Source organism: Pseudomonas sp. LH1G9 (assembly GCF_002949975.1).
Lineage (GTDB): Bacteria > Pseudomonadota > Gammaproteobacteria > Pseudomonadales > Pseudomonadaceae > Aquipseudomonas > Aquipseudomonas veronii.
The window spans coordinates 5266320-5379761 of record NZ_CP026880.1 but is presented as its reverse complement, the minus strand read 5'-3'; the positions used below and the strand labels follow the sequence as shown (position 1 = coordinate 5379761).

Annotated in this window: 106 protein-coding genes and 5 pseudogenes (1 of these 111 cut by a window edge); 54 read left to right on the top strand and 57 right to left on the bottom strand. The window is 60.5% G+C overall.

The features are described 5' to 3' along the window. From C5F70_RS24785 to hflK (C5F70_RS24760), 6 genes are all read right to left on the bottom strand, one after another. Window positions 1–171 carry the 5' end (the start) of a DUF692 domain-containing protein gene (locus C5F70_RS24785; RefSeq protein WP_017850056.1) on the bottom strand. 675 nt of this gene lie to the left of the window's left edge, so 171 of the gene's 846 nt are visible here — the first part of the coding sequence; it begins with the start codon at window positions 169–171; its stop codon lies beyond the left edge, outside the window. A 65-nt stretch (window positions 172–236) separates the two neighbouring features. After that, on the bottom strand, window positions 237–488 hold the full coding sequence (locus C5F70_RS24780) for a membrane protein (protein WP_017850057.1): 252 nt from the start codon (window positions 486–488) through the stop codon (window positions 237–239). Window positions 489–603: 115 nt separating this feature from the next. After that, the gene (locus C5F70_RS24775; RefSeq protein WP_026140408.1) at window positions 604–2490 is read right to left on the bottom strand and encodes a cation-translocating P-type ATPase; all 1887 of its coding nucleotides are present in this window, start codon (window positions 2488–2490) and stop codon (window positions 604–606) included. Then, a complete protein-coding gene (hflK, locus tag C5F70_RS24770) occupies window positions 2487–3521 on the bottom strand; it encodes a protease modulator HflK (RefSeq protein WP_017850059.1) in 1035 nt (344 codons plus the stop codon). Before hflK (C5F70_RS24770) ends, C5F70_RS24775 begins: the two co-directional genes overlap by 4 nt. After that, window positions 3518–4507, bottom strand: coding sequence for a protease modulator HflC (gene hflC / locus C5F70_RS24765; protein WP_104904217.1), 990 nt, complete (start codon window positions 4505–4507; stop codon window positions 3518–3520). Before hflC ends, hflK (C5F70_RS24770) begins: the two co-directional genes overlap by 4 nt. A 12-nt stretch (window positions 4508–4519) precedes the next feature. Then, window positions 4520–6445 (bottom strand): protease modulator HflK, encoded by a 1926-nt coding sequence (gene hflK, locus C5F70_RS24760; RefSeq protein ID WP_104904216.1) that lies wholly within the window; start codon window positions 6443–6445, stop codon window positions 4520–4522. A 318-nt stretch (window positions 6446–6763) separates the two neighbouring features. Between hflK (C5F70_RS24760) and C5F70_RS24755 the strand changes: the two genes are divergently transcribed. From C5F70_RS24755 to C5F70_RS24730, 6 genes are read left to right on the top strand one after another with little or no spacing between them, the layout of a single operon-like run. Further along, entirely contained in the window at window positions 6764–7387 is a 624-nt protein-coding gene (locus C5F70_RS24755) for a CDP-alcohol phosphatidyltransferase family protein (protein WP_104904215.1), read from the top strand. A 10-nt stretch (window positions 7388–7397) separates the two neighbouring features. Further along, window positions 7398–9152 carry a bifunctional alpha/beta hydrolase/class I SAM-dependent methyltransferase gene (locus tag C5F70_RS24750; RefSeq protein WP_104904214.1) on the top strand — a complete coding sequence of 585 codons (1755 nt, stop codon included), beginning with the start codon at window positions 7398–7400 and terminating at the stop codon, window positions 9150–9152. Window positions 9153–9154: 2 nt separating this feature from the next. After that, on the top strand, window positions 9155–10453 hold the full coding sequence (locus C5F70_RS24745) for a phosphatase PAP2/dual specificity phosphatase family protein (RefSeq protein ID WP_104904213.1): 1299 nt from the start codon (window positions 9155–9157) through the stop codon (window positions 10451–10453). Further along, window positions 10443–10886 carry a hypothetical protein gene (locus C5F70_RS24740; protein WP_104904212.1) on the top strand — a complete coding sequence of 148 codons (444 nt, stop codon included), beginning with the start codon at window positions 10443–10445 and terminating at the stop codon, window positions 10884–10886. Before C5F70_RS24745 ends, C5F70_RS24740 begins: the two co-directional genes overlap by 11 nt. A gap of 9 nt (window positions 10887–10895) precedes the next feature. Further along, window positions 10896–11516: a 1-acyl-sn-glycerol-3-phosphate acyltransferase gene (locus C5F70_RS24735; RefSeq protein WP_046484323.1), complete on the top strand. Its 621-nt coding sequence runs from the start codon at window positions 10896–10898 to the stop codon at window positions 11514–11516. A gap of 1 nt (window position 11517) precedes the next feature. Beyond that, window positions 11518–12450, top strand: coding sequence for a phosphatidate cytidylyltransferase (locus C5F70_RS24730; RefSeq protein ID WP_017850067.1), 933 nt, complete (start codon window positions 11518–11520; stop codon window positions 12448–12450). A gap of 500 nt (window positions 12451–12950) precedes the next feature. On the opposite strand, the gene C5F70_RS24725 is transcribed toward C5F70_RS24730, so the two are convergent. Further along, the gene (locus C5F70_RS24725) at window positions 12951–14813 is read right to left on the bottom strand and encodes a DUF3857 and transglutaminase domain-containing protein (protein ID WP_104904211.1); all 1863 of its coding nucleotides are present in this window, start codon (window positions 14811–14813) and stop codon (window positions 12951–12953) included. A 181-nt stretch (window positions 14814–14994) separates the two neighbouring features. Here C5F70_RS24725 and C5F70_RS24720 point away from each other — a divergent pair. The 7 genes and pseudogenes from C5F70_RS24720 to C5F70_RS24690 form a co-directional block, all read left to right on the top strand. Further along, window positions 14995–15114, top strand: a pseudogene (locus tag C5F70_RS24720) (transposase); the annotation flags it as partial. Window positions 15115–15347: 233 nt separating this feature from the next. Continuing rightward, entirely contained in the window at window positions 15348–15866 is a 519-nt protein-coding gene (locus tag C5F70_RS24715) for a DUF5625 family protein (protein WP_104904210.1), read from the top strand. A gap of 63 nt (window positions 15867–15929) precedes the next feature. After that, a pseudogene (locus tag C5F70_RS24710) lies at window positions 15930–16205 on the top strand (hemolysin secretion protein D); the annotation flags it as partial. 18 nt (window positions 16206–16223) lie between these two features. Continuing rightward, entirely contained in the window at window positions 16224–16610 is a 387-nt protein-coding gene (locus C5F70_RS24705) for a hypothetical protein (RefSeq protein ID WP_104904209.1), read from the top strand. Window positions 16611–16687: 77 nt separating this feature from the next. After that, on the top strand, window positions 16688–17338 hold the full coding sequence (locus tag C5F70_RS24700) for a hypothetical protein (RefSeq protein WP_158683888.1): 651 nt from the start codon (window positions 16688–16690) through the stop codon (window positions 17336–17338). A gap of 168 nt (window positions 17339–17506) precedes the next feature. Beyond that, window positions 17507–18574 (top strand): FAD-binding oxidoreductase, encoded by a 1068-nt coding sequence (locus tag C5F70_RS24695; RefSeq protein WP_104904207.1) that lies wholly within the window; start codon window positions 17507–17509, stop codon window positions 18572–18574. 104 nt (window positions 18575–18678) lie between these two features. Continuing rightward, complete coding sequence (locus C5F70_RS24690) at window positions 18679–18852, top strand: hypothetical protein (RefSeq protein WP_017850069.1); 174 nt, start codon at window positions 18679–18681, stop codon at window positions 18850–18852. 860 nt (window positions 18853–19712) lie between these two features. On the opposite strand, the gene glmS is transcribed toward C5F70_RS24690, so the two are convergent. The 21 genes from glmS to rpmH all read right to left on the bottom strand — a co-directional run bounded on the left by glmS (window position 19713) and on the right by rpmH (window position 40012). After that, entirely contained in the window at window positions 19713–21545 is a 1833-nt protein-coding gene (gene glmS / locus C5F70_RS24685) for a glutamine--fructose-6-phosphate transaminase (isomerizing) (protein ID WP_017848927.1), read from the bottom strand. Window positions 21546–21555: 10 nt separating this feature from the next. Then, on the bottom strand, window positions 21556–22326 hold the full coding sequence (locus tag C5F70_RS24680; RefSeq protein WP_169885952.1) for a DeoR/GlpR family DNA-binding transcription regulator: 771 nt from the start codon (window positions 22324–22326) through the stop codon (window positions 21556–21558). 227 nt (window positions 22327–22553) lie between these two features. Beyond that, window positions 22554–23921, bottom strand: coding sequence for a bifunctional UDP-N-acetylglucosamine diphosphorylase/glucosamine-1-phosphate N-acetyltransferase GlmU (gene glmU, locus C5F70_RS24675; protein ID WP_104904206.1), 1368 nt, complete (start codon window positions 23919–23921; stop codon window positions 22554–22556). A 115-nt stretch (window positions 23922–24036) separates the two neighbouring features. Continuing rightward, a complete protein-coding gene (locus C5F70_RS24670; protein WP_017848931.1) occupies window positions 24037–24462 on the bottom strand; it encodes a F0F1 ATP synthase subunit epsilon in 426 nt (141 codons plus the stop codon). 44 nt (window positions 24463–24506) lie between these two features. Next, on the bottom strand, window positions 24507–25886 hold the full coding sequence (gene atpD / locus C5F70_RS24665) for a F0F1 ATP synthase subunit beta (protein WP_010565871.1): 1380 nt from the start codon (window positions 25884–25886) through the stop codon (window positions 24507–24509). A gap of 27 nt (window positions 25887–25913) precedes the next feature. Further along, window positions 25914–26774 carry a F0F1 ATP synthase subunit gamma gene (gene atpG / locus C5F70_RS24660; protein WP_017848932.1) on the bottom strand — a complete coding sequence of 287 codons (861 nt, stop codon included), beginning with the start codon at window positions 26772–26774 and terminating at the stop codon, window positions 25914–25916. A gap of 50 nt (window positions 26775–26824) precedes the next feature. Beyond that, the gene (gene atpA / locus C5F70_RS24655; RefSeq protein ID WP_017848933.1) at window positions 26825–28369 is read right to left on the bottom strand and encodes a F0F1 ATP synthase subunit alpha; all 1545 of its coding nucleotides are present in this window, start codon (window positions 28367–28369) and stop codon (window positions 26825–26827) included. A 21-nt stretch (window positions 28370–28390) separates the two neighbouring features. Further along, on the bottom strand, window positions 28391–28927 hold the full coding sequence (locus C5F70_RS24650) for a F0F1 ATP synthase subunit delta (protein ID WP_017848934.1): 537 nt from the start codon (window positions 28925–28927) through the stop codon (window positions 28391–28393). Between the two features lie 12 nt (window positions 28928–28939). Further along, window positions 28940–29410 (bottom strand): F0F1 ATP synthase subunit B, encoded by a 471-nt coding sequence (locus C5F70_RS24645; protein WP_015886647.1) that lies wholly within the window; start codon window positions 29408–29410, stop codon window positions 28940–28942. Window positions 29411–29467: 57 nt separating this feature from the next. Further along, window positions 29468–29725, bottom strand: a complete 258-nt coding sequence (gene atpE / locus C5F70_RS24640) for a F0F1 ATP synthase subunit C (protein ID WP_002555987.1) — start codon at window positions 29723–29725, stop codon at window positions 29468–29470. A 133-nt stretch (window positions 29726–29858) separates the two neighbouring features. Next, complete coding sequence (gene atpB / locus C5F70_RS24635; protein ID WP_017848936.1) at window positions 29859–30728, bottom strand: F0F1 ATP synthase subunit A; 870 nt, start codon at window positions 30726–30728, stop codon at window positions 29859–29861. 16 nt (window positions 30729–30744) lie between these two features. After that, window positions 30745–31152 carry a F0F1 ATP synthase subunit I gene (locus tag C5F70_RS24630; protein WP_026140275.1) on the bottom strand — a complete coding sequence of 136 codons (408 nt, stop codon included), beginning with the start codon at window positions 31150–31152 and terminating at the stop codon, window positions 30745–30747. A gap of 148 nt (window positions 31153–31300) precedes the next feature. Continuing rightward, window positions 31301–32173 carry a ParB/RepB/Spo0J family partition protein gene (locus C5F70_RS24625; protein WP_017848938.1) on the bottom strand — a complete coding sequence of 291 codons (873 nt, stop codon included), beginning with the start codon at window positions 32171–32173 and terminating at the stop codon, window positions 31301–31303. A gap of 9 nt (window positions 32174–32182) precedes the next feature. Next, on the bottom strand, window positions 32183–32980 hold the full coding sequence (locus C5F70_RS24620) for a ParA family protein (RefSeq protein ID WP_016978715.1): 798 nt from the start codon (window positions 32978–32980) through the stop codon (window positions 32183–32185). 18 nt (window positions 32981–32998) lie between these two features. Beyond that, window positions 32999–33643 carry a 16S rRNA (guanine(527)-N(7))-methyltransferase RsmG gene (gene rsmG / locus C5F70_RS24615; protein WP_104904205.1) on the bottom strand — a complete coding sequence of 215 codons (645 nt, stop codon included), beginning with the start codon at window positions 33641–33643 and terminating at the stop codon, window positions 32999–33001. Next, window positions 33640–35532 carry a tRNA uridine-5-carboxymethylaminomethyl(34) synthesis enzyme MnmG gene (gene mnmG, locus C5F70_RS24610; RefSeq protein ID WP_057004955.1) on the bottom strand — a complete coding sequence of 631 codons (1893 nt, stop codon included), beginning with the start codon at window positions 35530–35532 and terminating at the stop codon, window positions 33640–33642. Before mnmG ends, rsmG begins: the two co-directional genes overlap by 4 nt. A gap of 551 nt (window positions 35533–36083) precedes the next feature. Then, window positions 36084–37454 carry a tRNA uridine-5-carboxymethylaminomethyl(34) synthesis GTPase MnmE gene (gene mnmE, locus C5F70_RS24600; protein ID WP_104904204.1) on the bottom strand — a complete coding sequence of 457 codons (1371 nt, stop codon included), beginning with the start codon at window positions 37452–37454 and terminating at the stop codon, window positions 36084–36086. Between the two features lie 79 nt (window positions 37455–37533). Beyond that, window positions 37534–39216, bottom strand: coding sequence for a membrane protein insertase YidC (gene yidC / locus C5F70_RS24595; RefSeq protein ID WP_017848942.1), 1683 nt, complete (start codon window positions 39214–39216; stop codon window positions 37534–37536). Between the two features lie 2 nt (window positions 39217–39218). After that, on the bottom strand, window positions 39219–39464 hold the full coding sequence (yidD, locus tag C5F70_RS24590; protein WP_003213574.1) for a membrane protein insertion efficiency factor YidD: 246 nt from the start codon (window positions 39462–39464) through the stop codon (window positions 39219–39221). After that, the gene (rnpA, locus tag C5F70_RS24585) at window positions 39457–39861 is read right to left on the bottom strand and encodes a ribonuclease P protein component (RefSeq protein ID WP_010565857.1); all 405 of its coding nucleotides are present in this window, start codon (window positions 39859–39861) and stop codon (window positions 39457–39459) included. Before rnpA ends, yidD begins: the two co-directional genes overlap by 8 nt. A 16-nt stretch (window positions 39862–39877) precedes the next feature. Further along, window positions 39878–40012 (bottom strand): 50S ribosomal protein L34, encoded by a 135-nt coding sequence (gene rpmH, locus C5F70_RS24580; RefSeq protein ID WP_003213577.1) that lies wholly within the window; start codon window positions 40010–40012, stop codon window positions 39878–39880. A 585-nt stretch (window positions 40013–40597) separates the two neighbouring features. On the opposite strand from rpmH, the gene dnaA reads away from it, so the two are divergent. Genes dnaA through gyrB form a run of 4 tightly spaced genes read left to right on the top strand, consistent with a single transcriptional unit; the run spans window position 40598 to window position 46803 of the window. Then, window positions 40598–42115, top strand: a complete 1518-nt coding sequence (gene dnaA, locus C5F70_RS24575) for a chromosomal replication initiator protein DnaA (protein WP_026140277.1) — start codon at window positions 40598–40600, stop codon at window positions 42113–42115. Window positions 42116–42153: 38 nt separating this feature from the next. Then, window positions 42154–43257: a DNA polymerase III subunit beta gene (gene dnaN / locus C5F70_RS24570; RefSeq protein WP_017848945.1), complete on the top strand. Its 1104-nt coding sequence runs from the start codon at window positions 42154–42156 to the stop codon at window positions 43255–43257. Window positions 43258–43277: 20 nt separating this feature from the next. Further along, a complete protein-coding gene (recF, locus tag C5F70_RS24565; protein ID WP_010565854.1) occupies window positions 43278–44381 on the top strand; it encodes a DNA replication/repair protein RecF in 1104 nt (367 codons plus the stop codon). A gap of 4 nt (window positions 44382–44385) precedes the next feature. After that, complete coding sequence (gyrB, locus tag C5F70_RS24560) at window positions 44386–46803, top strand: DNA topoisomerase (ATP-hydrolyzing) subunit B (RefSeq protein ID WP_017848946.1); 2418 nt, start codon at window positions 44386–44388, stop codon at window positions 46801–46803. A gap of 128 nt (window positions 46804–46931) precedes the next feature. On the opposite strand, the gene norW is transcribed toward gyrB, so the two are convergent. After that, window positions 46932–48065 carry an NADH:flavorubredoxin reductase NorW gene (norW, locus tag C5F70_RS24555; protein WP_017848947.1) on the bottom strand — a complete coding sequence of 378 codons (1134 nt, stop codon included), beginning with the start codon at window positions 48063–48065 and terminating at the stop codon, window positions 46932–46934. Further along, window positions 48062–49504: an anaerobic nitric oxide reductase flavorubredoxin gene (norV, locus tag C5F70_RS24550; protein WP_104904203.1), complete on the bottom strand. Its 1443-nt coding sequence runs from the start codon at window positions 49502–49504 to the stop codon at window positions 48062–48064. Before norV ends, norW begins: the two co-directional genes overlap by 4 nt. A 160-nt stretch (window positions 49505–49664) precedes the next feature. Here norV and norR point away from each other — a divergent pair, with 160 nt between their 5' ends. After that, on the top strand, window positions 49665–51188 hold the full coding sequence (gene norR, locus C5F70_RS24545) for a nitric oxide reductase transcriptional regulator NorR (RefSeq protein WP_046381570.1): 1524 nt from the start codon (window positions 49665–49667) through the stop codon (window positions 51186–51188). Between the two features lie 85 nt (window positions 51189–51273). Here the strand turns inward: norR and C5F70_RS24540 are convergent, their stop codons facing one another. After that, the gene (locus tag C5F70_RS24540) at window positions 51274–52476 is read right to left on the bottom strand and encodes a cytochrome P450 (RefSeq protein WP_057004921.1); all 1203 of its coding nucleotides are present in this window, start codon (window positions 52474–52476) and stop codon (window positions 51274–51276) included. A 201-nt stretch (window positions 52477–52677) separates the two neighbouring features. Between C5F70_RS24540 and C5F70_RS24535 the strand changes: the two genes are divergently transcribed. The 4 genes from C5F70_RS24535 (at window position 52678) to C5F70_RS24520 (ending at window position 55891) form a co-directional block, all read left to right on the top strand. Then, the gene (locus C5F70_RS24535; protein WP_017848951.1) at window positions 52678–53025 is read left to right on the top strand and encodes a hypothetical protein; all 348 of its coding nucleotides are present in this window, start codon (window positions 52678–52680) and stop codon (window positions 53023–53025) included. Between the two features lie 414 nt (window positions 53026–53439). Continuing rightward, window positions 53440–53790, top strand: a complete 351-nt coding sequence (locus C5F70_RS24530; protein WP_046381569.1) for a hypothetical protein — start codon at window positions 53440–53442, stop codon at window positions 53788–53790. A 283-nt stretch (window positions 53791–54073) separates the two neighbouring features. Next, complete coding sequence (locus tag C5F70_RS24525; protein ID WP_104904202.1) at window positions 54074–54847, top strand: SDR family oxidoreductase; 774 nt, start codon at window positions 54074–54076, stop codon at window positions 54845–54847. Window positions 54848–54961: 114 nt separating this feature from the next. Further along, complete coding sequence (locus C5F70_RS24520) at window positions 54962–55891, top strand: LysR family transcriptional regulator (RefSeq protein WP_017848954.1); 930 nt, start codon at window positions 54962–54964, stop codon at window positions 55889–55891. A gap of 32 nt (window positions 55892–55923) precedes the next feature. On the opposite strand, the gene C5F70_RS24515 is transcribed toward C5F70_RS24520, so the two are convergent. After that, a complete protein-coding gene (locus C5F70_RS24515; protein WP_017848955.1) occupies window positions 55924–56646 on the bottom strand; it encodes a response regulator transcription factor in 723 nt (240 codons plus the stop codon). Between the two features lie 437 nt (window positions 56647–57083). Here C5F70_RS24515 and C5F70_RS24510 point away from each other — a divergent pair, with 437 nt between their 5' ends. Further along, window positions 57084–59357 carry a CHASE2 domain-containing protein gene (locus tag C5F70_RS24510; protein WP_104904201.1) on the top strand — a complete coding sequence of 758 codons (2274 nt, stop codon included), beginning with the start codon at window positions 57084–57086 and terminating at the stop codon, window positions 59355–59357. A 181-nt stretch (window positions 59358–59538) separates the two neighbouring features. On the opposite strand, the gene C5F70_RS24505 is transcribed toward C5F70_RS24510, so the two are convergent. The 4 genes from C5F70_RS24505 to glyQ all read right to left on the bottom strand — a co-directional run bounded on the left by C5F70_RS24505 (window position 59539) and on the right by glyQ (window position 63935). Further along, entirely contained in the window at window positions 59539–60309 is a 771-nt protein-coding gene (locus C5F70_RS24505; RefSeq protein WP_017848958.1) for a 1-acyl-sn-glycerol-3-phosphate acyltransferase, read from the bottom strand. An 82-nt stretch (window positions 60310–60391) separates the two neighbouring features. Beyond that, window positions 60392–60931 (bottom strand): D-glycero-beta-D-manno-heptose 1,7-bisphosphate 7-phosphatase, encoded by a 540-nt coding sequence (gene gmhB, locus C5F70_RS24500; protein ID WP_169850580.1) that lies wholly within the window; start codon window positions 60929–60931, stop codon window positions 60392–60394. Next, window positions 60931–62985 (bottom strand): glycine--tRNA ligase subunit beta, encoded by a 2055-nt coding sequence (gene glyS / locus C5F70_RS24495; protein WP_017848960.1) that lies wholly within the window; start codon window positions 62983–62985, stop codon window positions 60931–60933. The genes gmhB and glyS overlap by 1 nt, the downstream gene beginning before the upstream one ends. Further along, window positions 62982–63935: a glycine--tRNA ligase subunit alpha gene (gene glyQ, locus C5F70_RS24490; RefSeq protein ID WP_003213601.1), complete on the bottom strand. Its 954-nt coding sequence runs from the start codon at window positions 63933–63935 to the stop codon at window positions 62982–62984. The genes glyS and glyQ overlap by 4 nt, the downstream gene beginning before the upstream one ends. An 81-nt stretch (window positions 63936–64016) precedes the next feature. Here glyQ and C5F70_RS24485 point away from each other — a divergent pair, with 81 nt between their 5' ends. Next, window positions 64017–64574: a DNA-3-methyladenine glycosylase I gene (locus C5F70_RS24485; RefSeq protein ID WP_017848961.1), complete on the top strand. Its 558-nt coding sequence runs from the start codon at window positions 64017–64019 to the stop codon at window positions 64572–64574. A gap of 40 nt (window positions 64575–64614) precedes the next feature. Further along, the gene (locus C5F70_RS24480) at window positions 64615–65502 is read left to right on the top strand and encodes a lysophospholipid acyltransferase (protein ID WP_017848962.1); all 888 of its coding nucleotides are present in this window, start codon (window positions 64615–64617) and stop codon (window positions 65500–65502) included. 122 nt (window positions 65503–65624) lie between these two features. On the opposite strand, the gene C5F70_RS24475 is transcribed toward C5F70_RS24480, so the two are convergent. From C5F70_RS24475 to def, 5 genes and pseudogenes are all read right to left on the bottom strand, one after another. Then, window positions 65625–65936 carry a hypothetical protein gene (locus tag C5F70_RS24475; RefSeq protein WP_057004925.1) on the bottom strand — a complete coding sequence of 104 codons (312 nt, stop codon included), beginning with the start codon at window positions 65934–65936 and terminating at the stop codon, window positions 65625–65627. A 19-nt stretch (window positions 65937–65955) separates the two neighbouring features. Further along, window positions 65956–67329: a Trk system potassium transporter TrkA gene (gene trkA / locus C5F70_RS24470; protein WP_017848964.1), complete on the bottom strand. Its 1374-nt coding sequence runs from the start codon at window positions 67327–67329 to the stop codon at window positions 65956–65958. Between the two features lie 22 nt (window positions 67330–67351). Continuing rightward, window positions 67352–68662: a 16S rRNA (cytosine(967)-C(5))-methyltransferase RsmB gene (rsmB, locus tag C5F70_RS24465; RefSeq protein WP_017848965.1), complete on the bottom strand. Its 1311-nt coding sequence runs from the start codon at window positions 68660–68662 to the stop codon at window positions 67352–67354. After that, window positions 68659–69611 (bottom strand): annotated as a pseudogene (fmt, locus tag C5F70_RS24460) (methionyl-tRNA formyltransferase). The gene rsmB and the pseudogene fmt overlap by 4 nt, the downstream one beginning before the upstream one ends. 69 nt (window positions 69612–69680) lie before the next feature. Beyond that, entirely contained in the window at window positions 69681–70187 is a 507-nt protein-coding gene (gene def / locus C5F70_RS24455) for a peptide deformylase (protein WP_017848967.1), read from the bottom strand. 135 nt (window positions 70188–70322) lie between these two features. Between def and C5F70_RS24450 the strand changes: the two genes are divergently transcribed. The 3 genes from C5F70_RS24450 to C5F70_RS24440 all read left to right on the top strand — a co-directional run bounded on the left by C5F70_RS24450 (window position 70323) and on the right by C5F70_RS24440 (window position 72875). Next, entirely contained in the window at window positions 70323–71099 is a 777-nt protein-coding gene (locus C5F70_RS24450) for a peptidoglycan-binding protein (RefSeq protein WP_104904200.1), read from the top strand. A gap of 63 nt (window positions 71100–71162) precedes the next feature. After that, window positions 71163–72263, top strand: a complete 1101-nt coding sequence (dprA, locus tag C5F70_RS24445; protein ID WP_104904199.1) for a DNA-processing protein DprA — start codon at window positions 71163–71165, stop codon at window positions 72261–72263. A 54-nt stretch (window positions 72264–72317) separates the two neighbouring features. Continuing rightward, window positions 72318–72875, top strand: coding sequence for an L-threonylcarbamoyladenylate synthase (locus C5F70_RS24440; RefSeq protein WP_017848970.1), 558 nt, complete (start codon window positions 72318–72320; stop codon window positions 72873–72875). A 131-nt stretch (window positions 72876–73006) separates the two neighbouring features. Here the strand turns inward: C5F70_RS24440 and C5F70_RS24435 are convergent, their stop codons facing one another. Continuing rightward, window positions 73007–73984 (bottom strand): NADPH:quinone reductase, encoded by a 978-nt coding sequence (locus C5F70_RS24435; RefSeq protein ID WP_017848971.1) that lies wholly within the window; start codon window positions 73982–73984, stop codon window positions 73007–73009. 160 nt (window positions 73985–74144) lie between these two features. Between C5F70_RS24435 and hemF the strand changes: the two genes are divergently transcribed. Continuing rightward, window positions 74145–75077, top strand: a complete 933-nt coding sequence (gene hemF / locus C5F70_RS24430) for an oxygen-dependent coproporphyrinogen oxidase (RefSeq protein WP_017848972.1) — start codon at window positions 74145–74147, stop codon at window positions 75075–75077. Beyond that, a complete protein-coding gene (aroE, locus tag C5F70_RS24425; RefSeq protein ID WP_017848973.1) occupies window positions 75077–75895 on the top strand; it encodes a shikimate dehydrogenase in 819 nt (272 codons plus the stop codon). The genes hemF and aroE overlap by 1 nt, the downstream gene beginning before the upstream one ends. 52 nt (window positions 75896–75947) lie before the next feature. On the opposite strand, the gene C5F70_RS24420 is transcribed toward aroE, so the two are convergent. From C5F70_RS24420 to betC, 3 genes are all read right to left on the bottom strand, one after another. Next, complete coding sequence (locus tag C5F70_RS24420; protein ID WP_104904198.1) at window positions 75948–77516, bottom strand: SulP family inorganic anion transporter; 1569 nt, start codon at window positions 77514–77516, stop codon at window positions 75948–75950. A 160-nt stretch (window positions 77517–77676) separates the two neighbouring features. Next, window positions 77677–78600: a choline ABC transporter substrate-binding protein gene (gene choX / locus C5F70_RS24415; RefSeq protein ID WP_017848975.1), complete on the bottom strand. Its 924-nt coding sequence runs from the start codon at window positions 78598–78600 to the stop codon at window positions 77677–77679. A 15-nt stretch (window positions 78601–78615) separates the two neighbouring features. Further along, on the bottom strand, window positions 78616–80130 hold the full coding sequence (gene betC, locus C5F70_RS24410; RefSeq protein WP_104904197.1) for a choline-sulfatase: 1515 nt from the start codon (window positions 80128–80130) through the stop codon (window positions 78616–78618). A gap of 103 nt (window positions 80131–80233) precedes the next feature. On the opposite strand from betC, the gene C5F70_RS24405 reads away from it, so the two are divergent. From C5F70_RS24405 to C5F70_RS24380, 6 genes and pseudogenes are all read left to right on the top strand, one after another. Beyond that, a complete protein-coding gene (locus C5F70_RS24405; RefSeq protein WP_017848977.1) occupies window positions 80234–81184 on the top strand; it encodes a LysR family transcriptional regulator in 951 nt (316 codons plus the stop codon). Window positions 81185–81186: 2 nt separating this feature from the next. After that, window positions 81187–81264: pseudogene (locus tag C5F70_RS31255) on the top strand (4,5-dioxygenase); the annotation flags it as partial. 176 nt (window positions 81265–81440) lie between these two features. Further along, the gene (locus tag C5F70_RS24395) at window positions 81441–82400 is read left to right on the top strand and encodes a 2-dehydro-3-deoxygalactonokinase (protein ID WP_104904196.1); all 960 of its coding nucleotides are present in this window, start codon (window positions 81441–81443) and stop codon (window positions 82398–82400) included. A 1-nt stretch (window position 82401) separates the two neighbouring features. Then, the gene (locus C5F70_RS24390) at window positions 82402–83022 is read left to right on the top strand and encodes a 2-dehydro-3-deoxy-6-phosphogalactonate aldolase (RefSeq protein ID WP_017848979.1); all 621 of its coding nucleotides are present in this window, start codon (window positions 82402–82404) and stop codon (window positions 83020–83022) included. Window positions 83023–83070: 48 nt separating this feature from the next. After that, on the top strand, window positions 83071–84219 hold the full coding sequence (dgoD, locus tag C5F70_RS24385; protein ID WP_003170741.1) for a galactonate dehydratase: 1149 nt from the start codon (window positions 83071–83073) through the stop codon (window positions 84217–84219). A gap of 175 nt (window positions 84220–84394) precedes the next feature. Then, window positions 84395–85699 (top strand): MFS transporter, encoded by a 1305-nt coding sequence (locus C5F70_RS24380; RefSeq protein ID WP_046381554.1) that lies wholly within the window; start codon window positions 84395–84397, stop codon window positions 85697–85699. Window positions 85700–85739: 40 nt separating this feature from the next. Here C5F70_RS24380 and C5F70_RS24375 read toward each other — a convergent pair whose 3' ends face one another. From C5F70_RS24375 to trpB, 4 genes and pseudogenes are all read right to left on the bottom strand, one after another. Next, on the bottom strand, window positions 85740–87398 hold the full coding sequence (locus C5F70_RS24375; protein WP_104904195.1) for a BBE domain-containing protein: 1659 nt from the start codon (window positions 87396–87398) through the stop codon (window positions 85740–85742). Window positions 87399–87572: 174 nt separating this feature from the next. After that, window positions 87573–87692: pseudogene (locus C5F70_RS24370) on the bottom strand (RcnB family protein); the annotation flags it as partial. A 120-nt stretch (window positions 87693–87812) separates the two neighbouring features. Further along, window positions 87813–88622: a tryptophan synthase subunit alpha gene (gene trpA / locus C5F70_RS24365; RefSeq protein WP_104904194.1), complete on the bottom strand. Its 810-nt coding sequence runs from the start codon at window positions 88620–88622 to the stop codon at window positions 87813–87815. Further along, on the bottom strand, window positions 88623–89849 hold the full coding sequence (gene trpB / locus C5F70_RS24360; RefSeq protein WP_017848984.1) for a tryptophan synthase subunit beta: 1227 nt from the start codon (window positions 89847–89849) through the stop codon (window positions 88623–88625). Between the two features lie 111 nt (window positions 89850–89960). Here trpB and C5F70_RS24355 point away from each other — a divergent pair, with 111 nt between their 5' ends. After that, window positions 89961–90857 (top strand): LysR family transcriptional regulator, encoded by an 897-nt coding sequence (locus tag C5F70_RS24355; protein WP_017848985.1) that lies wholly within the window; start codon window positions 89961–89963, stop codon window positions 90855–90857. Between the two features lie 8 nt (window positions 90858–90865). Here C5F70_RS24355 and C5F70_RS24350 read toward each other — a convergent pair whose 3' ends face one another. Beyond that, window positions 90866–91192: a YqjD family protein gene (locus C5F70_RS24350; RefSeq protein ID WP_010565821.1), complete on the bottom strand. Its 327-nt coding sequence runs from the start codon at window positions 91190–91192 to the stop codon at window positions 90866–90868. 156 nt (window positions 91193–91348) lie between these two features. On the opposite strand from C5F70_RS24350, the gene C5F70_RS24345 reads away from it, so the two are divergent. Together C5F70_RS24345 and C5F70_RS24340 are read left to right on the top strand one after the other, a co-directional pair. Beyond that, complete coding sequence (locus tag C5F70_RS24345) at window positions 91349–91564, top strand: dodecin (protein ID WP_017848986.1); 216 nt, start codon at window positions 91349–91351, stop codon at window positions 91562–91564. A 116-nt stretch (window positions 91565–91680) separates the two neighbouring features. Next, on the top strand, window positions 91681–91905 hold the full coding sequence (locus C5F70_RS24340) for a DUF1161 domain-containing protein (protein WP_104904193.1): 225 nt from the start codon (window positions 91681–91683) through the stop codon (window positions 91903–91905). Window positions 91906–91966: 61 nt separating this feature from the next. Here C5F70_RS24340 and C5F70_RS24335 read toward each other — a convergent pair whose 3' ends face one another. Further along, complete coding sequence (locus tag C5F70_RS24335) at window positions 91967–92968, bottom strand: LLM class flavin-dependent oxidoreductase (protein WP_017848988.1); 1002 nt, start codon at window positions 92966–92968, stop codon at window positions 91967–91969. Window positions 92969–93184: 216 nt separating this feature from the next. Between C5F70_RS24335 and C5F70_RS24330 the strand changes: the two genes are divergently transcribed. Together C5F70_RS24330 and C5F70_RS24325 are read left to right on the top strand one after the other, a co-directional pair. Beyond that, window positions 93185–93616, top strand: a complete 432-nt coding sequence (locus C5F70_RS24330) for an OsmC family protein (protein ID WP_104904192.1) — start codon at window positions 93185–93187, stop codon at window positions 93614–93616. 142 nt (window positions 93617–93758) lie between these two features. Next, a complete protein-coding gene (locus C5F70_RS24325) occupies window positions 93759–93998 on the top strand; it encodes a DUF1161 domain-containing protein (RefSeq protein WP_017848990.1) in 240 nt (79 codons plus the stop codon). Here C5F70_RS24325 and C5F70_RS24320 read toward each other — a convergent pair whose 3' ends face one another. Beyond that, entirely contained in the window at window positions 93999–94421 is a 423-nt protein-coding gene (locus C5F70_RS24320; protein WP_017848991.1) for a hypothetical protein, read from the bottom strand. It lies immediately after the preceding gene. A 110-nt stretch (window positions 94422–94531) separates the two neighbouring features. On the opposite strand from C5F70_RS24320, the gene C5F70_RS24315 reads away from it, so the two are divergent. Then, entirely contained in the window at window positions 94532–95575 is a 1044-nt protein-coding gene (locus tag C5F70_RS24315; RefSeq protein ID WP_102618189.1) for an aminopeptidase, read from the top strand. A gap of 85 nt (window positions 95576–95660) precedes the next feature. On the opposite strand, the gene C5F70_RS24310 is transcribed toward C5F70_RS24315, so the two are convergent. Both C5F70_RS24310 and C5F70_RS24305 read right to left on the bottom strand, forming a co-directional pair. Beyond that, a complete protein-coding gene (locus C5F70_RS24310) occupies window positions 95661–96320 on the bottom strand; it encodes an HAD family hydrolase (protein WP_079442550.1) in 660 nt (219 codons plus the stop codon). Continuing rightward, on the bottom strand, window positions 96317–96859 hold the full coding sequence (locus C5F70_RS24305) for a gamma carbonic anhydrase family protein (RefSeq protein ID WP_017848994.1): 543 nt from the start codon (window positions 96857–96859) through the stop codon (window positions 96317–96319). Before C5F70_RS24305 ends, C5F70_RS24310 begins: the two co-directional genes overlap by 4 nt. Window positions 96860–96961: 102 nt before the next feature. Here C5F70_RS24305 and prlC point away from each other — a divergent pair, with 102 nt between their 5' ends. Then, complete coding sequence (gene prlC, locus C5F70_RS24300) at window positions 96962–99013, top strand: oligopeptidase A (protein ID WP_104904191.1); 2052 nt, start codon at window positions 96962–96964, stop codon at window positions 99011–99013. Beyond that, entirely contained in the window at window positions 99010–99282 is a 273-nt protein-coding gene (locus C5F70_RS24295) for a YheV family putative zinc ribbon protein (protein ID WP_017848996.1), read from the top strand. The genes prlC and C5F70_RS24295 overlap by 4 nt, the downstream gene beginning before the upstream one ends. Window positions 99283–99289: 7 nt before the next feature. Here the strand turns inward: C5F70_RS24295 and C5F70_RS24290 are convergent, their stop codons facing one another. Next, the gene (locus C5F70_RS24290) at window positions 99290–99976 is read right to left on the bottom strand and encodes a tyrosine-protein phosphatase (RefSeq protein WP_017848997.1); all 687 of its coding nucleotides are present in this window, start codon (window positions 99974–99976) and stop codon (window positions 99290–99292) included. Between the two features lie 281 nt (window positions 99977–100257). Here C5F70_RS24290 and C5F70_RS24285 point away from each other — a divergent pair, with 281 nt between their 5' ends. The 6 genes from C5F70_RS24285 (at window position 100258) to C5F70_RS24260 (ending at window position 107841) form a co-directional block, all read left to right on the top strand. Beyond that, window positions 100258–101010, top strand: coding sequence for a gluconate 2-dehydrogenase subunit 3 family protein (locus C5F70_RS24285; RefSeq protein WP_046381546.1), 753 nt, complete (start codon window positions 100258–100260; stop codon window positions 101008–101010). Between the two features lie 2 nt (window positions 101011–101012). Continuing rightward, window positions 101013–102797 (top strand): GMC family oxidoreductase, encoded by a 1785-nt coding sequence (locus C5F70_RS24280; protein ID WP_104904190.1) that lies wholly within the window; start codon window positions 101013–101015, stop codon window positions 102795–102797. Between the two features lie 12 nt (window positions 102798–102809). Beyond that, window positions 102810–104120 carry a cytochrome c gene (locus C5F70_RS24275; RefSeq protein ID WP_104904189.1) on the top strand — a complete coding sequence of 437 codons (1311 nt, stop codon included), beginning with the start codon at window positions 102810–102812 and terminating at the stop codon, window positions 104118–104120. Between the two features lie 70 nt (window positions 104121–104190). After that, window positions 104191–105249, top strand: a complete 1059-nt coding sequence (locus C5F70_RS24270; protein ID WP_017849001.1) for a PA0069 family radical SAM protein — start codon at window positions 104191–104193, stop codon at window positions 105247–105249. 227 nt (window positions 105250–105476) lie between these two features. Continuing rightward, on the top strand, window positions 105477–106208 hold the full coding sequence (locus C5F70_RS24265) for a carbonic anhydrase (protein ID WP_017849002.1): 732 nt from the start codon (window positions 105477–105479) through the stop codon (window positions 106206–106208). Between the two features lie 85 nt (window positions 106209–106293). After that, on the top strand, window positions 106294–107841 hold the full coding sequence (locus C5F70_RS24260) for a SulP family inorganic anion transporter (protein ID WP_017849003.1): 1548 nt from the start codon (window positions 106294–106296) through the stop codon (window positions 107839–107841). 69 nt (window positions 107842–107910) lie between these two features. On the opposite strand, the gene C5F70_RS24255 is transcribed toward C5F70_RS24260, so the two are convergent. Further along, window positions 107911–108558, bottom strand: coding sequence for a hypothetical protein (locus C5F70_RS24255; protein WP_017849004.1), 648 nt, complete (start codon window positions 108556–108558; stop codon window positions 107911–107913). Window positions 108559–108926: 368 nt separating this feature from the next. On the opposite strand from C5F70_RS24255, the gene coxB reads away from it, so the two are divergent. From coxB to C5F70_RS24235, 4 genes are read left to right on the top strand one after another with little or no spacing between them, the layout of a single operon-like run. Next, a complete protein-coding gene (coxB, locus tag C5F70_RS24250; protein WP_026140284.1) occupies window positions 108927–110054 on the top strand; it encodes a cytochrome c oxidase subunit II in 1128 nt (375 codons plus the stop codon). A 58-nt stretch (window positions 110055–110112) separates the two neighbouring features. Next, window positions 110113–111702, top strand: a complete 1590-nt coding sequence (gene ctaD / locus C5F70_RS24245; RefSeq protein ID WP_017849006.1) for a cytochrome c oxidase subunit I — start codon at window positions 110113–110115, stop codon at window positions 111700–111702. 43 nt (window positions 111703–111745) lie between these two features. After that, window positions 111746–112297, top strand: a complete 552-nt coding sequence (locus tag C5F70_RS24240; protein WP_026140285.1) for a cytochrome c oxidase assembly protein — start codon at window positions 111746–111748, stop codon at window positions 112295–112297. A 35-nt stretch (window positions 112298–112332) separates the two neighbouring features. Beyond that, a complete protein-coding gene (locus tag C5F70_RS24235; RefSeq protein WP_104904188.1) occupies window positions 112333–113220 on the top strand; it encodes a cytochrome c oxidase subunit 3 in 888 nt (295 codons plus the stop codon). Window positions 113221–113226: 6 nt separating this feature from the next. Here C5F70_RS24235 and C5F70_RS24230 read toward each other — a convergent pair whose 3' ends face one another. Further along, window positions 113227–113430: a twin transmembrane helix small protein gene (locus tag C5F70_RS24230; RefSeq protein WP_017849009.1), complete on the bottom strand. Its 204-nt coding sequence runs from the start codon at window positions 113428–113430 to the stop codon at window positions 113227–113229. Window positions 113431–113442 lie beyond the last annotated feature (12 nt).

The window sequence follows — 113442 nt, the reverse complement described above, 5'->3', positions numbered from 1 at the left end:
GTAGCGCTCGGCGATTGCGTCCAGGTAGTACAAGGCTTTACCGCCCTGCACCAGGTAATTCTCGGAGATCACTTCGAACCAATCCACGGCCGGCGATTGTTCAAGGATCTGCTGGTAGTACTCACTGCGTAGACCCAGGCCGTAACCCAGGCTCGGAAGGGATGTAGACATCAGGCACTCCTGGGCAAAAGTGTCCGCAGCGGTGACGGCGACCGCTGCGGGGTACGCGGGGCCGATTACGCGCCGACTTTGCCACCGGCCGCGTCGCACGCAGCCTTGGTCATGGCCTTGAAGCCATGGCCCTTGCAGACCGCCTGGCCCTTGCAGGCGTTTTCAGCGGTCTTGCAGTCATTCATGCCTTTGCAGGAGGTTACGCCGTAGCAATGAACCGGAGCGTCGGCGGCCTGGACCTGGGTGGTGACACCGGCAAACAAGGCGGCGGCAGCGAAAGCCAGGGCAGCACCGGAAACGGCGTTTTTGATGGTCATGGGGTCATCCTCATAAATCGTGGTTAGGTCGGCCGAGCGGAATGCTCAGTCGCGACATAGCACTAGAGTGAGGTGCCCCCTTGCCGTTACAGCACCTTCGAAAAAAACCTGGGATTTATTCCTCCAGCTTCGACAGCGGCTCCTGAAACCGCAGCAACCGCCCGGCATTGCCCAGCACCAGCAAGGTGCTGAGGTTGTGCAACACCGCCGCGATCATTGCGCCCGCGGCGCCCAACCAGCCAAACGCAGCGAACACCACGATCGCCAGCGTCCAGCCCAGGCCGATGATCACGTTGACCTGCAACGTCTGCCGGCACCGTCGGCTCAAGCGCACACAGGTGCCCAGGCGGCGCAAGTCGCTGCCAATCAACACCACATCCGCCGAGGCCAGCGCAATGTCCGCACCGCCCGCGCCCATGGCCACGCCGACCACGCCGGCCTTGAGCGCCAGGGAGTCGTTGATGCCGTCGCCCACCACCATCGGCCGGAAACCGCTGCTGATTTCGCCCAACACGCGGTTGAGCTTGTCTTCCGGCAACGCCTGGGCTTCGACATCGCTGATGCCCACGTCGAGGGCCAGGCTGTCGGCCACGCTTTGGCGGTCGCCGGTCAGCAGCAGTTGCCGCCCCAGGCCCAGGTCGCGCAGCTCTTGCAGGGCCTGGCGAGCTTCCGGTTTGACGCTGTCGGCCAGCAACAGCCAGGCGAGGAACGCACCGTTCAACGCCAGCCCGGCAATCGGGCCATCATGGTCGGGGACGCGGGTAGTGACGATGCCCAACTGCTCGAACAACTCCGGCCGGCCCAAGGCCGCTTCGCCCTGCGCGGTCTGGGCCACCACGCCGAGGCCTTGGCGTTCGCGGATGTCGGTGAGCACCAACAGCTGTTCCTGGCTCGCCAACCCGGCCAACGCGCGGCTGACCGGGTGGCTGCTGGCCGAACCGAGGCTGGCCGCCAGGTTCAACAACCCTTGGCGGTCCGGCGCGGTGGTTTGGATGGACTGCAGGCGCAGAGTGCCAAAGGTCAGGGTGCCGGTCTTGTCGACCACCAGCGAGGTCAGGTCCGCCAACTCTTCGAGGAACGCCGAGCTGCGGATCAGAATCCCATGCCGCGCCGCCACGGCAATCCCGGCAATCGCCGTGGCCGGGGCCGACAGCACCAGGGCGCACGGGCACGCCGCGACCAGCACCGCGAGCATCGCCTGGGCGTCATTGGTGACAAACCAGGTCACCGCCGCCAGCAACAGCACCAACACCATATAGCTGCCGGCGTAACGCTCCAGCAGCCGCGTGATCGGCGGCTTGGAGCGCTCGGCGTTCTGCATCAGGGCGATGACCTTGCCCAGGGTCGACTCGTTGCCGGTACGCGTCACTTCCAGGCGCAACAACCCGTCGAGGTTGATCGCACCGCCGAACACTTGCACGCCGACACTGGCTTCCAGCGGCACCGACTCGCCGGTGATCGGCGCCGTGTCGAGGCTGGCCTGGCCGGACAGCACCACGCCATCGGCGGGCACGCGGTCGCCGGCGCGCACTTCGACGATGTCGCCGCTGTTCAGCGTGCCGTTGTCGACTTCGCGGATGCTGCCGTCCGCCTGCACCAGGCGTGCGTGGCTGCGGGTCAGTTTGCCGAGGGCGTGGATCGCTTCCTGGGAGCCGATCACGCTGCGCTCCTCCAGCACATGCCCGAAGATCATGATGATCGGCAGCAACGCGGCGGTCAGCAGATCGCCCGTGGCCCACGCGCCGAGCATCGCCAGGGCGATGAGTTGGTCGGTGATGCCATGCAGGCTGGGAAAACGCAGGCTGTACCAGGCCGAGCGCATCACCGGCACGGCCACCAGCAGCGAGGCCACGCCGAGCAGCAACTGGCTGACGCCGCTCTGGTCCGGCGCCAGCCAGCGCCACACCAGGCCCAGCACGAGCAAGCCCAGAGCGAGCATGGCCAGGGTCAATTGCCGGGCGGCGCTGCGCTGCTCGGCGGATGTCAGCATGGGTGCGCTCATTGTTCGGCTCCCTGAATGATCAAGCGGGAGTCGTCTTTGGGATCGACCGTGGTCACGGAACCGGCCTGGCCGAGAATCTTCGGCAAGCGCTCACGGTACAGGCGCAACAGCAAGCCGGGGTCTTTGACCTGGGCCAGGCTGGCGACGGTGGCGGTTTGCGCCTGCGCGTTGGCCAGGCGTTCGCTGGCCTGGGCGTGGGCGACTTGCACCAGGCGGTCAGCCTGTTGGTTGGCGGTCTGGGTGAGCTTTTCCGCGTCGGTGCGCGCATTCGCCACCGCTTTGTCGGCTTGCTGGCTGGCAGTGAGCACCGCATTGAAGGCATTCACCGCCGGGCTCGGCAGGCTCGATTGCACATCGACGCGGGTGACTTCGATGCCCACTCCCAAGCCGCTGGCGGTCAACTCCGCCAGGCGCTTGTTGATGCCTTGCACCAGGTCGCCGCGCAGCCGTTCACGGCGCTCGGCGGCGCCGTTGTCGCTGCTGATCAATTCGGGGCGCGCCACCAGGATGGTGTCCAGATCCCGCGCCGCCGTCAGGGCCACGGCGCTGCGCGTCACCAGGCGATCCAGCGCCGGCAGCACGTGCTCGCCCTGCAGCACAAACGCATAAGGTTCGGTGACTTTGTAGAACACCCGCACATCCAGCTGCACCACGCCGGCATCGCCGGTCAGCAGGTAGCCGGACCCGGCCAGGGCATCGCTCAACGGCGTGGCGAAGCTGGCCACGCGATCGGCCTGCACCGCGGCATCGGAACGCAGCAGGTTGCCGACCCGCCGCTCGATCACCCGGTCTGCCGCCGGCAACAGCACGACTTGCTCGAACGGCTGCGGCCACGCCAGCAACAGCCCAGCATTCTGAACCCGATCGAGTGCGCCGAAGTGCAGCACCACGGCGCGATTCTGCGGGTCGATCTGCCGCACATTGGAAAACGCCCAGGCCAGGGCGGCCAACACCGTCACCGCGTACAGCGCCATGAACGTCAGGCGCCCGGCCTGAATCCACGGGCTGTCCGGGCTGTCACGCTCGATCATGGCTGGACGTCCTTCGGCCCGTCCACCAGCGCGCGGAACGGCGCGGCATCGGTGCGCAGGATGATCTTGGTGCCCGGGGTGACCACGGTGCCCAGGGTATCCAGGGAACGCAGCAGGTTGTACAACTGGGGATTGCCGGCGTAGGCGCGACCATAGATCTGCGCCGCTTCGACCCGCGATTGCGCTTCGATGTCGGCGGCTTTCACCGTGGCATCGGCCTGCACGATGCGCGCATCGCGCTCGGCGGCGGAACGGATCTGCGCCGCCTCACGCTTGCCCACGGAGGTGCGTTCGGTGGCGATGGTTTCGCGCTCGGCGCGCATGCGGTCGACGGTGGCGGTGAGCGTCACCGACGGCAAGGTCAGCCGCTCGATGCCCACCTGCGCCACACGCACGCCATAGGTGGTGAGCAATTGTTGATCGATCTGCTGGCGCAACTGCGCTTCGAAATCGCTGATGCGTACCTGGCTGGCGTCGGTATTGATCAGGCTGGACAGGTCGAAGCTGGCCGCCGTGGTTTCCAGCGCCGAACCGACAAACGTCCGAATCTGCCGCGCCGCTTCATCCGGCTGGTTCTGCACCGCGCGCATGAAGCGCTGCACATTGTCGGCATCGCCCTGCACCTGCCACGCCACATAAGCCTGCACGATGATGCGCAGGCCATCGCGGGTACCGACATCCTGCAAACCGCTGGAGGTGGTGCGCAGGCGCAGGTCCACCGGAATCGCCGCTTCGAACGGCGCCGGCCAACGCCAGCCCAGGCCCGGTTCCAGCAGCACCCGCGACGGGTTGCCGAAACGGGTAATCACCGTGGCTTCACCGGAGCGCACCTGCACCAGGCTGGCGGCCGCTACTGCGAACAACACCAGCAACACAGCCCAGGCCATGCGCCGCCAAGGGAATGGGCCGGCGGGCTGTTCGTCACCATGGTGGTGGTGATGGTGGCCGTGGTGGTGGTGACCATGATCGTGAGAATGAGCGCTCAACAGACAGACTCCTTATTGAACGGCTTTACGCGGCACCGAAGGATCGGCCGGCAAGGTAAAAGAACGCAGATCGATCGTCGGCGCACTGTCGGCGCCCAGGCGATGATCCAGAATCAACAGCTTGGCGTGAGCCAGGCCCTGGGTCAGCTGGCCGAGGTACTGCTCCAGCACGAAGGCTTTGCCCGCGCTGGCGTAGGCTTTTTGTTCGGCGGCAAAACGCAGGTCCGCCGCCCGGGCCCCGGCATTGACCTCGTGCGCGGTGGCCTGGGCCTGGTCGCGGACGGTGCTGGCTTGCAGCAGGGCCTGGTTGGTTTGTTCGCTGGCGGCGCCGCGTTCGCGGGAGATCAGCGCCTGGGCGCCGATCTGCGCCGCTTGCACGCCGTGGTAGGCGTTGGCGGCACCGGACGGCGGGTGGATGGCTTCGACCACCGTGGCGAGAATCTCCACGCCGCTGTCGAGTGTATGCAGGTCCGCTTGCACGGCGCGGCCGATCTCGTCGGCCAGGCCGGTGCGTTGTTCGCCGAGCAATTCGTCGAGGGTCCGCGAGGCAAAGTCATGCACGAGGATGCGGCTGGCAGTGCTGCGGATCAGGGTCGGCACATCCGCGCTGTTATAGGTGGCGGCCAGTGCAGCCTGGTCGGTCAGGCCGATACGGTAGACGAAGCGCACATCCATATTGACGATCTGGAAGCTCTGCTTGTCGCCACGGCTGCTGGCGATCACCTGGGACTTGTCGTTCACATGGCTGGCGTCCCACAACCGGTTGGCGATCAGCGGCGCCGGGCCTTCGGCCGCCGCGAGTTCCGGGCTGGCGGCTTCGCTGACGCTGGTCGCCAGCTCATGCACCACGCCGTTTTCCACGTTCAGCACGCGGCCCAGCGGCCACGGCAACCCGGCATGCAAGCCAGGGCCGAAGACTTGCACCGGTTTGCCAAAGCGCTCATAAATCCCACGGCCTTGCAGGGGCACTTCATGCACCCCCGTCAGCGCCCAGCCGACGGCCAGCACCACCAGCAGCACCGGCAGGAATGCCCGACGCATGTAGGTAAACGCCCAGATCTGGCGCAGGTCGATGCCGAAGCGATTGTGCAATTCGTGCTGCAAGGCCTGCAGCGGTTGCGGCGGCCAGCGCAGCAGCCCGGCGATAAAACTCTGCGCCATCAGGCGTGGTTCGAGACGCGGTTGGCGCGGGCTGAACAGTGACAGCGCGGCCCGTAACAGAAACTCCAGCGCGACCAGCGCCGGCAACAGCCCGACCAGCGTCGCCAGGCGCAACGGCCACACCGACCCGGCACTGGCAAACAGCAGGCAAATCGCGCTGATCACCAGGCACGCAATCGCCACCCGGCTCAGTTGCGCCAACTGCGCGGCTTCCGGCCATTGCGCGGCGGTTTCCTGGGCCAGGCGCCGCTCGAACACCAGCAGGCCAAAGGCCAATGCCAAGGCCAGCGCAGCGCCGATACTTGCGCCTTGGCCGACCGCTGCCGCGGGCAAGCCCAGGTTCCAGAACTCGACAATGCTGACCAGCGCGAACAACGACCAACCGCCGAGCCACAACACCGGCGCGCCGATCTGGGCCAGCAACCCTCTGCCGAAACGCCCTACCAGGCGCGCCTGCCAGCCAGCGGGTTCACTCTCTGCTTCGAGTAACTCAGGTGCCGACGCTTCCAGCGCCTGGGCACGCCAATCGGCCACCCACCACGCCGACTGCAACCCGGCCACCAGCACCAGCAACGCAGACGCGCAATTGATCAACACCACCGGCCAGATCGACAACGGGGCGAACAGCGCGACGAACAACGCCAGCACCCAGCCGCTGATAGCCACCGCAGTCAGGCTGATACCGGCCTGCCTCAATCGACGGGCATGGAACAGCCCTTGCTGAAAACGCGGCAGTCCTTCAACCGAAGCGCCGTCAGCTTCTAGATCCACTTGCATCCACTCATGCCCGTTCACACATAATTCGTTACGATATAACACATGGCGTGAAATTTTTGTTCGTTAAACACCGTATTCACCTGCAACACAGACCCACTGTGGGAGCGGGCTTGCTCCCGATGGCGGAGGGTCAGGTAATACATGGGTTGGCGGGGCCGCCGCCATCGCGGGCAAGCCCCCTCCCACATTTGGTCTGCATCGCGCTCCGGAACGTGACTACCCCCCATAAACACGTGCCATCACTGGTGCAGGCCACGATTAGTCGGCACACTTCAGGCCAGTTTTTCGCGGGCTTACGGACAAGGAAACGTCACTCCCATGATTTCGATCTATCAGCTCAAACCGCGTTTTCAAAACCTGCTGCGCCCCCTCGTGCAGCGCCTCTACGACAACGGCACCACCGCCAACCAGATCACTGTGCTGGCCGGGGTCATCTCCCTGCTGGTCGGCCTGCTGATCGCCGGCTTCGCCCAACACCTCTGGCTGTTCGCGCTGATCCCGCTGTGGATGATCCTGCGCATGGCCCTCAATGCCATCGACGGCATGCTCGCCCGCGAATTCGGCCAGCAGTCGCGCCTGGGCGCCTACCTCAATGAACTGTGCGACGTGATCGCCGACAGCGCGCTGATCCTGCCCTTTGCGTTGATCCCCGGCGTCAGCCTGACGCCGGTGCTGCTGGTGACCTTGCTGGCAGTGTTCAGCGAATACGCCGGGGTGCTCGGGCCGATGGTGGGCGCGTCGCGGCGCTACGACGGGCCGATGGGCAAGAGTGATCGGGCCTTCGTCCTCGGCGTGCTGGCCAGCGGCGTGGCGCTGGGCTGGCTCGGTGCCGGCTGGGTCGACACGGTGATGTGGCTGGTCGCCGCCCTGCTCGCCTACACCGTGGTCAACCGAGTGCGCCAGGGCCTCAAAGAAGAACAACACATTTCCCCTTCTGCATAAGGATTTTGCGATGCGCGAACAGCGAGAACACACCTTCAGTACCCATGATGGCGTCGAGCTTTTCTACCGGCACTGGCCCGCCACCGCCCCGGCAGGCGGCGAGCCGCGCAAGGCGATCCTGCTGTTCCATCGCGGCCATGAGCATTCGGGGCGCATTGCCCATCTGGTCGATGAACTGAACCTGCCCCATTTCGACTTCTTCGCCTGGGACGCCCGTGGCCACGGCCAATCCCCCGGCGAGCGCGGCGACAGCCCCAGCTTCGCCACCAGCGCCCGCGACGTGCAGACGTTCTGCGAACATATCGGCGCCACTTACGGCGTCGAGGCGGAAAATCTTGCAGTCATCGCCCAAAGCGTCGGCGCGGTGATCGCAGCCACCTGGGTCCACGACTACGCACCGAAAATCCGCGCCCTGGTGCTCGCCTCCCCGGCGTTCAAAGTCAAACTGTATGTGCCCTTCGCCCGGCCGGGCCTGGCGCTGATGCGCAGGTTTCGCGGCAACTTTTTCGTCAACAGTTACGTCAAGGCCAAGTTCCTCAGCCACGACCCGGAGCGCGTCGCGTCCTACGACAGCGACCCGCTGATCACCAAGGCGATTTCGGTGAATGTACTGCTCGGGCTGTACGAAGCGGCCGACCGGGTTGTCGCCGATGCCCAGGCGATCCAGGTGCCGACCCAACTGCTGATCTCCGGCTCTGACTTCGTGGTCCACCGCAAACCCCAACAACAGTTCTTCGACCGCCTTGGCAGCCTGAAAAAAGAGCTGCATATCCTCCCCGGCTTCTTCCACGACACCCTCGGCGAGCGCGACCGTGCGGTGGCCGTGAGCAGCGCCCGGCGTTTTATTCTGCAGAACTTCACGCACTCGCTGGACCGCGCCTCGCTGCTCGATGCCGACAAACTGGGCGCCACCTGTGCCGAATCCGAAGCCCTCGCCGCGCCGCTGCCGCGCAATTCCCTGCGCGACCTGTACTGGCGCCTGACCCGCGCCAGCATGGGCCTGGGCAAGAACCTGTCGGACGGCGTCAAGCTGGGCTTCGACACCGGTTTCGACTCCGGTAGCACCTTGGACTACGTGTACCGCAACACGCCCACCGGCAAAGGCGCGCTGGGGCGGATGATCGACACCCATTACCTCAACTCCATCGGCTGGCGCGGCATTCGCCAGCGCAAGCTGAACGTCGAAGAGCTGCTGCGCCTGGCCATGGCCACGCTGCGCACCGATGATCGCGAAGTGCGTATCGTCGATATCGCCGCCGGCCACGGTCGCTACATTCTCGAAGCCTTGCAGGGCGTTTCGCCGCTGCCGGAATCGATCCTGCTGCGTGACTACAGCGACATCAACGTGCGCGACGGTGGTGCGTTGATCCGCGAGAAAGGCCTGGGCGAGATTGCGCAGTTCATCAAAGCCGATGCGTTCGACCGTGCGGAGCTGGCAGCGCTGGCGCCCAAGCCGACGCTGGCGGTGGTCTCCGGGTTATATGAACTGTTTGCCGACAACGCCATGGTCGGCGGTTCGCTGGCGGGCCTGGCCGAAGCCGTGGAGCCCGGCGGTTATCTGGTCTACACCGGCCAGCCATGGCACCCGCAGTTGGAACTGATCGCCCGCGCATTGACCAGCCATCGCCAGGGCCAGGCCTGGGTGATGCGCCGGCGCAGTCAGGCGGAAATGGATCAACTGGTGCAAGCCGCCGGTTTCCGCAAGATCACCCAGCGGGTGGATGAGTGGGGCATCTTTACCGTATCCCTGGCACAGAAGATCTGAACATGCGCGAACCCGGCCTGTTAAAGCCCGCGTTCCTGTGGCTGTTGCTGTTGGCCCCGCTGTTTTTCAGCACCTACGGCTTTGCCACATGGATCACCAGCCAGCGCAGCGACGTCGGCACACTGGTGTTCGATTGGGAAACCCACATGCCGTTCTGGGCCTGGACCATCGTGCCCTACTGGACCATCGACCTGCTCTACGGTTTCTCCCTGCTGCTGCCCAACAGCCGCCATGAACTGAAGCAACATGCGCTGCGCCTGCTGAGTGCGCAGCTCATCGCCGTGAGTTGCTTCCTGATCTGGCCACTGCGCTTCACCTTCGAACGGCCGGAGCTGGATGGCGTGTTCGGCTGGCTGTTTGCCGTGCTGGCCGGTTTCGACAAACCGTTCAACCAGGCGCCGTCGCTGCATATCGCGCTGCTGGTGATCCTGTGGATCATGTACCAACGCCACACCCAGGGCGCCTGGCGCTGGCTGGTGCATGGCTGGTTCGGGTTGATCGGGGTTTCAGTGCTGACCACTTATCAACACCACTTTATCGACTTACCCACAGGTGCCCTGGCGGGTTGGCTGTGCGTGTGGCTGTGGCCGCTGGAACATCCGAGCCCGCTGCTGAATGCGCGGCTGACCCGTGATTCCACGCACTGGCGCCTGGGGTTGCGCTACGGCCTGGGCGCGCTGGGGCTGTTCATCCTCGCGCTGACTTACGGCGGGTGGTGGCTATGGCTGCTGTGGCCGGCGCTGTCCCTGGGGCTGATCATGGCGAATTACGTCGTCCTCGGCGCGCCAGGTTTCCAGAAGCGTGCCGACGGTCGACTGACCCCTGCGGCGCGCTGGCTGTATGCGCCATATCTGGCAGCGGCGTGGCTCAATTCACGGCTGTGGACGCGCACGCATCCACAGCCCGACCTGATTATGGATAACGTCTCGCTCGGTCGGCTTCCTACCGTGCGCGAGCAAGGTTCATTCAAGGCCATCGTCGATCTGTGCGCGGAATTGCCGATTAATCCACAGGGCCGTGCCTATCAATGCGTCCCCGTCCTCGACCTGATCGCGCCGACCCCCGCCGAATGCCTGCAAGCCGCGCAAGCCATCGAACGCCTGCGCGCCAGCGGCCCGGTGTTGGTGTGCTGCGCCCTTGGCTATTCGCGCAGCGCCACCGCTGTGGCGGCCTGGCTGCTGCACAGCGGGCGCGCCGCCACGGTGGATCAGGCACTGGCTATTATTCGTACAGCGCGGACCCAGGTGGTCCTGCATCCCGCTCATCGCCATGCTTTGGAGGCCTTGCCCCATGCCTGCTGATATGGAACTCCAGGTCGTCGCCAGCCTGCTGCGCCGCGGCCGCTCACTGGATCAGTTATCCACAGGCCTGACGCTGCTGGGCGTATTGTTCGGCCTGGCGCAACTGCTGATGGCCAGCATCGCGCCGATCTGCCTGCTGCTCAGCCTGTGGATGATTATCCTCGGCCTGCTGCAGAAGTATTGGGCGCTGCGCGTGGCCTTCGATGCCGACCTGTTCGCCCTGCTCGCCCGTAACACCGAACGCACCCCGGACCTCGACCAGGCCCTGCAAACCCTCGGCCTGCAGTCGCCCAAACGCGCCGGCCGACCCTGGACCGAACGCCGTCGCGGCGCCCTCAAACTGCTGCGCAAGCAAGCCTGGCTGCTGGGCGCGCAAGTGCTGTTGACCCTGGGCATGATTCTCGCCAGCCCTTGGCTACCTTTCGCCGGATAAGGAATTCCCATGTTCGAACCCGTGGTCGCCACCCTGATTACCTCGATGGCCCGCACCGTCACCGGCGCCCGCAGCCTGTGGCTGGGCTGCGCGCCGGTGCCGGTGCAACGCATCTACTTCGCCAACCACAGCAGCCACGGCGACTTCGTGTTGCTGTGGGCATCGCTGCCGCAGAACCTGCGCAAATTCACGCGCCCGGTGGCCGGCAGCGACTACTGGAACAAAAGTGCGCTGCGCCGCTACATCATCCACCGCGTGTTCAACGGCGTGTTGATCGACCGCGAGCGCAAAGACCCTGTGGATAACCCCTTGCAGCCCATGCTCGCCGCATTGGAAGGCGGCGACTCGCTGATCATCTTTCCCGAAGGCACGCGCAATCTGGAAGACGGCTTGCTGCCGTTTAAAAGCGGCCTGTATCACCTGGCAAAAAGTTACCCACAGGCCGAATTGATCCCCGTGTGGATTGCCAACCTCAACCGCGTCATGCCCAAGGGCCGCGTCCTGCCGCTGCCTCTGCTGTGTACCACCAGCTTCGGCGCGCCACTGCAATTGGAAGAAGGCGAAGACAAAGCCGCCTTCCTTGCCCGCACCCGCGATGCCCTGCTCGCCCTCGCCCCGGAGCATTCCTGAGATGGATAGCCAAACCCTGATGCTGTTCGGCGGAATCGGCGCGATCCTGGTACTCGCCTCGCTGATCGGCCTGATCCTCAAGCTGCGCACCCGTGGCACGCCGAATGCGGTGATCGACAACCTCAACGCCCGCATCAACGCCTGGTGGGTGATGGTGGTGATGATCGGCATCGCCTTCTGGCTCGGCACCGGCGCGGTGATCGTGCTGTTCTATGCCGTGTCGTTCTATGCCCTGCGTGAATTCCTCACCCTCACCCCGACCCGGCGCAGCGACTACCCGGCGCTGGTGGCCGCGTTCTACCTGGCGCTGCCGCTGCAATACCTGCTGATCTATGCCGACTGGTACGGGCTGTTCTCGATCTTCATCCCGGTGTACGTGTTCCTGCTGCTGCCGATCCTCGCCTCCCTCGGCGGCGACAGCACACACTTCCTGGAGCGCGCCTCGAAGGTGCAATGGGGCTTGATGATCGCAGTGTTCTGCGTGTCCTTCGTGCCCGCCCTGCTCACCCTCGACATCCCCGGCTATGAAGGCCGCAACCTGCTGCTGATCGCCTACCTGGTGATCGTGGTGCAACTGTCGGACGTGTTGCAGTACGTGTGCGGCAAGCTGTTCGGCAAACACAAGATCGCGCCCAACCTGTCGCCGTCGAAAACCGTCGAAGGCTTTGTCGGCGGCATCCTGCTCTCCTCGCTGATCGGCGCGGCGCTGTGGTGGACCACGCCGTTCAACCCGTGGCAGTCGTTCCTGATTGCGCTGCTGATCAACTTGCTGGGGTTTGCCGGCGGCATTGTGATGTCGGCGATCAAACGCGACCGTGGCGTGAAGGACTGGGGGCATATGATCGAGGGGCACGGCGGAATGCTCGATCGGCTGGATTCGGTGTGCTTTGCGGCGCCGATTTTCTTCCACCTCGTGCGCTACTGGTGGACCTGACCGACACCGCCCTCAAGCCCGACGAAGATCAACATGTGAGGGCGGGTTTGCTCCCGCACGCTCGGCATTGAGGTGACGTATCGACCTCATTTTTTGTCGCAAAGACGCGTGTAAGATACGCCGTATGTTGGCGCTGATGCCGAGTTGACCCAGTTGCCGAGATTTCACTGACCTAGTCTGACTCCTCGTGAATCATTGTCTGTGCTGGATTGTTGCAGCTTTAGAGATGGGACAGTCTTGCGTCGGCAATTGGGTCAATCCGGGGTCAGCATCAACATATTCAGTACACAAAGTTTTTGAACACACCTTCGGCACGAATAATAGTAAAGCGTATGTCGATGAACTCGGCTCAATTTACCCTGATTGATCTGTGTCTCGGCTACACATTACTGGAAGACCTCAACCTCAATGTTTCACTACAGAACATGACGGACCGTTAGAACCCGGTTCGTCATGCCCTTCGCGTGATGGCACACCTGCCGATCACGCGAGCATCGGGGTTACATCGTCTGCACAATGATCTGGCTTTTCAGGTCATTGACCATGCCTTCAATCGTCGGCTTCATCGCCGCGAACTCCTCGGGCGTGCACAACACGTTCGGCTTGGAGAATGCATAGTGTCGCGTGATCAGGACCGTATTGGCTTTCTTCACATAGGTTGAGCGGTAGTCGAAGCCGTTTTGTTTCATCGTGACCGCCTTGGGGAGTGCCAGAATTTTCACGTTGCCGGGAAACTCCAGTCGCGCCTCCTCAGAGATTTCACCCGACATACAGGTAGAGGTTTGCGTGCGCTCGTTTTCGGCAATGAACGAAAACACGTTCTGGGCGATGCCGCCGGCCAGGCTGGAGAGGGTACGAACTCCGGTAGGGCCGGGTAGACTCACCAGATTTTTGGTATGGCCGTTCATCGTCGACGTGAAGGTATTGGCGTTGCCTTCCAGTGAATCGTTTTCGATTACACCACTGCCGGATTGCCCGTACATACTCAAAATCTGTTGCACCAACTGATCACGGTCGGCTGGCTGCATGGCCTTGAATATGAAGCGACTGAATTCCGCCCCCCAACCTTGCGCAGCGGATGCATGGGTAAAATCGGCAGCGCCTTTGCCGTCGATCTTGAAAGACAGCGTTGTGTTCACGTTGCTTTGCTGATGGTATGGGGTATGGCCGCGTTCACCGCTCTGGGTCTGCAGCACCGGCTTGCCCAATTCCTGAATGGGCAAATAACCCGCCGCGATAGGCGTGGCAGTCGAGTCCAGATATAGGTCGAGGCTGGGCACGTAGGTAATCACGTGGTTGAGCAGGCCCAGAGTCGGCACCTTCGGCAGTACGTAGGCATTACCGAGGTTGATCAGCGCGGGCGAGCTTTCGATGGCGGCCGCGTTGAGCAAGGCTTCTAGCAAGACGACATGGTCTTTGCAGTCGCCGTAGCGATTATCCAGCACCGCCTGTGCGGCATGCGGCACTACGCCGCCCGCTCCAACGTAAACGGCCACGTAACGGATATTTTTGCGCACCCAATCGCTCAACGCCAGGGCTTTGGCGCGCGGGGTATCGAGGTTGGCAGTGAGCTCACTTGCCAGTTGCGTGATGGCTGGAGTCACGTCTACCTTTGCCCTAGCGGCGTAGGCTTGAGCAAATTGTTTGTAGTCGGTGAAGGTGGAAACGGCTAGCAATTGTCCGTAATCGGTGTAAGCCACGGAGCCTTCTTCCACGCGTTTTTTTTCACTAGCTTGCAAGTCCCAACGGTAGACGGTCCGTCCGTTAGCGGTGGTGGGGACGGATGCTTTGAACCCCCGGAAGTCGGCGTACAACTTCATCTCGGCGGGCATGTCGTAGGTGAAACTCACCTGCTCGTTGCGATAGAAGTCCGGTGAAAACAGGTCTTCGAACTGCCCAGGGAACAACGGCGTGTTGCGATAACGCTGATAGTGCATAACTATGCGATCACCCACCTGCAGCTCGGGGAATATCACCACCTTGACCCGTGAGTCTTGGAACATTGGCGCTTCAGTGGAGGCCTGCTCCTGCTGCTCCTTGATCCGGTCTGCGGCTACGACGACTTTGCGTCCATCCGGTTTCAAGGTGTAGGCGTCAACGATATCCAAGGTTTCCAGCGTGCGGTTGTAGCTTACTGAGTGCTGGGCGTTGGTTTTGATCGCGCGCTCTTCTTTGATCAACGAAACCAGCTCGACATCCAGTACGAAACTGCCGTCGGCATTCACTGCGTACGACCGGATGTTTTTTTCGTGAATCAGAGAAAGGTCGGTGTAATCGGCGCGGGCCTGCGTCATGAACAGCAGGCCGATGATCACAACCAGTGCACCGTACAGGCGCGTCGAGGGGTGCATAAAGCTTTGCATAGAGATCCTTCTGAGCGATGAGGCGCGCCGTCTTCAAGGCGGTACGCGCTTCTGGTTAAACCGCTAAATGCGAAGCGTTATTATATAGAACCGATAATGAGCTAGCTGATTTTTTGTTGTGAATTGCCCCGGGTTTCGTAGACACCTCTTTGCCTTAAACTGAGGCCAATTAGGAGGTGCCATGAGCAACCCACGTTATCCCGAAGAATTCAAAATCCAAGCGGTCAATCAAGTGACCGAAAAGAAGCTGCCTGTCGCTGATGTGGCGGCGCGTCTTGGCGTGTCGACGCATAGCTGTTGGCGCCAGCGCCGAATTGACCCAGTTGCCGAGATATCACTGACCCGGGCAGACTCCTTGCGAACCACTACTTTTACTGGATTTGTGTTGACTTGAGGGTGGGTTAATCCCACGTCAGCACGTGGGTCAATTCAGCGTTGGAGTTAACACTCAGCCCGCTGCAACAGTACACGGATGAAAGTTTGCGTGAGCGCTAACCGCCACGCCCAGGACTTATAAAGAAAAGGAATACGACCGTGAATGAAGGCGTAATCGTTCAAGGCTGGACTGTTTTCAAGGCATTTATCGCGCTCGCCTATTGTACGTTCGCGTGTGCCGGCTCGATGTCGACGGTCATGCCAATCAAGGTGGCATTGGCGGATCAGTCGGCAACCTCAACGTTCTTCGTCGAGCGCCGTTCTGGCTATACCTTCGCCCTGCTGTTTGTTTGGAAATCGGACTATCCGGGCATTAAACAGCAACGTGATCTCTGGCAAGGACGGTATCAGCGCAAAGGGATTTCCCTGCCGATTCATTTACGTATCCTCAAGGACGGTCAAGTTTTCTCCGATGAGACCATCACCACCGCAGGCGTTGATGCCGGCGAAACGATTGAATTGAGCGGGCAGCCGCGATCAGTCGGTGTTAGGACGATCAAAAACTACGAGTTGGCACCGGGACGTTACACCGTCGAAATAAGCACGGTTGCGTCAGTCGATGCCTTTAGTGAAGAGGAATGTTACGTACAGTTTGCAACCTACAACCCGAAGATTTGATCACGCCTCTATAAACTAATGAAGGGATTCAAAGTGGCTAAAGAATATACCGTCACCTACAAGGTCGCGGTGGAAACCTTTACCTTCACCAAATACGGAACCGTGGAAGGCGAAGTTATCAGTGTCTCCAACGACGCGATCGAAGACGAAAAGCGTGGGCCGATTTATAGCACCCGGGTTCGCCTGCTCAAGAACTTCATCAGCGTGCACAATAAAAAAGTAGCGCTATCCCCGGGAATGTCCGTCACGGTCGAGGTAAAGACCGATCGCCGTAAAGTTATCGATTACTTCCTCAGTCCGCTGCAGCAATACACAGATGAAAGTTTACGTGAGCGATAAAGTCGGCGGAGGAACGCTATGACCGGTGTTAAAGCCTTCTTGTACGGTATGTACGACGTGGTGGTTTTTCCATGTTGGATCGTGCTTTTTATGTGTTTGATCAGGATGAAAAAGCGGTATGCAGCACCTCTGTTCGTCTGGGGGTGCAGCCTTCCGGTCACGCTGTATTGCTACGTTGTTTACATCCTGGATGGAGGGCGGCCCTGGGTTCATTGGGCGGTAGTGGCTATCGATGTTCTTGCGTTTTCTCAATTGGGTTGGATAGGAGCGCTATTGATGACAGGCGGCTACTTGGCCAATAACGAGCGCTTTAAAAAGGCGGCGCTTTGGACTTGCGTTGTTTCCGTCGTCTCCCATGGCCTATTTCTAGTCGTCGGGCTGGTATGGCATGTGCTGTCGGAATAGACGGTAGGCGCTCAGGTGGTTGATCTTTCTATTCGTTGAGGTGTGATGTGCAAAGGACGAAAAAACTGTACCTGTTCATGATGCTCGTCCTGCTGGCGGCCGTGCTTTCGGGTTATGGCCTCTGGCTATTTTCTGAGTCGCAGAAAGTGCGTTGGGTTGTGGAACTCGTCGGCGGTGCAGAAAACCTGAGCGCTGCTGAAACCACTTTATCTGAAGGTGACGCGCTTTACATAAAGTCGCTGCATCTGTCGCCCGACGAGCAGATGTACGACCGCGTCCGCGCGTTAACTCTGTGTCAGGACATGAACGACGCGTGCCTGACCACCAGTTTGACCGTCGCCAATTTCCTGCTGATCAATACCACGGATGTACGGGCCGCGAGGAACATCGTCGAGGGATATGCGCGTTACAACATTCTGCAAGCGCAGCCGTGCCCTGCGAAGTATGAGACGTCCCAGGTCATCAAGCAGACCCAGTACCTAGCGACGTTACCCACGGTAGAGGCAAGGCGTTTGGCCGAGCAAGAATTGGAAAAGATTGAAGCTTTAGGCGGGCTGACCTTCTCGTTAAGAACTTCTGAATGTCGCCGCTATTTTGCAGCCCATCCGTCTATGGCCAGAGGTTATCTGGCGCATGTGGCGCTGCTGGTCAAAGCCGCTCAGGGCACTACTTCAGCGGCCTGGTTATATCTTTTATCCCGTCCGGGCGTTTACGCGATCATTAAGTAACCAATGCTTTGTTCGTAAGGGTACGACAAAGTCACCTACCCGATCCCAGCGATACCTGCCAGAGCTATGCAAGCTGACTCCAGCAGACGCTTACTCATGAGCTGTCAGGTTCACATATCGGTAGACCGGCTGTGTAACATCGCAAGTTCGGCAGAACAGGGAGTTGATATGGAAAACCCAGACAAACGAATCGTTATTGTCGGTGCAGGAATCGTAGGCGCGTCTCTGGCTTACCACTTGGCAGGTAAAAACGCCAAAGTCACCTTGATCGAGGCTGAATATATAGCCTCCGGCGTGACTGGGAGCTCGTTTGCATGGATCAATTCTTCACACCCCGAACCAGACCCCATTGCGCAACTGCGCGGTGCTGCAATCGGAGAATACCGCCGGCTCGAGGCGCAACTGCCTGATCTTAAGATTCGCTGGACGGGTGCCTTATCCTATAGCGCCAGGTCAAATGAAATGCCGGCTTCAGGTCACCTGAAGTCGGCACATCTCGTGTCCAGATCGCAGATTCTAGACCTTGAGCCAAATCTCAAAAGTCCCCCTCAGTATGCGTTGTATGCGACAGCAGAAGGCGCGCTGGACGCAGTGGCAGCAACCTTTGCGTTGGTCGCAGGAGCCCAGGAAAATGGGGCGGAAATTCTCACCCACACGCGCGTTCTCGGCTTTACAACCCAGGGCAAAAAAGTCACGGGGATTGAAACCGCGATGGGCATCATCAATGCCGATATTGTCGTACTGGCGGCGGGTACAGGCATCACGAAGCTGACAGATATGCTTGGAGTGTCCCTTCCTATAGAGGCCTCACCCGCCATTTTCATCCGTTACAAGTCACAACCCAACCTCGTACACACCTTGATTTCAAGCCCTGAAATGGAAGTCAGGCAAAGTTCGGACGGTGCGTTGCTGGCGGCCGAGGATTACGTGGATGACTCATTGCAAAACCAGCCAGCAGCGGTAGCACTACGAACGGCTAGAGCGATCCAGAACGAACTGCACGGGGCTGTTTCCATTGATCCGGAAATGGCCTGCGTCGGCCTCAGACCAATGCCTGAGGATGGCGTCCCCATCATCGGTTATCTGTCAAAAATCGGCGGCGTATACGTTTGCGCCATGCACCCTGGAGTTACTCTGGCGGCAGTAGTAGGTCGTCTTGTCAGCGAGGAAATTATCGAGCACAAGGCCTCCTCTGCCCTTGCCCCCTGTCGGCCCGATCGATTCTTCCAAGAGTAGGTGGCCTGATCGCGGATCGGCGCTCTTATTCTTCAAGTATCAGCCTAGTGCGGCAGCAACATGAGTCGAACAATATTGAATCTGCTCCAACTCAAGAGACCGATATGATCCGACCAGCCAAGGCAAACGATGACCCCGAGATCAGAGAGTGTGCCGAACAGGCCTATGCTCGTTATGTTCCAGTGATCGGGCGAAAACCCGCTCCGATGGTCGCAGATTTCAACCCCATGGCGTTCAAAGCCCAGGTCGCCCAGAAAGCGCAATGCGGCAAGGTGTGATTGCCGGACGCTTACCGCCGATAAGCGGAAAGCCCAAAAATAGTGGTTGCGCGGCCATTTTCGGTTAATATTTTCTGAGTGTTTGGCTCACATTTTAAGAAAATCTTGGCACGGTTAAGAAAATCTAGCCAACGACAGGGGAAAGAATGGGAAATCTAGTGGGTTACGCCCATTTGATCAATCCGTGTTCATCGTAGCCTGTGCATCGCCTAGACAGCGCCCCCCACAGCCGCTCCATAGCACGCTGAGAGCATGGCCACCCCGAGAAAATGGCTTCCCACAGAATAGGCAGTACAAGAGAAGATTGACGTTATGCCGAGCACATACCGTTACCTTAGGATGAAGACGCCGCCAGTATGAATAACCTATATCGTGGATGTCTTGCTTCACACATATTGGGCAATAGGATCGGCTAACTTTAAGACTATCGAAACAATAGTTTGCAGTGACGAACTCTGATTCTGAATATGCAAAGCTACTATCAGATTTTAATACGCTGCGAAAAGGATAATCGGTGTGCAGATGCACTAACTTATTGAACCCATAGCAGCCATACCAGCCAAAAATTTCAGCGATGGAAATTACTTGTGAATTATCCCATGAGTAATAGCGGAAGTTCGGTGATCTAAAAATGTCTAAATCAGGATTGCGTAATTGCAGGAATAGGTTTCGCTCCACGTACGAACGAAGCGACTCATCAGGTTGGATTCGCAACAGCATGAAACGTCCGGCTCAAGGTCTTAGAAGACTGGGAAGCAGCCAAAGGCTTGGGACATCGCAGGAGGCGGTAGATGGGTCCTACCGCCTTCTGCGACAGTTTTAATTCTCTAAAACCACCAGGCCTCCAGGCGCCAGCCGTATTACTCCACCGTCACCGACTTCGCCAGGTTGCGCGGCTGGTCAACGTCGGTGCCCTTGAGCACGGCGACGTAGTACGACAGCAATTGCAGCGGGATGGTGTAGAGGATCGGCGACAGGGTGTCGTGGATGTGCGGCATGTTGATGACGTGGGTGCCTTCGCCATTGACCATGCCGGCTTTCTCGTCGGCGAAGACGATCAGTTGGCCGCCGCGGGCGCGCACTTCCTGCAGGTTGGACTTGAGCTTCTCCAGCAGTTCGTTGTTCGGCGCAACGGTGACCACCGGCATGTCGTCATCCACCAGGGCCAATGGGCCGTGTTTCAGTTCGCCGGCCGGGTAGGCTTCGGCGTGGATGTACGAAATTTCCTTGAGCTTCAGGGAGCCTTCCATCGCCACCGGGTATTGCGCGCCACGGCCGAGGAACAGGGTGTGGTTCTTGTCGGCGAACAGCTCGGCGACTTTTTCTACGGTGCTGTCCATCGCCAGCGCTTCGCCGAGGCGGGTCGGCAGGCGGCGCAGTTCTTCCACCAGGGTGGCTTCGACGCCGGGGGCCAGGGTGCCGCGTACTTGGCCCAGGGACAGGGTCAGCAGCAGCAGGCCGACCAGTTGGGTGGTGAAGGCTTTGGTGGAGGCCACGCCGATTTCGCGACCGGCCTGGGTCAGCAGGGTCAGGTCGGACTCACGCACCAGGGAGCTGATGCTGACGTTGCAGATCGCCAGGCTGGCGAGGAAGCCCAGCTCTTTGGCGTTACGCAGGGCGGCCAGGGTGTCGGCGGTTTCGCCGGACTGCGAGATGGTCACGAACAGGCTGTCGGGCTGCACCACCACCTTGCGGTAGCGGAATTCGCTGGCGACTTCGACCTGGCACGGGATGCCGGCCAGTTCTTCCAGCCAGTAACGCGCAACCATCCCGGCGTGGTAGCTGGTGCCGCAGGCCACGATCTGGACATTGCGCACCTTGGCGAACAGCGCGGCGGCTTGCGGGCCGAAGGCGTTGACCAGCACTTGCTTGTCGCCAAGTCGACCTTCCAGGGTGCGTTGCACCACGGCCGGTTGCTCGTGGATTTCCTTGAGCATGAAGTGGCGGAACGCGCCCTTGTCGGCCGCTTCGGCGCCGTCGCGGTATTGCACGGCTTCGCGCTCGACGGAATTGCCGTTTACGTCCCAGATCGCCACGCTGTCACGGCGGATGTCGGCAATATCGCCTTCTTCCAGGTACATGAAGCGGTCGGTGACCTGGCGCAGGGCCAGTTGGTCGGAGGCGAGGAAGTTTTCCCCCAGGCCCAGGCCGATCACCAGCGGGCTGCCACTGCGCGCGGCAACCACGCGGTCGGGTTGGCTCGCGCAGATCACGGCCAGGCCGTAGGCGCCGTGCAGTTCCTTGACCGTGGCCTTGAGGGCGGCGGTCAGGTCGCTGTGGTCCTTGAGCTTGTGGTCGAGCAGGTGGGCGATGACTTCGGTGTCGGTGTCCGAGGTGAACACGTAACCCAGGCTCTTCAACTGTTCACGCAGCACTTCGTGGTTTTCGATGATGCCGTTGTGTACCACGGCCACGTCGCCGGAGAAGTGCGGGTGGGCGTTACGTTCGCACGGCGCACCGTGGGTGGCCCAACGGGTGTGGGCGATGCCCAGGCGACCGACCAGCGGTTCGCCGGCCAGGGCCTGGTCCAACTCGCTGACCTTGCCCGGACGACGCAGGCGCTCCAGCTTGCCGGCGTTGGTGAAGACCGCCACACCGGCGCTGTCATAGCCGCGGTATTCCAGGCGTTTGAGGCCTTCGATCAGGATGGGGGTGATGTTACGTTCAGCGACTGCGCCAACAATGCCACACATGGTGTTTCTCCTAGATGATTGCCGCGCATATCAGCGTAATGCCGCGGGCTTGGATCTGGTCGCGGGCCTCATGCGGCAGGCGATCATCGGTGATCAGGGTATGGACGCTGCTCCAGGGCAGTTCCAGGTTGGGAATCTTGCGGCCGATCTTGTCGGATTCGACCATCACCACCACTTCACGGGCGACCTCGGCCATCACGCGGCTCAGGCCCAGCAGTTCGTTGAACGTGGTGGTGCCGCGCTGCAGATCGATGCCGTCGGCGCCGATGAACAGTTGATCAAAGTCGTAGGAACGCAGCACCTGCTCGGCAACCTGGCCCTGGAACGAATCCGAATGCGGGTCCCAGGTGCCGCCGGTCATCAGCAGCACCGGCTCGTGTTCCAGTTCGCTCAAGGCGCGGGCCACATGCAGGGAGTTGGTCATCACCACCAGGCCGGGCTGGTGGCCCAGTTCGGGGATCATGGCGGCGGTGGTGCTGCCGCTGTCGATGATGATGCGTGCGTGTTCGCGCAGGCGCATCACGGCGGCACGCGCGATGGCGCGCTTGTAGACCGAGATCGGCTGGGCAGGGTCGCCGACGAGTTCCTGGGGCATGGTGATCGCGCCACCGTAACGGCGTAGCAGCAGGCCGTTGCTTTCGAGGGCGGCCAGGTCCTTGCGGATGGTGACTTCCGAGGTTTCGAAACGCTTGGCCAATTCATCCACGCTGACTTCGCCCAGTTGATTGAGCAAGGTCAGGATGTTGTGGCGTCGTTGGGGTGTATTTCGTTTCGACATGATGAATTTATGTTTCGTTTCGAAAGATAACGAAGGCAATAAAAACCTATTGGCGAAAGATCGTCAAGCAGCATGCCGCAAATTTTTGAAACTGGCGAAGGGCTAATGTGGGAGGGGGCTTGCCCCCGATAGCAGTGCGTCAGTCATTAAGTGCTTTGACTGGACCGTCGCCATCGGGGGCAAGCCCCCTCCCACATTGGCTATTTGTTGCTGATAAGACTGTGGATAACTCAGCTCTTTTTGATTTTGACCGGGCGTTTCCAACCGTCGATGTTGCGCTGACGGGCGCGGGCTACGGCAAGCTGGGACTTATCCACATCCTGATTGATGGTTGAACCCGCTGCGGTGTTTGAGCCATCACCGATGGTTACAGGTGCAACCAGCGAGTTATTGGAGCCGATGAATACGTCTTCACCAATCGTCGTCTGATACTTGTTGGCACCATCGTAATTGCAGGTGATGGTGCCGGCGCCGACGTTGGTCCGCGCGCCGATCACCGCATCGCCCAGGTACGTCAGGTGGCCGGCCTTGGCGCCTTCGCCCAGATGGGCGTTTTTCAGTTCGACAAAGTTACCCACATGGGCCTTGGCTTCCAACACGCTGCCGGGACGCAGGCGCGCAAACGGGCCGGCATCGCTGCCCTCGCCCATCACCGCACCGTCGAGATGGCTGTTGGCCTTGATCACCACGCCCTTGCGCAAGGTGCTGTCCTTGATCACGCAGTTCGGCCCGATCACCACGTCGTCTTCGATGATCACACGACCTTCAAGAATCACGTTGATGTCGATCAGCACATCCCGGCCCACGGTGACTTCACCGCGCACATCGAAGCGCGCCGGGTCGCGCAGGGTCACGCCCTGGGCCATCAGGCGGCGGCCTTCGCGCAGTTGGTAGTGACGCTCCAGTTCGGCGAGTTGCTTGCGGTCGTTGGCGCCCTGCACTTCCATCGGGTCGTGGGGCTGTTCGGTGGCGACCAGCAAGCCATCGTTGACGGCCATTTCGATCACGTCGGTCAGGTAGTACTCGCCCTGGGCGTTGTTGTTGGACAAACGGCTCATCCAGTCCGCCAGGCGATTGGCCGGCACTGCGAGAATCCCGGTGTTGCCTTCGGTGATGGCGCGTTGGGCGTCGCTGGCGTCCTTGTGCTCGACGATGGCAGCGACCTTGCCGTCGGCGTTGCGCACGATGCGGCCGTAGCCGGTAGGGTCATCCAGTTCGACGGTGAGCAGGCCCATCTGGCCGGGCACGACGTGCTTGAGCAGGCGCTGCAGGGTTTCCACTTCGATCAGGGGCACGTCGCCGTAGAGGATCAGCACCGTGTCGGCTTTGATGAACGGCACGGCTTGGGCGGTAGCGTGGCCAGTGCCCAGTTGCTTGTCTTGCAATACGAAATTCAGGTCATCCGCGGCCAGGCGTTCACGCACCACATCGGCACCGTGGCCGATGACGACGTGGATGCGTTGCGGGGCCAGTTGCCGGACGCTGTGGATAACATGGCCAAGCATGGAGTTACCGGCCACCGGGTGCAGCACTTTGGGCAAGGCCGACCGCATGCGGGTGCCCTGGCCAGCGGCGAGAATGACGATTTCTAGAGACATGAATGGCTACCAATCCTGGGCGGTCCGGCTTCAGACCAGAGAAGTGTTTTGCAAAAAAAGAAAAAGGGTAGCCGAGGCTACCCTTTTTAATCAATCACGCATGAGGCGTAACGGCTTAGCCGCCAAACTTCTTGCGGATCTGCTGGACGGTACGCAGCTGAGCTGCGGCCTCGGCCAGACGAGCGGCAGCAGAACCGTAGTCGAAATCTGCGCCTTTTTCGTTCAGGGCCTTCTCGGCGGCCTTGACGGCTGCCTGAGCGGAGGCTTCATCCAGGTCAGCAGCACGTTGCACGGTGTCGGCAAGTACCTTGACCATGTTCGGCTGAACCTCGAGGTAACCACCAGAGATGTAAAACACCTCCCGGTCCCCGCCTTGCTTGGTCAGAGTGATCGGACCTGGCTTCAAACTGGTGATCAATGGCGCGTGGCCCATGGCAATACCCAGGTCACCGAGTTCGCCGTGTGCAATCACCATTTCTACCAGACCGGAGAAGATTTGCCCTTCCGCGCTGACGATATCGCAATGGACTGTCATAGCCATCTGATTGCCTCAACCTGATGAGCGCCCGTTGCCGGGCGCCGGGATTACAGTTTCTTGGCTTTCTCGATCGCTTCTTCGATGCCGCCGACCATGTAGAACGCTTGTTCTGGCAGGTGGTCGTAGTCACCGTTGAGGATGCCTTTGAAGCCAGCAATGGTGTCTTTCAGGGAAACGTATTTACCCGAGGCACCGGTGAAGACTTCAGCCACGAAGAACGGCTGCGACAAGAAACGCTGGATCTTACGAGCGCGGGATACCAACTGCTTGTCGGTTTCCGACAGCTCGTCCATACCCAGGATCGCAATGATGTCCTTCAGTTCTTTGTAACGCTGCAGCACGTACTGAACGCCGCGAGCGGTGTCGTAGTGCTCCTGGCCGATCACGTTCGGGTCCAGCTGGCGCGAAGTCGAGTCGAGTGGATCGACCGCTGGGTAGATACCCAGGGAAGCGATGTCACGGGACAGAACGACGGTGGCGTCCAAGTGGGCGAAGGTGGTCGCTGGCGACGGGTCGGTCAAGTCATCCGCAGGTACGTATACCGCTTGGATCGAAGTGATCGAACCTTCCTTGGTCGAAGTGATACGTTCTTGCAGAACGCCCATCTCTTCAGCCAGGGTCGGCTGGTAACCTACTGCCGAAGGCATACGGCCCAGCAGTGCGGATACTTCAGTACCGGCCAGGGTGTAACGATAGATGTTGTCGACGAACAGCAGAACGTCGTTACCTTCGTCACGGAACTTCTCGGCCATGGTCAGGCCGGTCAGTGCTACGCGCAGACGGTTTCCCGGCGGCTCGTTCATCTGACCGTAAACCAGTGCCACTTTGTCCAGAACGTTGGAGTCCTTCATCTCGTGGTAGAAGTCGTTACCCTCACGAGTACGCTCACCCACACCGGCGAACACGGAATAACCGCTGTGCTCGATGGCGATGTTACGGATCAGTTCCATCATGTTTACGGTCTTGCCTACACCGGCACCACCGAACAGACCGACTTTACCGCCCTTGGCGAACGGGCAAACCAGGTCGATAACCTTGATGCCGGTTTCCAGCAGGTCGTTGCCGCCAGCTTGTTCCGCGAACGAAGGTGCTGGACGGTGAATGCCCCAGCGCTCTTCGGTGTCGATCGGGCCAGCTTCGTCAATCGGGTTACCCAGAACGTCCATGATCCGGCCCAGGGTCGCTTTACCGACCGGTACGGAGATGGCAGCGCCAGTGTCCAGAACACCCAGACCGCGCTTCAAGCCCTCGGTGGAACCCATTGCAATGGTACGAACCACGCCGTCGCCCAGCTGCTGCTGAACTTCCAGAGTGGTGCCTGCATCGCTTTGTACTTTCAAAGCGTTGTAGATGCTCGGTACGCTGTCGCGTGGAAATTCCACGTCGATAACGGCGCCGATGATTTGAACGATACGTCCGCTACTCATAGCTGGATCCTCTGAATATTTGAACCGTTAAACCGCGGCAGCGCCGCCGACGATTTCCGAGATCTCTTGGGTGATCGCAGCCTGACGCGCCTTGTTGTAGATCAGCTGCAAATCGCTGATCAGATCACCGGCGTTATCGGTAGCGTTTTTCATCGCGATCATCCGCGCCGCTTGTTCAGCTGCGTTGTTCTCGACCACCGCCTGGTACACCTGCGACTCCACGTAGCGCACCATCAAGCCGTCAAGCAGCTCTTTGGCGTCTGGTTCGTAGAGGTAGTCCCAGTGGTGCTTGAGTTCCTGATCCGGAGTCGCCACCAGTGGAATCAATTGCTCCACGGTAGGCTGCTGGGTCATGGTGTTGATGAACTTGTTGGATACCACGGACAGGCGGTCAATCCGGCCTTCCAGGTACGCATCCAGCATCACCTTCACACTGCCGATCAAATCATTGATCGACGGCTCTTCACCCAGGTGGCTGATAGCTGCAACGACGTTACCGCCGAAGTTGCGGAAAAAGGCCGCACCCTTGCTACCAACTACACACAGATCAATCTCGACGCCGTTTTCGCGGTTTACCGCCATGTCCTTGACCAGGGCCTTGAACAGGTTGGTATTCAAACCACCGCACAAACCACGGTCACTGCTCACTACCACATAACCCACACGCTTAACTTCGCGGTCGATCATGAACGGGTGGCGGTATTCCGGGTTGGCGTTGGCCAGATGCCCAATTACCTGGCGGATACGCTCCGCATAAGGACGGCTAGCCGACATACGCATTTGTGCCTTGCGCATTTTGCTGACCGCCACTTTTTCCATGGCGCTGGTAATTTTTTGCGTGCTTTTGATGCTCGCAATCTTACTGCGAATCTCTTTTGCGCCTGCCATGTAACACCTATCAGGTTAGCAAGCGGGAGCCTTGCGGCTCCCGCTGCGGCTTACCAGGTTTGGGTGGCCTTGAACTTCTCGATACCGGCTTTCATGCCAGCGTCGATATCGTCATTGAAGTCACCCTTCACGTTGATCTTCGCCATCAATTCGGCGTGATCGCGGTTGAAGTAAGCAATCAGCGCTTGTTCAAAGCTGCCGACCTTGGCGATTTCAACGTCGGTCAGGAACCCACGCTCAGCGGCATACAGCGACAACGCCATGTCAGCGATCGACATCGGGGCGTATTGCTTCTGCTTCATCAGCTCGGTAACGCGCTGACCATGCTCAAGTTGCTTACGGGTCGCTTCGTCCAGGTCAGAAGCGAACTGGGCGAATGCCGCCAGTTCACGGTACTGAGCCAAAGCGGTACGGATACCACCGGAGAGCTTCTTGATGATCTTGGTCTGAGCGGCACCACCCACACGGGATACCGAAACACCGGCGTTCACTGCAGGGCGGATGCCCGAGTTGAACATGGCCGATTCCAGGAAGATCTGACCGTCGGTGATGGAAATCACGTTGGTCGGAACGAACGCGGAAACGTCGCCAGCCTGGGTTTCGATGATCGGCAGTGCGGTCAGGGAACCGGTTTTGCCGGTCACTGCGCCGTTGGTGAACTTCTCTACGTATTCTTCCGAAACGCGGGATGCGCGCTCCAGCAGACGGGAGTGGAGATAGAACACGTCGCCTGGGTAGGCTTCACGGCCTGGTGGACGGCGCAGCAGCAGGGAAATCTGGCGGTAAGCCACTGCTTGCTTGGACAGATCGTCATAAACGATCAGCGCGTCTTCACCGCGGTCACGGAAGAATTCACCCATGGTGCAACCGGAGTACGGTGCCAGGAATTGCAGCGCAGGAGATTCCGAAGCACTGGCAGCCACGATGATCGTGTTGGCCAGGGCGCCGTTTTCTTCCAGCTTGCGAACCACGTTGGCGATGGTCGATTGTTTCTGACCGATGGCTACGTAGACGCAGAAAATGCCGCTGTTCTTCTGGTTGATGATCGCGTCGATCGCCAGAGCGGTTTTACCGATCTGACGGTCACCGATGATCAGCTCACGCTGGCCACGGCCGACTGGGATCATGGCATCGACAGCCTTGTAGCCAGTCTGTACAGGCTGGTCTACCGACTTACGCCAGATCACGCCTGGAGCAACTTTCTCGACCGCATCGGTCTCGGTGTTGTTCAGCGGACCTTTGCCGTCAACTGGGTTACCCAGTGCGTCGACTACGCGACCCAGCAGTTCCTTACCAACCGGAACCTCCAGGATGCGGCCGGTGCACTTGGCGCTCATGCCTTCAGCCAGACTGGTGTACGCGCCCAATACAACGGCACCTACGGAGTCTTGCTCCAAGTTGAGGGCCATACCGTAGACGCCGCCCGGAAACTCGATCATCTCGCCGTACATGACGTCGGCCAGACCGTGAATCCGCACGATGCCGTCAGATACGCTGACGACAGTGCCTTCGTTACGGGCTTGGGAGGTCACATCGAGCTTGTCGATGCGGCCCTTGATAATTTCACTTATTTCGGAAGGATTGAGTTGCTGCATTGCTCTGCTGCCCCTTCAAACTCAAGATTTCAATGCTTCGGCAAGGCTCGCGAGTTTGCCGCGAACCGAGCCATCGATAACCAGGTCGCCGGCGCGAATGACAATGCCCCCAATGAGGGATTTGTCTTCCGCAACTTGCAGGCGCACTTCCCGGTCGAGTCGTGCACTGAGAACCTTGGCGAGTTTGTCTTGCTGTTCTTGGTTCAATGCAAAAGCACTGGTCACTTCAACGTCTACCGACTTCTCTTGCTCGGCCTTGAACAGGTCGAACAGAGCGGCAATCTCCGGCAGAAGCGGGAGACGGTCGTTTTCGGCAACGACGTGAATGAAGTTCTGCACTTTCACATCGAACTTGTCGCCGCACACGTCAATAAACGTGGCGGCCTTGTCTGCGCTCGTCAGGCGCGGGGCCTTGAGCACGCGCTGCATGGTGTCGTCTTGCGACACTGCTGCAGCCAGGCCGAGCATGGCTGACCAAGAGGCCAGCTGCTGGTGGGCCTGGGCGTGCTCGAAGGCTGCCTTAGCGTAAGGTCGGGCCAACGTGGTCAGTTCTGCCATGATCGCCCTCGCTTAAATTTCAGCAGCCAGTTTATTAACCAGCTCCGCGTGCGCGTTTTGATCGATTGTGGCACCGAGGATCTTCTCGGCACCGCCGACCGCCAGCGCACCCAGTTGGGCACGCAGCGCGTCTTTGACGCCGTTCAGTTCCTGTTCGATCTCGGCATGAGCCGAAGCCTTCACACGATCAGCTTCGACGCGGGCTTTTTCAACAGCCTCTTCGACGATCTGGTTGCCGCGCTTCTTGGCTTGCTCAATGATTTCAGCTGCCTGTGCTTTAGCATCGCGCAGTTGATGACCCACTTTCTCTTGGGCCAACTCCAGGTCGCGAGCTGCACGGCTGGCAGCGTCCAAACCATCCGCGATCTTCTTCTGACGTTCGTGCAAAGCCGCGATGACCGGAGGCCACACGAACTTCATGCAAAACACTACAAAAATGAAGAACGCAACGGATTGGCCAATCAGGGTTGCATTAATGTTCACGCCAACACCTCGCTCATTCGTTGTCCATCACCCCAATCAACTCGAAAATTCGAGTGATTAGCCAGCGAGTTGACCAACGAAGGGGTTCGCGAAGGTGAAGAACAGAGCGATACCAACGCCGATCATGGTCACGGCGTCGAGCAGGCCGGCGACGATGAACATTTTAACTTGCAGCATTGGAACCATTTCTGGCTGACGCGCTGCGCCTTCCAGGAATTTGCCGCCAAGCAGGCCGAAACCAATGGCAGTACCCAGGGCGCCCAGGCCGATCAACAGTGCAACAGCGATAGCGGTTAGACCAACTACAGTTTCCATCTTTCCTCCCGACTTTTACGTCGTATGGTTTAGGTTTTTTAGATTTTAAAGCGGTAAAACAAATCGTTTCATAGCCCTTTCAGGCCACCTTCCCGTTTTACCGGGAAGGACATCAGACTAGTCGAGACTGGCCTTAATGGTTCTCTTCGTGCGCCATCGACAGGTAGACGATGGTCAGCATCATGAAGATAAACGCCTGCAGGGTGATGATCAGGATGTGGAACACAGCCCACGCCCACTGCAGAACAACGCCCAGGCCGCTAAGCCAGAGCAGACCGCTGCCGAACATCACAGCGATCAGAATGAACACCAGCTCGCCGGCATACATGTTGCCGAACAGTCGCAAGGCCAGGGAGATCGGCTTGGCGACCAGGGTCACGAATTCCAGCAGGAAGTTCACCGGGATCAGCAGGGCTTGAACGAAGATGTTCTTGCTGCCGAACGGGTGCAGGGTCAGTTCGCCGATGAAGCCGCCGATGCCCTTGACCTTGATGCTGTAGAAAATGATCAACGCGAACACCGACAGGGCCATGCCCAGGGTGGCGTTAGGGTCAGTGGTGGACACCGCACGGAATGGAATGTGGTGATCGCCAGTGATCAGGATGGCCAGCTGAGGAATCCAGTCGACCGGAATCAGGTCGACGGCGTTCATCAGGAACACCCAGACGAAGATGGTCAGTGCCAGCGGTGCAATCACCGGGCTACGGCCATGGAAGCTGTCTTTCACGCTGCCATCGACGAATTCGACCAATACTTCAACGAAGTTCTGCAGGGCACCCGGTTGACCGGAAGTCGCCTTCTTTGCCGCCATGCGGAAAATCAGGACGAAAATCAGACCCAATGCGACCGACCAGCCCAGAGTATCCAGGTGGAAAGCCCAGAAGCCCATTTCTTTGGCTTCTGCTGCGGTGTGGGCGAAGCCCCAGCCGCCGTTGGGAAGCTGACCGAAGGTCAGGTTCTGCAAGTGGTGCTGGATATAGCCCGAAGCGGTTGTTTCTGCCATGGTTGCCTCAAACGCCCTAAGGTTTCGAAAGTCTTGTTTTCATTAGCAGGGGAGCGAACCAGCTGACCAGTTGGGTCAACACGAAGACGCTGAATACAGCCAGCGGCGCCAATGGCTTCACACCTGCAAAGGTCAGTGCAAACAGCACTGCCGTCAAAATCAATTTCCCCGCCTCGCCGGCATAAAAAGACCGGACGATGGCCTGGGCTGCTCGGGCGCCGGAAAACCGAAAGGCCCTGTGAGCAAAATACATATTGGGCAGCAAGGCTATCAGGCCTCCGCAGAGTCCCGAGTATCCCGCTACGACTCCATGCCAATACCAAAGCGCCAGTGCGGCGATCAGCAAAATGACAAATTGCGCCAATAGAACCGGGAAAACGGCCAAGCGATGGAACGACGACGTGTTTGGCGTGCGGGTTTCCACCACTCTTGCTCCTCAATGGTCGGCTGCCGGAAATCAATAACTTGGCATAATTTGTGCCGACAAAATGCGCGCAGAGTATAGGGGCGGTTCTGCCCCTATTCAACTGTCAGGTAGTGATTTCCGATCACACGCTACATAAGCAATTGTTTCAGCGGATGTGGGCAAGAACACCCTGAAGCTCATCTAGCGAGTTATAGCCGATGACCAGTTGGCCTTTACCCTTCTTGCCATGCCGAATTTGCACCGCAGAGCCCAGGCGCTCGGCCAGGCGCTGTTCGAGACGCGCGATATCCGGATCAGTTTTGACCGCTTCGACCGGTGCAGGTTTACCACTGAGCCACTGTCGAACCAGGGCCTCGGTCTGACGAACGGTTAGGCCTCGTGCGACAACGTGTCGCGCCCCTTCAACCTGTTGATTTTCCGGTAAACCGAGCAAAGCACGCGCATGCCCCATTTCGAGGTCGCCATGGGAAAGCATCGTCTTGATGACTTCCGGCAGTGCGATCAGGCGCAGCAGGTTGGACACGGTCACGCGGGATTTACCCACGGCATCGGCCACTTGTTGCTGGGTCAACTGGAATTCCTGCTGCAAACGCTGCAAAGCGATCGCTTCTTCGATCGGATTGAGGTCTTCGCGCTGGATGTTCTCGATCAACGCCATGGCGATGGCGGTTTCATCCGGCACATCGCGCACCATCGCCGGGATGGTTTCCTTGCCGGCCTGTTGGCTCGCGCGCCAGCGGCGTTCGCCGGCGATGATTTCAAAGCGGCCGGCGCCAATCGGGCGGACCACGATCGGCTGCATCACGCCCTGGGCCTTGATCGAGTTGGCCAGTTCTTCCAGCGCCTGCGGGTCCATGTCCCGGCGCGGCTGGTATTTGCCGCGCTGGATCAGGTCCAGCGGCAAGTGCTGCAGCTCGCGCTCGTCGGCCTGTACCGCTTGTTCTTCAAGGGTCGTGACAGTCGGACCACTCAGCAGTGCATCCAGTCCACGTCCGAGACCTCGTTTCTTGACGGCCATGGGGTTTCCTTAAGTTGGCTGGGCTGCAGCGGTACGGGAGTTGCGGCGTTGACGACGAACCATCTCGCCGGCCAATGCCAGGTAGGCAATGGCGCCACGCGAGGACTTGTCATACGCCAGCGCGGGCATGCCATAGCTTGGCGCTTCGGCCAGGCGGATGTTGCGTGGGATCACGGTGTCGTACAGCTGATCGCCGAAGTGTTCCTTGAGCTGCGCCGACACATCGTTCATCAGGCTCAGGCGCGGATCGAACATGGTCCGCAGCAGGCCTTCGATCTGCAGGTTCGGGTTGAGCAGTTCGGCGATGCGCTTGATGTTATCCACAAGGTCGCTCAAGCCTTCCAGTGCGTAGTACTCGCACTGCATGGGGATAATCACGCCATCGGCGGCCACCAGCGCATTGAGCGTCAGCATCGACAGCGACGGCGGGCAGTCGATCAAGATGTAATCGTAATTCTCGCGGATCGGCGCCAAGGCGCTGCGCAGACGGCTTTCTTTCATCTGCATTTCCAGCAGCACCACTTCCGCCGCCGTCAGGTCGCGGTTGGCCGGCAGCAGTTGATAACCGCCGTGTTCGGAATAGTGCATGGCCTGGGCCAGGTCGCACTCGCCGATCAGCAAGTCGTAGACCGAGTTTTCCAGGCCGTGTTTATCCACACCGCTACCCATGGTGGCGTTGCCCTGTGGATCGAGATCGATCAACAGCACCCGGCGCTTGGTCGCGACCAGGGATGCTGCGAGGTTGATGCAGGTGGTGGTTTTACCCACGCCACCTTTCTGGTTCGCTATCGCGAATACCTTAGCCATTCTTGCTTGTGTTCCCAATCATGCCGTGCGGCGCAGTATCAGCAGATGGCGTTGGCCTTGGCAACCGGGTACGGCCAAGGCGTGTTCGCTATCGAGGTGGAAGTCTGCCGGCAATGCTAACAGCTCGTCGCTTGGATGAACGCCCTTCATTGCCAGCCAACGTGTGTCGCGGTCGCCTAAGTGGCGGGTCCAGTTGCTGAAATTCTCCATGCTGCTGAAAGCCCGGGAAACAATTCCGTTGAAAGGCTGCGGCGGCGTGAAGGCTTCGACGCGACTGTGGATAACTTGCAGGTTGTCCAGCTTCAGTTCGAGTTTGACCTGGGACAGGAAGCGGGTCTTCTTGCCGTTACTGTCCAGGCAGGTCACTTGCGACTCGGGAAACAGGATAGCGAGCGGAATGCCGGGCATCCCGCCGCCGCTGCCGACGTCGAGCCAGCGGCCGTTTTCGATGAACGGCATCACGCTCAGGCTGTCGAGCAAGTGGCGCGAGACCATTTCGTCGGGGTCGCGCACCGCCGTCAGGTTGTAAGCCTTGTTCCATTTGATCAACAGGGCCAGGTAGCCGAGCAACAACTCGTGCTGGGCGGGGCTCAGGTCGACACCCAACTGGCGTGCTCCTGTGGATAACTCTTCGGCGTGTTGCGAGGTGACCAACGAACTCAAGCGCTTTGCTCCAACTGACGGCCCGCGCCGCGTTTTTTCAAATGAATCATCAACAGCGAAATGGCTGCCGGGGTGACACCGGGGATCCGTGAAGCCTGGCCCAGGGTTTCCGGGCGAGTTATCCCCAGCTTGCTTTGGATTTCTTTCGACAGCCCGGAAATCCCGGTGTAATCGATATCCACAGGCAGCTTGGTGTCTTCACTGGCGCGCAGGCGAGCGATCTCGTCCTGCTGGCGATCGATATAACCGGCGTACTTGGTTTTGATCTCGACCTGTTCGGCGACCTGCGGATCGTCTGCGCCGCCGCCGGTCACTTCAATCAGACCAGCGTAGTCGATTTCCGGACGGGACAGCAGGTTCAGCAGGTTGTACTCGTGGGTCAGCGGCGTGCCGAATTTTTCGGCGATCGCGTCGCCCTGCTCGGTACCCGGGCGAACCCAGGTGCTTTTCAGGCGCTGCTCTTCCAGGTCGATACTTTCGCGTTTCTTGCAGAAAGCCGCCCAACGCGCGTCATCCACCAGGCCCAACTCGCGGCCTTTTTCGGTCAGGCGCAGGTCGGCGTTGTCTTCGCGCAGGATCAGACGGTACTCCGCCCGCGAAGTGAACATCCGGTACGGTTCCTGGGTACCCAGGGTGATCAGGTCGTCGACCAACACGCCGATATACGCTTCATCGCGACGCGGGCACCAGCTGTCTTTGCCCTGCGCGCGCAACGCGGCGTTGGCCCCGGCCAGCAAACCTTGGGCGCCGGCTTCTTCGTAACCGGTGGTGCCATTGATTTGCCCGGCGAAGAACAGACCGCCGATCACTTTGGTTTCCAGGCTGTATTTCAGGTCACGCGGGTCGAAGTAGTCGTACTCGATGGCGTAGCCGGGACGCACGATGTGCGCGTTTTCCATGCCGCGAATCGATTGCACGATCTGGATTTGCACGTCGAACGGCAGGGAAGTGGAAATCCCGTTCGGGTACAGCTCGTGAGTGGTCAAGCCTTCGGGCTCGATGAAGACCTGGTGGCTTTCCTTGTCGGCAAAGCGGTGGATCTTGTCTTCGATCGACGGGCAGTAACGCGGGCCGATGCCTTCGATCACCCCGGAATACATCGGCGAACGGTCGAGGTTCGCGGCAATGATTTCGTGGGTACGCGCATTGGTGTGGGTAATCCAGCAGCTCACCTGTTTCGGGTGCTGCTCTTTCGAACCCATGAACGACATCACCGGAATCGGCGTATCGCCGGCCTGCTCGGTCATCACCGAGAAATCCACCGAACGCCCATCGATCCGCGGCGGCGTACCGGTTTTCAGGCGACCGACCCGCAGGGGCAGTTCGCGCAGGCGTTGTGCCAGAGCAATCGACGGCGGATCGCCGGCGCGGCCACCGGAATAGTTCTGCATGCCGATGTGGATAAGTCCACCGAGGAACGTGCCGGTGGTCAACACCACGGATTCAGCGAAGAAACGCAGGCCCATCTGGGTGACAACACCGCGGACCTGGTCTTGTTCGACGATCAGGTCATCGGCTGCCTGTTGAAATATCCACAGGTTCGCCTGGTTTTCCAGGGTTTCGCGTACCGCCGCCTTGTACAGAATGCGGTCGGCTTGTGCCCGGGTCGCACGCACGGCTGGGCCTTTGCGGCTGTTCAGCACACGAAATTGAATACCCCCTTTGTCGGTGGCCATGGCCATCGCGCCGCCAAGGGCGTCGATTTCCTTGACCAGATGGCTTTTGCCGATGCCGCCAATGGCAGGGTTGCAACTCATGGCACCAAGGGTTTCCACGTTGTGCGTCAGCAACAGGGTTTTTGCACCCATGCGTGCTGAGGCCAGTGCTGCCTCGGTACCGGCATGACCGCCGCCGATGACGATCACTTCAAAACGGGAAGGGAAATCCACCACGCACCTCGTGCCTGCTTATGTAGGTAATTAGGAATTGATTGATTGAGCTGGTTTTAGAGCTTTGGCGGCCAGTATAGGGACTTAGCCCTTCCTAAAGAACCCTTTGCACAAAATTTAACCAGCTGTGGATGAATCACAGACAATAGAAATTAAAAGAGAGAAAGATATTAAATCTTTGTTTTTATGTTTATTTATACTGAGCCTACTTTCTGTGGATAGATTGCTACAGCCCTTTATTTACGTAATGTACAGAGATTCAAAAGTCTGTGGTCATGTGTCCATGAGCGGCGTGGATAAGTGCTTTAAGCCTGTGGATTAAACAGACTGTTATCCACAGAGGGGTTTTCGCTCAGGTTTCAAGCCCTGTTATCAACCGGGCACAGCCGCGGTTATTCACAGGGCTTAATCCACAGAAATTGCTGCGCCAACGCAAATCGCGCCCACGGCGAGGCCACCAATGGCTGGGTCAGGAGTGCAAAAAGAGAGGAAATCGGCTGAAACAAGAGAAACAGACAGGCACGAATGGCCTGTCTGTGGACAACGAAGGTCTATTTACCGATACAGAAGCTGGAAAAGATCCGCCCCAGCAGGTCATCCGAGCTGAATGCCCCGGTGATCTCGCCCAATAGCTGCTGCGCCTGGCGTAAATCCTCAGCCAGCAGCTCACCGGCGCCTGCCAAGGTCAGCTGCGCCCGACCATGCTCCAAGGCCGCGCTGGCATGGCGCAGCGCCTCCAGGTGCCTGCGACGGGCGCTGAAGCTGCTTTCCGACGTCTGCTCATAGCCCATGCAGGCTTTGAGGTGTTCGCGCAGCAACTCCAGGCCATCCCCGGCCGGCTTGGCACTCAGGCTGATCGTGACGTGGCCATCCTCGCTGGTTTCCATGGCAATGGCTTCGCCGGTCAGGTCAGCCTTGTTGCGGATCAAGGTGACTTTGGCCGGGTCGGGCCGTTGCTCGAGGAATTCCGGCCATAGGGCGAAAGGGTCCACCGCCTCGGGCGCGGTGGCGTCTACCACCAGCAGCACGCGGTCGGCTTCGCCGATGGCCTTGAGGGCGCGTTCCACGCCGATCTTTTCCACCTGGTCGTCGGTGTCACGCAGCCCGGCCGTATCGACGACGTGCAGCGGCATGCCGTCGATGTGGATATGTTCGCGCAGGATATCCCGGGTGGTGCCGGCAATCTCGGTGACGATCGCTGCTTCACGGCCCGCCAGGGCATTGAGCAGGCTGGATTTGCCCGCATTGGGGCGCCCGGCAATCACCACGGTCATGCCGTCGCGCAACAACGCGCCCTGCCCGGCTTCGCGCAGTACTGTGGATAACTCGTCGCGGGCTTTATCCAGCATCGCCAACACATGGCCATCGGCGAGGAAGTCGATTTCTTCTTCCGGAAAATCAATCGCCGCCTCCACATAGATGCGCAGGCTGATCAGTTGCTCGGTCAAGTTATGCACGCGCAGGGAAAACGCGCCCTGCAGTGAGCGCAAGGCGTTGCGCGCCGCCTGTGCAGAACTGGCCTCGATCAAATCGGCAATGGCTTCGGCCTGGGCCAGGTCGAGTTTGTCGTTGAGGAATGCACGCTCGCTGAATTCTCCCGGCCGGGCCAGGCGACAGCCCAGTTGCAGGCAGCGCTGCAGCAGCATATCCAGCACGACGGGGCCGCCGTGGCCCTGCAATTCAAGGACATCTTCACCGGTAAAGGAATTCGGCCCCGGGAAATAGAGGGCCAGACCTTCGTCCAGCACCTGGTTATCCGCATCCAGAAACGCGCCGTAATGGGCGTAGCGCGGTTTCAACTCACGACCGCTGATGGCCTTGGCGGCCATGCCGGCGAGCGGCCCGGAAATTCGAACGATACCGACACCGCCGCGACCTTGGGCGGTAGCGACAGCAGCGATGGTTTCACGAGGAGCGCTCATCAGCAGGTTCCAGAACAAAAGTGACGGAAAGCAAAACGCCCCACTAGGGGGCGTCTTGAGTGGTTATCCACAGAGTAAGTTACGCCGCGGCTTTTTTGGTAGCCGCTTCGATCTTACGTGTGATGTACCACTGTTGAGAGATCGACAACACGTTGTTGACCACCCAGTACAGCACCAGACCAGCCGGGAACCACAGGAAGAAGAAGGTGAAGATGATTGGCATCATTTTCATTACCTTGGCCTGCATCGGATCCGGCGGAGTCGGGTTCAGGCGCTGCTGGATGAACATGGTCGCGCCCATGATGATCGGCAGGATAAAGAACGGGTCTTTGATCGACAGGTCAGTTATCCACAGCATGAACGGTGCCTGGCGCATTTCCACGCTTTCCAGGAGTACCCAGTACAGCGACAGGAATACCGGCATCTGCACCAGAATCGGCAAGCATCCACCCAGCGGGTTGATCTTCTCTTTCTTGTACAGCTCCATCATGGCCTGCGACATTTTCTGCCGATCGTCGCCATGTTGTTCTTTCAGCGCGGCCAGTTTCGGGGCCACGGCACGCATGCGCGCCATCGACTTGTAGCTGGCGGCCGACAGTGGGAAGAAGATCCCCTTGATCAGCATCGTCAGGAAGATGATCGAGAAGCCCCAGTTGCCGACGATGCTGTGGATATGTTGCAGCAGCCAGAAGATCGGCTGGGCAATGAACCACAGGATGCCGTAATCCACAGTCAGTTCCAGACCTGGGGATAACTCTTTGAGCACTGCCTGGCTTTTCGGGCCGGCGTACAGGGTCGCGCTGGTTTCAGCCTTGGCGCCTGGGGCAACGGTCAACGCCGGGCCAGTAAAGCCGATGATGTAGTTGCCCTGGCTGTCCTTGCGGGTCTGAACCAGGTTGGCTTCACCCTTGTTCGGGATCCACGCGGTCACGAAGTAGTGTTGCAACCAGGCAACCCAACCACCCTGCACGGTTTCTTTCAGCGCGCCCTTGTCGATATCTTTCATCGACACTTTTTTGTACGGCTCGTTACTTGTCCACAGGGCGGCGCCCAGGTAAGTCGCGGTGCCGGTGGCAGTGCTGGAAGAAGGATCGGAGCTGCCATCACGCTTGAGCTGGGCAAACAGGTTGCCGCTCCACGGTTTGTCGCTTTCGTTGTCGATCAGGTAAGTGACCTTCAAGTCGTACAAACCGCGGGTGAAGCTGAAGCGTTTGATGTAATTGACGCCGTCGAGGCTGAATTTCAGGTCGACGTTCAACTGGTTCTGGCCGTCAGCCAGTTGATAAGTCTTCTGTTCGGTCGAATAAACCGGACGACCGGTAGCACGCGCATCCGGACCGTTGGTGCCGGTCAGGCCGCTTTGTGCCAGATAAACGCGTTCGCCGCCGTTATCGAACAGCTGGAACGGAACATCCGGATGGTCTTGGCGACGTGGATACAGCGGCAGTTTCAGCTGCGCGATATCACCACCTTGTGGATCGATAGCCAGGTCGAGCACATCCGTTTTCACATGGATGAGGTCTTTATTGGTGACAACTGGCGTTTCTACAGGGGCGCTTGTCTCGCCATTCGCGCTGGGAACATCGGCACTCGCGGACGCATTGTTACCCAGCGGGGTGTCCGGAATAGCCGGCGCAGCCTGATTGGCAGCAACATTCTGAGTCGGCAGGGCAGCTTGGCCGTAGTCCTGGTTCCACTTAAGAACCATGACGTAGGACACGATTGCCAGGGCGACGATCAGGATCGTGCGTTTAATATCCATGATTACTCGGCCATCGAAGAAGAACGGGAGGTAGGGATAGGTGGAACCGGGTCATAACCACCGGGATTCCACGGATGACAGCGACCTAAACGACGAAAGGTCAGCCAGCCACCGCGCAGAAGACCATGATTTTCTATGGCCTCTAACGCGTAGCAGGAACAACTGGGGTAGAAACGACAGTGGTTGGCCATCAGAGGACTAATGGCATAGCGGTAAAACTGGATCGGAACGAGTGCCAGTTTACGCATCAAGGCTGTCTACCCCTACAGTTTCGGTGCTGACTGCTGGTGCTGGTTTGTTGGTACGCGCCAGACGTTTCCAGAGCTTGCCGAAATGCTGAATCAATTCGGGGTTTTCTACGTCCCCCAAGCCTTTGCGCGCGACGATAACAATATCCCAACCAACCAGAGTGTCCTGGTGGAGGCGAAACGATTCGCGCATCAGACGCTTGAGGCGATTGCGCTCAACGGAGAGCTTTACGCTCTTCTTGCCGATCACCAACCCGAGACGGGGGTGATCCAGATCGTTGTTACGCGCAAGGAGCAGGAGATTTTTCCCCGGAACCTTGCCGGTGGGGGAGTCAAAGACTGCCTTGAAGTGCCGGGGGGTAAGCAGACGCTTTTCCCGACTGAAGTCCTGACTCACCACCAGTACCGGATTATCAAACTGCCAGACGCGCACGACCTTTGGCGCGGCGACGCGACAGGACAGCACGGCCGTTCTTGGTAGCCATGCGAGCACGGAAGCCGTGGGTACGGGCGCGTTTGATGGTGCTTGGTTGGAAAGTACGTTTCATGGCGTTGTTACCTGGTTCGTCCACAACGGGCCGGAATGGCCCCCGTTTTAAGAGACCGGCGATTCTAGAGAAAGCAAGCCTCTAGGTCAATTTCCAACCAGCTTTTCCTTCAATTAGATCTTTACAGGCAATCCGCCCTTTTTTGTCCAGCGAGCTTCCAAGGGCAATGCCATAGATATAAAAATAAAGAAGGAAGTTATTTAAAGCTTTTCTGTAAAGCTTATAAAAGCTAGGCAGGCATTCCTCTGTGGATAACTACCTTTAGGCCTTATTCCACGTGATGTACAGAGAATGACAACACGGGGGAGAAACGGTGCTCTGCCTGTGCTGCGCTGTCGGATAAGCTGTGGGTGGAATGGGTTGTTATCCACAGGCCAGTTACCCACAGACTTTCGACCCCACTTGTGCAACGAGCTCAGGGGCGCTTATCCACAGAGCTTATGCACAGACCATTGGTCGCCTTTATTCACGTTAAGGCGTTGATTTTGGCTGGCCTGTGCGCAACCTACATGTGGATAAGTGGGCGGCCGACCGCTACAATGGCGGCTGTTTTTGCCTCACCGGCTTTCAACTTAGGGGATATCCGTGTCAGTGGAACTTTGGCAGCAGTGCGTAGAGCTTTTGCGCGATGAGCTGCCTGCCCAGCAATTCAACACCTGGATCCGTCCGCTACAGGTCGAAGCCGAAGGCGACGAGTTGCGCGTCTACGCACCCAACCGTTTTGTTCTCGACTGGGTCAACGAGAAGTACCTGAGCCGCGTTCTCGAATTGCTCGATGAACATGGCAACGGCCTCGCGCCCGTGCTCTCCTTATTAATAGGCAGCAAACGTAGCTCCGCGCCTCGCGCTGCGCCGAATGCGCCATTGGCGGCTGCCGCGTCGCAAGCCCAGGCGGTGACGGCTCCGGTCAACCACGCGCCGGCTCCCGCGCCGACGCCTTCGAAATCGTCGGCCCAGAAAAACGCGCCGGCCAATGAAGAGCCGTCCCGCGACAGCTTCGATCCGATGGCGGGTGCCAGTTCCCAGCAAGCACCGGTTCGCGCCGAGCAGCGCACCGTGCAGGTCGAAGGCGCGCTCAAGCACACCAGCTACCTGAACCGCACCTTTACCTTTGAGAACTTCGTCGAGGGTAAATCCAACCAGCTGGCCCGCGCGGCCGCCTGGCAAGTCGCCGACAACCCCAAGCACGGTTACAACCCGCTGTTCCTTTATGGTGGCGTTGGCCTGGGTAAGACGCACTTGATGCACGCGGTGGGTAACCATCTATTAAAGAAGAACCCGAATGCCAAGGTCGTGTACCTGCACTCGGAGCGCTTCGTGGCTGACATGGTCAAGGCCCTGCAGCTCAACGCTATCAACGAGTTCAAGCGGTTCTACCGTTCCGTGGATGCCTTGCTGATCGATGACATTCAATTCTTCGCGCGCAAGGAACGTTCCCAGGAAGAGTTTTTCCACACCTTCAACGCCCTGCTCGAAGGCGGCCAGCAGGTCATCTTGACCAGCGACCGCTACCCGAAGGAAATCGAAGGCCTGGAAGAACGCTTGAAGTCGCGCTTCGGCTGGGGCCTGACCGTGGCGGTCGAGCCACCGGAGCTGGAAACCCGCGTGGCGATCCTGATGAAAAAGGCCGATCAGGCCAAAGTCGATCTGCCCCACGACGCCGCGTTCTTCATCGCCCAACGCATTCGCTCCAACGTGCGTGAGCTGGAAGGCGCGCTCAAGCGGGTCATCGCGCACTCGCACTTCATGGGCCGCGACATCACCATCGAGCTGATTCGCGAATCCCTGAAAGACCTGCTGGCTCTGCAGGACAAACTGGTAAGTGTGGATAACATCCAACGCACCGTGGCCGAGTACTACAAGATCAAGATTTCCGATCTGCTGTCCAAGCGCCGTTCGCGCTCGGTGGCACGTCCGCGTCAGGTGGCCATGGCACTCTCCAAAGAGTTGACCAACCACAGCCTGCCGGAAATCGGCGATGTCTTCGGTGGTCGCGACCACACCACGGTCTTGCACGCATGCCGCAAGATCAACGAGCTTAAGGAATCCGACGCGGATATTCGCGAGGACTACAAGAACCTGCTGCGTACACTGACTACTTGATGACACCAGCGCAGCTTATTAAGGCAAGGGACTAGACCATGCACTTCACCATTCAACGCGAAGCCCTGTTGAAACCCCTGCAACTGGTCGCAGGCGTCGTCGAGCGCCGACAGACCTTGCCGGTGCTTTCCAACGTATTGCTGGTTGTCGAGGGCCAGCAATTGTCCTTGACCGGCACCGACCTGGAAGTCGAACTGGTGGGTCGCGTTCAGCTGGAAGAGCCCGCTGAACCTGGCGAGATCACCGTGCCCGCGCGCAAGCTGATGGATATCTGCAAAAGCTTGCCCAACGACGCGCTGATCGACATCAAGGTCGATGAGCAGAAGCTGGTGGTCAAGGCCGGCCGCAGTCGCTTCACCTTGTCGACGTTGCCGGCCAATGACTTCCCGACTGTGGAAGAAGGCCCGGGTTCGCTGACCTGCAGCCTGGAGCAAAGCAAACTGCGTCGTTTGATCGAGCGCACTAGCTTCGCCATGGCCCAGCAGGACGTGCGCTATTACCTCAACGGTATGTTGCTGGAAGTGTCGGAAGGCATTATTCGCGCCGTGGCCACCGACGGTCACCGCCTGGCCATGTGTTCGATGAAGGCCGATATCGGTCAGCCGGACCGTCATCAGGTGATCGTGCCGCGCAAAGGTATCCTTGAACTGGCGCGTCTGCTCACCGAGCCGGACGGTATTGTCAGCATCGTCCTGGGCCAGCATCACATCCGCGCCACCACCGGCGAGTTCACCTTCACCTCCAAGCTGGTTGACGGCAAGTTCCCGGATTACGAGCGTGTACTGCCCAAGGGTGGCGACAAGCTGGTGGTCGGTGATCGTCAGGCCCTGCGTGAGGCGTTCAGCCGTACTGCGATTCTGTCCAACGAAAAGTACCGGGGTATTCGCCTGCAATTGGCCAACGGCCAACTGAAGATCCAGGCCAACAACCCGGAACAGGAAGAAGCGGAAGAAGAAGTGGGCGTCGACTACAACGGCGGTTCGCTGGAAATCGGCTTCAACGTGAGCTACTTGCTCGACGTGCTGGGTGTGATGACCACCGAACAGGTTCGCCTGATTCTGTCCGACTCCAACAGCAGTGCGCTGGTGCAAGAATCCGACAACGATGACTCGGCTTACGTTGTTATGCCGATGCGTCTGTAATCATGCTCAGCAGAAGCTAGATGTCCCTCAGTCGCGTCTCGGTCACCGCGGTGCGCAATCTGCACCCGGTGACCTTCTCCCCCTCCCCCCGCATAAATATCCTCCATGGCGCCAACGGCAGTGGCAAAACCAGCGTGCTGGAAGCCATCCATTTGTTGGGGCTTGCCCGGTCTTTCCGCAGTGCCCGCCTGTTGCCGGTGATTCAGTACGAACAACTGGCGTGTACGGTGTTTGGCCAGGTCGAGTTGGCTGAAGGCGGCCATAGCAGCCTGGGGATATCCCGTGATCGCGGGGGCGAGTTTCAGATCCGCATCGACGGGCAAAATGCTCGCAGCGCGGCGCAGTTGGCGGAAATCCTGCCGCTGCAACTGATCAACCCCGACAGTTTCCGTTTGCTCGAAGGCGCGCCGAAAATCCGCCGGCAGTTCCTCGATTGGGGAGTGTTCCACGTGGAACCGCGCTTCATGGCCACTTGGCAGCGCCTGCAGAAGGCCTTGCGGCAGCGGAACTCATGGCTGCGGCATGGTACACTTGACGCCGCGTCGCAAGCAGCCTGGGACCGGGAACTGTGCCTGGCCAGCGACGAAATAGATGAATACCGCCGCGCCTATATCAAAGCCTTGAAACCAGTCTTTGAGCAGACCTTGAGTGAGCTGTTGGACCTCGAAGGGCTGACGCTGAGCTACTACCGCGGTTGGGACAAAGAGCGTGAACTGAGTGCAGTGCTCGCCACGTCCTTGCAGCGGGATCAGCAAATCGGCCACACCCAGGCCGGCCCCCAGCGCGCTGATTTGCGTCTTAGGTTAGGCGCACATAATGCCGCGGATATCTTGTCCCGCGGCCAGCAGAAGCTGGTGGTATGTGCATTGCGTATCGCCCAAGGGCATTTGGTTAGCCAGGCCCGGCGCGGTCAATGTATTTATCTGGTGGATGATTTGCCGTCAGAACTCGACGAGCAACACCGCCGAGCGTTATGCCGCTTGTTGGAAGACTTACGCTGCCAGGTGTTTATCACCTGTGTAGACCACGAATTATTGAGGGAAGGCTGGCAGACGGAAACGCCAGTCGCTTTGTTCCACGTGGAACAAGGCCGTATCACCCAGACCCACGACCATCGGGAGTGAAGGCATGAGCGAAGAAAACACGTACGACTCGACCAGCATTAAAGTGCTGAAAGGTTTGGATGCCGTACGCAAACGTCCCGGTATGTACATTGGCGACACCGATGATGGTAGCGGTCTGCACCACATGGTGTTCGAGGTGGTCGACAACTCCATCGACGAAGCTCTCGCCGGTCACTGCGACGACATCAGCATTATCATTCACCCGGATGAGTCCATCACCGTGCGCGACAACGGTCGTGGCATTCCGGTAGACGTGCATAAAGAAGAAGGCGTTTCGGCGGCAGAGGTCATCATGACCGTGCTCCACGCTGGCGGTAAGTTCGACGACAACTCGTACAAAGTATCCGGTGGTTTGCACGGCGTAGGTGTTTCCGTAGTAAACGCCCTCTCCGAACTGCTGGTGCTGACCGTGCGTCGCAGCGGCAAGATTTGGGAGCAGACCTACGTTCACGGTGTTCCGCAGGAACCGATGAAGGTTGTTGGCGAAAGCGAAACTACCGGTACCCAGATTCACTTCCGTCCTTCTGACGAAACCTTCAAGAACATCCACTTCAGCTGGGACATCCTGGCCAAGCGGATTCGTGAACTGTCCTTCCTCAACTCCGGTGTCGGCATCGTCCTCAAGGATGAGCGCAGCGGCAAGGAAGAGCTGTTCAAGTACGAAGGCGGCCTGCGTGCGTTCGTTGAATACCTGAACACCAACAAGACTCCGGTCAACCAGGTGTTCCACTTCAACGTCCAGCGTGAAGACGGCATCGGCGTGGAAATCGCCCTGCAGTGGAACGACAGCTTCAACGAGAACCTGTTGTGCTTCACCAACAACATTCCGCAGCGCGACGGCGGTACTCACCTGGTGGGTTTCCGTTCCGCACTGACGCGTAACCTGAACACCTACATCGAAGCCGAAGGCCTGGCCAAGAAGCACAAAGTTGCCACCACCGGTGACGATGCGCGTGAAGGTCTGACTGCGATTATTTCGGTGAAAGTACCGGACCCTAAGTTCAGCTCCCAGACCAAAGACAAGCTGGTGTCTTCCGAAGTGAAGACCGCCGTGGAACAGGAGATGGGCAAGTACTTCTCCGACTTCCTGCTGGAAAACCCGAACGAAGCCAAGCTGGTTGTCGGCAAGATGATCGACGCAGCGCGTGCCCGTGAAGCCGCGCGTAAAGCCCGTGAGATGACCCGCCGCAAAGGCGCGCTGGACATCGCCGGCCTGCCGGGCAAACTGGCTGACTGCCAGGAGAAGGACCCTGCCCTCTCCGAGCTGTACCTGGTGGAAGGTGACTCTGCTGGCGGTTCCGCCAAGCAGGGCCGTAACCGTCGCACCCAGGCCATCCTGCCGTTGAAGGGTAAGATCCTCAACGTCGAGAAAGCACGCTTCGACAAGATGATTTCCTCCCAGGAAGTCGGCACCTTGATCACGGCATTGGGCTGCGGTATCGGCCGCGACGAGTACAACATCGACAAGCTGCGCTATCACAACATCATCATCATGACCGATGCTGACGTCGACGGTTCGCACATCCGTACCCTGCTGCTGACCTTCTTCTTCCGTCAGTTGCCGGAGCTGATCGAGCGCGGCTACATCTACATCGCCCAGCCGCCGTTGTACAAAGTCAAAAAGGGCAAGCAAGAGCAATACATCAAAGACGACGACGCCATGGAAGAGTACATGACGCAGTCGGCCCTGGAAGACGCCAGCCTGCACTTGAACGAAGAAGCACCGGGCATTTCCGGTGAGGCGCTGGAGCGTCTGGTCAACGACTTCCGCATGGTCATGAAGACGCTCAAGCGTCTGTCGCGCCTGTACCCTCAGGAGCTGACCGAGCACTTCATCTACTTGCCGGCCGTTAGCCTGGAGCAGTTGGGCGATCACGCAGCGATGCAGGATTGGCTGGCCCAGTACGAAGTGCGTCTGCGCACCGTCGAGAAATCCGGCCTGGTGTACAAAGCCAGCCTGCGCGAAGACCGTGAACGTAACGTGTGGCTGCCCGAGGTCGAATTGATCTCCCACGGCCTGTCCAACTACGTCACCTTCAACCGCGACTTCTTCGGCAGCAACGACTACAAAACCGTGGTCACCCTGGGCGCACAACTGAGCACCCTGCTGGACGATGGCGCTTATATCCAACGTGGCGAACGCAAGAAGCAGGTCAGGGAATTCAAGGAAGCCCTTGACTGGCTGATGGCCGAAAGCACCAAGCGTCACACCATCCAGCGCTACAAAGGTCTGGGCGAGATGAACCCGGATCAACTGTGGGAAACCACCATGGACCCCGCTCAGCGCCGTATGCTGCGCGTGACCATCGAAGACGCCATCGGCGCAGATCAGATCTTCAACACCCTGATGGGTGATGCGGTCGAGCCTCGCCGTGACTTCATCGAGAGCAATGCTTTGGCGGTGTCTAACCTGGATTTCTGATCGGGTGTAGGAACTTACAAAAGCAGCTGAACTTCACACTATGCGCGCTACAAAAAAGGCCAACCCCTGCGGGTTGGCCTTTTTTTGCCCGTATGTCCAGGAACGCGCGAGAGCTCTGCCAATTGGATTCACAACGAGAGTTGCCGTAGTAGCGTAAAGGCCTGCTTCATTTGGTCTTCACTGACGACGAACGCACGTAGCTGCCCTGCCATGTCCAGACCTTTGGCTATCAGCCCCTGTGCCTCAAGGCTGATCTGCCATTGCAAGTCCTTGCGGCTGGTTTCTCCGGCCAGGTGCAGCGGCATTTCCGGAGTCTTGACCTTCACCAGCATCGCCGGGAACTTAACTTCCTCATTCCCACCCAGCACATTACGCGCCAGGGTCATGGCGCTTACCTGAATAGGTTGCAGAAACGGCAGTAGCTTGCCCTGGATTTGCGCGCAATCGCCAACGGCGAATATGCGTGGGTCAGAGGTACACATGCGTTCATCAACTTCAATGCCACGGTCCACTCGTAAGCCAGCCTGTGTGGCTAACGTCGTATCGGGTTTCAACCCAATTGAGGCAACGATCACATCGGCGCTGATGTGTCGGCCGTTGGACAACGTCGCCAACAGGCCATCGTTTCTCTTTTCAATGGATACCAACGCCTGGTTAAACAGCATTTCCACACCCATCTGGCATAACCGGTGCTGCAGGCGGCTGCTCACCTCAACAGGAAGCAACGATGCGAGCAGGCTGCAGGACTTGTCCATCAGCACCACCTGCTTTCCGGCACGATTGATGTCCATGGCCAGTTCACTGCCAATCAAGCCGGCCCCGAGGATCAGTACGCGCTGTGCAGCCCGCAGTGCATGTTGTGCATGACGGTATTCCTGCTGACTGTTCAGAGTCACCATCCACTCCCGCCCGGGAATCGGCGGAACCATGGCTTGCGCCCCCGTGGCGAGAATCAGTTGGTCGTAGCTGAATGCCTCATTACCGGCGCTAACACGCTGGTTTTCGCGATCAATCGCAGTGAGCTGGCAGCACGAGTTCAGGGTCAACCGATACATCTCGGCAAACTCTGCCGCAGGCTGGCGAGTCATGTCGTCGGCAGTCTGATTGAGACTGACGACGTGACTCAGGTCGGGCTTGTTGTACTCATCGCAACTGTCTGCAGCGATCAATCGAATGGGCACCGCTGCATCGAGCCGGCGCAAGTTCTTGACCACCTGACGAGCCGCGAAGCCGGAGCCCACAATGACGATTTCCCGGTTCATGTCGCCTCCGAAGGCAGCTCATCGAATACCGATTTACCCATTGAACATTCAGGGCACAGGAAGTAATCAGGCACATCACACCAAGCAGTACCGGCCTGCACATCCTGCATCGGCTCGCCGATCGCGGGGTCGTAAATCCATTGGCAAACACTGCAGCGCTTGCGCAGGCTGTTGTCCGCGATGGGGTCTGCCTGGGCAGTTGCGGTGGCTGCAGCGGGTGCGACATGTGCAGCCGTCGATGGATGCAGCGCCCATTGCCGAGCGATTTCGCGGCCATGAGCCCGGCAAACCTCAAGCGCGTCACCGTCCGGCCGCCACTTGGCTTTGAGCGCCAATGTGGTTTCAAAACCAGCGTCCATCAAGCGTGTCTGGATACGGTCTACCGCCCCGCCATTCCAGCCGTAACTGCCAAACGCCGAAGCCTTTTTGTCACGAAAACGCAGCCCGGTTATTTCCTCCAGCAGTGCGGCGACTTTCGGCATCATCACGTTGTTCATGGTGGACGAGCCCACCAAAACGCCTTTTGAGCGGAACACGTTGGTCAGAATCTCATTCTTGTCGTGGCGCGCGACGTTGAAAATCTTCACCGCCACACCTGGATCGACTTCGTGAATACCCTGTGCGATGGCATCGGCCATCATGCGGGTGTTGTTCGACATGGTGTCGTAGAACAGGGTGATGCGATCCTCCTGATAGTCCGCCGCCCATTCCAGATAGCGGTGCACGATCTGCGTCGGATTATCCCGCCACACCACGCCATGAGCGGTGGCAATCATATCGACCGGCAGGTTGAAACCGAGGATCTCGGTAATCTTGGCAATGACCAGGCGACTGAATGGGGTGAGGATATTGGCGTAGTAGCGTTGGCACTGTTCGAACAGTTCGTTTTGATCCACTTCATCATTAAACAGGTGTTCGTCGCAGTAATGCTGGCCAAAGGCGTCGTTACTGAACAGAACGGCATCGCCGGTCATGTACGTCATCATGCTGTCCGGCCAATGCAGCATCGGGGTTTCCACGAAAACCAGCTGTTTGCCATTGCCGACATCCAGGGTGTCGCCGGTATGGACGACGTGGAAATTCCACTCGGGATGATGGTGATGACCATTGATCGAGTCCACGCCATTGGCGGTGCAATAGATCGGCGTATTCGGGATCAGCGACATCAACTCTGTCAGCGCTCCTGCATGGTCCTCTTCCGCATGGTTGATGACGATACAGTCCAGCGTGTTCAGGTCGATTTCCATCGCCAGGTTCTGTATGAATTCCCGACTGAACCTGTGATCAACCGTATCAATCAGTACGGTCTTTTCTTCACGGATCAGGTAGCTGTTATAGCTGCTACCTTTGTGGCATTTGTATTCTGTGCCATGAAAGTCCCGCACTTCCCAATCGCGCTGACCGACCCAATGGATGTTGTTTTTGACGTGAATTGACATGACCTACCTCGGTATAGAAATGATGTTCTACACCGAAGATGGCAACCTTCGTGCCACATAATAATTCATTGATTTTAAAGGAAAAATAAAACAGTGATTGTCAATATGACATTGCCCGACTATTGTCTTTATGACTAATTCATTGTCAAAGTGACAAACCATGAGTCTCTCCGTTGAATCCCTGGCACGCATCGCTATTGAGCTGCAAAGCGGCATTTCCCATCAGGACCGCTTTCAACGTCTGATCAATACCCTGCGCCAATTGCTCGGTTGCGACGCCTCTGCTTTGTTACGTTATGAACAGCGACTGTTCCGTCCGCTGGCGATCGATGGCCTGGCACCGGATGTTCTGGGGCGCCGCTTCAGCCTTGATGCCCATCCGCGTCTGGAAGCCATCGCTCGCGCCGGTGACGTGGTGCGCTTTCCGGCAGAGAGTCATTTGCCTGATCCCTATGACGGCCTGATCCCGAGCCGGCAGGACCTCAAAGTGCATGCCTGCATCGGGTTACCGTTGTTCGCGGACCAGACGCTGATTGGTGCGCTGACGATCGATGGCATGGACCCGGCACAGTTTGATCACTTCAGCGACGAAGAGCTGCGACTGGTGGGCGCCCTCGCTTCTGCTGCCTTGACCAATGCGTTGCTGGTCGAGCAACTGGAAAGTCAGACCATTACGCCTCTCTCCATCAGTCATGTCCCGGCGGGCAAACCCGGCACCGAAATGGTCGGGCTCAGCGAGGTCATGCAACAGTTGAAACGAGAGATCGAAATGGTGGCAGGTTCCGACCTGAACGTTTTGATCACTGGAGAAACCGGGGTCGGCAAGGAACTGGTCGCCAAGGCGATACATGAAGGTTCATCACGCGCCAGTCACCCTGTGGTCTATCTAAACTGCGCTGCGCTGCCGGAGTCAGTGGCTGAGAGTGAGTTGTTCGGCCATGTCAAAGGTGCCTTCACCGGGGCGATCCATCATCGCACCGGCAAGTTCGAAATGGCCGATAACGGCACACTGTTCCTCGACGAAATCGGTGAACTGTCGCTGAGCCTGCAAGCAAAACTGCTGCGGGTATTGCAATACGGCGACCTGCAACGGGTCGGTGACGATACCGTCTTGCGGGTCAACGTAAGGGTGCTTGCCGCGACCAATCGTGACCTGAAGCAGGAGGTGCTGAACAATCGCTTCCGGGTCGACCTGTTCCACCGTTTAAGCGTGTTCCCTGTGCATGTGCCACCACTGCGTGAGCGTGGGCAGGACATCACATTGCTAGCGGGTTTTTTCTGCGAGCAGAGCCGGGTACGCATGGGATTGCAACGGGTGGCGTTGGCTGCCGGTTGCCTGTCGTTGCTCAAGCAGTACTCGTGGCCAGGAAACGTTCGCGAACTGGAGCATGCTGTTTATCGAGCGACAATCCTTGCTCGTGCGACCCAGCAAAGTGAAGAGCTGCTGCTGGAAGCACAACATTTCAATCAAGTCCCCGAACAGCTGGCGATACTGCCTGTTGCTGTGGATGTTCCTTCCAGCAGCGTTGGCCAATGCCTACGGGACGCGACGGATAGCTTCCAGCGTCAGCTGATTGAAAGCACGCTGAAAAATTGCGCAGATAACTGGTCTGCCTGTGCGCGAATGCTCGATATGGATGTGGCCAACCTGCACCGACTGGCGAAACGGCTCGGTTTGAAATAACACTCGCGGCCGATCAGGGCTCAATGCAGGTCATTCATGCTGACCCACATGTCGCCCTCGCCGCCAAGCGGTCCAGCATAAAACGCTATCGGATCTCGGGGGGAAGGCCGGCGCCCAACGGTTGGGACGGCGGTTTCTGAATCTGCAGATGTAGAGAAGAAAACCCGCCGGCAGGGAAAAACGCGTTCACTGGTTCTTTATCCGGCGCCAGCGTAATCCGGCTGGTGCGTCCAAGCAGTTCTTCCATCACGATCCGTAGCTCCAGTCTGGCAAGCGGCGCACCGGGGCAGACATGAATGCCGGCGCCATAGAGCAGGTTCAGCTCGGGATCGCGATCGAGGCGCAATTCATCGGGATCTCCAAAGACCGCTTCGTCCCGATTGGCGGACGCCCAGTTGAGGGCAATACGCGAACCCTTCGCCAGCGTGCGCCCACCCAGCGTGACCTCTTTCGTAGTCACCCGACGGTTCATGATCAGTGGTGCATGAATACGCAGTATTTCATCAATGGCGACAGGTAACAGCGCGGGTTGTTCGCGCAATCGCTGCTGCCACCCGAAGTTGGTCGCCAGATAGTGCGCCAGAATGCCGACCGAGGCGGAAATGGTTCCGAGTTCGCCGACCGTCCAGTTACGTAGAATGCTGACGATCTCGTCGTCCGTCAGGGGCCTTCCCAAGGACTGGTCGCGTAGCAAGAGGGTCGTGATGTCATGCGACGCAGCAGCGCCAGCGGTACGGCGCACGTCCAGCAGATCCTTGATGTAACCGTCAAACTCAAGGGCCACGGCACTCAGGGCCGCCTCGTCTCTGGACAGCGTGGCCGAGTGATTCTTCAGCGTCCACAGGCGCAGCGGTTCATGAAAATCCGCCGGCCAACCCAGCCAGGCACACTGGATCTGCAACGCAAAGATCTGGGCAAATTCGCCGATCAGTTCTGCACGGCCTTCATCCGGTAATGCCTGCACCAGACGAACCGCTATGTCACGGCACGTCGGCGCAAAGGCATCCATATGCTCCGGGCTGAAATAACGCTCGATGAGGTTCCGGTACGCCGTATGTTCGGGCGGATCCATTCCGTTGGGGACCGCGGGGAAACGCGAGACGGCATTGCTGAAGGTTTCATGATCGTTAAGTACGCGCAGCACATCCGCATGCCTGAATAACGACGTATAGCCATATTGACTGTGTGCGACCGGGCAACGGTGGCGCATGTCGTCATAGGCTGTCGTCTGATCCTTTAATACGGCTTCAGACCTGGGATCCCAATCCGGTAGCGATTTCTTGTCCATCGTTTACTCCATAAACCCGTCCCGCTGAGAACCCGGAAACAAGGAAGCAAGGTTTGTCGGCCTACTTGTACTCGGTCGGGACATGTAGGAAATACCCGCTAGACTGAAACCATGCACGACGTCCCTACGTCGGCATCACTTGGGTGAAGTCTGTACGGGCCTATAGGGAAGATCGGGCTATTAGCTAGCCAGGGGGTTGTGATGAGTAAGCTTCAGCAGTGGGTAAACTCGCAGGGCAGCACTGCGCTGTGGGTGGTGTTCTGGCTCTATGGGGTAGTGCTCAGCAATGTACTGTTTGGCCTGATTCTGGTCGCCTTCAACAAAGTTGCACCCTCCCTGTTTGGTCTAATGCTGCTGGGTTTTGTGGCCTACACCGCGTGCATGCTCAATGCGGTATGGCGCAATGCGGATAATGTCAGTGACCCCCTCTACGGTCAGATCGCTCGTTTCCTCACGGTGGCCTGGTCGATCAACGCGGTATTGGTTTCGGGCTTTCTCTTCCTGGGCCATCTGAATGCCGTTGCCCTCCCCCTGCCGCTGCCTTTTTGATTCCAGATAACCAGGGCGCTCAATGTGGGGTTTGAACGTTAGAGCCCAGGTCATTGCGCCGTTGCGATTATCGCGCCAATTGATTGTCTGCATAGTTGATCAATATCAATTCCATTATTTCTGTCGATCGCCATCACCGTTTCAACGCTATCTCAAGTGCAATAACTCGATCTTCGCTCGTGACGCATAGCGGCTCTGTAGAACGTTGAGCGCTGTTCAACCCCTCCCTTCAAGAAATTGCCTCAACCGGCGATAGGAAGTCATATTGACTATTTCTTTGTCATTATGACCTTTTTCGAGTTAGGTCATAATGACAGTGTTGTTATTTAACTAGTTGATATTAAACAATAAAATTGTTGGCCCGGTTTGTGTATTAGGTAATGAACTTAACGCAAACCCCAAAGGGACAATCTCATGACTCGTACCATCGCGCTCAGTTTCACCCTGTGTACACTGCTGTCTCCGCTATGCCAGGCAGACCAGATAATCCGTGTAGTCCCCGACACAACCGCCGGCAAGGGGGTCGGCGTTTTGACCGGAATGATGGTTGGCGCGGTAGGTGGCCCGATTGGAGCATTAGTCGGCGCAGCTGGCGGTTTTTTTGCCGGCAGCGCGGTGCAAGGAGGCATTGGCAAGTCTGAAACCGCTTATGAAGTGAAAAACGCGCAAGGCGAGATTAGTACGGTGCGCTCACCCAATGGGCGTTTTGAAGTCGGGCAACAGGTCACGCGTAAAGGTGTGCGACTGGTGGCATCTGAGGAGTAAGAGGCTCCCGTCTGCGTCTTCCCAAGCATTCCAGGCCCTCCGTGGAGTTGCACACATAGATGGTTCGGCTAATCCTCACCGATTAGCTGAACATCACGAAAAGAACCCGCCAAATCGCGGGCTTTTTTTGCATTCGATCCGGGTTTTTATTACGTGACCTTCCCCACTCCAATCTGCCTGATTGGGGTGTTTTTCTGGATTATTCATCCAGTCATCCACGGTTTATCGCCGCGTTGAAGCGGCCTAATCTCAATTCTCCAACGATTCGTGAAGGAGATTCCCCATGGCAGACCATTCCATTAAAGGCAAAGTCGTTCTCATCGCGGGTGGCGCGAAGAACCTTGGCGGTCTCATCGCCCGTGATATGGCCGCACAGGGTGCCAAGGCTGTTGCGATCCATTACAACAGCGCCGCGTCCAAGGTTGATGCCGATGCCACGGTTGCCGCCGTTCAGGCCAGCGGCGCACAGGCCGTCGCGCTGCAGGGGGATCTGACGACGGCCGGCGCCATCGAGAAGTTGTTCGCCGATACCATCGCCGCGGTCGGCAAACCCGACATCGCCATCAACACCGTTGGCAAGGTGCTCAAAAAGCCGATGGCCGAGGTGAGTGAAGCCGAATACGACGAGATGAGCGCGGTCAACTCCAAGACCGCTTTCTTCTTCCTCAAGGAGGCGGGCAAGCACCTCAACGACCATGGCAAGATCTGCACGATAGTGACGTCGCTGCTGGGCGCCTTCACGCCGTTCTATGCCGCTTATGCCGGCACCAAGGCGCCGGTCGAACACTACACCCGAGCGGCCTCCAAGGAGTTGGGCGCCCGCGGCATTTCGGTGACAGCGGTCGGTCCGGGGCCGATGGATACGCCGTTCTTCTACCCGGCCGAAGGCGCCGACGCGGTGGCCTATCACAAGACCGCCGCCGCGCTCTCGGCGTTCAGCAAAACAGGCCTGACCGACATCGAGGACGTGGTGCCTTTCATTCGCCATCTGGTCAGTGACGGCTGGTGGATCACCGGCCAGACCATTCTCATCAATGGCGGGTACACCACCAAGTAAAACCATTATCCGCAGTGGGATCTTCGTCGCCATCCGCTGCTGGGGCGCCGTACAATCGACGCAGAGCAGGCGCCCCTGGGCAGGCTGACGTCGGGACCATCGGCAGGGCAGATCATGGACAGATTCGACCAGTACCGCGTATTCGCCAAAGTGGCCGAGATGGGCAGCTTCATCAAAGCTGCCAACGCGCTGGAGATGCCACGAGCGTCGGTGTCTGCGGCCATCCAGCAGTTAGAGGCTCAACTGGGCGTGCGCCTGCTGCATCGCACGACGCGGCAGGTACGGCTGACACCCGATGGGGAGCAATTGCTCAGCCGTGTGCGCCCGGTGTTGTGCAACGTCGAAGACATCGACCAGTTATTCCAGGCCAGCCAGCGGCAAGTTTCCGGCCGGCTGATCATCGATGTGCCCAGCCGCATTGCCCGCCGCGTCATTGCGCCAGCGCTGCCCGGCCTGTTGCGTTGTCACCCCCTGCTTCAATTGATTTTGGGTTCGACCGACCGGGCCATCGATCTGGTGCAGGAAGGTGTGGACTGCGCGGTGCGCGTTGGCGCGCTGCATGACAGCAGTCTTGTGGTGCGGCCGCTGGGTCAGATTGCCTTGATCAATTGTGCGAGCCCGGCCTATCTGCTTGAGCATGGAGAGCCTCAGCAGCCTGCGCAGCTACTCGACGGACATTGGACCATCGGCTATGCGTCGCCGAAGTCGGGCAAGGAACTGCCTTGGGAATACCTGTCCGGCGACGGCAGCGTGCAGCGGTTCGACGTGCCGAGCCGGGTGATCGTGAACAATGCCGAAAGCTATATCGCTTGCTGCCTTGCAGGGTTGGGGTTGATCCAGATCCCGCGCTTTGACGTCCAACACCTGCTGGACTCACGACAACTGGTGGAGGTCATGTCGAGTTACTGTGCCGCTTCGATGCCGGTATCCCTGCTCTACCCGCACCGCCGGCAGCGTTCGCAGCGACTGGATGTGTTCCACGAGTGGTTCGAGGCATTGATGCGGCCGTATTTGGATAGCCGCCACGTCCCTCTGCATCAATAAAGCCAAATGCTCCACGTGGAACATCGGCATTTTTAACCCGCTGAGGCGGCCGCCACACTCTCCAACCGGTAGCCGTATCCATAGATCGTCAACAACTGCCAACCCCGATCCGCGGTTAACCCCAGCTTGTTCCGCAGCCGATAGATATGTGTGTCCAGCGGCCGCGACGAGACCATTTCTTCATGGCTCCAGAACCGCTCATACAGATACTCGCGAGACAACGGCCGCGCCAGGTTGGCGAACAGGCAGCTGGCCAGGCGGTATTCACGTTCGGTCAGGTTGATCGGTTTGCCCGCGCGGGTGACGGTCAGTTCGGCGTCGTCAAAGGTCAGGTCGTTGAAACTTTGCACTTCAGACGTTGCCGACTTTTGCAGACCGTGGCGGCGCAGGACGGCGTTGACCCGGGCTTTGAGTTCATTCGGGCGAAAGGGTTTACTGACGTAATCGTCGGCGCCGCTGTTCAGGGCGGTGACGATATCGCTCTCGGCATCGCGGCTGGTGAGCATGATCACCGCCGGAGGCGATTCCATGTGTTCACGGGTCCAGCGCAGCAAGGCGATGCCGCTGATGTCGGGCAGCTGCCAGTCGAGGATCAGCAGGTCGAAGGTTTCCCGGCGCAGTTGGCGCAGCAGGTCCTCACCGCGTTCGAAGCAATGCACAGACCAAGGCTGTTCCAGGTTGCTGGGGATCTGTCGCAGTGTCTGTTCCACCCGCTGCAATTCAGCGGGTTCGTCATCCAGTATTGCGACACGCATGGGTGGGTCCTTTCTACTTGGAAATATTTCAGCTGTCGGCCGGTCGAAGAGCGGGCGTCCTTGCTGCGCAGATGCCAGTCATTGAATCTGAAGAATTGTGCTCAGATTCAACGACCCTTTGGATCTCTCGGTACGCTGATATCAAAGGGCCGTTAACGCTTTGAAAAACCATGCGACTCAGGGGGAAAGATACCGACTCCCGCGCGTAAGGAAAAGGATCAGTGCCGCTGGCATTGCATAGCCGTGCGGGTAGCTGATACTGCGCCCCGATGTACGGTATGTTTCAACGAACGCACTCAGGAAAAACCCCGGGGCGATCAAAATGAGCTTCACTGGGTTCAGCACCATACCGCGCACCACCTGGAGGGAGAAACCGGGTCTATGACATCTTCAACTGTCCATTTTCAGCAGCGGTGCGGGTTCCTGGCGGTCGCCCTGTGATGCTGTGGCGCAAGGCCGAAAAACGCCAGCCCACCCAGGCGCAGTTGTTGTTCCATGGTCTGTTTCGGGAGTGGCTGTGGATTGGCCTGGTGTTGCTGCCCTTTACTGCATATTTGTCCTTAAGTGCGGGCCTGGCCTTCAATAACCCGCTGTATGACGACCTGCGCCGCCTGACCCCTCTGCCGGTCGATCCACGCATTTTGCTGGTGACCATCGATGACCAGAGCCTGAAAAAGCTCGGCCAATGGCCATGGCCGCGCAGCCTGCATGCCGACGTCATCAACCGTCTGAGCGCTGCCCAACCCGCGGGTATCTTGTTCGATGTGATCTTCAGTGAGCCGCGCAACGCCGCGGATGACCTGCGCCTGGCCAATGCCGTGTGCAACGCCGGGAATGTTTTGCTTCCCCTGGAACGTGATGGCGGCGCGAGCCAGCCGGGCGAACAACTGTTGCCGCTGCTCAATTGCGCCAAGGGGCTGGGCCATATCAACGTCGAAGCAGACAGCGACGGTGCCGTCCGCAGCCTGTATCTGCGTGAAGGCCCGCCTGGGAACACCCTGCCGCAGTTGGCATGGCTGGCGTATACGTTGAGCGGGCAAACCGCGCAAATGCCGGGACGCAGCGAACAACCCAACAGTCAGCGCTGGCATCGGGAATATAGAGTTCGCGTCCCGTCCACGTCTGAGCCGCATGGGTTTCCCAGTGTGTCCTACGCCAGCGTATTGCACGGCGAAGTGCCGGCCGAATTGCTGCGCGACCGCCTGATCCTGGTGGGCGCCAGCGCCTATGGGCTGGGGGACCGTTTTGTGACGCCGCTCTCCTCCACTCCGGATACCACCGCCGGTGTGGAAATCCAGGCCAATGTGCTCAACGGCTTGCTGCAGGAGCGCAGCATCGTCGACCTCCCCGGCTGGCTCGCGGCACTGATCGCCACGGCCTGGGTGGCGTTGTTGCTCGGCCTTTTGCTGTACCGCCCACGCTACGCGCTGTGGATGACCTTGGGTTGCATGGCCGGCGCGTTGCTCGGCGCGTGGGCGCTGTTACGCCTTGGCCATTGGTGGTCGCCCGCGGCCTGCCTGATCGGTATGTTGCTTAGCTACCTGATCTGGAACTGGCGCCGCCTGAGCGTGATCCTTGCCTACTTTGGCTGGGAACTGGCGCGCCTGGACAATGAACCCAAGGTGCTGCCCGAACGCCGCCGAGCGCCCGCGAACAAAGGCGATGTGTTGCAAGGGCGCATCTTTGCCCTGGAGCAGGCCGTCAGCCGCACCCGTGACACCCGACGCTTTATGGCCGATGGCCTTGAGTGCCTGCCGGTGGCGACCCTGATCACCGACCCGCGGGGCAACATCCTGTTGGCCAACCGCATTGCCCGTGAAGTATTCGGCAATGATCTGGTCAACCAAAACCTGCTCGAACAGCTCGCCGACCTGGGTTATCCACCCCTGCATAACGGCGTGCGCCCCGCCCTGTCCGCCCTGGAAATCGTCGAGTTCCGGGACATCCACCAACGCAGCCTGCGCATGGAAATCGCACCCTTGCTGCCCGCCGAAGGCGACGTCGCCCTCGGCTGGCTGCTCAGCCTGACCGACTTGAGCAAGGAGCGCGAAGCCCAGCAACACCGCGAAACCATGCTGCGCTTCCTGTCCCACGACCTGCGCGCGCCGCACTCGGCGATCCTCGCATTGCTGGATGTGCATAACGCGGAGTCGCCGGTGTTTGCCCAGATCGAGCAGCAGGTTCGACGCGCCTTGAGCCTCACCGAATCATTCGTACAACTGGCGAAAGCCGAGGCTGACGGCTACCACTTCCAGCCAAGCCTGTTTGCCATGCTGGTGATGGATGCGTTAGATCAGGTGGCGGTGATTGCGCAGCTCAAGGGCATCCAGTTGATCCACGACTTGGATGAAGCGGATGAAGGCATGGTGTCGGCCGATCAATCCCTGCTCACCCGCGCGTTGTTCAACGTGCTGGAGAACGCGATCAAATACTCGCCGGCCGGCACCACCGTGAGGTTGAGCCACGGCAGCGCGCAAGGTTGGCTGGAGTGTCGCATCAGCGACCAGGGCCCGGGCATTGCGGCAAAGGACTTGCCGGAACTGTTCAGCCAGTACCGCCGCTTCGATTCCGCCCAGGGCAGCGAGGGCCTTGGGTTGGGCCTGACCATGGTCAAGGCCGTTGTGGAGCGGCACGGTGGCCGTATCTGTTGCGAAAGCGTGGTGGGCAAGGGCACCACATTCACCCTGCAGCTGCCCCAGTTGGAAGACTGACAACACGTGCTTTTGCGCTGTGTATAAAAAACCGGTCTCAGGACCGGTTTTTTTATCCAAAAAAAACTTATGCACGTTTTTAGTATTTTTATGAGTTCAGGAAATATCTAATAAAATCATCTTGTTATGAAGAGAAAATGCCATTTTGCCAACAAACCGTACACAGGTTATCCACAGATGCTCAGGCCACCGGCGTGTCCACCGCCACCGGCTCCGGCGGCAGCGAACCCATGGCGCGTTGCTGGGCTTCATTCCAGGCGGCGGCGCGGTCATTCAGTGCGGCAATTGCACGCGGCCCTTCACCTTCGGCGTACATCGGTTCCCCGATCACCACGGTGATGGTGCCTGCACGTTTTGCCCAACCGGTTTTTGGCCAGTACTTGCCGGCATTATGTGCAATCGGCAACACAGGCAGGTGGGCGTTGACGGCCAATGCCGTGCCGCCACGTGAGAACTTGCCGACGGTGCCGTAGGGCACACGCGTACCTTCCGGAAAGATCAGCACCCAGACGCCGTCCTTGAGCAGCTCGTCGCCCTTTTTGGCCACGTGTTTGAGCGCCGCCTTGGGGTTGTCGCGGTCGATGGCGATCGGGCGCAGCATCGCCATCGCCCAGCCGAAGAACGGCACATACAGCAGCTCGCGCTTGAGCACTTGGCTCAGGGGCGAGAAGTACGCCGAGAGGAAGAACGTCTCCCACGTGCTCTGGTGGTTCGACAGAATCACGCAGGGCTGATCCGGGACGTTTTCCGCGCCCTTGACCTCGAAGCGGATGTTCAGGAACACCTTGGTCAGCCACAGCGCGCAGCGGCACCAATAGACGTTGATGAAGCGATAGCGCGCCTTGAACGGCAGAAAAGGCGCGATAAAAAAGCTCAGGGTGCACCAGAGAAACGAACTGGTGCCCAACAGCAGGTAAAAGAAGAAGGTTCTGATGGCCTGCAAAATCGACATGGCGGCATTTACCGTTGCGGGACACAGCCCGCCTGTTGAAGGCGCACTCCCGAACAGTCCTTGGTCAGGCAGTCGAGGGCGGCTAGTTGTTGATAAGTTCTGCGGCAACCGCCGCCAGATCGTCAAAAATCAAGGTGCCTACCGGCAGGTTTTTCGCCTGGGTCTTTTCGCCTTTCCCGGTCTTTACCAAAACTGGCTGAGAGTCGACGGCTTTGGCCGCCTCCAGGTCACCGAGGCTGTCCCCGACGAACCATAGCCCAGCCAGGGGCACGTTGTAATGTTCTGAAATGGTTTTCAACATGCCAGGCTTGGGTTTGCGGCAATCGCAGCCCTCATCCGGCCCGTGGGGGCAGTACACCACCAGCCCCACCTCACCGCCCTGCTCCGCCACCAACGTGCGCAAGCGCGCGTGCATGGCGTCCAGGGTAGCGATGTCGTAGTAGCCGCGGGCGATGCCGGACTGGTTGGTGGCGACGGCCACCGTCCAGCCGGCCTTGCTCAACTGCGCGATGGCCTCGATCGCGCCGGGCAGTGGGATCCATTCCTCCACCGACTTGATGTAAGCGTCGGAGTCGTAATTGATCACCCCGTCCCGATCGAGAATCAGCAGTTTCAACATGATCAGCCCAATACGGAAATGTCAGCGATGTTGATGAACAGACCGCGCAAACGCGCCAGCATGGCGTAGCGGTTTTTCCGCACGCCGGCATCTTCGGCATTGATCATCACCGCTTCGAAGAACGCATCCACCGGCTCGCGCAAGGTGGCCAGGCGCGCCAGTGCTTCGGCGTAGTTGCGTTCGGCGATCAACGGTTTCACCGCATTTTCCGCCTTGGCGATGGCCGAGTTCAGCGAGAACTCCTTGGCATCGGCGAACAGGCCTGGGTCGACATCGGCATTGCCGAGGTTGTCGGCCTTGCTCAACAGGTTCGACACGCGCTTGTTCACGGCAGCCAGGGCGTCGGCTTCCGGCAGTTTGCGGAAGGCCTGCACGGCTTGCACGCGTTGGTCGAAGTCCAGCGCCGAACCCGGTTGCAGGGCACGTACCGACAGGTACACCGAAACGTCCACGCCTTCGTCTTCGTAACGCGCACGCAGGCGGTCGAACACGAACTCCAGCACTTGCTCGGCCAGGCCGGTTTGCTTGACCTTGCCGCCGAACTGGCCGACTGCGAACACCACTGCCTGGGTCAGGTCGAGGTCGAGCTTCTTGTCGATCAGGATCCGCAGCACGCCCAGGGCCGCACGGCGCAGGGCATACGGGTCTTTACTGCCGGTAGGCAGCATGCCGATGCCGAAGATCCCGACGAGGGTATCCAGCTTGTCGGCAATGGCCACGGCCGCACCGGTCAGGGTGGTCGGCAATTCGGCGCCAGCACCGCGCGGCATGTACTGCTCGTTCAGGGCCAGGGCGACATCGTCCGGCTCGCCGTCGTTGAGGGCGTAGTAGTAACCGGCAACGCCTTGCATTTCCGGGAACTCGCCGACCATCTCGGTGGCCAGGTCGCACTTGGACAGCAGGCCTGCGCGCGCAGCCCAGGCAGCGTCACCGCCAATGCGTGGGGCAATGTAGGCGGCCAGTTTGGAAACGCGCACAGCCTTGTCGTAGACGCTGCCGAGTTTTTCCTGGAACACCACGTTTTGCAGGCGCAGGTTGAAGTCTTCGAGCTTCTGCTTCTTGTCTTGCTTGAAGAAGAACTCGGCGTCGGTCAGGCGCGGGCGCACGACTTTTTCGTTACCGGCGATGATCTGCTGCGGGTCCTTGCTTTCGATGTTGGCCACGGTGATGAAGCGCGGCAGCAACTTACCGTCCACGTCCAGCAGGCAGAAGTACTTCTGGTTGTCCTGCATCGTGGTGATCAGCGCTTCTTGCGGCACATCGAGGAAGCGTTCTTCGAACGAGCACACCAGCGGCACTGGCCATTCAACCAGGGCGGTCACTTCGTCCAGCAGGCTTGGCGGCACGATGGCGGTGCCTTCCTGCAGGCGGGCCAGCTCTTCGGTGCGCTTGCTGATCAGCTCGCGACGCTCGTTGGCGTCGGCCAGCACATAGGCGGCGCGCAGGTCGTTGAGGTAGTTGGCCGGCGCGGTGATACGCACGCTTTGCGGGTGGTGGAAGCGGTGACCACGGGAATCGCGGCCGGCTTTCTGGGCAAGGATGGTGCAATCGATGACCTGGTCACCGAGCAGCATCACCAGCCACTGGGTCGGACGCACGAACTCTTCCTTGCGCGCCCCCCAGCGCATGCGCTTGGGGATCGGCAGGTCGTTCAGGGAGTCTTCGACGATGGTCGGCAACAGGCTGGCGGTCGGCTTGCCTTTGATGACCTGGCTGAAACGCAGTTTCGGGCCGCTCTGGTCGATCTCGCTCAGCTCGACGCCACATTTCTTGGCAAAACCCAGCGCTGCTTGGGTCGGGTTGCCTTCGGCGTCGAAGGCGGCCTGGCGTGGCGGGCCGTCGAGGTTGATGCTGCGGTCCGGCTGCTGGGTTTCCAGCGCGGTCAGCAACACCGCCAGGCGACGCGGCGCGGCGTAGACTTTTTTCGCCTCGAACTTCAGGCCCGCGCTTTGCAGGCCTTTTTCGATACCGGCCAGGAACGCATCGGCCAGGGTGTTCAGTGCCTTGGGTGGCAGCTCTTCGGTGCCCAGTTCAACCAGAAAATCTTGAGCACTCATTGTGCAGCCTCCAGCTTAGCCAACACTTCATCACGCAGGTCCGGGGTTGCCATCGGGAAGCCCAGCTTGGCGCGAGCCAGCAGGTAGGCTTGGGCGACGGAACGCGCCAGGGTGCGAACACGCAGAATATATTGCTGGCGCGCGGTCACCGAGATGGCGCGGCGGGCGTCCAGCAGGTTGAAGGTATGGGACGCCTTCAACACCATTTCATAGCTCGGCAACGGCAGCGGCTGGTCCAGTTCGATCAGGCGCTTGGCTTCGCTTTCATAGAAGTCGAACAGTTCGAACAGCTTCTCGACGTTGGCGTGTTCGAAGTTATAGGTCGACTGTTCCACTTCGTTCTGGTGGAACACATCGCCGTAGGTCACTTTGCCGAACGGGCCGTCTGCCCACACCAGGTCGTAGACCGAATCCACGCCTTGCAGGTACATGGCCAGGCGCTCGAGACCGTAGGTGATCTCGCCGGTCACCGGGTAGCACTCGATGCCGCCCGCTTGCTGGAAGTAGGTGAACTGCGTGACTTCCATGCCGTTCAGCCAGACTTCCCAGCCCAGGCCCCAGGCGCCCAGGGTCGGCGATTCCCAGTTGTCTTCGACGAAACGGATGTCGTGGACCAACGGGTCGAGGCCGACATGTTTCAGCGAGCCGAGGTACAGCTCCTGGAAGTTGTCCGGGTTCGGCTTCAATACCACCTGGAACTGGTAGTAATGCTGCAGACGGTTCGGGTTTTCGCCGTAGCGGCCGTCAGTCGGGCGCCGACTGGGCTGCACATAAGCGGCGTTCCAGGTTTCCGGGCCGATGGCCCGCAGGAATGTAGCGGTGTGGAAAGTGCCGGCGCCTACTTCCATATCGTAGGGCTGAAGTACCACACAACCTTGCTCGGCCCAGTACTGCTGGAGGGCGAGGATCAAGTCTTGGAAGGTACGCACGGCTGGCGTAGGCTGGCTCACGAAATTCACCTGTTACTTGGGCTGCGATTTAAAGAGCGGGAGTATACCCGATTCGGCCGCGCCACCATCCCCTGGAGCCTTATGCCACGCTGCTTTTGGTGTTCTGAAGATCCGCTGTACATGGCTTATCACGATCAGGAGTGGGGAACGCCGCTGCGCGATGCGCAGGGTTTGTTCGAGTTACTTTTGCTCGAAGGGTTCCAGGCGGGCCTGTCCTGGATCACCGTTTTACGCAAACGCGAGCATTATCGAAAGGTCTTGTTCGGTTTTGATGCACAGCGCCTGGCGCGGCTGAGCGATGCCGAGATCGAAGCGTTGATGCTCGACCCAGGCATCGTGCGCAATCGTCTGAAGCTCAACGCCACCCGCCGCAACGCCGCGGCCTGGTTGGCGCTGGAGGACCCGGTGGGGCTGCTGTGGTCGTTTGTCGGCGGCGTGCCCAAGGTCAATCACTTCAAGGACCGCAGCGAAGTCCCGGCGATTACCGCCGAAGCCGAGGCCATGAGCCGCGCGCTGAAAAAAGCCGGCTTCACCTTCGTCGGGCCGACCATTTGCTACGCGTTCATGCAGGCCTCGGGCATGGTCATGGACCACACCCAGGACTGCGACCGTTACGCGGACTTGGCCAACGCCGGTTAGAATGCGTGCTTTGCGCACCACACACGATCAGGAGTGACCTGTGGAAAAGTTTAAAGGCGCCTTGCTGGTAGGCGCTCTCCGGTTGTTTGCCCTGCTGCCCTGGCGCGCCGTGCAAGCCGTAGGTTCGGCGATTGGCTGGATCATGTGGAAAACCCCCAACCGCTCCCGCGACACGGTGCGGATCAACCTCTCGAAATGCTTCCCGGACATGGACCCGGCCGAGCGCGAGCGCCTGGTGGGCCGCAGCCTGATGGACATCGGCAAGTCCCTGACCGAAAGCGCCTGCGCCTGGATCTGGCCGGCTCAGCGCTCCATCGACCTGGTGCGCGAAGTCGAAGGCCTGGAAGTCCTCCACGAAGCCCTGGCCTCGGGCAAAGGCGTGGTCGGTATCACCAGCCACCTGGGCAACTGGGAGGTGTTGAACCACTTCTATTGCAGCCAGTGCAAACCGATCATTTTCTACCGCCCGCCGAAGCTCAAGGCGGTGGATGACCTGCTGCGCAAGCAACGCGTGCAACTGGGTAACCGCGTGGCGGCGTCCACCAAGGAAGGCATCCTCAGTGTCATCAAGGAAGTGCGCAAGGGCGGCCAGGTGGGCATTCCGGCCGACCCGGAGCCGGCCGAATCGGCGGGGATCTTCGTGCCGTTCTTCGCCACCCAGGCGCTGACCAGCAAGTTCGTGCCGAACATGCTCGCGGGCCACAAGGCGGTCGGTGTATTCCTGCATGCCCTGCGCCTGCCGGACGGTTCAGGCTACAAAGTGATCCTGGAAGCAGCGCCGGAAGACATGTACAGCACCGACACCGCCACCTCCTGCGCGGCGATGAGCAAGGTGGTGGAGCGTTATGTCGGCGCCTACCCGAGCCAGTACATGTGGAGCATGAAGCGCTTCAAGAAACGCCCGCCGGGTGAGGCGCGGTGGTACTGACTCAAAGGCAACCCAAAACAATGTGGGAGGGGGCTTGCCCCCGATAGCAGTGTGTCAGCCAATGCATATTTGACTGAACCTCCGCTATCGGGGGCAAGCCCCCTCCCACATTTGAGTTCCGCTCAAGCCTTGCGGTCGAGTTTTTTCAGGAACACCGTCATTTCTTTCTCGGCCTGCTTGTCGCCATGGGCCTGGGCCGCTTCAATGCCCTTCCCCCAGGCCAGTCGCGCGGCGGCCTGATCGCCCAGCCCGACGTGGGCCTTACCCAGCAACTTCCACGCCGCCGAATACTTCGGATCAAACTCGACACACTTGTGCAGATGCTCGGCGGCCTTGGCGTTGTCCTTCAGGTCCAGATAACCCTTGCCCAGCCCAAAGCGCAGCAGGGCGTTATCGACACCCTTGGCCAGCATTTTCTCCAGGGATTCGAGCATGTCGGTGTACTCCGTTTGATCAGAAAAAGCTCAACCCCACGTGGAACAGCTTCTCCACATCGCGGATATGTTTTTTATCCACCAGGAACAGGATCACATGGTCACCGGTGGCAATTACCGTGTCGTCGTGGGCAATGATCACTTCTTCATCGCGAATGATCGCACCGATGGTGGTACCCGGCGGCAAGCCGATGTCGCGGATGGCCTTGCCGATCACCTTGCTCGACTTCGAGTCGCCATGGGCGATCGCCTCAATGGCTTCCGCCGCGCCGCGGCGCAGGGAGTGGACGCTGACGATATCGCCACGGCGCACGTGGGTGAGCAAGGTGCCGATAGTCGCCAACTGCGGGCTGATGGCGATGTCGATATCGCCGCCCTGAATCAGGTCGACATACGCCGGGTTATTGATGATGGTCATCACCTTCTTCGCCCCCAGCCGCTTGGCCAGCAGCGATGACATGATGTTGGCTTCGTCATCGTTGGTCAGGGCCAGGAAGATATCGGCGTCGGCGATGTTTTCTTCCATCAACAGGTCGCGGTCCGAAGCGCTGCCTTGCAGGACTACGGTGCTGTCGAGGGTGTCGGACAAATGCCGGCAGCGCGCCGGGCTCATCTCGATGATCTTCACTTGGTAGCGGCTTTCGATGGCCTCGGCCAAGCGTTCGCCGATCTGCCCGCCACCGGCGATGACGATGCGTTTATACGTCTCATCGAGACGGCGCATTTCGCTCATCACGGCACGAATATTCGCTTTGGCGGCGATGAAGAAGACTTCGTCGTCGGCCTCGATCACCGTGTCGCCCTGGGGCAGGATCGGCCGGTCACGCCGGAAAATCGCCGCGACGCGGGTTTCTACATTCGGCATGTGTTCGCGCAGTTGGCGCAGTTGCTGGCCGACCAACGGCCCGCCGTAATAGGCCTTCACGGCGACCAGTTGCGCTTTGCCGTCGGCGAAGTCGATCACCTGCAACGCGCCGGGAATCTCGATCAGGCGCTTGATGTAGTGGGTGACCACCTGCTCCGGGCTGATCAGCACGTCCACCGGGATCGCGTCGTTGTCGAACAGGCCGGCGCGGGTCAGGTACGCGGCTTCACGCACCCGGGCGATCTTGGTCGGGGTGTGGAACAGCGTGTGGGCGACCTGGCACGCGACCATATTGGTCTCGTCGCTGTTGGTCACGGCCACCAGCATATCGGCATCGTCGGCACCCGCCTGACGCAGCACCGTAGGAAACGACGCACGACCCTGCACGGTACGAATGTCCAGGCGGTCGCCGAGGTTGCGCAGGCGCTCGGCATCGGTGTCGACCACGGTGATGTCGTTGGCTTCGCTGGCCAAATGCTCGGCCAGCGTGCCACCGACCTGCCCTGCCCCGAGGATGATGATTTTCATCCGGTTACTCCCTTTGAACCGTTCAGCCGCGTGCGGCGGCGATCTTGATCAGTTTGGCGTAGTAGAAGCCATCGTGTCCGCCTTCCTGTGCCAGCAATTGGCGCCCGTGGGGCTGCTTGATGCCGGCTGCCGTGGCGAGGTCCAGCTCGCGCGCGCCGCTGGTACGGGCGAGGAAGGCTTCGATGACCTCGGTGTTCTCGGTGGGCAAGGTGGAACAGGTGGCGTAGAGCAGGATGCCGCCGACTTCCAGGGTCGGCCACAACGCGTCGAGCAGTTCGCCTTGCAGCACGGCCAGGGCGGCGATGTCGTCGGGTTGGCGGGTCAGCTTGATGTCCGGATGGCGACGGATCACGCCGGTGGCGGAGCACGGCGCGTCGAGCAGGATGCGCTGGAACGGCTTGCCGTCCCACCAGGTGGCGGTGTCGCGGCCATCGGCGGCGATCAGCTCGGCGCTCAGGCCCAGGCGTGCGAGGTTTTCCCGCACGCGCACCAGGCGCTTGGCTTCCAGATCGACGGCGACGACGCCGGCGAGGTCTTTTTCGACCTCCAGGATGTGACACGTCTTACCGCCGGGGGCGCAGCAGGCGTCCAGCACGCGCTGGCCTGGGGCCAGGTCGAGCAGGTCGGCCGCCAGTTGCGCGGCTTCGTCCTGCACGCTGATCCAGCCCTCGGCGAAGCCCGGCAGGCTGCGCACGTCGGTGGCGGCTTCGAGCACGATGCCATCGGTGCTGTACACGCACGGCGCGGCCGCGATGCCCGCGTCGGTCAGCAATTGCAGATAAGCATCGCGGCGGTGATGGCGACGGTTGACCCGCAGGATCATCGGCGGGTGTGCATTGTTGGCCGCGCAGATGGCTTCCCATTGCTCGGGCCAGAAGGCTTTCAGGGATTTTTGCAGCCAGCGCGGGTGAGCGGTACGCACCACCGGGTCATGTTCCAGCTCGGCCAGCAGCGCTTCGCTTTCGCGCTGGGCGCGGCGCAGCACGGCGTTGAGCAGGGCTTTGGCCCAGGGTTTTTTCAGCTTTTCGGCGCAGCCGACGGTTTCACCGATGGCGGCGTGGGCCGGCACGCGGGTGTAGAGCAATTGATAGAGGCCTACCAGCAGCAGCGCTTCTACATCGGCATCGGCCGCCTTGAACGGCTTTTGCAGCAGCTTGGCTGCCAGCGCCGACAGCCGTGGCTGCCAGCGCGCGGTGCCGAAGGCGAGGTCCTGGGTGAAGCCGCGATCACGGTCTTCGACCTTATCCAACTGGGTCGGCAGCGAACTGTTCAGCGAAGCCTTGCCGTTGAGCACGGCGGCCAGGGCCTTGGCGGCGGCCAGACGCGGGTTCATTGGGCGGCCACCCCGAGAAGCGTGCCTACGGCAAATTTCTCACGACGGCTGTTGAACAAATCGCTGAAATTCAGCGCCTTGCCACCGGGCAATTGCAGACGCGTCAGACACAGCGCCTGTTCACCGCAGGCGACCAGCAGGCCGTCCTTGCTGGCACCGATGATTTCACCAGGGCGCCCTTGCCGTCGGCCAGGGTGGCAGCCAAAACCTTCAAGGCTTCGCCGTTGAGGGTGCTGTGGCAGATCGGCCACGGGTTGAACGCGCGCACCAGGCGCTCCAGTTCCACGGCCGGGCGGCTCCAGTCGAGGCGCGCTTCGTCCTTGTTCAGTTTGTGCGCGTAGGTCGCCAGGCTGTCGTCCTGCACCTCGCCTTCGAGGGTGCCGGCAGCGAGCCCGGCAATCGCCTGGATCACAGCCGGCGGGCCCATCTCGGCCAAGCGATCGTGCAGGCTGCCGCCGGTGTCTTCGGCGGTGATCGGGGTGCTGACTTTCAACAGCATCGGGCCGGTATCCAGGCCCGCTTCCATACGCATCACGGTCACGCCGCTTTCGCTGTCGCCCGCTTCCACGGCGCGTTGGATCGGCGCCGCACCGCGCCAGCGTGGCAGCAGCGAGGCATGGCTGTTGATGCAACCCAGGCGCGGGATGTCCAGGACGACTTGGGGCAGGATCAAGCCATAGGCCACCACCACCAGCAGGTCCGGTTTCAGCGCTGCCAACTCGGCCTGGGCCTCGGCGTTGCGCAGGGTCGGCGGTTGCAGCACGGGAATGTGGTGCTCCAGCGCCAGTTGCTTGACCGGGCTCGGCATCAGTTTTTGCCCGCGACCGGCCGGGCGATCCGGCTGGGTGTACACCGCGACGATGTCATAAGGGCTGGCGAGCAGGGCCTTGAGGTGTTCGGCGGCAAATTCGGGTGTGCCGGCAAAAACAATGCGCAGTGGCTCGGTCATGGGCGTTCTCGGTTAAAAGCAGTCACAAAAGAAAAAGGCTTGCCGCAGCAAGCCTTTGGAAGAAGGGCATCAAGCTTGCTGGCGGTGCTTTTTTTCCAGCTTCTTCTTGATCCGGTCACGTTTGAGCGTGGACAGGTAATCGACAAACAGCTTGCCGTTGAGGTGGTCGCATTCGTGCTGGATACACACCGCCAGCAGGCCTTCGGCAACCTGCTCGAAGGGCTTGCCGTCGCGGTCCAGGGCCCTGATCTTCACGCGCACCGGGCGCTCGACGTTCTCGTAGAACTCCGGCACCGACAGGCAGCCTTCCTGGTATTCGCCCATTTCGTCGGTCAGCGCTTCGAACTCGGGGTTGATGAACACCCGTGGTTCGCTGCGATCTTCGGACAGGTCCATCACCACGACACGCTGATGCACGTTGACCTGGGTCGCGGCGAGGCCGATGCCCGGGGCTTCATACATTGTTTCAAACATGTCATCGACCAACTGACGAACCTTATCGTCCACTACGGCCACCGGTTTGGCGATCGTGCGCAGGCGCGAGTCGGGGAATTCGAGGATGTTCAAAATAGCCATAAGCGTAATTGCTGCACATGTGAGGTAAAGGCAAATCGGCGTAGGGATGGACCCGCACGGCCGGTGTGGAACGCTCGGAAGCCGCGAAGGCTATGGCGTTTCACGCGAACGTACATAATAAAGGAGATTCACCCCATGAGGAAATCGCTACTCGTCTTGCTGCTCTGGGCGCCGTTCGCCCAGGCCCTGCTTCCATCGCCCGGCCCGCGCCTGGATCAACCGACGCAACAGGCCATCCAGCGATTTTTGTTACACAATCGCATCCTCGATTCGCCCCTCGATCTCGATAACGCGCCCTACGTTGTCGCGGCAGAGGCCGGGCGCGTGCTGGGGGCCAATGGCGAGCGTGTGCATGCCCGCGGCGTCCTGGACCCGGCTCAGCCAAGTTATGGGATTTTCCGCCGAGGCAAGGTCTACACCGACCCCCACACCCAGGAGCTACTGGGTATCCACGCCGACGACATCGGCACCGCGCACTGGGTGATGGCCGGCGACCTGACCACCCTTGCCGTACAACGGGTCACCCAGGAAGTGCGCCCCGGCGACCGCTTGCTGCGTGCCGAACCGCCGGTTGCGCTGGCCAGCCTGGAAGGCCCGCAGGCCGCGCCGTTTATCGAAGGGCGCATCATCGACGTGCCCAAGGGCGTGACGCAGATCGGCGTGCTGGATGCCGTGACCCTGAATAAAGGCCGCCGCGACGGCCTGGTCGACGGCCAACGGCTGAATGTGATCAAGACCGGCGCCACGGTACGCGACGCTCTCAGCGGCGCTCCGGTGAAGCTGGCCGATGAGTACGGCGGCATGCTGCTGGTGTTTCGCACCTACGAAAAACTCAGTTACGGCCTGGTCCTCAATGCCTCGCGGCCACTGGCGGTGATGGACCGTTTCGAGACGGCCCGTCAAACGCAATAAATAGGCTGCTAAATAAGTTACCAACAGAGTTATCCACAGCTTGTTCCGGTCAAGGATGATCAGATGTATCCGATAAACAGCAGTGAAATTTCCCCGGCAGAACTGGAAGCCCGGCTACGCTTGCACAGGCTGCCGGAACTGGGCCCGAAGCGTTTTCGCCGGTTGATCGACGCGTTCGGCTGCGCCTCGAAAGCGCTCAGCGCGCCGGCCAGCGCTTGGCGTTCGCTCGGCTTGCCCGCCGTCAGCGCCGAGGCCCGGCGCAGCCATGAAGTCCGCGAGGGCGCGAGTGCCGCATTGGCCTGGCTGGCGCGTCCGGCCCAGCATTTGCTGATGTGGGACCAGCGTGAGTACCCCGCACTGCTGGCCCAGATCGATGACGCACCGCCGTTGTTATTCGTCGCCGGCGACCCTGCGATCCTGGAAAAACCCCAGTTGGCCATAGTCGGCAGCCGCCGCGCATCGCGCCCCGGCATGGACACCGCCGCCGCCTTTTCCCGCAGCCTGGCGAGTGCCGGTTTCGTCATCACCAGCGGCCTGGCCCTGGGCATTGACGGCGCGGCGCATCAAGCGGCCCTGGAGGTCGGCGGGCAGACCATCGGCGTACTCGGCACCGGCCTGGAAAAGTTTTATCCACAGCGCCACCGACGCCTCGCGGCCGCGATGATTGCCCAGGGCAGCGCGGTGGTTTCCGAGTTTCCGCTGGACGCCGCGCCCCAGGCCGGCAATTTCCCCCGGCGCAACCGCATCATCAGTGGTCTGTCGCTGGGCGTGCTGGTGGTGGAAGCCGGCATCGCCAGCGGTTCGCTGATCACCGCGCGGCTCGCCGCCGAGCAAGGGCGCGAGGTGTATGCGATTCCCGGCTCGATCCATCATCCTGCGGCCAAGGGTTGTCATCAGCTGATCCGCGACGGCGCGGTGTTGGTGGAAACCATCGAGCACATTCTTGAAGGCTTGCGCGGCTGGCAGGCGCTGCCGTGTCCGGTGCCGGTGCCGGTGCCGGCGACTCATCCACTGGTCGCACTGCTGCATGCGGCGCCCCACACCAGCGAAGCCCTGGCGATTGCCAGCGGGCGGCCGTTGTCCCAGGTGCTGGCGAGCCTCACTGAATTGGAGCTGGAAGGCCAGGTGATCTGCGAAAGCGGGCGTTGGCTCGCGCGCTGCTAGGTTTTGCAGGGAAGATCGGTAAACTGCGCAGAGCTTTAGTCCGGAGAGTGAGTAATGGTCAACAGGTGGCGTGTGCTGGAAGCCGCACGAGAAATTCGCGCAGGCGCGGTGATTGCCTATCCGACCGAGGCGGTCTGGGGCCTGGGCTGTGACCCGTGGAACGAAGCGGCGGTGGACCGGTTGCTGGCGATCAAGAACCGCTCGGTGGATAAGGGCCTGATCCTGGTCGCGGATACTATCCGCCAGTTCGATTTTCTCTTCGAAGACTTCCCGCAGGATTGGATCGACCGCATGGCCAGTACCTGGCCGGGGCCGAACACCTGGCTGGTGCCTCATCAGGACCTGTTGCCGGAATGGGTCACGGGGGAGCACGACACCGTGGCGCTACGGGTCAGCGATCATCCGCTGGTGCGCGACTTGTGCTCATTGGTCGGGCCATTGATTTCCACCTCGGCCAACCCCCAGGGCCGCCCGGCCGCCCGCACGCGGATTCGCGTCGAGCAGTACTTCCGTGGCCAGGTCGATCTGGTGTTGGGTGGCGCCCTCGGTGGGCGCAAGAACCCGAGCCTGATTCGCGATCTGGTGACGGGTGAGGTTGTGCGGCCGTCCTGAGACCGTGGCGTGGCTATCGCGGGCAAGCCCGGCTCCCACATTCGATCGGTGTCCGTCATGACAACACGGTCAAATGTAGGCGCCGGGCTTGCCCGCGATGGCGCCCTTAGCCACGCCAGAAACCCCAAGCCTTACGGCAACAGAATGGTCGACCCGGTCGTGCGCCGCGCCGACAGTTCCGTCTGCGCCTTGGCCGCTTCCGCCAGCGAGAAGCGCTGGTTGATATCGATGCGTACCTTGCCGCTCTGGATCATCGAGAACAGATCATCGGCCATGGCCTGCAAGTCCTTGGGGTTGCTGGCGTAGGTCGCCAGGGTCGGCCGGGTGACATACAGCGAGCCCTTGGCCGCCAGAATCCCCAGGTTCACCCCGTCCACCGCGCCTGAGGCGTTACCGAAACTCACCACCAACCCCCGGGGCGCCGCGCAGTCCAGCGAGGTCAGCCAGGTGTCCTTGCCGACGCCGTCGTACACCACTGGGCATTTCTTGCCGTCGGTCAATTCCAGCACGCGCTGTGCGACGTTTTCCTTGCTGTAGTCGATGGTTGCCCAGGCGCCGTGGGATTTGGCCACGGCGGCTTTTTCCGGCGAACTGACCGTGCCGATCAGCTTCACGCCCAGGGCCTTGGCCCACTGGCAGGCCAGGGAGCCCACGCCACCGGCTGCGGCGTGGAACAGGATGGTTTCGCCGCCCTTCAACTCATAGGTCTGGCGCAGCAGGTATTGCACGGTCAGGCCCTTGAGCATCGCGCCGGCGGCTTGTTCGAAGCTGATGTCGTCCGGCAGGTGAACCAGGTTGGCTGCGGGCAACACGTGCAGTTCGCTGTAGGCACCCAATGGCCCACTGCCGTAGGCCACGCGGTCGCCGACCTTGAATTGGCTGACCTCGCTGCCCACGGCGTCGACCACACCGGCACCTTCGGCGCCCAGGCCCGACGGCAAGGCCGGCGGCGCGTATAAGCCACTGCGGAAGTAGGTGTCGATGAAGTTCAGGCCAATGGCCGCGTTGCGCACGCGAACTTGCTGTGGGCCAGGTTCTGCTGGCGTGTAGTCCACGTACTCAAGCACCTCAGGGCCACCATGGACGCTGAACTGGATACGTTTGGCCATCTGCACTTCTCCTGGGTTCGAATTCGGGTAGCCCCCTATCGGACTCCTAAGCTTGATCTTCGTCAACTGCGACGGAGTTGAGTGCGGTGGTATCCTGTGCGCCCATTTGCCGCCGACGCCCAATGGCCTCGCGTAGCTTTGCCCGATTCAAGGTGATGCCATGACTACCCGCACCGAGGCTGTTAAAGCCTATCTGCTTGATCTGCAAGACCGTATTTGCAGCGCCCTGGAAACCTTCGAGACGGACACTCGCTTTATCGAAGACGCCTGGACCCGGCCAGCCGGTGGCGGCGGTCGCACCCGTGTGATTGAAAACGGTACGGTGATCGAAAAAGGCGGCGTCAACTTTTCCCACGTGTTTGGCAGCGGCCTGCCGCCGTCCGCCAGCGCGCATCGCCCCGAGCTGGCCGGGCGTGGGTTTGAAGCGCTGGGGGTGTCGCTGGTGATTCACCCGCACAACCCGCATGTACCGACTTCCCACGCCAACGTGCGCTTTTTCATCGCTGAAAAAGAAGGTGAAGAGCCGGTGTGGTGGTTCGGCGGCGGCTTCGACCTCACGCCCTATTACGCCAACGAAGAAGACTGCATCCACTGGCACCGCGTGGCCGAACAGGCCTGTGCGCCGTTTGGCGCCGACGTTTATGCGCGCTACAAGGCCTGGTGCGACACCTACTTCTACATCAAGCATCGCAACGAACCGCGCGGCATCGGCGGGCTGTTCTTCGATGACTTGAACGAGTGGGACTTCGACACCTGCTTCGCCTTCATCCGTGCCATCGGCGATGCGTACATCGACGCCTACCTGCCGATCGTGCAGCGCCGCAAGGCCCAGGCCTATACCGAACAGCAGCGCGAATTCCAGGAATTCCGCCGTGGTCGCTACGTTGAATTCAACCTGGTCTACGACCGTGGCACCTTGTTCGGCCTGCAGTCGGGCGGGCGTACCGAGTCGATCCTGATGTCGCTGCCGCCCCAGGTGCGCTGGAGCTACGACTGGAAAGCCGAGGCCGGCAGCGAAGAAGCGCGCCTCACCGACTACTTCCTGCAAGACCGCGACTGGCTCGGCGTGGCTGCGCCCAAGGCGGCGGTCTGATGGACCGTTATGTGGTGTTCGGCAACCCCATCGGCCACAGCAAGTCGCCGTTGATCCACCGCATGTTCGCCGAGCAGACCGGCGAGCAACTGGACTACAGCGCTCTGCTTGCGCCGCTCGAGGATTTCATCGGGTTTGCCCGTGAGTTTTTTCAACAAGGCCGTGGCGCCAACGTCACGGTGCCGTTCAAGGAAGACGCCTACCGCCTGGCCGACACCCTCACCGCACGCGCCGAGCGCGCCGGGGCGGTGAACACCCTGAGCAAGCTGGCCGATGGCAGCCTGCTGGGCGATAACACCGACGGCGCCGGCCTGGTGCGCGACCTGACGGTGAATGCCGGGCTGCACCTGCAAGGGCAACGCATCCTGTTGCTCGGCGCTGGCGGCGCAGTGCGCGGGGCGTTGGAGCCGTTGCTGGCCGAGCGGCCGGCGTCGCTGATCATCGCCAACCGCACCGTGGAAAAAGCCGAAATGCTCGCCGAGTTGTTCGACGATTTGGGCCCGGTGTCTGCCAGTGGTTTCGACTGGCTGTGTGAGCCGGTGGACGTGATCATCAATGCCACTTCCGCCAGCCTGTCAGGCGATGTACCGCCGATTGCGGGCAGCTTGATCGCGCCGGGCAAAACGTTTTGCTACGACATGATGTATGCCAAGGAACCGACCGCATTCTGCCGCTGGGCCACGGAACACGGCGCGGCGGTGGCGATGGATGGCCTCGGCATGCTGGTGGAGCAGGCGGCGGAAGCGTTCTTCCTCTGGCGCGGCGTGCGTCCGGATTCGGCGCCGGTGTTGGCCGAACTGCGCCGCCAATTGGCTTGAGGCAACTCGAAAGGTGGGAGGAGCAAGCCCCCTCCCACCTGTTTGACCGCATTCAGTCTTCGAAATGGATGGGGCAGTTGTCGGCGCCTTCCAGCTTTTTCAACTCCTCGACGACCTGCGGCCTGGCCCGGCGCAAGGTCAGGCTACGGCCCATCGCCCTTAATCGCCGCGCTTCCTGGTGCAGCATCTCCACCCCGGAATAGTCGATAAAGTTGATCTGCTGCGCTTCGATCACCACCCGCTCACTCTGCAGGCTTTGCAGGCGAACCTGCAGGTAATGGCTGGCGCCGAAAAAGATCGAGCCACCGACCCGCAACACCTCTTCCTCGCCGTCGCGCCATTGCTGAACCCGCGGCTGCGAGGTGCGCTTGAGGTAGAAAAACAGCGAGGCCAGCACTCCGGCGTAAATCGCGGTTTGCAGCTCCAGCAGCAACGTGGCGATGCAGGTCAGGCTCATCACCACAAACTCGGCGCGACTGACCCGGAACAACGCGCGAATGCCCCGATGATCCACCAGGCCCCAACTGATCAGCAGGATGCTCGCGGCCATGCTCGGGATCGGTATATGTGCGATCAGCGCTGCACCAAACAGTGCGAACAACGCCACCCACAGGGCGGAAAACACCCCCGCCAGCGGCGAGCAGGCGCCTGCTTCATAGCTGAGGCCGGAGCGCGTAAAGGAACCGGCCGACAGGTAGCCGGAGAAAAATCCGCCGACGATATTGGACAAACCCTGCGCTCGAACTTCCTGGTTGGCGTCGAGCAATTGCTGCGAGCGCGCCGCCAGCGAGCGCGCGATCGACAGGCTGGTCACCAGCCCGAGCATGCCCACCGCCACGGCGCTGGGCAGCAGGCGCAAGAGCATGTCCAGGTCCAGCGGCAACGGGCTGAATGGCGGCAGCTTGCCGATAAACGCACTGACCAGCGCCACCTGCCCGAATATCGCCGGCCACAGCCAGGCGGCCAGGCTGCCCAGCGCCAGCGTGATCAACAGCGTCGGCCAGCGCGGCAGCAGGTACTTGAGCAGCGCGCCCGCCAGCAAGGTGCCGAGCCCCAGGGCGAGTGAGGCGTGGTCCCACTCGCCGCTGTGCTCGATCAGTGCCATCAGACTGTTGATCGCCGTTGCCTGGCTCGGCATATCCAGGCCCAACAGGTTGGGCAGTTGGCCGAGGGCAATCACCACGGCGGCGCCGAGGGTGAACCCCAGCACCACCGAATGGGAGATGAAATTCACCAGCGCGCCGAAGCGCAGCAGGCCGAGCAACCACTGGAACACTCCGGCGAGGAAGGTCAGCAGCAGGATCAAGGTGATGTAGTCCTGTGAACCCGGCACGGCCAGGGGGCTGACGCTGGCGTAGAGCACGATGGAAATCGCCGCCGTGGGGCCGCAGATCAGGTGCCAGGACGAACCCCAGAGGCACGCGATCAGCACCGGGATGATCGCGGCGTACAGGCCGTATTCCGGTGGGAGACCGGCGATGAGCGCGTAGGCAATCGACTGCGGCAAGGCCAGCACTGCGCCGCTGAGGCCGACGATCGCGTCCCGGCCGACGCTGGCGCGGGTTTGGCGCGGCAGCCAACTGAGGAAGGGGAAGAGTGTGTGGCGGTTGGGCCGGGGCATCGCAAACTCGGATTGAAAGGTTTGGCTCAGGGTATCAGTACACACCGGCTTTTTGTGGGAGGGGGCTTGCCCCCGATAGCGGACTGACAGTCAATGATGTAGTGACTGATCCGCCGCTATCGGGAGCAAGCTCCCTCCCACATTTGGATAGTGGTGGGCTTTAGAGCTTGGCTTTTACGGCCGCCAATGCATCCTGGCCATCCACGGTTTTCACGCCGTCGAGCCACTGCTCGAGTACCGCCGGGTTGGCCTGGATCCACGCCTTCGCCGCATCCGCGTTGCTGACCTTGTTGTTGACCACCGCGGCCATGATGCTGTTCTCCATCGCCTGGGTGAAACTCAGGTTGGTCAGCAGTTTTCCTACGTTCGGGCAGGCTTGTGCATAACCCTTGCGCGTCAGGGTATACACGCTGCCGGTGTCGCCGAAGTACTTCTCGCCGCCCTTGAGGTAGTGCATTTTCAACTGCACGTTCATCGGGTGCGGGGTCCAGCCGAGGAAGGTGATGAAGCGCTGTTTCTTCACCGCCCGTGAGACTTCGGCGAGCATCGCCTGTTCGCTGGACTCGATCAGCTTCCATTGGCCCAGGTCGAAGTCGTTCTTCTTGATGATCTCCTGCAGCGAGAGGTTCGCTGGCGCGCCGGAGCCGATGCCGTAGATCTTCTTGTCGAACTTGTCGGCGAATGAGTTGAGGTCGGCAAAGTCATGCACCCCGGCGTCCCACACATAGTCCGGCACAGCCAGGGTGAATTCGGTGCCGTCGAGGTTTTTCGCCAACTGCACCACATCGCCGTTGGCCACGAATTTGTCGTAGAAACCTTGCTGCGCCGGCATCCAGTTACCCAGGAACACATCCACCTGGCCGTCCTTGAGCCCGCCGAAGGTGATCGGCACCGCCAGGGTGTCGACCTTGGGCTTGTAACCCATGCCCGTCAGCAGAAAACCGGCGACGGCATTGGTGGCGGCAATATCACTCCAGCCAGGATCGGCCATCCTCACCGTCTCACAACCGGCGTCCGCGTACACGGTGGCGCTGCTCAACGCCGCCATGCCCATTACGCCCAGCACCACAGTCAATTTTTGCATGGCCTTCCCTCTGTTTTATTGGTTTTGGCAGGGTTGTGGATAACGTGCCTTGCGCTCCAGGTCGTCGAGGTCGATATGGTTGCGCATGTATTGCTGACTGGCGTCCACCAGCGGCTGGTGATCCCAGCTCTTCAGCTTGCCCTGGGTCAGCGCCTGGTAGACCAGGCGGCGACGGCGTTGACTGGCGAGCACCTGCTGGTGGATCGCCGGGATGTCCCATTTGGCCCGCGCCTCAAGCAGAAAGGCGGCAAACAGCGCCCGATGCTGCGGCGATTGGCTGAGTTCTTCCTGTTCGCGCGGGTCGTTGTGTATGTCGAACAGTAGGCAGGGGTCGTCTTCGCTGTAGATGAATTTGTAGGCGCCACGGCGAATCATCATCAGCGGGCTGAGGGTGCCTTCGGCCATGTATTCGCCGAATACTTCGTCGTGCCCGCCCTGCCCTTGCAGGTGCGGGACCAGCGAGCGGCCGTCCATGGGCAAGAGCGGTTCGAGTTCGCCGCCGGCCAGTTCCACCAGGGTCGGCAACAGGTCGGCGGTGGAGACCGCCTGGGTCACACGGCCCGCCGCGAACTGCCCCGGCGCGCTGATCAGCAGCGGCACGCGGGCGGCCATTTCGAACCAGTGCATTTTGTACCAGAGGCCGCGCTCGCCGAGCATGTCGCCATGGTCGCCGGAGAAAATGATCAGGGTGTCGTCGGCCAGGCCGGTGTCTTCCAGGGTCTGCAGCAGCTTGCCGACATTGCTGTCGATGTAACTGCAGGCACCGAAGTAGGCGCGGCGCGCATCGCGGATCTTCTCCAGCGGCAGCGGCTTGTCCCACAGGTCGTAGACCTTGAGCAGGCGCTGGGAGTGCGGGTCGAGATCGCCCTGGGCCGGGGTTGTGGGCAACGGGATGTCGCTGTCGTCGTACAGATCCCAGAACGGTTTGGGAATGGTGTATGGGTCGTGGGGATGGGTCATCGACACGGTGAGGCAGAACGGCTGGTCGCCGCCCTCGCGAATGTGGTCGAACAGGTACTGCTGGGCCTTGAACACCACCTCTTCGTCGAAATCCAGTTGGTTGGTCCGCACGCACGGCCCGGCTTGCAGCACCGAGGACATGTTGTGGTACCAGGTGGGGCGCACGTCCGGCTCATCCCAGTTCACCGCCCAGCCATAGTCGGCGGGGTAGATGTCGCTGGTCAGGCGCTCTTCGTAACCGTGCAACTGGTCTGGCCCGCAGAAATGCATCTTGCCCGACAGCGCGGTGCGGTAGCCGAGCCGACGCAGGTAGTGGGCATACGTCGGCACATCGGCGGGGAAATCCGCCGCGTTGTCGTAGGCGCCGATCTTGCTCGGCAACTGGCCGCTGACCAGGGTAAAGCGCGACGGCGCACACAGCGGGCTGTTGCAGTAGGCGGCGTCGAACACCACACCTTGTGCGGCGAGGCGACTGAGGTTCGGCAACTTGATCGGGGAAGGTCCGTAGAACGGCAGCATCGGCGCGGCCATTTGATCGGCCATGATGAAAAGAATGTTCTTGCGCTTCATGGGTCTTCGGCATTCCATAGGCGGTGTTTATGCGAATGAGCATGCAGCCCATGGAAAATGGGGTAAAGCCCATGAAAGGCAATGTCTAGGATAAGTACAGCTTATGTATAAAGCCTTCGGCGACGTATCCCTCGATCTGCTCCGGGCGTTCGAAGCGGCGGCGCGCCACCGCAGTTTTACCGCTGCGGCGATGGAGCTGGGCACCACCCAACCGGCCATCAGCCAGCAGATCAAGCGCCTCGAAGAGCAATTGGCGATCCGCCTGTTTGATCGCATCTACCGTGGCATCGAGCTGACCGACGCCGGCGCGCTGCTGTTCGAACATGTCCAGGGCGGTTTGCAGACCATCAACCAGGGCCTGAGCGCGATCACCCAGCAGGACCAGCACGAAGTGCTGCAAGTGGCCACCGACTTCGCCTTCGCCGCCTACTGGCTGATGCCGCGCCTGCATCGCTTCCATGCGGCCAACCCCCAGGTCGACGTCAGCCTGGTGACCAGCGAGCGCAATCACGCCACGTTGCGCAGCGATATCGACGTGGCGGTGCTGTTTGGCGACGGCCGTTTCAAGCAGGGCGACAGCCTGTGGCTGTTCAATGAGGAAGTGTTCCCGGTGTGCAGCCCGCAATGGCTCAAGGACCAGGCCACGCCGCTGACCGTGCAGACCTTGCCCGACTGCCCCTTGCTGCACCTGCGCCAGGAACACACCAGCCAGTGGTTCGACTGGAGCGGCGTGTTCCGCGAACTGGGCATTACCAGCACGCCGACCCCCGGCCAACTGCGCTTCGATAACTACACCCTGTTGATCCAGGCCGCGATTGCCGGCCAGGGCGTGGCCATCGGCTGGCGCCACTTGGTGGACAACCTGCTGGAACAGAAGTGGCTGTGCCGGCCGATCAGCGACACGGTGATCTCACGCTTCGGCTACTACGTGGTGCAGCCGCAGCGCAAACGGCGGGGGCAGTTGGTCGAGCGGTTCGTCGACTGGCTGGTGGCGGAGCAGGCGCGCAGCGCACAGTCGCTGACCGGGTTGGCCCTGCCGTCGATTGCGGTCTAGGGGGCGATGACCTGAAGGACCACACCGAGTACGCGATCTGGATGGGTGCGATGCGCGAACTGAATCTGTCGGTTTTTTAACCTCTCTTATCAGATAAAGCCTGGCCGGTCCCGCAGTAAAAAGCGGAGTGGTTGTAGGATTTATCTCGATTCGTTCCAATATATGGGATTGATATTTATATATTGAGATATCGCCGAGCATAGGTTTATATTCGCCCATCTGCTTTTTTCAGCACCCACTCATTTCAGGTGAAGCGATGCCGGCGCAATTGATCGCGCTCGATTGGGGAACCAGTTCCCTTCGTGCTTATAAACTCGGCCCCGCAGGCGTGGTGCTGGAACAACGTGCGTTGGCGTCGGGGATCATGCACCTGCCCAGCCAGCCCCGGGAGATTGCCGGCGTTTGCTGCAGCGATGGCTTCGAGTTGGCGTTCGACGCGGCCTGTGGCGATTGGCTCGACGCGCAACCGGGCTTGCCGGTGATCGCCTGCGGCATGGTCGGCAGCGCTCAGGGCTGGAGCGAAGCGGCCTACCGCAACACCCCGGTCGACGTCGCCAGCCTCGGCCAAGCATTGCACCGCGTGCGCAGTGTGCGCGGCGTCGATGTGCATATCGTGCCCGGCGTGATCGAGCAGGTCGGCTTGCCCAACGTGATGCGCGGCGAAGAAACCCAGGTACTCGGCGTGCTGCAAGGCCTCGGCGCCGAGGTCTTGATCGGCCTGCCCGGCAGTCATTCCAAATGGGTCGAGGTGGTCGATGGCTGTATCACCCATTTCGACACCTTCATGACCGGCGAGCTGTTCGCGGTGCTGAGCAAGCACAGCCTGCTCGGGCGCACCCAACAACCCGCCGAACACTTCCAGGCGGCGGCTTTCGACCGCGGCGTGCGCGTGGCGCTGTCGGCAGACGCCCAGCGCGGCGTGCTGTCGACGCTGTTCAGCGCACGCACCCTGGGCTTGACCGGCGAACTCGCTCCGGACCAGCAGCCCGACTACCTCTCCGGCCTGTTGATCGGCCATGAACTCGCCGGCTTGCCCGGTGCCGCCAAACATAAGCCGATCATCCTGGTCGGCGCCGCACCGCTCTGTACACGTTACCAGCGTGCCCTCGGCCTCTGCGGCTTCGCCCACGTCAGCCTGGCGCAAGAGGCCAGCGAACGCGGCCTCTGGCAGTTGGCCCAGGCCGCCGGGCTCATTCAACCAGCAATGGAGGCCTGACATGCTCAAGCAAGCACTCACGCAAAACGGTTTGATCGCGATCCTGCGCGGCGTGCGCCCGGACGAAGCCGAGGCGATTGGCCAGGTGCTGTACCGCGCCGGTTTTCGCGTGATCGAAGTCCCGCTCAATTCGCCGGACCCTTACACCAGCATCCGCACCCTGCGTGACAGCCTGCCCGCCGATTGCCTGATCGGCGCCGGCACGGTGTTGACGCCGGCGCAGGTCGAGCAGGTCAAGGCCGCCGGTGGTCAGGTGATCGTGATGCCCCACAGCGACGCCAAGGTCTTGCGTGCCGCGAAAGCCGCCGGCCTGTACCTGTCGCCAGGTGTGGCCACCCCGACCGAGGCGTTCGCCGCGCTGGCCGAAGGCGCCGACGTATTGAAACTGTTCCCCGCCGAGCAAATGGGCCCGGCGGTGATCAAGGCGTGGCTGGCCGTGTTGCCGGCGGGCACGCTGTTGCTGCCGGTCGGCGGCGTGAGCCCGGCCAACATGCAGGTGTATTTCGACGCCGGCGCCAGGGGCTTCGGCCTGGGGTCCGGATTGTTCAAGCCGGGCATGTCCGTGGCCGAGGTGGCGAGCAGTGCCCAGGCGTATGTCGCGGCCTGGAATGCCCTGAACTGATCGCAAGCTTGGCGCCTTGGGCGCTGCATCGACAAGAGAGATAAGAAGATGAAAATCACCAAACTGACTACCTTCATCGTCCCACCGCGCTGGTGCTTCCTCAAAGTGGAGACCGACCAGGGCGTCACCGGCTGGGGCGAACCCGTGGTCGAAGGCCGCGCCCACACGGTGGCGGCTGCGGTCGAGGAACTGTCCGACTACCTGATCGGCAAAGACCCACGCAATATCGAAGACATCTGGACCGTGCTCTATCGCGGCGGTTTCTATCGCGGCGGCGCCGTGCACATGAGCGCGCTGGCCGGCATCGACCAGGCGCTGTGGGACATCAAGGGCAAGGCCCTGGGCGTGTCGGTCAGCGACCTGCTGGGCGGCCAGGTACGTGACAAGATTCGCGTGTATTCGTGGATCGGCGGCGATCGCCCCGCCGACACCGCCCGCGCCGCCAAAGAGGCCGTGGCCCGTGGCTTCACTGCGGTGAAAATGAACGGCACGGAAGAATTGCAGTTCGTCGACAGCTTCGAAAAAGTCGACCTGGCGCTGGCCAACGTCGCCGCCGTGCGCGATGCCGTCGGCCCCAACGTGGGCATCGGCGTCGACTTCCATGGCCGCGTACACAAGCCCATGGCCAAGGTGCTGATGAAAGAGCTGGACCCGTACAAACTGATGTTCATCGAAGAGCCGGTACTCAGCGAAAACTACGAAGCGCTGAAGGAACTCGCACCGCTGACCAGCACCCCGATTGCCCTGGGCGAGCGTCTGTTCTCGCGCTGGGACTTCAAACGCGTGCTCAGCGAAGGCTACGTCGACATCATCCAGCCGGACGCTTCCCACGCTGGCGGTATCACCGAAACCCGCAAGATCGCCAACATGGCCGAAGCCTACGACGTGGCCCTGGCGCTGCACTGCCCGCTGGGCCCGATCGCGCTGGCCGCCTGCCTGCAGCTGGACGCGGTCTGCTACAACGCGTTTATCCAGGAGCAAAGCCTGGGCATTCACTACAACGAGAGCAACGACCTGCTCGACTACGTGCGCGACCCGGGCGTGTTCGACTATGACCAGGGCTTCGTGAAGATCCCCAACGGGCCGGGCCTGGGCATCGAGATCAACGAGGAATACGTGATCGAACGCGCGGCCATCGGCCATCGCTGGCGCAACCCGATCTGGCGCCATGCCGACGGCAGTTTTGCCGAGTGGTGATGTCTGCCTGAAAAAATGTGGCAAAAAATGTGGGAGGGGGCTTGCCCCCGATAGCTGAGTGTCAGTCGACATCTTCGGCGGCTGGTTCACCGCTATCGGGGGCAAGCCCCCTCCCACATTTGAGCTGGTTTGGTCAGTAAGTCCGTCCTCAATAAACATAAGAAGAGACAACCCCATGCACCCTGAATCCCTCACCGGGCAGGCTTCTTTAGTCACGCCTAGCAGAAAGCGCTACTTCATCATGGTGCTGCTGTTTATCACCGTGGTGATCAACTACCTCGACCGCAGCAACCTGTCGATCGCGGCCCCGGCCCTGACCAGTGACCTGGGCATCGACCCGGTGCATGTCGGGCTGATTTTCTCGGCGTTCGGCTGGACCTACGCCGCCATGCAAATCCCCGGCGGCTGGCTGGTCGACCGGGTGCCGCCGCGCATCCTCTACACCGTGGCCCTGCTGCTGTGGTCCATCGCCACTGTGATGCTCGGCTTTGCGGCCAGCTTCATCGCGCTGTTTGTCCTGCGTATGGCGGTGGGCGCCCTGGAAGCGCCGGCCTATCCGATCAACAGCCGCGTGGTTACCACGTGGTTCCCCGAGCGTGAGCGCGCCACGGCGATTGGCTTCTACACCTCCGGGCAGTTCGTCGGGCTGGCGTTTCTCACCCCGGTGCTGGCCTGGTTACAGCACCACTACGGCTGGCACATGGTGTTTGTCACCACCGGCGGCGTCGGCATTCTCTGGGCGCTGATCTGGTACGCGGTGTACCGCGAGCCGAAGGACTTCAAAGGCGCCAACGCCGCTGAAATCGAACTGATCCGTGCCGGCGGCGGGCTGGTGGACATGCAGGCGCAAACCACCAAGGCACCGTTCAGTTGGGTCGACCTGGGCATCGTGCTGAGCAAGCGCAAACTCTGGGGCATCTACCTGGGGCAGTTCTGCCTGAACTCCACGCTGTGGTTCTTCCTGACATGGTTCCCGACCTATCTGGTGAAATATCGCGGGATGGACTTCATCAAATCCGGCCTGCTCGCTTCCCTGCCCTTCCTCGCGGCGTTTGTCGGCGTGCTGTGCTCCGGGATTTTTTCCGACTGGTTGATTCGCCGTGGCGCGTCGGTGGGCTTTGCGCGCAAGTTGCCGATCATTGGCGGGCTGTTGATTTCCACTGCGATCATTGGCGCCAACTACGTGGATTCGACGGCCTGGGTGATTGCGTTCCTGGCGGTGGCGTTCTTCGGCAATGGCCTGGCGTCGATCACCTGGTCGTTGGTGTCGACCTTGGCACCCGCTCGCTTGCTCGGCTTGACCGGTGGCGTGTTCAACTTCATCGGCAACCTGGCGGCGATTGCCACGCCGATCGTGATTGGCTTCCTGGCCAGCGGCGATTCGTTCGCACCGGCAATCACCTATATCGCAGTGCTGGCGTTGCTCGGGGCGCTTTCCTACATCTTGTTGGTGGGCAAGGTCGAACGGATCGAGTTGTAAAAAAACGGGCGACCTTGGGGTCGCCCGTTTTTTTTGCGGCTTACGGCACCGACATTTCGTTGCGGAATATATTCAGCGGGTCCCAGCGCTGCTTGGTACGCCGCAGGCGGCTTTCGATGATCAGGTCGGGGAAGAAAACCGTGTACCACTGAGGGTTCTTGGCGTTCGCCGGGTTGCCGCCGAGGTGCGTCATGTCGAGGTCGGGGTAATTGATGTAGCAGCCCTCGAACTCCGCGTTGAGCGGCACGCCTTGATCGTTGGCGAAGGCGTTGAAAAACAGCCCCTGAATCCAATCGGCATGTGCCTGGTCGGTGGCGGCGCTGGCATCGCGCCAATAACACTGCGGTTGCCACTTGAGGAAAGAGCCGCGCTGGGCCGCGGATGATTCGCGCCGAACCGCCGGATCTGGCTGGTTGATGCGCCCGCCGAACGACTGGATCTGTATGAGGCTTTGAGTCAACACGTTCGCCGGGTCGGGCCAGGTCAGAGTGGTCCAGATCGCGGATAACACCTGCGGCGTGAAAACGCCTTTCTGATAGGCCGACTTATAGCGCCCGCGCTGGTTGTCGCCGGAGCCGTTGAGGGTTTGCTGGCACGGCAGCCAGTCGAGGCGACGCACGACGGCCCGCGCCGTGCTCAAGGAGTTGATGACACGCCCGGTGGGGTTGCTTCGCGGCAGGTGGATCACGTGAAACGGTGTCACCGATTCGCTGGCGGCAATGCCGATGGCGTCCAGCATCGTCGTGACAAAATCGTTGAAGGGCGCCTGATCGTTCAACTCGCCGTCTTTGTCCACGTAGTGAATGCCCAGCGTGACGTTGCCGGTGTGCTGGTGGCGCATTTCCAGCTTGGTCGCCAGGCCCCAGGTGTCCGGGTCGGCCTGATGTTGGGCGAACCAGGCTTGATAGGCCACCAGCAATCGGTCGAGCGCCGGTTTGGTCAGCATCGCCCAGTCCCATTCCAGTACCAGCCAAAGCACCTCCTTGGGGGCGTCCGGCAGGTCCTTGAAGTAATAACTGGTGATGATCCCGAACTGCCCGCCGCCGGCACCGCAGCACGCGGCAAACAGGTCCAGTTCGTCCGGGTCGGTGCTCTCCCGGCAGACATGACGCGCTGTCAGGCCGTTGCCCTGGGCGTTGGGCACCAGAATATCGACACCGGACAGCCAGTCGCACACCAGGCCGTGTTTGCGCGAGAGCAGGCCGTAGCCGCCACCGCAGATGTGCCCGCCCAGGCCCACCGAATAACACGAACCCCCGGGCAGGGTCTTGTTGGCCAACGTGTACAGTGCGACGTAGGCGTCCCAGTTCTGCCCGCCGGCTTCCAGGCGAAAGCGGTAGCGATAGGGCAAGGTCGGAATCAACTGGGAGTGCAGTTGGCCGTCGGCGTCGTAGTCCAGTTGCTTCATTTGCCCGATATCCAGAATCGCCAATACCTCATTGGGGTTGTCGGGCATCTTGTTGGCGACGAAACCTTCGTAACAGTGGCCGCCGCTGCGCACGGTAATCCGGCCATTGGCAACGGCCAGGGCCTGCGCCGCAGCGTCGATGATGTCCTGGGGGCTGTAACAGAGGTAAATCAGGTTGGCGCCGTTGGGCGAGGATTGGCCCTGCACGTTGCCCAACGGCCAGCGCAGGTTGAAGCCTTTTTGCAAGGTGGCGTGACGGCGGTCCGATTCGGTGATGAGATCAAATGCCATGATGTACTCCATAGAGCCAAGAATGACTTCTGATGCGGCTAACTTAACGACCGGGAGCGCAAGAAATACCGGGGCTTGCTGAGGTGGTTAGACGGCAATAGGCATGAAGTGCGTTAAGGGGGAACGAACGGTTCGCCCCTTAAGCCTAGCGGAAGAAATCGCGGAACCGTGGCGTCAGTTCAACACGCCTTCCAGAATCTCATAGACGATACCGGTGCCCACTGCGATCAGCACCACGTCCGGGCCCGAACGGCGCCATTCGTAACCCTCGTAGTACGGCAGGCGTGCCAGGGCACACATACAAAAAAAGGGATTGCGAACACGGTTCGAAATCCCTTGGTCTTGTTGTTTAGGCCACGGTGTTGCCGGTTGATTCCTGTGTATCAGGAACTTTACCTACCGCATACGAGGCGCTTACTTACGTGCGTTACGGACACCTTCCGACAGCGCCGCGCACAGGCTCAGCACGCCGTCGATGGCTTGCTGGTCGTTGCTGGCGTTGGCGATGTGATCGATCAGCGCCGAACCCACCACCACACCATCGGCCAAGCGCGCGATGGCGGCCGCTTGTTCCGGCGTGCGGATACCGAAACCGATGCTGATCGGCAGGTCGGTATGGCGACGCAGGCGGGCCACGGCTTCTTCGACGTGTTCCAGGGTGGCGGCACCGGCACCGGTCACACCGGCTACCGACACGTAGTACACAAAGCCCGAGCTGCCGTTGAGCACGGTCGGCAGGCGCACGTCGTCGGTGGTCGGCGTGGTCAGGCGGATAAAGTCGATGCCTGCCGCCTGGGCCGGGTCGCACAGCTCGCCGTTATGTTCGGGCGGCAGGTCGACCACGATCAGGCCGTCGACCCCGGCTTGCTTGGCGTCGGCAATAAAGGCCGGCACGCCGTATTTGTGGATCGGGTTGAAGTAACCCATCAGCACCAGCGGGGTGTCGCTGTTGTCCTTGCGGAACTCGCGCACCATCCGCAGGGTTTTCGCCAGGTTCTGCTTGGCGCTCAGCGCGCGGATGTTGGCCAGTTGAATAGCCGGGCCGTCGGCCATCGGGTCGGTGAAGGGCATGCCCAGCTCGATCACGTCGGCACCGGCGGCGGGCAAGCCCTTGAGGATCGCCAGCGAGGTGTCATAACCGGGGTCGCCGGCGGTGACGAAGGTCACCAGAGCGGCGCGGTTTTGTTGCTTGAGTTGCGCAAAGCGGGTTTGCAGGCGGCTCATTTAGTGTTTCTCCTGCTGGGACTGTTCCATGTGGTGCATCACGGTCTGCATGTCTTTGTCGCCACGGCCGGACAGGTTGACCACCATCAGGTGTTCCTTCGGCAGGGTCGGTGCGCGTTTGAACACTTCGGCCAGGGCGTGGGCGCTTTCCAGTGCAGGAATAATCCCTTCCAGGCGGCAGCATTTGTGAAAGGCGTCGAGCGCTTCGTGGTCGGTCACCGAGGTGTACTGGACGCGGCCGATATCGTGCAACCAGGCGTGCTCAGGGCCGATGCCGGGGTAGTCGAGGCCGGCGGAAATCGAGTGGGCGTCGATGATCTGGCCATCGTCGTCCTGCAGCAGGAAGGTGCGGTTGCCGTGCAGTACGCCCGGTACGCCGCCGTTGAGGCTGGCGGCGTGCTTGCCGGTTTCGATGCCAAAGCCCGCGGCTTCCACGCCGATGATCTCGACGCTGCTGTCATCCAGGAACGGGTGGAACAGGCCCATGGCGTTGGACCCTCCGCCGATGCACGCCACCAGGCTGTCCGGCAGGCGGCCTTCCTGGGCTTGCAGCTGGGTGCGGGTTTCCTTGCCGATCACGGACTGGAAGTCGCGCACCATCGCAGGATAAGGGTGCGGGCCGGCAACGGTGCCGATCAGGTAGAACGTGTCGTCGACGTTGGTCACCCAGTCGCGCAGGGCTTCGTTCATCGCGTCTTTGAGGGTGCCGGTGCCGGCGACCACCGGGATCACTTCAGCGCCCAGCAGCTTCATGCGAAATACGTTGGCCTGTTGGCGCTCGATGTCGGTGGTGCCCATGTAGATCACGCATTGCAGGCCGAAACGCGCGGCCACGGTGGCGGTGGCCACACCGTGCATGCCGGCGCCGGTCTCGGCGATGATGCGTTTCTTGCCCATGCGCCGCGCCAGCAGGATCTGGCCGATGCAGTTGTTGATCTTGTGCGCGCCAGTGTGGTTCAGCTCTTCGCGCTTGAGGTAAATCTTGGCGCCGCCGCAGAACTCCGTCAGGCGCTCAGCGAAATACAGCGGGCTTGGTCGACCGACGTAGTCGCGCTGGAAGTAGGCTAATTCCTCGTTGAACGCAGGATCAATCTTGGCCGCTTCGTACTCGCGGGCCAGGTCGAGGATCAACGGCATCAGGGTTTCGGCGACGTAGCGGCCGCCGAATGCGCCGAACAGGCCGTTGGCGTCAGGGCCGTTGCGTAGATCGGTCTGGGACTGAGTCATGGGACGCTCCAGGAAAAGAATTCGGGTGGGAAGCAATGACGCTCACTCTACCCCTGACGCTCAGGGCTGAAAACCGATAAGATCGCTACAACCTGTCAGGAAAACTCACAGATGAGCCGAGACCTCCCGCCCCTTAACGCCCTGCGCGCCTTCGAAGCCACGGCCCGCCTCAACAGCGTGAGCCAGGCGGCTGAGCAGTTGCACGTCACCCATGGCGCCGTGAGCCGCCAACTTAAAGTGCTGGAAGAACATTTGGGGGTCAGCCTGTTCGTCAAGGAAGGGCGCGGCCTCAAACTCACAGATGCCGGCGTGCGTCTGCGCGATGCGAGTGCCGAGGCGTTCGAGCGGTTAAGGGAGGTGTGCGCGCAAATTACCCAAAGCAGCGCCGATGCACCGTTCGTCCTCGGCTGTTCGGGCAGTTTGCTGGCGCGCTGGTTCATTCCGCGCCTGGGCCGCTTGAATGCCGACCTGCCCGATCTGCGCTTGCACCTGTCGGCGGGTGAAGGTGATCTGGACCCGCGCCGCCCCGGCCTGGATGCCCTGCTGTTGTTCGCCGAACCGCCGTGGCCGGCGGATATGCAGGTGTACGAGCTGGCCAGCGAACGCATCGGCCCGGTCATGAGCCCGCGTTTCGCCGGTTACGAACGCCTGCGCGACGCCCCGGCCACGGCGCTGTGCGGCGAAGCGCTGTTGCACACCACGTCTCGCCCGCAGGCCTGGCCCAGCTGGGCGCAGCAACACGGGATCGAACCCGGTGCGTTAAAACTCGGCCAGGGGTTTGAGCATTTGTATTACTTGCTGGAAGCGGCGGTTGCGGGGCTGGGTGTGGCGATCGCGCCGGAGCCGCTGGTGGCGGAGGACGTGCGCGCCGGTCGCCTGGTGGCGCCGTGGGGTTTCACGCAAACCCCGGCGCACCTGGCGTTGTGGCTACCCAAGCGCGCCGCGGACGGGCGCGCTCGGCAATTGGCGCAATGGCTCAAGGCTGAGCTGTCGCGCCAGCCGGTATAGCCGGCAGATCAGTTACCGCGTTTGCACAAAAGGTAAGCCGCCAGCAGGCCCAGCGCGCCAACGGCAACGCCGGCGGTAGTCCATGGGTGTTCTTGTGCGTAGTCCCGGGTCGCCACGCCGGTTTCGCGGATTTTGACTTTGCTTTCTTCGTAGGCGTCGCTGATCAGGTGGCGAGAATGCTTGAGCGCGTTCTCGGCATTGCTTTTCAGGGCCTTCAGAGTCTTGAGCGACTCATCGGATGCGTCGTCCTTGAGGCTCTCAAGAGACTTGAGCAGGCTCGAAATCTCGGCTTCCATGCTTTCCAGCGACGCTTTGCGTAAAGAGGTGTTGGCCATGTGGACTCTCCTGAAGTGATTGGGTGGCGTGTGTAGATACCGACTACGGCCGTCTCAGAAAGTGCAGTAAATCTGAACTTTCGAGTAGGAACGGTCGCCAGAAGCAGTATGAGCTTTGACTGCTAGGCTTTATTGACGACCCTCAGGAGAAACGCCATGTCTGATCATCACACTTACAAAAAAGTCGAATTGGTGGGTTCGTCCACCACCAGCATCGAAGAGGCGATCAACAACGCCCTGGCTGAAGCCAGCAAGAGCATCAAGCATTTGGAGTGGTTCGAGGTGACCGAAACCCGTGGCCATATCAAGGACGGCAAGGCTGCGCACTTCCAGGTTACGTTGAAGGTGGGGTTCCGAATTGCCAGTAGTTGAGCGAAACCGTTGAACTTGCCGGCTGGCCGATTGCCATAACCTGCGCTACAACCAATGGGGGCCGATGCGACCAGCGTCGGCCACGCTCGTTTCGATCAGCGCAAGGGAAGTGACGGATGAAAAAGTTCTTGTTAGCAGTAGGTTTGTTGAGCATGGCGGGCACCGTGCTGGCGGCGGGCAAGCCGTGTGAAGAGCTGAAAAGCGAAATTGCCGGGAAAATCGACGCCAAGGGTGCTTCGGGTTATTCGTTGGAAGTGGTGGCTAAAGGCGCTGCGGCTGACGGCAAGGTGGTTGGCACCTGCGAAGGCGGCACCAAGGAAATCGTCTACAAGCGCGGTTAATCGTGCGTTGCAGACATAAAAAACCGACGCGCGTGCGTCGGTTTTTTTTCGCCTGCCAGATTTAGCCCTTCATCAACTGCGCGAGCAGCTCGTAGGAATGAATCCGGTCGGCGTGTTCGTACAGGTCGCAGGTAAAGATCAGCTCGTCGGCGCCGGTCTGTTCGACCAGTACTTCCAGTTTGGCGCGGATCTTCGCCGGGCTGCCGACCATCGCCAGGCCGAGGAAGCTGCCCACCGCGTCTTTTTCATGGGGTAGCCACAGGCCGTCCATGCTTTCCACCGGCGGACGCTGCACCAGGCTCTGCCCGCGCATCAGCGCCAGGATGCGTTGGTAGACGGAAGTGGCCAGGTAATCGGCCTGTTCGTCGGTATCCGCCGCGACCAACGGAAGGCCGAGCATTACGTAAGGCTTGTCCAGAACGGCCGAAGGCTTGAAGTGATTGCGGTACACGCGAATCGCCTCATGCATCAAGCGCGGTGCGAAATGCGAGGCAAAGGCGTAGGGCAAGCCGCGCTCCCCCGCCAACTGTGCGCTGAACAGGCTGGACCCGAGCAGCCACACCGGGACGTTGGTGCCGGTGCCGGGAACCGCGATCACCCGCTGGTCGGGCGTGCGCGGGCCGAGGTAGGCCATCAATTCGGCCACGTCTTCGGGGAAGTCGTCGGCGCTGCCGGAGCGCTCACGGCGCAGGGCGCGGGCGGTCATCTGGTCGGAACCGGGCGCACGGCCCAGGCCCAGGTCGATCCGGCCGGGGTACAGGCTTTCCAGGGTGCCGAATTGTTCGGCGATCACCAGCGGTGCATGGTTGGGCAGCATCACGCCGCCGGAGCCGACGCGGATGGTCGAGGTGCCGCCGGCCAGGTAACCGAGCAATACCGAGGTGGCCGAGCTGGCGATGCCGTCCATATTGTGGTGTTCCGCCACCCAGAAGCGGTTGTAGCCAAACTTTTCCACATGCTGGGCCAGGTCCAGGGAATTGCGCAACGACTGCGCGGCGCTGCCGTTGGCCCGCACGGGCACCAGGTCGAGGGTCGAGAACTTCACGTCGGACAGCGATTTCATAAGCCTGCTTCTCCAATAAGGGCGCAGGTTTCTTAGACGAACCAAAACCTGCCGCTTCATGTGCATGTTCTATGCAATGAGGGCATATACCCGAGATTCAATAGGTCGTGCGAAATTTCCTACTTTGTTGCTAGGTTTCTCTTACAAGTGAACTTTGCCAAAGCATCTATCCTCAGAACCCTTACTGACGCAAAACCATCGTTTGAGGAGACTGCTATGAGTATCGTTAAAAAAGCATCCGCGCATTGGGAAGGTGATCTGAAGACAGGCCTGGGTTCCATCTCCACGGAAACCGGCGTGCTGCGCGAAGCGCCCTACGGCTTCAAGGCCCGTTTCGAGGGCGGCAAGGGCACCAACCCTGAAGAGTTGATCGGTGCGGCCCACGCTGGCTGTTTCTCCATGGCGTTTTCCATGATTCTCGGCGACGCCGGGCTCAAGGCTGACAGCATCGACACCCAGGCCGAAGTGACCCTGGACCAGGTCGACGGTGGTTTTGCGATCACCGCTGTACACCTGATCTTCAACGCCAAGATTCCCGGCGCGAGCCAGGCGCAGTTCGATGAGCTGAGCAAAAAGGCCAAGGAAGGGTGCCCAGTGTCCAAGGTGCTGAACGCGAAAATCAGCCTGGACGCCACCCTCGTCGACTGACACAGCCTTAGGTGAGAGGGGGCTTGCTCCCTCCCACATTCAGTTGTGCGTTAAATCAGAACTCGTGTTTCCCCGATGTGGTCCTATAGCCTATGCAGCCATAGGCGCACATTCGTGCGCGTGCATTCAGGGAGCTTCACACATGAAACGTTTTGTCTTGGCGATCATCTGCGGTGTATTGGCCACATCGGCTGTGGCCGCGCCCAAAGACTGCGAAGAACTCAGGAAAGAGATCGAAGTGAAGATCCAGGCCAAGGCGATTCCGTCCTACACCCTGGAAATCGTCAGCAAGGAAGAAGCCGACAAGCACGATGTCGCCATGGTCGTAGGCACGTGTGAGAACGGTACCAAGGCAATCATCTACCAGAAGAACAATGACTGATCAGATGCAGTTCACGCTGCGCTCCTGCGCCAATAACTGACGCGCGGCGTTGTACAGCCGGATATTCGGTGTGTAGGACAACGAGCGCCCCTCCAGGCGATAACGCTGGCCTGCCTCGAAGTGGTCGTACTGCAAGGTCATGAAACAGGTCCGGTCCTGGGTCTGCGACAACCCGCCAAAGCTGCCGCCGGTCGGCACTTCGAAATCAAACCGCACCATCAACTCGTGACTGCCCGGCGGGACCTGGAAGAAGCGCCCGTCGTTGAGGTTTTTCCCATCCAGACGTTGGGCCATCACCAGCTTGGCCCCCGGTGTCGGGGTGGCGAAATCGACCCAGGCCTGTTGCGCGTCCATCGGCGGGATGGGTGGTAAAGCACAGGCGCTGAGCAACAGGGCGGCGATGGGAAGCACTAGCTGGCGCATGGCGGGCACTCAACACAAGGAGAGCCTTGAGTATAAACGCGCTACGCCATGGAAAAACGCCGGGCAGTCACGATAGGCTGGCGAGCCAATTACCCAGGAGCAGTCGCGGCATGATCAGGCGTTTTCTTCCAGGGTTGTGGTGGGTGCTGCTCAGCGGTTGTTCCAGCGTCGATTACTACGGCCAATTGGCCAGCGGCCAGTGGCAGTTGCTGCAGGCTCGGGAGCCGGTGGCCAAGGTGATTGCCGACCCGGCGCGGCCGCAACAGTTACGTGAGCACTTGGTGCAATCGCAAAAGGCGCGCACGTTCGCCAGCGAGCAGTTGCACCTGCCTGACAATCAGAGTTACCGGTTGTACGCCGATATTGGCCGGCCTTATGTGGTCTGGAATGTTTTTGCCACGCAGGAATTTTCCTTGTCGGCGCAAAATCACTGCTTTCCCATCGCTGGCTGTGTCGCCTATCGCGGTTATTACAGCCAGGGCGCGGCGCGGGGTGAGGCGGCGTTGCTCAAGCAACAAGGCATGGACGTGTCGATTGGCGGCGTCGAGGCCTATTCCACCTTGGGTTGGTTCAATGACCCGATCATGAGTTCGATGCTGGGCTGGGGCGACGAGCGCCTGGCCACGTTGATTTTTCACGAGCTGGCGCACCAACGCTTTTACGTGAAGGACGACACCGAGTTCAACGAGTCCTTTGCCACCTTCGTCGAGCAGGAAGGCACGCGCCAATGGCGCGCCGCCCGGGGCCTGGCGCCGATCGGCAGCGCGGCGCTGCAGCAGCGTGACCAATTTACCCAGTTGGTCCTCGATACTCGCAAACGTCTGGAAACACTCTACGCCCAGCCCTTGGCGGCCGATGCGATGCGGCGGGCCAAGGCGGCTGAATTCGAGCGTTTGCGCAGCGACTACCGGCGGGTGCGGGACAGTCAGTGGGGCGGCGACACGCGTTATGACGCCTGGATGAACCTGCCGATGAACAATGCGCGGCTTTTACCGTTCGGGCTGTATGACCAGTGGGTGCCGGCGTTTGCGGCGTTGTTCCGGCAGGAAGGTGGGGATTGGCTGAAGTTCTATGCGGCAGTGGAGCGGATGGGCCAACTGCCGGTGGCGCAGCGTAAGGCGGCGTTGAGGCAGTTGGAAGGTGTTGGCCGGTAGGGCCTCATCGGGAGCAAGCCCCTCCCACATTTGGCCTGCGTACACGGATCAAAATGTGGGAGGGAGCTTGCTCCCGATAGCGCCCTCAAGGCCGCTGCAAAAACGCCTGATGCATCTGCGCCAACGTCTCGAAATGCCAGGTCGGCGCTTCGGCACTCAGCTCTTCGAAACTGCCGAACCCATACCCGACCGCCGCCGAATCCAGCCCATTGCTGCGCGCCCCGATCAAGTCATGCTTGCGGTCGCCGATCATCAAGGTGGTGGCCGGGTCCAGGCGTTCTTCGCGCATCAAGTGGGCGATCAGCTCGACCTTGTTGGTGCGCGTGCCGTCCAGTTCGCTGCCGTAGATCACCTTGAAGTGCTTGGCAAAATCGAAATGACGGGCGATCTCGCGGGCAAATTCCCACGGCTTGGAGGTGGCCACGTACAGCTGGCGCCCTTGGCTGTTGAGGGCTTCGAGCAGCGGCATCACCCCGTCGAACACGCGGTTTTCATACAAACCGGTGACTTTGAAGCGTTCACGGTAGAAATTCACCGCTTCCCAGGCCTTGGCTTCGTCGAAGTCGTAGAACTGCATGAAGGCTTGCAGCAACGGCGGGCCGATGAAATGTTCCAGTTGGGTGATGTCCGGCTCGTCGATACCGAGTTTGCCCAGGGCGTACTGGATCGAACGGGTAATGCCCTCGCGCGGGTCGGTCAGGGTGCCGTCCAGGTCGAACAGTACGGTTTGATGGTGCAGAGTCATTGATCGAATCCCTCGGCCAGGTGCAGGTCCTTGAGCTTCACGTAGTTCGCTGCGCTGTAGGTGAAAAACGCGCGTTCCTTGTCAGTCAGTTCGCGGATCTGTTTAACCGGGCTGCCGACGTACAAGAAGCCGCTTTCAAGTCTCTTGCCCGGCGGCACCAGGCTGCCGGCACCGATGATTACGTCGTCTTCGACCACGGCGCCGTCCATCACGATGCTGCCCATGCCGATCAGGATGCGATTGCCGACGGTGCAGCCGTGCAGCATGACTTTGTGGGCGATGGTCACGTCGTCGCCGATCAGCAGCGCAAAACCATCGGGATTGAACGGCCCGGCGTGGGTAATGTGCAGCACGCAGCCGTCCTGCACGCTGGTGCGCGCGCCGATGCGGATGCGGTGCATGTCGCCGCGGATCACCGTCAGCGGCCAAACCGAGCTGTCGTCGCCGATTTCGACATCGCCGATCACCACCGCCGAAATATCGACAAAAGCCCCGGCGCCCAGGGTTGGCGTGTGGTTCTGATAGGTGCGAAGGGTCACGATAGCCTCTCTCTCTTCTGCTGATAGCTGCGGTGGACGTTGATTGTAATTAAGATGGCCCCATCTTTGTTCTTACATGTTTCTTCAGCCAAGGTGCCAACCGTGAGCGCGAACAACCCTCTTCTGCAGCCCTACGACCTGCCGCCGTTCTCGGCGATCCGTGCCGAGCACGTTCAGCCGGCCATCGAACAGATCCTCGCCGACAACCGGCTTGCCATCGAAGGCATCCTGCAAAGCCAGGGGAAAAATCCGACGTGGGCCGGCCTGGTCCTCGCCATGGATGAGCTGAATGATCGCCTGGGTGCCGCCTGGAGCCCGGTCAGCCACCTCAATGCCGTGTGCAACAGCGCCGAACTGCGCGAAGCCTACGAGGCATGCCTGCCGGCGTTGAGCGCCTATTCCACCGAGATGGGCCAGAACCGCGAACTGTTCCAGGCCTTCGAAGCCCTGGCCAGCAGCCCGGAAGCCGGCGGTTTCTACGTGGCGCAAAAAACCATCCTGGAACACTCGCTGCGCGATTTCCGCCTGTCGGGTATCGACCTGCCGCCCGAACAGCAAAAACGCTACGCCGAAGTGCAAAGCAAGCTCTCCGAATTGGGCAGCAAGTTCTCCAACCAGTTGCTGGACGCGACCCAGGCCTGGACCAAACACGTCACCGATGAAGCCACCCTCGCCGGCCTGACCGACTCGGCCAAGGCGCAAATGGCCGCCGCAGCCCAGGCCAAAGGCCTCGACGGTTGGCTGATCACCCTGGAATTCCCCAGCTACTACGCGGTGATGACCTACGCCCAGGACCGCGCCCTGCGCGAAGAAATCTACGCAGCCTATTGCACCCGAGCGTCGGACCAAGGCCCGAATGCCGGTCAGAACGATAACGGCCCGGTCATGGAACAGATCCTCGACCTGCGTCAGGAACTCGCCCAACTGCTGGGCTATGCGTCCTTCTCGGAATTGAGCCTGGCCACGAAAATGGCCGACTCCAGCGACCAGGTGCTGAGCTTCCTGCGCGACCTGGCCAAGCGCAGCAAGCCGTTTGCCGCCCAGGACCTGCAACAGCTCAAAGCCTACGCCGCCGAACAAGGCTGCGCCGACCTGCAAAGCTGGGACAGCGGTTTCTACGGTGAAAAACTGCGTGAGCAGCGCTACAGCGTGTCCCAGGAAGCCCTGCGCGCCTACTTCCCGATCGACAAGGTGCTTGGCGGCCTGTTCGCCATCGTGCAGCGCCTGTATGGCATCGAGATCGCCGAGCAGAAGGGCTTCGACACCTGGCACCCAGACGTGCGCCTGTTCGAAATCAAAGAAAACGGCCAGCACGTCGGCCGCTTCTTCTTCGACCTGTACGCCCGCGCCAACAAGCGTGGCGGCGCCTGGATGGACGGCGCTCGCGACCGTCGCCGCACCATCGACGGCGTGCTGCAAAGCCCGGTGGCCAACCTGGTGTGCAACTTCACCCCGGCCGACAGCGGCAAGCCTGCCCTGCTGACCCACGACGAAGTGACGACGCTGTTCCACGAATTCGGCCACGGCCTGCATCACCTGCTGACCCGTGTCGAGCATGCCGGCGTGTCCGGCATCAACGGCGTGGCCTGGGATGCGGTGGAATTGCCGAGCCAGTTCATGGAGAACTGGTGCTGGGAGCCGGAAGGCCTGGCACTGATCTCCGGCCATTATGAAACCGGCGAGCCGCTGCCCCAGGACCTGCTGGAAAAAATGCTCGCGGCGAAGAACTTCCAGTCCGGCCTGATGATGGTGCGCCAGTTGGAGTTCTCGCTGTTCGACTTTGAATTGCATGCCACCCATGGCGATGGTCGCAGTGTGGCGCAGGTACTTGAAAGCGTGCGCGACGAGGTGTCGGTGATGCGTCCGCCGGCCTATAACCGCTTCCCCAACAGCTTTGCGCATGTCTTTGCCGGTGGTTACGCTGCGGGTTACTACAGCTACAAGTGGGCTGAAGTGCTGTCGGCCGATGCGTTCTCCAAGTTCGAAGAAGACGGCGTGCTCAACGCCGAAACCGGACGTGCTTTCCGCGAGGCGATCCTGGCCCGTGGCGGTTCCCAGGCGCCGATGGTGTTGTTTGTCGATTTCCGCGGGCGTGCGCCGTCGATTGACGCACTCTTGCGCCACAGTGGCCTGAGTGAGGACGCAGCAGCATGAGTGAAGTACCTGTGAGTACCAAAAAGCAATTTATCGCCGGGGCCGTCTGCCCGGCGTGCAGCGAGCCGGACAAGTTGAAGATGTGGACCGAGGACAACGTGCCGCATCGCGAGTGCGTGGCCTGCGGCTATACCGACACACTGAATGATCAGGGCTTGTCGGTGCCCAAGGAATTGGGCACGCGGGTCAACACCTCGGCGCTCAAAGCGCCGGACCCGACGGTGCAGTCGGTGCAATTTTTTCCTAATCCCAAGCTGAAGAAAGACTGAGACCCTGTCAGGGGGTTGTCAGCGTCAGCGTGCTTTTCAGAGGTTCGACATGGCTGTTGCCGGCCGTGTTGAACCAGCTTTTCACCGAGCACAGGGCAAACGCGCTGGTGCTGCAATCGCCATTGGCCAAGGCTGTGCGCAACTTGTCGATATCGGCCTTCATCATGTAGCGAACGCCGTCCTTGAAGCCCTTGCTGCTGCCGAAGCCGCCCAGGGTCATTTCGTTCAACGCCTCTTCCTTGCTCCACCCCTGAACCACCACGCGATACATCGCCGCCATCAGGCCGGTGCGGTCTGAGCCATGCTTGCAGTGCATCAATACTGCACCGTTGGCTTCGGAGTCGCGGATCGCCCTCAGTGCGGCCAGCACGTCAGCGTCATCGACATGATTTGTGCGATAAATCAGCTGGATCTGTCGGATATCAGAATTTTTTAGCCAGCTGTCGTCGGACTCCGGCAGAAAGTTGATCACCGTGCCGACCTTGAGCTTTTCCAGCAGGGGCACGGCATTGCTGTCCGGCAGCGCGCTGCGGTAGAGGGTGGGCGTCATCTGGTGCAGGTTGTATTGATTGCCGACCGGCTGCGCCCATTCGGGGGAGCGAAGGGATGTGCTGTCGTCCGCCCAGGTGTGAGCGCTGGTGAACAGTGCCAGGAACGCAAGGCCGAGGGCCGGTAGCCATTGATGATTGAACATGGGCGACGTAACCGATAGGGGGTTGGCGGGTGATGCCAAGAGTCGGCCAGGCGCGGTCAATGGGGTGTGAGGGGCGCGTCAAAGAAATGTGAATCACCGTCGATGGTGCAGTTTTGACGCTGAATCGATTCTCTTTATACTTAGCCTGCTATCATTTGTAACTATTGATTGCCGCTACGTTCTATCTGCTTGGATCGGTGGGGTCCACCTTGCTGCTGCCAAACCACAAGCTGCTCCTAGAAGCGGCTGATAAACCCGTGACCACATGATGAGGTACACCCATGTCTGATCAAGATCAAGACAACCCCCGGCGTGACTTTTTGCGCAAATCCTTGACCTTGATCCCGGTGGTCACGGTTGCCAGCACCGGCCTTGGCGGTTCGATGCTGATGGCCGCGCCCGCACCGGCCCAAGCCAGCCCCGCTCCGCCGCCGGTCAGCGACAAGGCGTATGAGCCGAGCTATTTCAGCGCCGAAGAATGGGCATTCATCAACGCCGCCGTGGCGCGCCTGATCCCCGCCGATGCCCAAGGCCCTGGCGCCCTGGAAGCCGGTGCGGCGGAATACATCGACCGCCAGATGAACACGCCCTACGCCAGTGGCGCGCTGTGGTTCATGCAAGGTCCGTTCAACGCCGACGCCGCGCCGGAAATGGGCTGGCAGAGCAAGTTGGTACCCAAGGTCATCTATCGCCTGGGCATTGCCGCGACGGATGCCTGGTCGAAAGCGTTCAACGGCAAGGCTTTTGCTGCGCAAGACAGCGCTACCCAGGATGACATGCTGCGCCGCCTGGAGGCTGGCGGTAGTGAGGTGAGTGCCCATTTCGACGCGGTGCCGCCGAAGATGTTCTTCAATTTGCTGCTGCAAAACACCAAGGAAGGCTTCTTCTGCGATCCGATCCACGGCGGCAATAAAGGCCTGGTCGGCTGGACCATGATCGGCTTCCCCGGCGCCCGCGCCGACTTCATGGATTGGGTGGAGCGCAACGAGCAATACCCCTTCCCGGCGGTTTCCATTCGCGGCGAGAGGGCATAAACGTGGCGACCATCATGAAAAAAGTGGATGCGGTGATTGTCGGCTTCGGCTGGACTGGCGCGATCATGGCCAAGGAACTGACGGAAGCGGGCCTCAACGTGGTAGCGCTAGAGCGCGGCCCGATGCAGGACACTTACCCGGACGGCAACTATCCCCAGGTCATCGACGAATTGACCTACAGCGTGCGTAAAAAACTATTCCAGGACATCTCCAAGGAGACGGTGACGATTCGCCATAGCGTGAATGACGTCGCCCTGCCCAACCGTCAGCTCGGCGCCTTTTTGCCGGGCAACGGCGTTGGCGGTGCGGGCCTGCACTGGTCGGGTGTGCATTTTCGCGTCGACCCTATCGAGTTGCGCATGCGCAGCCACTACGAAGAGCGCTACGGCAAACATTTCATTCCCAAGGACATGACTATCCAGGACTTCGGCGTCAGCTATGAAGAGCTGGAGCCGTTTTTCGACTACGCCGAAAAAGTCTTCGGCACCTCCGGCCAGGCCTGGACCGTCAACGGTCAGTTGGTCGGCGAAGGCCGTGGCGGCAACCCGTATGCGCCGGATCGTTCCAACCCGTTCCCGTTGGAGGCGCAGAAGAACACGGTGTCGGCGCAGCTGTTTCAGAAAGCAGCCACGGCAGTCGGTTACAAACCCTACAACCTGCCATCAGCCAATACCTCGGGGCCATACACCAACCCCTACGGCGCGCAGATGGGCCCGTGCAACTTCTGCGGTTTTTGCAGTGGCTACGTGTGCTACATGTACTCCAAGGCGTCGCCGAACGTGAACATTCTGCCAGCGTTGCGCCAGGTGCCGAACTTCGAGCTGCGGCCGAATTCCCACGTACTCAAGGTCAACCTCGACAGCACCAAGAGCAAGGCGACCGGCGTGACCTATATCGACGCCCAGGGGCGGGAATGCGAGCAGCCGGCCGATTTGGTGATTCTCGGCGCGTTCCAGTTCCATAACGTGCGCTTGATGCTGCTGTCGGGGATCGGCAAGCCCTACGACCCGATCAGCGGCGAAGGCGTGGTAGGCAAGAACTTCGCCTACCAGAACATGGCGACCATCAAGGCCTTCTTCGACAAGGACACCCACACCAACAACTTTATTGGTGCTGGCGGCAATGGCGTGGCTATCGATGACTTCAACGCCGACAACTTCGACCACGGGCCCCATGGCTTCCTCGGGGGCTCGCCGATGTGGGTCAACCAGGCCGGCAGTCGGCCGATCGCCGGCACCTCCAACCCACCCGGTACTCCGGCGTGGGGCAGCGCCTGGAAGCGTGCCACCGCTGATTACTACACCCATCAGGTGTCGATGGATGCCCACGGCGCGCATCAATCCTACCGCGGTAACTACCTCGATCTGGACCCGGTGTACCACGATGCCTACGGCCTGCCGCTGCTGCGCATGACCTTCGACTGGCAGGAAAACGACATCAAGATGAACCGCTTCATGGTCGAGAAAATGGGCAAGATCGCCGAAGCGATGAACCCCAAGGCCATTGCCGTGCTGGGCAAGAAGGTCGGTGAGCATTTCAATACCGCGTCCTATCAGACCACCCACCTCAACGGCGGCGCGATCATGGGCACCGACCCGAAAACCAGTGCGTTGAACCGCTACCTGCAGTGCTGGGATGTACACAACGTGTTTGTCCCCGGCGCGTCCGCTTTCCCACAAGGTCTAGGTTACAACCCTACCGGCCTGGTGGCGGCGTTGACCTACTGGTCGGCGCGAGCGATTCGCGAGCAGTACCTGAAAAATCCCGGCCCACTGGTTCAGGCATAAGGAACGATGACCATGAAAGCACGTGTTATCGCCTCCTTCGCGGCGTCCCTGGCGTTGCTCGGCAACTGCTCGGTGAGCGCCGCCGACACCGACCTGATCAAGCAAGGCGAATACCTGGCCCGCGCCGGCGACTGCGTCGCCTGCCACACTGCCAAGGGCGGCAAGCCGTTCGCCGGCGGCCTGCCGATGGAGACCCCCATCGGCGTGATCTATTCCACCAACATCACCCCGGACAAGACCGGCCTGGGCGCCTACAGCTTCGCGGACTTCGACAAGGCCGTGCGCCATGGCGTCGCCAAGAGCGGCAGTACGCTTTACCCAGCGATGCCCTATCCGTCTTACGCCCGCGTCAGTGAAAGCGACATGCAGGCGCTGTATGCGTACTTCATGAAGGGCGTGGAACCGGTCGCCCAGGAAAACCGGGCCAGTGACATTCCCTGGCCCTTGAGCATGCGTTGGCCGTTGGCGGCGTGGCGCTGGATGTTTGCCCCGCCCGTGGCGGATACCCCGGAAGTGGCGGGCGCCGATCCGCTGATCAGCCGTGGCGCTTACTTGGTCGAGGGCCTCGGCCACTGTGGCGCGTGCCATACGCCGCGGGCGCTGACCATGCAGGAAAAAGCCTTGAGTGCGGCCGACGGCAGCGCTTTTTTGTCCGGCAGTGCGCCGCTGGAAGGTTGGATCGCGAAAAGCCTGCGTGGCGACCACAAAGACGGCCTCGGCAGTTGGAGCGAAGAGCAACTGGTGCAATTCCTCAAGACCGGCCGCAGTGATCGCAGCGCGGTGTTCGGCGGCATGAGCGATGTGGTCGTCCACAGCATGCAGTACATGTCCCAGGACGACCTGACCGCGATCGCCCGCTACCTCAAGAGCCTGCCGGCGGTGGACCCTCAAAACCCGCCGCACCAGTACGACAAGCAGGTGGCCGAAGCGCTGTGGAACGGCGATGACAGCCGGCCGGGCGCGTCGGTTTATATCGACAACTGCGCCGCCTGCCATCGCACCGACGGTCATGGCTACACGCGGGTGTTCCCGGCGCTGGCGGGCAACCCGGTGGTGCAGACGGCGGATGCCACGTCGCTGATCAACATCGTGTTGAACGGCGGCACATTGCCGGCCACCCACACTGCGCCGTCCACCTTCACCATGCCGGCGTTTGCCTGGCGCCTGTCGGACCAGGAAGTGGCGGATGTCGTCAGCTTCGTGCGCGGTAGTTGGGGTAACAAAGGTGCTGCGGTGAAGGCCAGTGACGTGGCCGACCTGCGCAAGAATGACATGCACACGACGTCAGGCGACGACCTGGGGCAAGTCACGCAACCGCACTGACCGCCAAACGGCACTGGTCATCCAGCTAGCGCCCCTATACTGTATATAAAAACAGTATAGGGGCGTTTTCATGTCTGCACCTCTGCCGCCCCGTGGCCGGGGCACGGCGACCAACCTGCACAATCGTTTCGCGCCCACCGTCAGCGTGGTCGAGGACGACGGCTGGTACCAGGAGGTGCCGCCGACCCAGGGCACCGAAGTGCGTATCGAAACGGCCAAGACCATCATCACGCGCAACAACTCGCCGGACTTGCCGTTCGATCGCTCGATCAATCCTTATCGCGGGTGTGAGCATGGCTGCATCTACTGCTATGCGCGGCCCAGCCATGCCTATTGGGACCTGTCGCCGGGGCTGGATTTCGAAACCAAACTGATCGCCAAGACCAACGCCGCCGATGTGCTCGAACAGCAGCTGTCCAAGCCCGGCTACGTGTGTGCGCCGATCAACCTGGGTTCCAACACCGATCCGTACCAGCCGATCGAGCGCGAGTACAAGATCACCCGGCAAACCCTCGAAGTGCTGCTGCGCTATCGGCACCCGGTGACCATCATCACCAAGGGCTCGCTGATCCTGCGCGATCTCGACCTGCTCACCGAACTGGCGCGCCAGCGGCTGGTGGCGGTGATGATCAGCCTCACCAGCCTCGACGACGAACTCAAGCGCATCCTGGAGCCGCGCACGGCGGCGCCCAAGGCGCGGTTGCGGGCGATCCGGGTGATGCGCGAGGCTGGTATCCCGGTGGGGGTGCTGTGTTCGCCGATGATCCCGATGATCAACGACAGCGAGCTGGAGAGCCTGCTCACCGAAGCCCATGCAGCCGGTGCGCAAAGTGCGGCGTATATGATGCTGCGCCTGCCGCTGGAGGTGGCGCCGCTGTTCGAGGAGTGGCTCGCGGCGCATTACCCGCAGCGCGCGGCCCATGTGATGAGCCTGGTACGCCAGGTGCGGGGTGGGGGCGTGTATGACAGTCGCTTCGGCGTGCGTATGCGCGGAGAGGGGCCGTTTGCCGATCTGCTGGCGCAGCGCTTCAGCAAGGCAATCAAGCGCCTTGGGCTCGACCGTCGGGAAGGCTTCAATCTGGATTGCACGGCGTTCTGCCCACCGGGCAGGCAGATGGCGTTGTTGTAGACTATTGGGCAAATACGCACTGTGATCGTAGAGGTGGTCGCGTTTTGACATCACTGAAACCCGCGATCTAGAGCGGTTGATTCAGTTTGAGTTAAGTTTCGACGGCTACTTTGTTCAGCGAGTGACTGACGAGTTGGCACCCGGCTTTGCGGCGTTCTAAAACTATTCCATCGGCCCGGCGTCGAATTGACCTGAACCCTCCCCTGCATTAATCAAGAGGATGAATCATGAGTGACAAGGATAAACAGCCGTTGGCTGCGTCGGCTTCAGCCGCTCAAGTGGCGGAGTCCGCCGATGCAGCGCTAAAGCACATCGTTGACGGCTTTTTGCATTTCCATCACGACGTCTTCCCTCAGCAAGAAGAACTCTTCAAGAAACTCGCCACGGCCCAGAACCCTCGGGCGATGTTCATCACCTGCGCCGACTCGCGCATCGTGCCCGAGCTGATTACCCAGAGCTCGCCCGGCGACCTGTTCGTGACCCGTAACGTCGGCAACGTGGTGCCCCCCTACGGGCAGATGAACGGCGGCGTTTCCACGGCCATCGAATATGCGGTCCTTGCCCTGGGCGTGCAGCACATCATCGTGTGCGGGCACTCCGACTGCGGCGCGATGCGCGCGGTGCTCAACCCTGCGAGCCTGGAGAAGATGCCGACAGTCAAGGCCTGGCTGCGGCACGCCGAAGTCGCCAAGACCATGGTTCACGACAACTGCGACTGCGCCAATGAAGGCGAGAGCATGAAGATGCTGACCGAAGAAAACGTCATCGCCCAGTTGCAGCATTTGCGCACCCACCCGTCCGTGGCTTCGCGCATGGCCAATGGTCATTTGTTTATCCATGGCTGGATCTACAACATCGAGACCAGTGAAATCCGCGCCTACGATGCGGAAAAGGCGGCGTTTCGACCGCTGAACGGCACCGAACCAATCCCCTCCGCGACGCCTAAAGCGCGCTTCTAACACACTTCCCTGCCGGGTAGAGCGGTGGCTGCCATGGATGCAGCCAGGCTTTGCCGCGCCCGGCGAATGCCTCGGGAGAGTCATCATGCGTGCTGCTCAATTAAAAGCTGTGTTGCCTCGGGAGCTGCTGGCCTCCGTGGTAGTGTTTCTGGTCGCCCTGCCCTTGTGCATGGGGATCGCGATCGCTTCCGGCATGCCGCCGGCCAAGGGCCTGATCACCGGCATCATCGGGGGCCTGGTGGTGGGCTGGATGGCGGGGTCGCCGTTGCAAGTCAGCGGGCCGGCGGCGGGGTTGGCGGTGTTGGTGTTCGAACTGGTGCGCCAGCACGGCATGCCGATGCTCGGGCCGATCCTGCTGCTGGCCGGCTTGCTGCAACTGCTGGCCGGGCGTTTGCGCCTGGGCTGCTGGTTCCGTGTCACGGCGCCGGCGGTGGTCTACGGCATGTTGGCGGGAATCGGCGTGCTGATTGTGCTGTCGCAGGTCCATGTGATGCTCGACGGTGCGCCCCAGCCATCAGGGCTGGATAACCTGGCGGGCTTCCCGGCCGCGTTGGCAGCGGCGGTGCCTACCCTGGGCGGCGGCCTTGGCTGGCAGGCCGGTTTGCTGGGGCTGTCGACCATGTTGGTGATGTACCTGTGGGATAAGTTCCGCCCGCAACCGCTGCGGTTTGTGCCGGGCGCCTTGTTGGGTGTGGGCCTGGCAACGCTGGCCAGCCTGGTACTGGCGTTGCAGGTCAAGCGCGTGGAGGTGCCGGAAAACCTCGCCGACGCCATCGATTGGCTGCGTCCCAGCGACTTGCTGAACCTGGCCGATCCCCAATTGTTGATCGCCGCGTTCGCCGTGGCGTTTATCGCCAGTGCCGAAACCCTGCTTTCGGCCGCCGCAGTCGACCGCATGCACAGTGGTCAGCGTTCTGACTTCGATAAGGAATTGTCCGCGCAAGGCGTAGGCAACATGCTCTGCGGCCTGGTCGGCGCCTTGCCGATGACGGGTGTGATCGTGCGCAGCTCGGCCAACGTGCAGGCCGGCGCCACCACGCGCTTGTCGGCGATGTTCCATGGCGTGTGGCTGCTGGGGTTCGTGCTGTTGCTGTCGAGCGTGCTGCAAAGCATTCCGGTGGCGAGCCTGGCGGGCGTGCTGGTGTACACCGGGATCAAGTTGGTGGACGTCAAGGCGTTCCGCGCGTTGGGCCGCTACGGGCGGATGCCGATGTTTACCTACGCGGCCACGGCGCTGGCGATCGTCTTTACCGACCTGCTGACCGGCGTGCTGGTGGGCTTCGGGCTGACGTTGCTGAAACTGGCGTTCAAGGCTTCGCGCCTGAAAATCAGCCTGATCGACTTGCCCGGCCACGGTGAAATGGAATTGCGTTTGAGCGGCGCGGCGACTTTTCTGAAAGTGCCGGCATTAACCCGTGTGCTGTCGACGGTGCCGGCGGGAAACACCCTGCATGTACCGCTGAACAACCTCAGTTACATCGACCATTCTTGCCTGGAGTTGCTGGAGGAGTGGGGCCGGGCCAATGCGGCCAAGGGCGCAAAGCTGGTAATCGAGGCGCGGGGGTTGAAGCGTCGCTTGGAAGGTCGGGTGCGGACCACGACGGGGATCGGTTCGGCGCCGTTTACCAACTGACGGAACCGGATCAAAAATGCAGGAGGGGGCGTGCCCCCTCCCGCATGTGTTTAGCGTCAGGTCGAAGATTCAGGCCTGCTGATCCAGTTCCAACTCAATGCCCAACTTGCGCGACAGGCACGGCCAGCGCTTCCACGCTGCTTCCGTTGCCAGGCTTTTGAGCTGCTCGCGGTAGGCCTCGACCGATTCCAGCGCAAAGCTGTCTTCGCTGAGCATTTCATCTACCGCATGGTGTACGGCTTCGTCCAACTGGTTGGCAAAGGTTTCACCGATCAGTTGATGGGCAATCAGATTGGCCACGGTGGTGTCCGCTGGAATCAACGGTTGGCCGAAATGCTTGATATACAGGTCATTGACCTCTTCGACCAGGCGATGGGCCAGGTAGGCCTCGTCCAGCAGGCCGTCGAGACCGATATGGCCCGCCAGAATCGCGGGCGGTTGCAGGAAAAACTGCTCGGCAATCTTCAGTACCGGCTTGACCTGGCTTTCGATACCGGCCTCGCGGGCTACGTCGTTGGCGGCGTCCAGCAGGTCTGGGACGAGGTCGACGTAGGCAGTGACAAAGCGTGTCATGACGAGGTTACGATCACCCTCCGCCAGGGTAATGGCCGAATGCAGGTGCGGTAATTGTTTCTCGAGTTGCTGGGCCAGTTGGCCGGTGCTGGCTTCGTGTTGATGGGCACGGGAAATCTGCTCGCGCAATGCGGCGGTGTTCATGAAAGCTCCAGTGAAGCAGGCGTAGGAAAAGGGAAAGGACAAGGTAGTTCGTTTATACAAGCGTCTAAGACGCATTTGTCATAATTATTTCATGGTTATGCGCCGCTGTTATATCGAATTGCCATCGTTCGTCGGATAAACGATTCCGCCCCCCGGTCGTATGGGCCCCGTCCGTCTGTTTCAGCTCATTTGCCCCTGCACATTGCGGGGTGGCAGGTGCTGTCTATACTCGGTTTTGTACGCGATTAGCTGATGACGCCAGACTGCATAAGCAGGTGAGGCTAAGCGGTTGTAAGCAGTATGGAAGCCGCTCCCTTCGACGCAGGTGCACACCGGCGGGATAACAAGAACGATAAGGGGAACCCGCAATGACGCGACATCCACATGTTTGGATGGGCCTCCTGTTGTGGTCAGTATTCGGTCAGGCGCATGCCGCCTGGACAACGAATATGGCACCAGGGGCGACAGAAGTCAGTCACGCCGTGTTCGACCTGCACATGACCATTTTCTGGATCTGTGTAGTGATCGGCATTGTCGTATTTGGCGCGATGTTCTGGTCGATGATCCTTCACCGCCGGTCTACGGGCCAGGTGGCCGCCAAGTTCCACGAAAGCACCACCGTGGAAATCCTCTGGACCGTAGTGCCCTTGCTGATCCTGGTGGCGATGGCCATTCCGGCGACCAAGACCCTGATCAACATCTACGACAGCACGGAATCGGACATCGATATCCAGATCACCGGCTATCAGTGGAAGTGGCATTACAAATACCTCGGCCAGGATGTGGAGTTCTTCAGCAACCTGGCCACTCCCGCCGAGCAGATCCACAACAAGGCCACCAAGGGCGAACATTACCTGCTGGAAGTCGACCAGCCGCTGGTGCTGCCGGTGGGCGCCAAGGTGCGTTTTCTGGTGACCGCCGCGGACGTGATCCACTCCTGGTGGGTGCCGGCCTTTGCGGTCAAGCGCGATGCCATCCCCGGTTTCATCAACGAGGCCTGGACCCGTATCGAGAAGCCCGGCATCTACCGGGGCCAGTGCGCCGAGCTGTGCGGCAAGGACCACGGCTTCATGCCCATCGTGGTCGAGGTCAAGTCCAAGGCCGACTACGACACCTGGCTCGGCGAGCGCAAGGCCGAGGCCGCCCAGCTCAAGGAGCTGACCTCCAAGGAGTGGACGCTGGACGAACTGGTCGCCCGTGGCGACAAGGTCTACCACACCAGCTGTGTGGCCTGTCACCAGGCCGAAGGCCAGGGCCTGCCGCCGATGTTCCCGGCGCTCAAGGGCTCGCCGATCGCCACCGGAAGCAAGGAAGACCACCTGCACCGCGTCTACTTCGGCAAGCCCGGCACCGCCATGGCCGCCTTCGGCAAGCAACTCTCGGAAGTGGATATCGCCGCGGTGGTGACCTACGAGCGCAACGCCTGGGGCAACAACAAAGGCGACATGGTCACGCCCAAAGACGTGCTGGCTCTGAAACAGGCGGAAAGCAAATGACTCACTTCATTGCGAATGCGCTGAACCGCCCCGCCCACTCGTTTGCAGGAGAACGGCTATGAGCGCTGTGATCGATGACCATGGCCACGCCAGTGACCATGCCCACGGCCCCGCCAAGGGTTTGATGCGCTGGGTGCTGACCACCAACCACAAAGACATCGGCACGATGTACCTGTGGTTCGCCTTCACCATGTTCCTGCTCGGCGGCTCGTTCGCCATGGTGATCCGCGCCGAGCTGTTCCAGCCCGGCCTGCAGATCGTCGAGCCGGCGTTCTTCAACCAGATGACCACCATGCACGGCTTGATCATGGTGTTCGGCGCGGTGATGCCGGCGTTCGTCGGCCTGGCCAACTGGATGATCCCGCTGATGATCGGCGCGCCGGACATGGCCCTGCCGCGCATGAACAACTTCAGCTTCTGGCTGCTGCCGGCGGCGTTCCTGCTGCTGGTCTCGACCCTGTTCACCCCGGGCGGCGGGCCGAATTTCGGCTGGACCTTCTACGCCCCGCTCTCCACCACCTACGCCCCGGAAAGCGTGACGTTCTTCATCTTCGCCATCCACCTGATGGGCATCAGTTCGATCATGGGCGCGATCAACGTGGTCGCCACCATTCTCAACCTGCGCGCGCCGGGCATGACCCTGATGAAAATGCCGCTGTTCGTGTGGACCTGGCTGATCACCGCCTTCCTGCTGATCGCGGTAATGCCGGTGCTGGCCGGCTGCGTGACGATGATGCTGATGGACATCCACTTCGGCACCAGCTTCTTCAGTGCCGCCGGCGGTGGTGATCCGGTGTTGTTCCAGCATGTGTTCTGGTTCTTCGGCCATCCCGAGGTGTACATCATGATCCTGCCGGCCTTCGGCGCCGTCAGCTCGATCATCCCGACCTTTTCGCGCAAACCGCTGTTTGGCTACACCTCGATGGTCTACGCCACGGCGAGTATCGCGTTCCTGTCGTTCATCGTGTGGGCGCACCACATGTTCGTGGTCGGCATTCCGCTGGTGGGCGAGTTGTTCTTCATGTACGCCACCCTGCTGATCGCCGTCCCGACCGGGGTGAAGGTGTTCAACTGGGTCAGCACCATGTGGCAAGGCTCGCTGACGTTCGAGACGCCGATGCTGTTTGCGGTGGCGTTCGTGATCCTGTTCACCATCGGCGGTTTCTCCGGCTTGATGCTGGCCATCGCGCCGGCAGACTTTCAGTACCACGACACCTACTTCGTGGTGGCGCACTTTCATTACGTACTGGTGCCTGGCGCAATCTTCGGCATCTTCGCCTCGGCTTACTACTGGCTGCCGAAATGGACCGGCCACATGTACGACGAAACCCTGGGCAAGCTGCACTTCTGGCTGTCTTTCGTGGGCATGAACATGGCGTTCTTCCCGATGCACTTCGTCGGGTTGGCCGGCATGCCGCGTCGGGTGCCGGACTACAACCTGCAGTTCGCCGACTTCAACATGGTCTCGTCCATCGGCGCGTTCATGTTCGGTGCCACGCAGATCTTCTTCCTGTTTATCGTGATCAAGTGCATCCGCGGCGGCCCGCCCGCGCCGGCCAAGCCGTGGGACGGCGCTGAAGGCCTGGAGTGGAGCGTGCCCTCGCCCGCGCCGTACCACACCTTCACCACGCCACCGGAGGTCAAATGAACCGGCTTCCACAAATCCCCTCCCACACTGTCGGGTGATCGCCATGGCTGACTCCGTGCCACTCAAGCGCCTGGTCACCCGCCTGTTGATCCTGGTGCTGGCGATGTTCGCTTTCGGCTTTGCCCTGGTGCCGATCTACGACGTGATGTGCAAGGCGTTCGGCATCAACGGCAAGACGGCCGGGCAGTATGAGGGCGAGCAGATCGTCGATCCGTCGCGCCAGGTGCGGGTGCAGTTCCTGTCCACCAATGCCATCGACATGGTCTGGGAGTTCCATTCCAAGGCCGACGAGATCGTGGTCAACCCCGGCGCGGTCAACGAGATGCTCTTTGTGGCCTACAACCCCAGCGATAAGCCGATGACTGCCCAGGCGATCCCGAGCATTTCCCCGGCTGAAGCGGCGATGTACTTCCACAAGACCGAGTGTTTTTGCTTCACCCAGCAAGTGCTGCAACCCGGTGAGCGCATCGAAATGCCGGTGCGCTTCATTGTCGATCGCGACATGCCCAAGGATGTGAAGCATTTGACCCTGGCGTACACGCTGTTTGATATCACCGCGCGCCAACCGCCCGTGGCTGTCCATAGCGGCGGCTAGCTACTGTTTGCCCGCTCAATCAGGAGAGCGAATACATGTCGACTCATGATACGTACTACGTACCAGCGCAAAGCAAATGGCCGATAATTGCCACGGTTGGCCTGCTGATCACCGTGTATGGCCTGGGCGTGTGGTTCAACGACCTGAAGGCTGCGCGCCCGGAATCCCACGGGCCGTGGATCTTTTTCGTCGGTGGCTTGTTGCTGGCCTACATGCTGTTCGGCTGGTTCGGCGCGGTGATCAAGGAAAGCCGTGCCGGGTTGTACAGCGCGCAGATGGACCGCTCGTTCCGCTGGGGCATGACCTGGTTCATCTTTTCCGAAGTGATGTTCTTTATCGCGTTCTTCGGTGCGCTGTTTTATGTGCGGCATATGTCGGCGCCGTGGTTGGCGGGCGAAGGCTCCAAAGGCATCGCGCATATGCTGTGGCCGAATTTCGAGTTTGTCTGGCCGCTGCTCAACAACCCCGATCCCACGCTGTTTCCCGCGCCCGAAGGCACCATCAGCCCGTGGGGCCTGCCGTTGGTCAACACCATCCTGCTGGTGAGTTCCAGCGTGACCATCACCATCGCCCACCATGCGCTGCGCAAAGGCCATCGCGGTGCGCTGAAGCTCTGGCTGGCGATCACGGTGCTGCTGGGCCTGGGGTTTCTTGGGTTCCAGGCCGAGGAATACATCCACGCCTACAAAGAGCTGGGCCTGACGTTGGGCTCCGGCGTGTACGGCGCGACCTTCTTCATGCTCACCGGTTTTCACGGGGCCCACGTGACCATCGGCACGATTATTTTGTTCGTGATGCTGATGCGTATCTTGCGCGGGCACTTCAATGCCGAGCACCAGTTCGGTTTCGAGGCGGCCAATTGGTATTGGCACTTTGTGGATGTGGTCTGGATTGGCCTGTTTTTCTTCGTGTATGTGCTGTGAGGCGCGCTACCAAGGCGCATGTGACACCAACTGGCCGCTGAAAAAGCCCCAGGCGATCAACGCCACGGTGATCACGGCCAGCACGACACGCACGGTCAAGGCGGTGACGAGGCGGTTGGAGTGGCCCTCGTCCTTGACCAGAAAGAACAAGCCGCTGAACAGGCTCGCGACGGTCGCGATGAGCATCAGGGCAATGGCGGCTTTGAGCATGGTCTGGCTCCA

Bases quoted from the DNA above. Each gene is read 5' to 3' on its own strand.
- C5F70_RS24325 (WP_017848990.1), top strand. From the start codon at position 93,759: ATGAAACGTTTTGTCTTGGCGATCATCTGCGGTGTATTGGCCACATCG.
- rpmH (WP_003213577.1), bottom strand. From the start codon at position 40,012: ATGAAACGTACTTTCCAACCAAGCACCATCAAACGCGCCCGTACCCAC.
- C5F70_RS24310 (WP_079442550.1), bottom strand. From the start codon at position 96,320: ATGACTCTGCACCATCAAACCGTACTGTTCGACCTGGACGGCACCCTG.
- hemF (WP_017848972.1), top strand. From the start codon at position 74,145: ATGACTACCCGCACCGAGGCTGTTAAAGCCTATCTGCTTGATCTGCAA.
- trpA (WP_104904194.1), bottom strand. From the start codon at position 88,622: ATGAGCCGCCTGCAAACCCGCTTTGCGCAACTCAAGCAACAAAACCGC.
- C5F70_RS24270 (WP_017849001.1), top strand. From the start codon at position 104,191: ATGTCTGCACCTCTGCCGCCCCGTGGCCGGGGCACGGCGACCAACCTG.
- C5F70_RS24505 (WP_017848958.1), bottom strand. From the start codon at position 60,309: ATGTCGATTTTGCAGGCCATCAGAACCTTCTTCTTTTACCTGCTGTTG.
- C5F70_RS24435 (WP_017848971.1), bottom strand. From the start codon at position 73,984: ATGGCCAAACGTATCCAGTTCAGCGTCCATGGTGGCCCTGAGGTGCTT.
- C5F70_RS24530 (WP_046381569.1), top strand. From the start codon at position 53,440: ATGACTCGTACCATCGCGCTCAGTTTCACCCTGTGTACACTGCTGTCT.
- hflK (WP_104904216.1), bottom strand. From the start codon at position 6,445: ATGCAAGTGGATCTAGAAGCTGACGGCGCTTCGGTTGAAGGACTGCCG.
- C5F70_RS24420 (WP_104904198.1), bottom strand. From the start codon at position 77,516: ATGCCCCGGCCCAACCGCCACACACTCTTCCCCTTCCTCAGTTGGCTG.
- norW (WP_017848947.1), bottom strand. From the start codon at position 48,065: ATGAACCGGGAAATCGTCATTGTGGGCTCCGGCTTCGCGGCTCGTCAG.
- dprA (WP_104904199.1), top strand. From the start codon at position 71,163: ATGTATCCGATAAACAGCAGTGAAATTTCCCCGGCAGAACTGGAAGCC.
- C5F70_RS24335 (WP_017848988.1), bottom strand. From the start codon at position 92,968: ATGAAATCGCTGTCCGACGTGAAGTTCTCGACCCTCGACCTGGTGCCC.
- norV (WP_104904203.1), bottom strand. From the start codon at position 49,504: ATGTCAATTCACGTCAAAAACAACATCCATTGGGTCGGTCAGCGCGAT.
- glmS (WP_017848927.1), bottom strand. From the start codon at position 21,545: ATGTGTGGCATTGTTGGCGCAGTCGCTGAACGTAACATCACCCCCATC.
- C5F70_RS24405 (WP_017848977.1), top strand. From the start codon at position 80,234: ATGTATAAAGCCTTCGGCGACGTATCCCTCGATCTGCTCCGGGCGTTC.
- C5F70_RS24745 (WP_104904213.1), top strand. From the start codon at position 9,155: ATGCGCGAACCCGGCCTGTTAAAGCCCGCGTTCCTGTGGCTGTTGCTG.
- hflK (WP_017850059.1), bottom strand. From the start codon at position 3,521: ATGATCGAGCGTGACAGCCCGGACAGCCCGTGGATTCAGGCCGGGCGC.
- C5F70_RS24485 (WP_017848961.1), top strand. From the start codon at position 64,017: ATGCCACGCTGCTTTTGGTGTTCTGAAGATCCGCTGTACATGGCTTAT.
- norR (WP_046381570.1), top strand. From the start codon at position 49,665: ATGAGTCTCTCCGTTGAATCCCTGGCACGCATCGCTATTGAGCTGCAA.
- atpB (WP_017848936.1), bottom strand. From the start codon at position 30,728: ATGGCAGAAACAACCGCTTCGGGCTATATCCAGCACCACTTGCAGAAC.
- C5F70_RS24730 (WP_017850067.1), top strand. From the start codon at position 11,518: ATGGATAGCCAAACCCTGATGCTGTTCGGCGGAATCGGCGCGATCCTG.
- C5F70_RS24780 (WP_017850057.1), bottom strand. From the start codon at position 488: ATGACCATCAAAAACGCCGTTTCCGGTGCTGCCCTGGCTTTCGCTGCC.
- C5F70_RS24235 (WP_104904188.1), top strand. From the start codon at position 112,333: ATGTCGACTCATGATACGTACTACGTACCAGCGCAAAGCAAATGGCCG.
- C5F70_RS24625 (WP_017848938.1), bottom strand. From the start codon at position 32,173: ATGGCCGTCAAGAAACGAGGTCTCGGACGTGGACTGGATGCACTGCTG.
- C5F70_RS24295 (WP_017848996.1), top strand. From the start codon at position 99,010: ATGAGTGAAGTACCTGTGAGTACCAAAAAGCAATTTATCGCCGGGGCC.
- C5F70_RS24725 (WP_104904211.1), bottom strand. From the start codon at position 14,813: ATGCAAAGCTTTATGCACCCCTCGACGCGCCTGTACGGTGCACTGGTT.
- gyrB (WP_017848946.1), top strand. From the start codon at position 44,386: ATGAGCGAAGAAAACACGTACGACTCGACCAGCATTAAAGTGCTGAAA.
- coxB (WP_026140284.1), top strand. From the start codon at position 108,927: ATGACGCGACATCCACATGTTTGGATGGGCCTCCTGTTGTGGTCAGTA.
- C5F70_RS24265 (WP_017849002.1), top strand. From the start codon at position 105,477: ATGAGTGACAAGGATAAACAGCCGTTGGCTGCGTCGGCTTCAGCCGCT.
- atpE (WP_002555987.1), bottom strand. From the start codon at position 29,725: ATGGAAACTGTAGTTGGTCTAACCGCTATCGCTGTTGCACTGTTGATC.
- C5F70_RS24375 (WP_104904195.1), bottom strand. From the start codon at position 87,398: ATGGCATTTGATCTCATCACCGAATCGGACCGCCGTCACGCCACCTTG.
- C5F70_RS24690 (WP_017850069.1), top strand. From the start codon at position 18,679: ATGATCCGACCAGCCAAGGCAAACGATGACCCCGAGATCAGAGAGTGT.
- dnaN (WP_017848945.1), top strand. From the start codon at position 42,154: ATGCACTTCACCATTCAACGCGAAGCCCTGTTGAAACCCCTGCAACTG.
- def (WP_017848967.1), bottom strand. From the start codon at position 70,187: ATGGCTATTTTGAACATCCTCGAATTCCCCGACTCGCGCCTGCGCACG.
- C5F70_RS24700 (WP_158683888.1), top strand. From the start codon at position 16,688: ATGATGCTCGTCCTGCTGGCGGCCGTGCTTTCGGGTTATGGCCTCTGG.
- C5F70_RS24695 (WP_104904207.1), top strand. From the start codon at position 17,507: ATGGAAAACCCAGACAAACGAATCGTTATTGTCGGTGCAGGAATCGTA.
- C5F70_RS24775 (WP_026140408.1), bottom strand. From the start codon at position 2,490: ATGAGCGCACCCATGCTGACATCCGCCGAGCAGCGCAGCGCCGCCCGG.
- glmU (WP_104904206.1), bottom strand. From the start codon at position 23,921: ATGTCTCTAGAAATCGTCATTCTCGCCGCTGGCCAGGGCACCCGCATG.
- dgoD (WP_003170741.1), top strand. From the start codon at position 83,071: ATGAAAATCACCAAACTGACTACCTTCATCGTCCCACCGCGCTGGTGC.
- C5F70_RS24650 (WP_017848934.1), bottom strand. From the start codon at position 28,927: ATGGCAGAACTGACCACGTTGGCCCGACCTTACGCTAAGGCAGCCTTC.
- choX (WP_017848975.1), bottom strand. From the start codon at position 78,600: ATGCAAAAATTGACTGTGGTGCTGGGCGTAATGGGCATGGCGGCGTTG.
- recF (WP_010565854.1), top strand. From the start codon at position 43,278: ATGTCCCTCAGTCGCGTCTCGGTCACCGCGGTGCGCAATCTGCACCCG.
- C5F70_RS24535 (WP_017848951.1), top strand. From the start codon at position 52,678: ATGAGTAAGCTTCAGCAGTGGGTAAACTCGCAGGGCAGCACTGCGCTG.
- C5F70_RS24620 (WP_016978715.1), bottom strand. From the start codon at position 32,980: ATGGCTAAGGTATTCGCGATAGCGAACCAGAAAGGTGGCGTGGGTAAA.
- C5F70_RS24440 (WP_017848970.1), top strand. From the start codon at position 72,318: ATGGTCAACAGGTGGCGTGTGCTGGAAGCCGCACGAGAAATTCGCGCA.
- C5F70_RS24330 (WP_104904192.1), top strand. From the start codon at position 93,185: ATGAGTATCGTTAAAAAAGCATCCGCGCATTGGGAAGGTGATCTGAAG.
- C5F70_RS24740 (WP_104904212.1), top strand. From the start codon at position 10,443: ATGCCTGCTGATATGGAACTCCAGGTCGTCGCCAGCCTGCTGCGCCGC.
- C5F70_RS24275 (WP_104904189.1), top strand. From the start codon at position 102,810: ATGAAAGCACGTGTTATCGCCTCCTTCGCGGCGTCCCTGGCGTTGCTC.
- C5F70_RS24390 (WP_017848979.1), top strand. From the start codon at position 82,402: ATGCTCAAGCAAGCACTCACGCAAAACGGTTTGATCGCGATCCTGCGC.
- C5F70_RS24705 (WP_104904209.1), top strand. From the start codon at position 16,224: ATGACCGGTGTTAAAGCCTTCTTGTACGGTATGTACGACGTGGTGGTT.
- C5F70_RS24750 (WP_104904214.1), top strand. From the start codon at position 7,398: ATGCGCGAACAGCGAGAACACACCTTCAGTACCCATGATGGCGTCGAG.
- C5F70_RS24320 (WP_017848991.1), bottom strand. From the start codon at position 94,421: ATGCGCCAGCTAGTGCTTCCCATCGCCGCCCTGTTGCTCAGCGCCTGT.
- C5F70_RS24260 (WP_017849003.1), top strand. From the start codon at position 106,294: ATGCGTGCTGCTCAATTAAAAGCTGTGTTGCCTCGGGAGCTGCTGGCC.
- C5F70_RS24520 (WP_017848954.1), top strand. From the start codon at position 54,962: ATGGACAGATTCGACCAGTACCGCGTATTCGCCAAAGTGGCCGAGATG.
- C5F70_RS24345 (WP_017848986.1), top strand. From the start codon at position 91,349: ATGTCTGATCATCACACTTACAAAAAAGTCGAATTGGTGGGTTCGTCC.
- C5F70_RS24735 (WP_046484323.1), top strand. From the start codon at position 10,896: ATGTTCGAACCCGTGGTCGCCACCCTGATTACCTCGATGGCCCGCACC.
- yidD (WP_003213574.1), bottom strand. From the start codon at position 39,464: ATGCGTAAACTGGCACTCGTTCCGATCCAGTTTTACCGCTATGCCATT.
- C5F70_RS24240 (WP_026140285.1), top strand. From the start codon at position 111,746: ATGGCTGACTCCGTGCCACTCAAGCGCCTGGTCACCCGCCTGTTGATC.
- C5F70_RS24290 (WP_017848997.1), bottom strand. From the start codon at position 99,976: ATGTTCAATCATCAATGGCTACCGGCCCTCGGCCTTGCGTTCCTGGCA.
- C5F70_RS24285 (WP_046381546.1), top strand. From the start codon at position 100,258: ATGTCTGATCAAGATCAAGACAACCCCCGGCGTGACTTTTTGCGCAAA.
- atpA (WP_017848933.1), bottom strand. From the start codon at position 28,369: ATGCAGCAACTCAATCCTTCCGAAATAAGTGAAATTATCAAGGGCCGC.
- trkA (WP_017848964.1), bottom strand. From the start codon at position 67,329: ATGAAAATCATCATCCTCGGGGCAGGGCAGGTCGGTGGCACGCTGGCC.
- C5F70_RS24450 (WP_104904200.1), top strand. From the start codon at position 70,323: ATGAGGAAATCGCTACTCGTCTTGCTGCTCTGGGCGCCGTTCGCCCAG.
- C5F70_RS24255 (WP_017849004.1), bottom strand. From the start codon at position 108,558: ATGAACACCGCCGCATTGCGCGAGCAGATTTCCCGTGCCCATCAACAC.
- mnmE (WP_104904204.1), bottom strand. From the start codon at position 37,454: ATGAGCGCTCCTCGTGAAACCATCGCTGCTGTCGCTACCGCCCAAGGT.
- C5F70_RS24670 (WP_017848931.1), bottom strand. From the start codon at position 24,462: ATGGCTATGACAGTCCATTGCGATATCGTCAGCGCGGAAGGGCAAATC.
- C5F70_RS24475 (WP_057004925.1), bottom strand. From the start codon at position 65,936: ATGCTCGAATCCCTGGAGAAAATGCTGGCCAAGGGTGTCGATAACGCC.
- C5F70_RS24540 (WP_057004921.1), bottom strand. From the start codon at position 52,476: ATGGACAAGAAATCGCTACCGGATTGGGATCCCAGGTCTGAAGCCGTA.
- C5F70_RS24340 (WP_104904193.1), top strand. From the start codon at position 91,681: ATGAAAAAGTTCTTGTTAGCAGTAGGTTTGTTGAGCATGGCGGGCACC.
- C5F70_RS24355 (WP_017848985.1), top strand. From the start codon at position 89,961: ATGAGCCGAGACCTCCCGCCCCTTAACGCCCTGCGCGCCTTCGAAGCC.
- C5F70_RS24315 (WP_102618189.1), top strand. From the start codon at position 94,532: ATGATCAGGCGTTTTCTTCCAGGGTTGTGGTGGGTGCTGCTCAGCGGT.
- C5F70_RS24525 (WP_104904202.1), top strand. From the start codon at position 54,074: ATGGCAGACCATTCCATTAAAGGCAAAGTCGTTCTCATCGCGGGTGGC.
- trpB (WP_017848984.1), bottom strand. From the start codon at position 89,849: ATGACTCAGTCCCAGACCGATCTACGCAACGGCCCTGACGCCAACGGC.
- C5F70_RS24755 (WP_104904215.1), top strand. From the start codon at position 6,764: ATGATTTCGATCTATCAGCTCAAACCGCGTTTTCAAAACCTGCTGCGC.
- yidC (WP_017848942.1), bottom strand. From the start codon at position 39,216: ATGGATATTAAACGCACGATCCTGATCGTCGCCCTGGCAATCGTGTCC.
- ctaD (WP_017849006.1), top strand. From the start codon at position 110,113: ATGAGCGCTGTGATCGATGACCATGGCCACGCCAGTGACCATGCCCAC.
- C5F70_RS24350 (WP_010565821.1), bottom strand. From the start codon at position 91,192: ATGGCCAACACCTCTTTACGCAAAGCGTCGCTGGAAAGCATGGAAGCC.
- aroE (WP_017848973.1), top strand. From the start codon at position 75,077: ATGGACCGTTATGTGGTGTTCGGCAACCCCATCGGCCACAGCAAGTCG.
- C5F70_RS24380 (WP_046381554.1), top strand. From the start codon at position 84,395: ATGCACCCTGAATCCCTCACCGGGCAGGCTTCTTTAGTCACGCCTAGC.
- glyS (WP_017848960.1), bottom strand. From the start codon at position 62,985: ATGAGTGCTCAAGATTTTCTGGTTGAACTGGGCACCGAAGAGCTGCCA.
- atpD (WP_010565871.1), bottom strand. From the start codon at position 25,886: ATGAGTAGCGGACGTATCGTTCAAATCATCGGCGCCGTTATCGACGTG.
- rsmB (WP_017848965.1), bottom strand. From the start codon at position 68,662: ATGAACCCGCGTCTGGCCGCCGCCAAGGCCCTGGCCGCCGTGCTCAAC.
- C5F70_RS24395 (WP_104904196.1), top strand. From the start codon at position 81,441: ATGCCGGCGCAATTGATCGCGCTCGATTGGGGAACCAGTTCCCTTCGT.
- atpG (WP_017848932.1), bottom strand. From the start codon at position 26,774: ATGGCAGGCGCAAAAGAGATTCGCAGTAAGATTGCGAGCATCAAAAGC.
- betC (WP_104904197.1), bottom strand. From the start codon at position 80,130: ATGAAGCGCAAGAACATTCTTTTCATCATGGCCGATCAAATGGCCGCG.
- C5F70_RS24515 (WP_017848955.1), bottom strand. From the start codon at position 56,646: ATGCGTGTCGCAATACTGGATGACGAACCCGCTGAATTGCAGCGGGTG.
- C5F70_RS24230 (WP_017849009.1), bottom strand. From the start codon at position 113,430: ATGCTCAAAGCCGCCATTGCCCTGATGCTCATCGCGACCGTCGCGAGC.